Annotated in this window: 121 protein-coding genes and 1 tRNA gene (1 of these 122 only partly in view); 33 read left to right on the top strand and 89 right to left on the bottom strand. The window is 70.0% G+C overall.

Translation table 11 applies throughout. From position 1 onward, the window contains the following. Both ald and WFJ97_RS16210 read left to right on the top strand, forming a co-directional pair. Positions 1-687: the 3' portion of an alanine dehydrogenase gene (ald, locus tag WFJ97_RS16215; protein WP_336642237.1), read on the top strand. It extends 399 nt beyond the left edge of the window; only the last 687 of its 1,086 coding nucleotides appear in the window; the start codon falls outside the window, past its left edge; the stop codon is at positions 685-687. A gap of 158 nt (positions 688-845) precedes the next feature. Continuing rightward, positions 846-2,048: a pyridoxal phosphate-dependent aminotransferase gene (locus tag WFJ97_RS16210; protein ID WP_336642236.1), complete on the top strand. Its 1,203-nt coding sequence runs from the start codon at positions 846-848 to the stop codon at positions 2,046-2,048. A 27-nt stretch (positions 2,049-2,075) separates the two neighbouring features. Here the strand turns inward: WFJ97_RS16210 and WFJ97_RS16205 are convergent, their stop codons facing one another. The 54 genes from WFJ97_RS16205 to WFJ97_RS15940 form a co-directional block, all read right to left on the bottom strand. Further along, the gene (locus tag WFJ97_RS16205) at positions 2,076-2,477 is read right to left on the bottom strand and encodes a VOC family protein (RefSeq protein WP_336642235.1); all 402 of its coding nucleotides are present in this window, start codon (positions 2,475-2,477) and stop codon (positions 2,076-2,078) included. After that, positions 2,474-3,862 carry an AMP-binding protein gene (locus WFJ97_RS16200; protein WP_336642234.1) on the bottom strand — a complete coding sequence of 463 codons (1,389 nt, stop codon included), beginning with the start codon at positions 3,860-3,862 and terminating at the stop codon, positions 2,474-2,476. Before WFJ97_RS16200 ends, WFJ97_RS16205 begins: the two co-directional genes overlap by 4 nt. After that, positions 3,855-4,493, bottom strand: coding sequence for a phosphohydrolase (locus WFJ97_RS16195; RefSeq protein WP_336642233.1), 639 nt, complete (start codon positions 4,491-4,493; stop codon positions 3,855-3,857). The genes WFJ97_RS16200 and WFJ97_RS16195 overlap by 8 nt, the downstream gene beginning before the upstream one ends. Then, the gene (locus WFJ97_RS16190; protein WP_336642232.1) at positions 4,486-6,330 is read right to left on the bottom strand and encodes a VWA domain-containing protein; all 1,845 of its coding nucleotides are present in this window, start codon (positions 6,328-6,330) and stop codon (positions 4,486-4,488) included. Before WFJ97_RS16190 ends, WFJ97_RS16195 begins: the two co-directional genes overlap by 8 nt. Then, positions 6,327-7,004, bottom strand: a complete 678-nt coding sequence (locus WFJ97_RS16185) for a potassium transporter Kef (RefSeq protein ID WP_336642231.1) — start codon at positions 7,002-7,004, stop codon at positions 6,327-6,329. The genes WFJ97_RS16190 and WFJ97_RS16185 overlap by 4 nt, the downstream gene beginning before the upstream one ends. Then, on the bottom strand, positions 7,001-8,572 hold the full coding sequence (locus WFJ97_RS16180; protein ID WP_336642230.1) for an AAA family ATPase: 1,572 nt from the start codon (positions 8,570-8,572) through the stop codon (positions 7,001-7,003). Before WFJ97_RS16180 ends, WFJ97_RS16185 begins: the two co-directional genes overlap by 4 nt. 23 nt (positions 8,573-8,595) lie before the next feature. After that, entirely contained in the window at positions 8,596-9,774 is a 1,179-nt protein-coding gene (locus WFJ97_RS16175) for an AAA family ATPase (RefSeq protein WP_336642229.1), read from the bottom strand. After that, positions 9,771-10,376, bottom strand: coding sequence for a nicotinamide riboside transporter PnuC (gene pnuC, locus WFJ97_RS16170; RefSeq protein WP_247956744.1), 606 nt, complete (start codon positions 10,374-10,376; stop codon positions 9,771-9,773). The genes WFJ97_RS16175 and pnuC overlap by 4 nt, the downstream gene beginning before the upstream one ends. 7 nt (positions 10,377-10,383) lie before the next feature. Further along, complete coding sequence (locus tag WFJ97_RS16165; RefSeq protein WP_247625277.1) at positions 10,384-11,514, bottom strand: UDP-N-acetylmuramate dehydrogenase; 1,131 nt, start codon at positions 11,512-11,514, stop codon at positions 10,384-10,386. Positions 11,515-11,528: 14 nt separating this feature from the next. Continuing rightward, positions 11,529-11,927 carry a MaoC/PaaZ C-terminal domain-containing protein gene (locus tag WFJ97_RS16160; RefSeq protein ID WP_336642228.1) on the bottom strand — a complete coding sequence of 133 codons (399 nt, stop codon included), beginning with the start codon at positions 11,925-11,927 and terminating at the stop codon, positions 11,529-11,531. Further along, positions 11,927-12,373, bottom strand: a complete 447-nt coding sequence (locus tag WFJ97_RS16155) for an FAS1-like dehydratase domain-containing protein (RefSeq protein WP_247634102.1) — start codon at positions 12,371-12,373, stop codon at positions 11,927-11,929. Before WFJ97_RS16155 ends, WFJ97_RS16160 begins: the two co-directional genes overlap by 1 nt. Positions 12,374-12,423: 50 nt before the next feature. Further along, complete coding sequence (locus WFJ97_RS16150) at positions 12,424-13,227, bottom strand: sulfite exporter TauE/SafE family protein (RefSeq protein ID WP_336642227.1); 804 nt, start codon at positions 13,225-13,227, stop codon at positions 12,424-12,426. 48 nt (positions 13,228-13,275) lie between these two features. Continuing rightward, entirely contained in the window at positions 13,276-14,091 is an 816-nt protein-coding gene (locus WFJ97_RS16145; RefSeq protein WP_336642226.1) for an ion transporter, read from the bottom strand. A gap of 116 nt (positions 14,092-14,207) precedes the next feature. Beyond that, positions 14,208-14,741, bottom strand: coding sequence for a 50S ribosomal protein L17 (gene rplQ / locus WFJ97_RS16140; RefSeq protein ID WP_247625163.1), 534 nt, complete (start codon positions 14,739-14,741; stop codon positions 14,208-14,210). A 33-nt stretch (positions 14,742-14,774) separates the two neighbouring features. Continuing rightward, positions 14,775-15,764: a DNA-directed RNA polymerase subunit alpha gene (locus WFJ97_RS16135; RefSeq protein ID WP_247625164.1), complete on the bottom strand. Its 990-nt coding sequence runs from the start codon at positions 15,762-15,764 to the stop codon at positions 14,775-14,777. A 149-nt stretch (positions 15,765-15,913) separates the two neighbouring features. Then, entirely contained in the window at positions 15,914-16,312 is a 399-nt protein-coding gene (gene rpsK, locus WFJ97_RS16130) for a 30S ribosomal protein S11 (protein ID WP_017829189.1), read from the bottom strand. A 31-nt stretch (positions 16,313-16,343) separates the two neighbouring features. Further along, positions 16,344-16,718: a 30S ribosomal protein S13 gene (gene rpsM / locus WFJ97_RS16125; protein ID WP_017201568.1), complete on the bottom strand. Its 375-nt coding sequence runs from the start codon at positions 16,716-16,718 to the stop codon at positions 16,344-16,346. A gap of 131 nt (positions 16,719-16,849) precedes the next feature. Beyond that, positions 16,850-16,966, bottom strand: a complete 117-nt coding sequence (gene rpmJ / locus WFJ97_RS16120; protein WP_005050492.1) for a 50S ribosomal protein L36 — start codon at positions 16,964-16,966, stop codon at positions 16,850-16,852. 64 nt (positions 16,967-17,030) lie between these two features. After that, a complete protein-coding gene (gene infA / locus WFJ97_RS16115) occupies positions 17,031-17,252 on the bottom strand; it encodes a translation initiation factor IF-1 (protein ID WP_017201569.1) in 222 nt (73 codons plus the stop codon). A gap of 225 nt (positions 17,253-17,477) precedes the next feature. Next, the gene (locus WFJ97_RS16110; protein ID WP_247625165.1) at positions 17,478-18,137 is read right to left on the bottom strand and encodes a DsbA family protein; all 660 of its coding nucleotides are present in this window, start codon (positions 18,135-18,137) and stop codon (positions 17,478-17,480) included. A gap of 165 nt (positions 18,138-18,302) precedes the next feature. Then, a complete protein-coding gene (gene map, locus WFJ97_RS16105; RefSeq protein WP_336642225.1) occupies positions 18,303-19,151 on the bottom strand; it encodes a type I methionyl aminopeptidase in 849 nt (282 codons plus the stop codon). An 11-nt stretch (positions 19,152-19,162) separates the two neighbouring features. Further along, positions 19,163-19,759: an adenylate kinase gene (locus WFJ97_RS16100; RefSeq protein ID WP_247625167.1), complete on the bottom strand. Its 597-nt coding sequence runs from the start codon at positions 19,757-19,759 to the stop codon at positions 19,163-19,165. Then, complete coding sequence (gene secY / locus WFJ97_RS16095; RefSeq protein ID WP_247625168.1) at positions 19,756-21,078, bottom strand: preprotein translocase subunit SecY; 1,323 nt, start codon at positions 21,076-21,078, stop codon at positions 19,756-19,758. Before secY ends, WFJ97_RS16100 begins: the two co-directional genes overlap by 4 nt. Positions 21,079-21,207: 129 nt before the next feature. Further along, the gene (gene rplO, locus WFJ97_RS16090) at positions 21,208-21,843 is read right to left on the bottom strand and encodes a 50S ribosomal protein L15 (RefSeq protein WP_247634097.1); all 636 of its coding nucleotides are present in this window, start codon (positions 21,841-21,843) and stop codon (positions 21,208-21,210) included. Further along, entirely contained in the window at positions 21,843-22,028 is a 186-nt protein-coding gene (rpmD, locus tag WFJ97_RS16085; protein WP_017201575.1) for a 50S ribosomal protein L30, read from the bottom strand. Before rpmD ends, rplO begins: the two co-directional genes overlap by 1 nt. Beyond that, complete coding sequence (gene rpsE / locus WFJ97_RS16080) at positions 22,028-22,705, bottom strand: 30S ribosomal protein S5 (protein ID WP_282185367.1); 678 nt, start codon at positions 22,703-22,705, stop codon at positions 22,028-22,030. Before rpsE ends, rpmD begins: the two co-directional genes overlap by 1 nt. A gap of 20 nt (positions 22,706-22,725) precedes the next feature. Next, the gene (gene rplR, locus WFJ97_RS16075; RefSeq protein WP_247625170.1) at positions 22,726-23,085 is read right to left on the bottom strand and encodes a 50S ribosomal protein L18; all 360 of its coding nucleotides are present in this window, start codon (positions 23,083-23,085) and stop codon (positions 22,726-22,728) included. A gap of 2 nt (positions 23,086-23,087) precedes the next feature. Next, positions 23,088-23,624 carry a 50S ribosomal protein L6 gene (gene rplF / locus WFJ97_RS16070; RefSeq protein ID WP_247634096.1) on the bottom strand — a complete coding sequence of 179 codons (537 nt, stop codon included), beginning with the start codon at positions 23,622-23,624 and terminating at the stop codon, positions 23,088-23,090. 6 nt (positions 23,625-23,630) lie between these two features. Further along, positions 23,631-24,029 (bottom strand): 30S ribosomal protein S8, encoded by a 399-nt coding sequence (rpsH, locus tag WFJ97_RS16065; protein ID WP_247625172.1) that lies wholly within the window; start codon positions 24,027-24,029, stop codon positions 23,631-23,633. A gap of 132 nt (positions 24,030-24,161) precedes the next feature. Beyond that, positions 24,162-24,752: a 50S ribosomal protein L5 gene (gene rplE / locus WFJ97_RS16060; protein ID WP_247625173.1), complete on the bottom strand. Its 591-nt coding sequence runs from the start codon at positions 24,750-24,752 to the stop codon at positions 24,162-24,164. Then, positions 24,752-25,111 (bottom strand): 50S ribosomal protein L24, encoded by a 360-nt coding sequence (gene rplX / locus WFJ97_RS16055; protein WP_247625174.1) that lies wholly within the window; start codon positions 25,109-25,111, stop codon positions 24,752-24,754. The genes rplE and rplX overlap by 1 nt, the downstream gene beginning before the upstream one ends. 3 nt (positions 25,112-25,114) lie before the next feature. Then, the gene (rplN, locus tag WFJ97_RS16050; protein WP_045253838.1) at positions 25,115-25,483 is read right to left on the bottom strand and encodes a 50S ribosomal protein L14; all 369 of its coding nucleotides are present in this window, start codon (positions 25,481-25,483) and stop codon (positions 25,115-25,117) included. Next, positions 25,480-25,797 carry a 30S ribosomal protein S17 gene (gene rpsQ, locus WFJ97_RS16045; RefSeq protein WP_247625175.1) on the bottom strand — a complete coding sequence of 106 codons (318 nt, stop codon included), beginning with the start codon at positions 25,795-25,797 and terminating at the stop codon, positions 25,480-25,482. The genes rplN and rpsQ overlap by 4 nt, the downstream gene beginning before the upstream one ends. Further along, positions 25,797-26,114, bottom strand: a complete 318-nt coding sequence (rpmC, locus tag WFJ97_RS16040; RefSeq protein WP_050722500.1) for a 50S ribosomal protein L29 — start codon at positions 26,112-26,114, stop codon at positions 25,797-25,799. Before rpmC ends, rpsQ begins: the two co-directional genes overlap by 1 nt. Beyond that, positions 26,114-26,533, bottom strand: coding sequence for a 50S ribosomal protein L16 (gene rplP, locus WFJ97_RS16035; protein ID WP_247625176.1), 420 nt, complete (start codon positions 26,531-26,533; stop codon positions 26,114-26,116). Before rplP ends, rpmC begins: the two co-directional genes overlap by 1 nt. Next, on the bottom strand, positions 26,533-27,288 hold the full coding sequence (rpsC, locus tag WFJ97_RS16030; RefSeq protein ID WP_017201587.1) for a 30S ribosomal protein S3: 756 nt from the start codon (positions 27,286-27,288) through the stop codon (positions 26,533-26,535). The genes rplP and rpsC overlap by 1 nt, the downstream gene beginning before the upstream one ends. Continuing rightward, positions 27,288-27,686, bottom strand: coding sequence for a 50S ribosomal protein L22 (gene rplV / locus WFJ97_RS16025; RefSeq protein ID WP_247625177.1), 399 nt, complete (start codon positions 27,684-27,686; stop codon positions 27,288-27,290). Before rplV ends, rpsC begins: the two co-directional genes overlap by 1 nt. Next, positions 27,686-27,967 carry a 30S ribosomal protein S19 gene (rpsS, locus tag WFJ97_RS16020; protein ID WP_017201589.1) on the bottom strand — a complete coding sequence of 94 codons (282 nt, stop codon included), beginning with the start codon at positions 27,965-27,967 and terminating at the stop codon, positions 27,686-27,688. The genes rplV and rpsS overlap by 1 nt, the downstream gene beginning before the upstream one ends. A gap of 12 nt (positions 27,968-27,979) precedes the next feature. Next, complete coding sequence (gene rplB / locus WFJ97_RS16015; RefSeq protein WP_247625178.1) at positions 27,980-28,819, bottom strand: 50S ribosomal protein L2; 840 nt, start codon at positions 28,817-28,819, stop codon at positions 27,980-27,982. Positions 28,820-28,839: 20 nt separating this feature from the next. Then, on the bottom strand, positions 28,840-29,163 hold the full coding sequence (rplW, locus tag WFJ97_RS16010; RefSeq protein ID WP_247625179.1) for a 50S ribosomal protein L23: 324 nt from the start codon (positions 29,161-29,163) through the stop codon (positions 28,840-28,842). Continuing rightward, positions 29,160-29,822, bottom strand: coding sequence for a 50S ribosomal protein L4 (rplD, locus tag WFJ97_RS16005; RefSeq protein ID WP_247625180.1), 663 nt, complete (start codon positions 29,820-29,822; stop codon positions 29,160-29,162). The genes rplW and rplD overlap by 4 nt, the downstream gene beginning before the upstream one ends. Before the next feature lie 2 nt (positions 29,823-29,824). Continuing rightward, entirely contained in the window at positions 29,825-30,484 is a 660-nt protein-coding gene (gene rplC / locus WFJ97_RS16000; protein WP_247625181.1) for a 50S ribosomal protein L3, read from the bottom strand. 8 nt (positions 30,485-30,492) lie between these two features. Further along, a complete protein-coding gene (rpsJ, locus tag WFJ97_RS15995) occupies positions 30,493-30,801 on the bottom strand; it encodes a 30S ribosomal protein S10 (protein ID WP_030147986.1) in 309 nt (102 codons plus the stop codon). A gap of 777 nt (positions 30,802-31,578) precedes the next feature. Then, a complete protein-coding gene (locus WFJ97_RS15990) occupies positions 31,579-31,791 on the bottom strand; it encodes a hypothetical protein (RefSeq protein WP_247625182.1) in 213 nt (70 codons plus the stop codon). Positions 31,792-31,837: 46 nt separating this feature from the next. After that, positions 31,838-38,986 carry an isopeptide-forming domain-containing fimbrial protein gene (locus tag WFJ97_RS15985; RefSeq protein WP_336642224.1) on the bottom strand — a complete coding sequence of 2,383 codons (7,149 nt, stop codon included), beginning with the start codon at positions 38,984-38,986 and terminating at the stop codon, positions 31,838-31,840. A gap of 12 nt (positions 38,987-38,998) precedes the next feature. Next, a complete protein-coding gene (locus WFJ97_RS15980) occupies positions 38,999-41,020 on the bottom strand; it encodes a hypothetical protein (protein WP_336642223.1) in 2,022 nt (673 codons plus the stop codon). A gap of 314 nt (positions 41,021-41,334) precedes the next feature. Beyond that, entirely contained in the window at positions 41,335-42,525 is a 1,191-nt protein-coding gene (gene tuf, locus WFJ97_RS15975; RefSeq protein ID WP_042538710.1) for an elongation factor Tu, read from the bottom strand. A 147-nt stretch (positions 42,526-42,672) separates the two neighbouring features. Continuing rightward, positions 42,673-44,787 carry an elongation factor G gene (fusA, locus tag WFJ97_RS15970; protein WP_282185368.1) on the bottom strand — a complete coding sequence of 705 codons (2,115 nt, stop codon included), beginning with the start codon at positions 44,785-44,787 and terminating at the stop codon, positions 42,673-42,675. An 85-nt stretch (positions 44,788-44,872) separates the two neighbouring features. After that, positions 44,873-45,343: a 30S ribosomal protein S7 gene (gene rpsG, locus WFJ97_RS15965; protein ID WP_017201608.1), complete on the bottom strand. Its 471-nt coding sequence runs from the start codon at positions 45,341-45,343 to the stop codon at positions 44,873-44,875. A 5-nt stretch (positions 45,344-45,348) separates the two neighbouring features. After that, positions 45,349-45,717, bottom strand: coding sequence for a 30S ribosomal protein S12 (gene rpsL / locus WFJ97_RS15960; RefSeq protein ID WP_017201609.1), 369 nt, complete (start codon positions 45,715-45,717; stop codon positions 45,349-45,351). A gap of 228 nt (positions 45,718-45,945) precedes the next feature. Beyond that, a complete protein-coding gene (locus tag WFJ97_RS15955) occupies positions 45,946-46,593 on the bottom strand; it encodes a spermidine/putrescine ABC transporter substrate-binding protein (RefSeq protein WP_247634094.1) in 648 nt (215 codons plus the stop codon). Between the two features lie 70 nt (positions 46,594-46,663). After that, positions 46,664-47,101, bottom strand: a complete 438-nt coding sequence (locus WFJ97_RS15950) for a hypothetical protein (protein WP_336642222.1) — start codon at positions 47,099-47,101, stop codon at positions 46,664-46,666. A 65-nt stretch (positions 47,102-47,166) separates the two neighbouring features. Then, entirely contained in the window at positions 47,167-48,210 is a 1,044-nt protein-coding gene (locus WFJ97_RS15945) for an ABC transporter (protein ID WP_336642221.1), read from the bottom strand. A gap of 122 nt (positions 48,211-48,332) precedes the next feature. Beyond that, positions 48,333-48,485 carry a hypothetical protein gene (locus WFJ97_RS15940; protein WP_247634091.1) on the bottom strand — a complete coding sequence of 51 codons (153 nt, stop codon included), beginning with the start codon at positions 48,483-48,485 and terminating at the stop codon, positions 48,333-48,335. A gap of 116 nt (positions 48,486-48,601) precedes the next feature. On the opposite strand from WFJ97_RS15940, the gene WFJ97_RS15935 reads away from it, so the two are divergent. Next, positions 48,602-49,090, top strand: coding sequence for a YajQ family cyclic di-GMP-binding protein (locus WFJ97_RS15935; RefSeq protein WP_247625188.1), 489 nt, complete (start codon positions 48,602-48,604; stop codon positions 49,088-49,090). Positions 49,091-49,132: 42 nt separating this feature from the next. Here the strand turns inward: WFJ97_RS15935 and WFJ97_RS15930 are convergent, their stop codons facing one another. Then, positions 49,133-49,648: a GNAT family N-acetyltransferase gene (locus WFJ97_RS15930; RefSeq protein ID WP_336642220.1), complete on the bottom strand. Its 516-nt coding sequence runs from the start codon at positions 49,646-49,648 to the stop codon at positions 49,133-49,135. A gap of 265 nt (positions 49,649-49,913) precedes the next feature. Between WFJ97_RS15930 and WFJ97_RS15925 the strand changes: the two genes are divergently transcribed. Then, the gene (locus tag WFJ97_RS15925) at positions 49,914-50,546 is read left to right on the top strand and encodes a GntR family transcriptional regulator (RefSeq protein WP_247634089.1); all 633 of its coding nucleotides are present in this window, start codon (positions 49,914-49,916) and stop codon (positions 50,544-50,546) included. Positions 50,547-50,573: 27 nt separating this feature from the next. Here the strand turns inward: WFJ97_RS15925 and WFJ97_RS15920 are convergent, their stop codons facing one another. The 5 genes from WFJ97_RS15920 to WFJ97_RS15900 all read right to left on the bottom strand — a co-directional run bounded on the left by WFJ97_RS15920 (position 50,574) and on the right by WFJ97_RS15900 (position 55,474). Continuing rightward, positions 50,574-51,596, bottom strand: a complete 1,023-nt coding sequence (locus tag WFJ97_RS15920) for an alpha/beta hydrolase (protein ID WP_336642219.1) — start codon at positions 51,594-51,596, stop codon at positions 50,574-50,576. Positions 51,597-51,620: 24 nt separating this feature from the next. Further along, positions 51,621-52,994 (bottom strand): FAD-dependent oxidoreductase, encoded by a 1,374-nt coding sequence (locus tag WFJ97_RS15915; RefSeq protein ID WP_247634087.1) that lies wholly within the window; start codon positions 52,992-52,994, stop codon positions 51,621-51,623. Positions 52,995-53,057: 63 nt separating this feature from the next. Further along, positions 53,058-54,119: a polyprenyl synthetase family protein gene (locus WFJ97_RS15910; RefSeq protein WP_336642218.1), complete on the bottom strand. Its 1,062-nt coding sequence runs from the start codon at positions 54,117-54,119 to the stop codon at positions 53,058-53,060. Positions 54,120-54,139: 20 nt separating this feature from the next. Next, positions 54,140-54,871 carry a class I SAM-dependent methyltransferase gene (locus WFJ97_RS15905; protein WP_336642217.1) on the bottom strand — a complete coding sequence of 244 codons (732 nt, stop codon included), beginning with the start codon at positions 54,869-54,871 and terminating at the stop codon, positions 54,140-54,142. A 9-nt stretch (positions 54,872-54,880) separates the two neighbouring features. Beyond that, complete coding sequence (locus WFJ97_RS15900; protein ID WP_336642216.1) at positions 54,881-55,474, bottom strand: hypothetical protein; 594 nt, start codon at positions 55,472-55,474, stop codon at positions 54,881-54,883. Positions 55,475-55,510: 36 nt separating this feature from the next. Here WFJ97_RS15900 and WFJ97_RS15895 point away from each other — a divergent pair, with 36 nt between their 5' ends. Continuing rightward, positions 55,511-56,770 (top strand): isochorismate synthase, encoded by a 1,260-nt coding sequence (locus tag WFJ97_RS15895; RefSeq protein ID WP_336642215.1) that lies wholly within the window; start codon positions 55,511-55,513, stop codon positions 56,768-56,770. Positions 56,771-56,796: 26 nt separating this feature from the next. Here WFJ97_RS15895 and WFJ97_RS15890 read toward each other — a convergent pair whose 3' ends face one another. The 3 genes from WFJ97_RS15890 to WFJ97_RS15880 form a co-directional block, all read right to left on the bottom strand. Next, positions 56,797-57,639, bottom strand: coding sequence for a PPK2 family polyphosphate kinase (locus WFJ97_RS15890; RefSeq protein WP_336642214.1), 843 nt, complete (start codon positions 57,637-57,639; stop codon positions 56,797-56,799). A 181-nt stretch (positions 57,640-57,820) separates the two neighbouring features. Then, positions 57,821-59,530 (bottom strand): 2-succinyl-5-enolpyruvyl-6-hydroxy-3-cyclohexene-1-carboxylic-acid synthase, encoded by a 1,710-nt coding sequence (menD, locus tag WFJ97_RS15885; protein ID WP_336642213.1) that lies wholly within the window; start codon positions 59,528-59,530, stop codon positions 57,821-57,823. Next, on the bottom strand, positions 59,527-59,925 hold the full coding sequence (locus tag WFJ97_RS15880) for a PLD nuclease N-terminal domain-containing protein (RefSeq protein ID WP_247956762.1): 399 nt from the start codon (positions 59,923-59,925) through the stop codon (positions 59,527-59,529). Before WFJ97_RS15880 ends, menD begins: the two co-directional genes overlap by 4 nt. Positions 59,926-59,999: 74 nt before the next feature. On the opposite strand from WFJ97_RS15880, the gene WFJ97_RS15875 reads away from it, so the two are divergent. The 3 genes from WFJ97_RS15875 (at position 60,000) to WFJ97_RS15865 (ending at position 62,020) form a co-directional block, all read left to right on the top strand. Beyond that, positions 60,000-60,389, top strand: coding sequence for a hypothetical protein (locus WFJ97_RS15875; protein WP_336642212.1), 390 nt, complete (start codon positions 60,000-60,002; stop codon positions 60,387-60,389). A 78-nt stretch (positions 60,390-60,467) separates the two neighbouring features. Then, positions 60,468-61,160: a DsbA family protein gene (locus tag WFJ97_RS15870; RefSeq protein WP_336642211.1), complete on the top strand. Its 693-nt coding sequence runs from the start codon at positions 60,468-60,470 to the stop codon at positions 61,158-61,160. Positions 61,161-61,213: 53 nt separating this feature from the next. Further along, a complete protein-coding gene (locus WFJ97_RS15865) occupies positions 61,214-62,020 on the top strand; it encodes a tyrosine-protein phosphatase (RefSeq protein WP_336642210.1) in 807 nt (268 codons plus the stop codon). A gap of 15 nt (positions 62,021-62,035) precedes the next feature. On the opposite strand, the gene WFJ97_RS15860 is transcribed toward WFJ97_RS15865, so the two are convergent. Continuing rightward, the gene (locus WFJ97_RS15860; protein WP_336642240.1) at positions 62,036-63,133 is read right to left on the bottom strand and encodes a PQQ-dependent sugar dehydrogenase; all 1,098 of its coding nucleotides are present in this window, start codon (positions 63,131-63,133) and stop codon (positions 62,036-62,038) included. A 70-nt stretch (positions 63,134-63,203) separates the two neighbouring features. Here WFJ97_RS15860 and WFJ97_RS15855 point away from each other — a divergent pair, with 70 nt between their 5' ends. Together WFJ97_RS15855 and WFJ97_RS15850 are read left to right on the top strand one after the other, a co-directional pair. Continuing rightward, positions 63,204-65,291, top strand: coding sequence for a bifunctional lysylphosphatidylglycerol flippase/synthetase MprF (locus WFJ97_RS15855; RefSeq protein ID WP_336642209.1), 2,088 nt, complete (start codon positions 63,204-63,206; stop codon positions 65,289-65,291). A gap of 146 nt (positions 65,292-65,437) precedes the next feature. Further along, positions 65,438-66,586: a baeRF2 domain-containing protein gene (locus WFJ97_RS15850; protein ID WP_336642208.1), complete on the top strand. Its 1,149-nt coding sequence runs from the start codon at positions 65,438-65,440 to the stop codon at positions 66,584-66,586. A gap of 93 nt (positions 66,587-66,679) precedes the next feature. Here WFJ97_RS15850 and WFJ97_RS15845 read toward each other — a convergent pair whose 3' ends face one another. The 3 genes from WFJ97_RS15845 to WFJ97_RS15835 form a co-directional block, all read right to left on the bottom strand. After that, complete coding sequence (locus WFJ97_RS15845) at positions 66,680-67,393, bottom strand: DUF4870 domain-containing protein (RefSeq protein WP_336642207.1); 714 nt, start codon at positions 67,391-67,393, stop codon at positions 66,680-66,682. A gap of 94 nt (positions 67,394-67,487) precedes the next feature. After that, a complete protein-coding gene (arfB, locus tag WFJ97_RS15840; RefSeq protein ID WP_336642206.1) occupies positions 67,488-67,928 on the bottom strand; it encodes an alternative ribosome rescue aminoacyl-tRNA hydrolase ArfB in 441 nt (146 codons plus the stop codon). A gap of 25 nt (positions 67,929-67,953) precedes the next feature. Continuing rightward, positions 67,954-69,255, bottom strand: coding sequence for an MFS transporter (locus WFJ97_RS15835; protein WP_336642205.1), 1,302 nt, complete (start codon positions 69,253-69,255; stop codon positions 67,954-67,956). Positions 69,256-69,325: 70 nt separating this feature from the next. Between WFJ97_RS15835 and WFJ97_RS15830 the strand changes: the two genes are divergently transcribed. Genes WFJ97_RS15830 through WFJ97_RS15815 form a run of 4 tightly spaced genes read left to right on the top strand, consistent with a single transcriptional unit; the run spans position 69,326 to position 72,325 of the window. Beyond that, positions 69,326-69,949, top strand: coding sequence for a TetR/AcrR family transcriptional regulator (locus WFJ97_RS15830; protein WP_247625210.1), 624 nt, complete (start codon positions 69,326-69,328; stop codon positions 69,947-69,949). A 22-nt stretch (positions 69,950-69,971) separates the two neighbouring features. Next, the gene (locus tag WFJ97_RS15825) at positions 69,972-71,192 is read left to right on the top strand and encodes an alpha/beta hydrolase family protein (RefSeq protein WP_336642204.1); all 1,221 of its coding nucleotides are present in this window, start codon (positions 69,972-69,974) and stop codon (positions 71,190-71,192) included. Between the two features lie 58 nt (positions 71,193-71,250). After that, positions 71,251-71,700: a MarR family winged helix-turn-helix transcriptional regulator gene (locus WFJ97_RS15820; RefSeq protein ID WP_336642203.1), complete on the top strand. Its 450-nt coding sequence runs from the start codon at positions 71,251-71,253 to the stop codon at positions 71,698-71,700. Continuing rightward, positions 71,693-72,325 (top strand): hypothetical protein, encoded by a 633-nt coding sequence (locus WFJ97_RS15815; protein ID WP_336642202.1) that lies wholly within the window; start codon positions 71,693-71,695, stop codon positions 72,323-72,325. Before WFJ97_RS15820 ends, WFJ97_RS15815 begins: the two co-directional genes overlap by 8 nt. A gap of 41 nt (positions 72,326-72,366) precedes the next feature. Here WFJ97_RS15815 and WFJ97_RS15810 read toward each other — a convergent pair. The 6 genes from WFJ97_RS15810 to WFJ97_RS15785 form a co-directional block, all read right to left on the bottom strand. After that, positions 72,367-72,442 (bottom strand) — tRNA-Met (locus WFJ97_RS15810). Between the two features lie 94 nt (positions 72,443-72,536). Beyond that, positions 72,537-73,958: a DUF6716 putative glycosyltransferase gene (locus WFJ97_RS15805; RefSeq protein ID WP_336642201.1), complete on the bottom strand. Its 1,422-nt coding sequence runs from the start codon at positions 73,956-73,958 to the stop codon at positions 72,537-72,539. Continuing rightward, the gene (locus WFJ97_RS15800; RefSeq protein WP_336642200.1) at positions 73,955-74,827 is read right to left on the bottom strand and encodes an N-acetylneuraminate synthase family protein; all 873 of its coding nucleotides are present in this window, start codon (positions 74,825-74,827) and stop codon (positions 73,955-73,957) included. The genes WFJ97_RS15805 and WFJ97_RS15800 overlap by 4 nt, the downstream gene beginning before the upstream one ends. Positions 74,828-74,923: 96 nt before the next feature. Beyond that, a complete protein-coding gene (locus WFJ97_RS15795) occupies positions 74,924-76,120 on the bottom strand; it encodes an acylneuraminate cytidylyltransferase (protein ID WP_336642199.1) in 1,197 nt (398 codons plus the stop codon). Between the two features lies 1 nt (position 76,121). After that, entirely contained in the window at positions 76,122-77,513 is a 1,392-nt protein-coding gene (locus tag WFJ97_RS15790) for a polysialyltransferase family glycosyltransferase (protein WP_336642198.1), read from the bottom strand. Then, positions 77,510-78,490: a glycosyltransferase family 2 protein gene (locus tag WFJ97_RS15785; RefSeq protein WP_336642197.1), complete on the bottom strand. Its 981-nt coding sequence runs from the start codon at positions 78,488-78,490 to the stop codon at positions 77,510-77,512. Before WFJ97_RS15785 ends, WFJ97_RS15790 begins: the two co-directional genes overlap by 4 nt. Positions 78,491-78,614: 124 nt before the next feature. On the opposite strand from WFJ97_RS15785, the gene WFJ97_RS15780 reads away from it, so the two are divergent. Both WFJ97_RS15780 and WFJ97_RS15775 read left to right on the top strand, forming a co-directional pair. Next, entirely contained in the window at positions 78,615-79,505 is an 891-nt protein-coding gene (locus WFJ97_RS15780; RefSeq protein WP_336642196.1) for a hypothetical protein, read from the top strand. A gap of 46 nt (positions 79,506-79,551) precedes the next feature. Continuing rightward, positions 79,552-79,860, top strand: a complete 309-nt coding sequence (locus tag WFJ97_RS15775) for a DUF4229 domain-containing protein (RefSeq protein WP_247625218.1) — start codon at positions 79,552-79,554, stop codon at positions 79,858-79,860. A gap of 49 nt (positions 79,861-79,909) precedes the next feature. Here WFJ97_RS15775 and WFJ97_RS15770 read toward each other — a convergent pair whose 3' ends face one another. The 3 genes from WFJ97_RS15770 to WFJ97_RS15760 all read right to left on the bottom strand — a co-directional run bounded on the left by WFJ97_RS15770 (position 79,910) and on the right by WFJ97_RS15760 (position 81,734). Then, complete coding sequence (locus tag WFJ97_RS15770) at positions 79,910-80,905, bottom strand: 1,4-dihydroxy-2-naphthoate polyprenyltransferase (RefSeq protein ID WP_372491589.1); 996 nt, start codon at positions 80,903-80,905, stop codon at positions 79,910-79,912. A gap of 63 nt (positions 80,906-80,968) precedes the next feature. Next, complete coding sequence (locus WFJ97_RS15765; RefSeq protein WP_247625219.1) at positions 80,969-81,259, bottom strand: DUF4287 domain-containing protein; 291 nt, start codon at positions 81,257-81,259, stop codon at positions 80,969-80,971. A 19-nt stretch (positions 81,260-81,278) separates the two neighbouring features. Then, positions 81,279-81,734, bottom strand: a complete 456-nt coding sequence (locus tag WFJ97_RS15760) for an Lrp/AsnC family transcriptional regulator (RefSeq protein ID WP_247634062.1) — start codon at positions 81,732-81,734, stop codon at positions 81,279-81,281. Between the two features lie 72 nt (positions 81,735-81,806). Here WFJ97_RS15760 and WFJ97_RS15755 point away from each other — a divergent pair, with 72 nt between their 5' ends. Both WFJ97_RS15755 and WFJ97_RS15750 read left to right on the top strand, forming a co-directional pair. Next, entirely contained in the window at positions 81,807-83,246 is a 1,440-nt protein-coding gene (locus tag WFJ97_RS15755; RefSeq protein ID WP_336642195.1) for a DUF6421 family protein, read from the top strand. 31 nt (positions 83,247-83,277) lie between these two features. Beyond that, the gene (locus WFJ97_RS15750) at positions 83,278-83,919 is read left to right on the top strand and encodes an SDR family NAD(P)-dependent oxidoreductase (RefSeq protein WP_336642194.1); all 642 of its coding nucleotides are present in this window, start codon (positions 83,278-83,280) and stop codon (positions 83,917-83,919) included. 28 nt (positions 83,920-83,947) lie between these two features. Here WFJ97_RS15750 and WFJ97_RS15745 read toward each other — a convergent pair whose 3' ends face one another. Further along, entirely contained in the window at positions 83,948-85,339 is a 1,392-nt protein-coding gene (locus WFJ97_RS15745) for an MFS transporter (RefSeq protein WP_336642193.1), read from the bottom strand. Positions 85,340-85,401: 62 nt separating this feature from the next. Here WFJ97_RS15745 and WFJ97_RS15740 point away from each other — a divergent pair, with 62 nt between their 5' ends. After that, positions 85,402-86,466, top strand: coding sequence for a threonine aldolase family protein (locus tag WFJ97_RS15740; protein WP_336642192.1), 1,065 nt, complete (start codon positions 85,402-85,404; stop codon positions 86,464-86,466). Between the two features lie 44 nt (positions 86,467-86,510). Here the strand turns inward: WFJ97_RS15740 and WFJ97_RS15735 are convergent, their stop codons facing one another. Then, positions 86,511-87,122 (bottom strand): DUF4916 domain-containing protein, encoded by a 612-nt coding sequence (locus tag WFJ97_RS15735; RefSeq protein ID WP_247625226.1) that lies wholly within the window; start codon positions 87,120-87,122, stop codon positions 86,511-86,513. A gap of 93 nt (positions 87,123-87,215) precedes the next feature. Here WFJ97_RS15735 and WFJ97_RS15730 point away from each other — a divergent pair, with 93 nt between their 5' ends. Continuing rightward, complete coding sequence (locus WFJ97_RS15730; RefSeq protein ID WP_336642191.1) at positions 87,216-87,872, top strand: alpha/beta hydrolase; 657 nt, start codon at positions 87,216-87,218, stop codon at positions 87,870-87,872. Positions 87,873-88,141: 269 nt separating this feature from the next. Continuing rightward, positions 88,142-89,743 carry an ABC-F family ATP-binding cassette domain-containing protein gene (locus WFJ97_RS15725; RefSeq protein WP_336642190.1) on the top strand — a complete coding sequence of 534 codons (1,602 nt, stop codon included), beginning with the start codon at positions 88,142-88,144 and terminating at the stop codon, positions 89,741-89,743. Positions 89,744-89,758: 15 nt separating this feature from the next. Here WFJ97_RS15725 and WFJ97_RS15720 read toward each other — a convergent pair whose 3' ends face one another. After that, positions 89,759-90,838 carry a hypothetical protein gene (locus tag WFJ97_RS15720; protein WP_336642189.1) on the bottom strand — a complete coding sequence of 360 codons (1,080 nt, stop codon included), beginning with the start codon at positions 90,836-90,838 and terminating at the stop codon, positions 89,759-89,761. 44 nt (positions 90,839-90,882) lie between these two features. After that, a complete protein-coding gene (locus WFJ97_RS15715; RefSeq protein WP_247956783.1) occupies positions 90,883-91,290 on the bottom strand; it encodes a DUF6157 family protein in 408 nt (135 codons plus the stop codon). 69 nt (positions 91,291-91,359) lie between these two features. On the opposite strand from WFJ97_RS15715, the gene WFJ97_RS15710 reads away from it, so the two are divergent. The 6 genes from WFJ97_RS15710 to WFJ97_RS15685 all read left to right on the top strand — a co-directional run bounded on the left by WFJ97_RS15710 (position 91,360) and on the right by WFJ97_RS15685 (position 99,820). After that, a complete protein-coding gene (locus tag WFJ97_RS15710) occupies positions 91,360-96,105 on the top strand; it encodes an ATP-dependent helicase (RefSeq protein ID WP_336642188.1) in 4,746 nt (1,581 codons plus the stop codon). Between the two features lie 64 nt (positions 96,106-96,169). Further along, positions 96,170-96,991: an EI24 domain-containing protein gene (locus WFJ97_RS15705; protein WP_336642187.1), complete on the top strand. Its 822-nt coding sequence runs from the start codon at positions 96,170-96,172 to the stop codon at positions 96,989-96,991. Continuing rightward, the gene (locus WFJ97_RS15700; protein WP_336642186.1) at positions 96,991-97,764 is read left to right on the top strand and encodes a DNA-formamidopyrimidine glycosylase family protein; all 774 of its coding nucleotides are present in this window, start codon (positions 96,991-96,993) and stop codon (positions 97,762-97,764) included. The genes WFJ97_RS15705 and WFJ97_RS15700 overlap by 1 nt, the downstream gene beginning before the upstream one ends. A gap of 82 nt (positions 97,765-97,846) precedes the next feature. Further along, positions 97,847-98,254 (top strand): DapH/DapD/GlmU-related protein, encoded by a 408-nt coding sequence (locus tag WFJ97_RS15695; protein WP_247625234.1) that lies wholly within the window; start codon positions 97,847-97,849, stop codon positions 98,252-98,254. 56 nt (positions 98,255-98,310) lie between these two features. Further along, positions 98,311-99,039: a LysR substrate-binding domain-containing protein gene (locus WFJ97_RS15690; protein ID WP_336642185.1), complete on the top strand. Its 729-nt coding sequence runs from the start codon at positions 98,311-98,313 to the stop codon at positions 99,037-99,039. Between the two features lie 64 nt (positions 99,040-99,103). Next, complete coding sequence (locus tag WFJ97_RS15685) at positions 99,104-99,820, top strand: glutamine amidotransferase-related protein (protein WP_336642184.1); 717 nt, start codon at positions 99,104-99,106, stop codon at positions 99,818-99,820. Positions 99,821-99,865: 45 nt separating this feature from the next. Here the strand turns inward: WFJ97_RS15685 and WFJ97_RS15680 are convergent, their stop codons facing one another. Next, on the bottom strand, positions 99,866-100,333 hold the full coding sequence (locus WFJ97_RS15680) for a glutaminase (protein WP_247625237.1): 468 nt from the start codon (positions 100,331-100,333) through the stop codon (positions 99,866-99,868). 94 nt (positions 100,334-100,427) lie between these two features. On the opposite strand from WFJ97_RS15680, the gene purU reads away from it, so the two are divergent. Continuing rightward, positions 100,428-101,279, top strand: coding sequence for a formyltetrahydrofolate deformylase (gene purU, locus WFJ97_RS15675; RefSeq protein WP_336642183.1), 852 nt, complete (start codon positions 100,428-100,430; stop codon positions 101,277-101,279). Between the two features lie 7 nt (positions 101,280-101,286). On the opposite strand, the gene WFJ97_RS15670 is transcribed toward purU, so the two are convergent. Genes WFJ97_RS15670 through WFJ97_RS15660 form a run of 3 tightly spaced genes read right to left on the bottom strand, consistent with a single transcriptional unit; the run spans position 101,287 to position 103,051 of the window. After that, positions 101,287-101,706 (bottom strand): type II toxin-antitoxin system VapC family toxin, encoded by a 420-nt coding sequence (locus tag WFJ97_RS15670; RefSeq protein ID WP_247634046.1) that lies wholly within the window; start codon positions 101,704-101,706, stop codon positions 101,287-101,289. Beyond that, on the bottom strand, positions 101,703-101,960 hold the full coding sequence (locus WFJ97_RS15665; RefSeq protein WP_247634045.1) for a type II toxin-antitoxin system Phd/YefM family antitoxin: 258 nt from the start codon (positions 101,958-101,960) through the stop codon (positions 101,703-101,705). The genes WFJ97_RS15670 and WFJ97_RS15665 overlap by 4 nt, the downstream gene beginning before the upstream one ends. 38 nt (positions 101,961-101,998) lie before the next feature. Next, the gene (locus WFJ97_RS15660; RefSeq protein ID WP_336642182.1) at positions 101,999-103,051 is read right to left on the bottom strand and encodes an NAD(P)H-dependent flavin oxidoreductase; all 1,053 of its coding nucleotides are present in this window, start codon (positions 103,049-103,051) and stop codon (positions 101,999-102,001) included. A gap of 53 nt (positions 103,052-103,104) precedes the next feature. Between WFJ97_RS15660 and WFJ97_RS15655 the strand changes: the two genes are divergently transcribed. Then, positions 103,105-103,377, top strand: coding sequence for a DUF6412 domain-containing protein (locus tag WFJ97_RS15655; protein ID WP_247625240.1), 273 nt, complete (start codon positions 103,105-103,107; stop codon positions 103,375-103,377). Between the two features lie 72 nt (positions 103,378-103,449). Then, a complete protein-coding gene (locus tag WFJ97_RS15650; protein ID WP_336642181.1) occupies positions 103,450-104,259 on the top strand; it encodes a YidC/Oxa1 family membrane protein insertase in 810 nt (269 codons plus the stop codon). Here the strand turns inward: WFJ97_RS15650 and WFJ97_RS15645 are convergent. The 3 genes from WFJ97_RS15645 to WFJ97_RS15635 all read right to left on the bottom strand — a co-directional run bounded on the left by WFJ97_RS15645 (position 104,231) and on the right by WFJ97_RS15635 (position 106,642). Beyond that, on the bottom strand, positions 104,231-105,244 hold the full coding sequence (locus WFJ97_RS15645; RefSeq protein ID WP_336642180.1) for an EamA family transporter: 1,014 nt from the start codon (positions 105,242-105,244) through the stop codon (positions 104,231-104,233). The genes WFJ97_RS15650 and WFJ97_RS15645 overlap by 29 nt on opposite strands. A 35-nt stretch (positions 105,245-105,279) precedes the next feature. Beyond that, entirely contained in the window at positions 105,280-106,164 is an 885-nt protein-coding gene (locus WFJ97_RS15640; RefSeq protein WP_336642179.1) for an SDR family oxidoreductase, read from the bottom strand. Between the two features lie 136 nt (positions 106,165-106,300). Continuing rightward, positions 106,301-106,642 (bottom strand): DUF7882 family protein, encoded by a 342-nt coding sequence (locus WFJ97_RS15635; protein ID WP_247625244.1) that lies wholly within the window; start codon positions 106,640-106,642, stop codon positions 106,301-106,303. Between the two features lie 200 nt (positions 106,643-106,842). Between WFJ97_RS15635 and WFJ97_RS15630 the strand changes: the two genes are divergently transcribed. Together WFJ97_RS15630 and WFJ97_RS15625 are read left to right on the top strand one after the other, a co-directional pair. Further along, complete coding sequence (locus WFJ97_RS15630) at positions 106,843-107,415, top strand: FHA domain-containing protein (RefSeq protein ID WP_336642178.1); 573 nt, start codon at positions 106,843-106,845, stop codon at positions 107,413-107,415. Then, positions 107,412-107,924: a CinA family protein gene (locus tag WFJ97_RS15625; protein WP_336642177.1), complete on the top strand. Its 513-nt coding sequence runs from the start codon at positions 107,412-107,414 to the stop codon at positions 107,922-107,924. Before WFJ97_RS15630 ends, WFJ97_RS15625 begins: the two co-directional genes overlap by 4 nt. 46 nt (positions 107,925-107,970) lie before the next feature. Here WFJ97_RS15625 and WFJ97_RS15620 read toward each other — a convergent pair whose 3' ends face one another. After that, positions 107,971-109,080 (bottom strand): alcohol dehydrogenase catalytic domain-containing protein, encoded by a 1,110-nt coding sequence (locus WFJ97_RS15620; protein ID WP_336642176.1) that lies wholly within the window; start codon positions 109,078-109,080, stop codon positions 107,971-107,973. Between the two features lie 250 nt (positions 109,081-109,330). Between WFJ97_RS15620 and WFJ97_RS15615 the strand changes: the two genes are divergently transcribed. Then, positions 109,331-109,816, top strand: coding sequence for a YfbM family protein (locus WFJ97_RS15615; RefSeq protein ID WP_336642175.1), 486 nt, complete (start codon positions 109,331-109,333; stop codon positions 109,814-109,816). A 152-nt stretch (positions 109,817-109,968) separates the two neighbouring features. Here the strand turns inward: WFJ97_RS15615 and WFJ97_RS15610 are convergent, their stop codons facing one another. Further along, a complete protein-coding gene (locus WFJ97_RS15610; RefSeq protein ID WP_336642174.1) occupies positions 109,969-110,142 on the bottom strand; it encodes a hypothetical protein in 174 nt (57 codons plus the stop codon). Between the last annotated feature and the right edge of the window lie 183 nt (positions 110,143-110,325).

Below are 110,325 nucleotides of genomic sequence, written 5' to 3'. Positions count from 1 at the left end.
AGTGAGATCGCCGGCCGCCTGTCGGTGACGATGGGCTCGTACTCCCTGCTGCGCTCGAACGGTGGCCGCGGACTTCTGCTCGGCGGCATCGCGGGCACCCCGCGCGCCAAGACGGTCGTGATCGGCGGCGGCGTCGCGGGCGAGCACGCCGCAGCGAACGCCCTGGGCCTGGGCTCGCAGGTCACGGTCTTCGACATCTCGCTGCCGCGCCTGCGCGACCTCGAGCACCGCTACGGCGGCGCGCTCCAGACCCGCGCGTCGAGCCGCTACGACATCGCCGAGGAGCTCGCGACCGCCGACCTCGTGATCGGTTCGGTGCTCATCCCGGGCGCGGCCGCTCCCAAGCTCGTGACCGACGACATGGTGGCCGGCATGAAAGCCGGCTCGGTGCTCGTCGACATCGCGATCGACCAGGGCGGATGCTTCGAGGGTTCGCGCCCCACGACCCACGACGACCCCACCTTCGCGGTGCACGACTCGATCTACTACTGCGTCGCCAACATGCCCGGGGCCGTTCCCGAGACCGCGACCCGCGCGCTCACGAACGCGACCCTCCCCTACGTCTCGGCGATCGCCGGGAAGGGCTGGGCGCAGGCATCCGCCGACGACGCATCGCTCGCGAAGGGCCTGAACGTGCAGGGCGGGCGCATCACCCTCGACGCGGTCGCCCGCGCGCACGGCCTCTGAGCCTCCTCCACTCTCGTGAGGGGTCACGACACGCCCTCCGCGCACGCCTCGACGGGGCGTGTTGCGACCTCTCACCGGGTTCCCCCGTGGCAAGAACGCACGATCTTGCTCGCGTCGCGGCCCGCACAACGCCCGCGCCCCCGAGTACGCTCGTAATCGTGACCGAACGCGCTCCTCTCTCCCGCAAACTGTCCGCGATCGCCGAGTCCGCGACCCTCAAGGTCGACGCGAAGGCCAAGGCGCTGAAGGCGGAGGGCAAGCCCGTCATCTCGTATGCCGCTGGCGAGCCCGACTTCGCGACGCCGCAGTTCATCGTGGATGCCGCGGCCGAGGCCCTGGCCGACCCCGCGAGCTACCGCTACACGCCCGCCGCCGGCCTCCCGGCGCTGCGCGAGGCGATCGCAGCGAAGACGCTGCGCGACTCGGGTCTCGAGGTCTCGCCGAGCCAGGTGCTCGTGACCAACGGCGGCAAGCAGTCGGTCTACCAGGCGTTCCAGACCGTGGTGAACCCCGGCGACGAGGTGCTGCTGCCGGCGCCGTACTGGACCACGTACCCCGAGGCGATCCGTCTCGCCGACGGCACGCCCGTCGAGGTGTTCGCGGGTGCCGACCAGGACTACAAAATCACGGTCGCGCAGCTCGAGGCCGCCCGCACCCCGCGCACGACCGCGCTCGTCTTCGTGTCGCCGTCGAACCCCACCGGGTCGGTGTACACCGCCGAGGAGACGAAGGCGATCGGCGAGTGGGCCCTCGAGCACGGCATCTGGGTGATCAGCGACGAGATCTACCAGAACCTCACGTACGAGGGAACCGCGGCGGTCTCGATCGTCGAGGCGGTCCCCGAGGTCGCCGGCCAGACGATCCTCGTCAACGGCGTCGCGAAGACCTACGCCATGACGGGCTGGCGCGTGGGCTGGATGGTCGGCCCGGCCGACGCGATCAAGATCGCCGGCAACCTGCAGTCGCACCTGACGAGCAACGTCAACAACGTCGCACAGAAGGCCGCGATCGCCGCACTCAACGGACCGCAGACCGAGGCCGGGCAGATGCGCGAAGCCTTCGACCGCCGTCGCCGGCTCATCGTCTCGGAGCTCTCGAAGATCGAGGGCGTCGTCGTGCCGAACCCCCTCGGCGCCTTCTACGTGTACCCCGATGTGCAGGGGCTCCTCGGCCGCACCTGGGGCGGCGTCACGCCGACCACGTCGCTCGAGCTCGCCGACCTCATCCTCGAGCAGGCCGAGGTCGCGGTCGTCCCGGGCGAGGCCTTCGGCCCGAGCGGCTACCTGCGCCTGTCGTACGCGCTCGGCGACGACGCGCTGCTCGAAGGCATCCAGCGCCTGCAGCGCCTGTTCGCCTCCTGAGGCATCCGGGTGTCACCCGGAGGAGCCTCACTCCTCCGGGTGGTACCCGATCAACCAGCGGATGCCGTAGCGATCCACGAGCGACCCGTCGACGTCACCCCACGGGCGGGTGGTCAAGGGCGAGATGACCCGACCCTCTGCGGCGAGCGCGTCGAACCAGCGCGTGAGGGTGCCGGCATCCGCCGTTCCCAGCAGCGAGAAGAACATCCCGCCCATCTGCACCGCGTCGTCGTCGGCCCCGGCATCCGCCCCGGCGAGCTCGACGACCCCGCGCAGCATGCCGTGCCCGATCGCGTCGGCCGGGCCGTCGTGGCGACCGAGCTCGGCGTAGTCGAAGAGCTGGAGTTCGCCACCGAAGATGCCCTGGTAGTGAGCGAAGGCCTCCGCGGCGTTGCCGGGGAAGAGGAGGTAGGGGATGAGTCCGCTCATCCCGCGAGTGTACTGCGGTAGCGTCGCGGCTTGCCCTCGCCGAGGTCGATCACCCGCGCCACGGCGGTGACCTCGACCGGCACCGCCAGCAGCGCGGCGAGCGCCGCCTCGATCGCCGCGGCGTCTCCCCCGGCGATCGTCGCGTGCACGACCCCGTCGTCACCCTGCACGACCGACCACCCCTCGGCGCCGTGCGCCTGCAGGTGCTGGGTGAGGTCGACGCTGGCGACGAGCGCCCCGTCGCCCGCGCGGAAACGGGTGTTCTCCCGCCCCTCGAGGTCGGCGATCCCCACCGCGCCGTCGGGCAGCCGCACGAGCCGCCCGTAGTCGCCGGTGCGGTAGCGCACCAGGGGCAGCAACGGGTTCTCCCCCGCGGTCACCGTGATCTCGCCGACCTCTCCGTCGGGCACCGCGACGTCGCGCCGCGGATCGAGCACCTCGACGAGGACCCGACGATCGAGCACCCGGAACGCGCCGTCGTCGGCGCGCGCGGCGATCGGCCGGGTCTCGTGCAGCCCGTAGACGTCGATCACGGGGCACCCGAACGCATGCTCCAACCGCGCGCGCAGCGGGGCCGACAACGCCATCGCCCCCGAGAAGATCACCGAGGGATGCAGCACCCCGTCGAGCCCCGCATCGACGAGCTCGGCGAGGCTGGTCGGGTGCCCGCTCAGGATCTGCGGGTCGGCGTCGGCGAGGAACCGTCGTCGGGCGTCGGCATCCGGCCACGCCGACACGTGCAGGTTGAGCCGGGCCATCGCGCGGTGGGCGAAGCTGCTGATCACCGAGACGTAGGTGAACGCCTGGCGTTGGAAGACGAGGTTCGCGACCGCCATCCGCTCACCGTCGTCGCTGACGGTCGCGCCCTGCTGTGCGGCGAGCGCGCGCAGCAGGTGGAACCCGCGTGCGACCTCCTCGACGTCGTCGGGGATCAGCAGGGCGGCACCGGTCGACCCCGAGCTCGTACCGTGCAGCATCCGTCCGAGGTCGGCGTCGAGCGGCACGTGCGCACCGAGGTCGGCGACGAGGTCGCTGCGGCGGGTGGTCGGGTAGTCGGCGAGCGCGGCATCCGCAGGCATCGCGCGATGCCTCAGCGTGCGGCGAACCGCGGCCAGGTGATCGGCGAGCCATCCATCCGTCGGGAGCGGATGCCGTACCCGCTCGACCTGCGCGGCGCTCAGCCGGTCACCGGTCGCGTGCGTCCACTGCGGGGCGTCGGGATGCCGTCGCCACCGGGTGAGGCGGGCGGCCCCCGCATCGTCGAGGGTCGGCCAGCGCTCGGCATCCGTGAGCACCGCTGCCGCCCCGGGTGCGTACTCGGCGAGTGCGAGCGGATCGATGGCGTCGGGGTCGTCGGGAACGCCGACCCCCTCGGCGTCACTCACTGGAGTACCGGGCCGCCGCCTCCTTGCGACGCGCCTCCTGCAGCTTGCGGGCGATCTCGGCGCGATGCCGGTGCCCCTCGTAGGCGTCCGCAAGCGCCTTGTCGCGGGCGAGGGAATCGACCGCGGCGAGCAGCGACGAGGCGGTCTGCGCGTCTTCCCCGTCCGGCAGGTATCCGCGCCAGAGCAGGAACGTGCGCGCCGCCTCGATGCGCCGCTCGTCGTCGGAGATCCAGCTCAGCGGGTCGGACACGGGGGCGAGCCGCAGTGCGAGCGCATCGACCGCGAGGGCAGCGCCGCCCCCTCCCACCGGGGAGGAGAACGGGGCGACGAGTTCTTCACTCGCGACGATCCAGAGCGCGATCGCCGCTCCCCGGCGCACGCGCTCATCGCCGGCGAAGCGCACGCAGGCCGGCGCCATCCCGAGCACGTCACCCGCGAGCGCGCGCACGGAGACGCGGTCGTCGAGGAACATCTGCGGCACCGCCGAGAGCCGGGCGGCGATCGCGTCGAGTGCGGGGCCCGGGCGGGCGCGCGTCCACGCCTCCTGCTCCCCGCCGGACCGCTCGCTCCAGGCCGCGAGCAGCTCTTCCGTCGACGCCTGCTCGTTCTCCGCCCGCTCAGCCTCAGCCATGCAGTCGCTCCGCGAGGGCGGCGCAGGCCGCGGGGGCATCGTCCATGCTCGACAGGTACACCACGTCGTACCCGTCGCGCCGGGCGAGGTCGGAGACGCGGTGGAGTCGGTCCATGAGCACGAGCGTACCCGTGGTGAGCTTCTCCCTCACCGCCCGGGCGACGCCCGCGAAGGGCTCGTTCCCGACGCCGAACATCGACACGAGCCCGTCGTCGGAGAGCACCACGACATGGCGCTGCACCTCCTCGGTCACGCGCGGGAGAGCCGCGTAGCGGGAGCCGTACAGATCGAGCGGGAACGAAGTGCCGCCGCCGAAGAACACGCAGAGGGCGCCGACGATCTCGGCGGGGTCGCGGCTGGCGCGCTCCATGCCCGCGACTTGCCCGGCGGCGGAGAAACTGGTCACGCGCACGCGCCCGCCGCCGCGGAGCACCGACAGCGCGAGGATCGTGCCGGCCAGCACGGCCGGAGACCCGGCGCGGGGGTTGCGCATCGACCCGGACGAGTCGATGTAGAGGTCGATCTCGATGCTCGTCTCGCGCACGACCGGGTCGTCGTCCAGTTCCGAGCGGCGCCGCGTGGTCACCCCGGGGATGACCCGACCGCCGCGCAGGGTGGCGGCCCAGTCGATGTCGCCGATCGCGTCTCCGGTCTCCCACAGTTCGAGCGGCCCGGGGAGCCCTCCCGCGGGCTGCGCCGGCGCGCGCCGCGTGTAGGGGCGCACCCGACTCGCGGCCTCGGTGCGGTACCAGGCCGCGAGCACCTCGGCCTGATCGAGGTCGGAGTAGAGCCCCAGCGTGCGGGCGACGTCGAGGCGCTGTCCGGGCTGCGACGACGCGTCGTCGTCAGGCTCCACCGCCTCCGCCGCCCCCGGATGCGCCGGGAGGTCGCCGCGCAGACGCTGATCCGCGAGGATGCGGCCGAGTTCCTCGGCGCTCGGCCCCTTCTCGTCCGCCGCGCAGCCGACCCCGCCGACGGTGGGCACCTCGCGCGCGGCATCCTGCCGTTCGGCGATGTAGGGCGCCGCGATCACCCCGAACCGCACCGCACCCGACACCGGGTCGGCGCCGAACGTGCGCACCGCATCGGCGACCAGCGCGGCATCGACGACGGGATTCGTCGTGCGCGCGCCGGCGAGCTCGGCGGCGATGCGCGCGCTCTCGGCCTTGCGCTCGCGCAGGATGCGCTCCTTCTCGCGATGCCTCTCGGCGATCGTGTCGAGCGGCGGCAGCTGTTCGTGCGCGACGGCGGGCGGCGGGGCGGGCGGGGCGTCGATCGCGCAGAGCGTGCCGGCCGGCAGCCGCCACAGGATCTCGTAGGCGCGGCAGTACACCCACCACAGCCGATCGGCGCTGCCCGCGGGGGCGGGGTACAGCACACGACCGAGACGGATGATCCCCGGCTCGCCCGCGGCATCCGCCTCGGCCCGCTGCAACTGCGCGAGCCGGGTGTTGACGAGCAGATCGTTCCAGAGGTTGGCGAGCAGGCCGATATCGGATGCCGCGGGTGCGCGCGACGAGACCGCGGCGAGCGCGCGTGCCATCTGATGCCGCACCTTCAGCCCGTCGATCCGGGTGCTCGGGGCGAGCACGTGGTGTCCGACCTCATGCGCCAGCATGCTCCAGAGCTCGTCGGCGAGGCCGCGGCCCGCGAGGTAGTCGGGGTCGATCGAGACGGACGGTGGGAAGGTGAACCAGGCGGGCGCCCCGGCTTTCGCGTGCGCACCGGGCAGCACGATCGGGTCGTTCAGTCGTACACCCCACAGCGAGAGCGCGCGCTCCCAGGCCGCGCGCACGGTCTCGTCGACCGCTGCGCGGGGAACCTTTCCCGTCCTCACGCGGCGTCTCGCACGTGCACCCAGGCGAGGTGGGTGTCGGGCCCGATGACGACGCTCACGCCGTCGGTTGCGGGTGCGGAGGCCGCAGCTTCGGGCTCGACGGATGCCGTGAGCCGGGCGCCCCATACGTCGGCGTCGAGACGCCACCACTCCCCCGCGACGAGGATCGCGAACGCTCCGGCATCCGCGAGGCGCACGACCCGGTCCGGCGGACGGATCCACGCGCCGCCGACGCCGCGGAACCCTCCGGTCGCGAGCACGTAACCGCGCTCGTCCGCACGCCCGGGCCACCAGAACCGGTCGGTGCGCTGCCGGCGCAGGAATGCTTCGAGCAGGTCGATGCCGATCCCGAGGGTCGCGGCGGCCGCGCGCCGCTCGTCCGCCGGCTCGATGCGTTCGAGCCGGGTCAGGGCGTCGTCGCGCAGAGCCAGGGCGCCGGACCGCCACGCCGCGATCGCGACGAGGTCGAGGGCGCGCTCGCGACCGGCCGCCGCATCCGCATCCTCCGCGAGTCCCGCCGCGAGCGCTCGGACGAACAGCCCCACCTCGCCGTGCGCACGGCGCACTCCCTCGATCGCAGCGGCGATGTCGAGTCCCCCGGCCGTCAGGTCGGGCGGCGAGGCGGGCGGGAAGGAGTCCCGCGCATTCGCGAGCTGCAGCGGGCGGCGGATCACCCGCGGGTCTCCTGCCAGCGGGCGAACGCGGTGTAGCGCTGGTGCAGGTACTTGAGCGCGATCACGTCGTCGAAGTCGCGGCCGTAGAGCTTGCCGACGCCGGCGATGCGGCGAAGCTGCGCTTCGATCGCGGTGATCCGGCGCGAGACGTCGAGGGCCGACACACCGTCGAGTCCTCGGTCGAGTTCGCCGAGGAGGGCGGCCACCGGGTCGTCGGCATCGCGGCCGAGCATGTCGTACTGGCGGCACGACTGCACGAACAGGTCGTTCAGCCAGCTCACGGTGTCGGTGGCGAGTTCGCGCTCGGCACCCACGTCGAAGCGCGGGTGGGTGTCGTTGGGCAGCAGTTTTCCCCGCAGCACGAAGGGCAGGATCGCGGCGATGTCGGCGAGCTCGACGGCATCCGCTCCCCGGAACCAGGCCATCGCCTTCGCGTACAGGATGAGGGTCTGCAGCGCGCGCACCGAGAGGCCGTTGCGCGTCTGGGCGCCGAGGTCGACCTCGAGGTCGGCGCCGCTGTTCGCCTCGATGACCTCGCCGACGCTGCCGCCCGCGGTCGTCACGACGTCTTTCGTGCGGTACTCGAAACGGCGTCCGCCGTGCTGCACGAACTCGAAGTGGCTGAGGAAGAACCGCAGGCGGTGGCGCACGCCGTCGGGGATCGGCACGGCGCGGATCAGGGCGCGCATCCGCTCCTGTTCGGCCGCATCGAAGCGCAGTTCCGTCGGCACGTGCTCCTCGGGCTTCTCCCCCGCCTCGACCCGCGTGATGAGCTCGTCGAGGAAGCGGCTGTTGAAGCCGGCGGCCTGCACCGTGACGTCCATGCGGTCTCGAAGCGCCTGGATCACCGGGAACGTTCCGCCACCCGCGTCGTCGTTCGCGGTGAAGAACCAGCTCTCGACGCCACCGTTCGGTGCGGTGCGCCGCATCTGGTCATGGCTCTCGACGTACCCCTCGGCGACCATCGTCAGCAGCGCCGACTGCGTCTTGGTGGGTATGCGGTTGTACTCGTCGATGATCTTCACCGGGAGGCCGAGCCAGTCGCGCCACGCGATGCGGATGTCGCTGAGCTTCTCGGCCTCGACGAGGTCGCGCGGCAGCGGGATGCCCACGAGGTCGCTCACCGTGAGCTGCGGCTGCCCCTGCTGCACGGCCCGGCGCACGTCGTCGGCCCCGGTGCCGGCGAGCACGCCCATGAGCACGGCGACCGTCGTCTTGCCGCGCCCCGGCCCGCCGATCAGGAGGCACTTGCCGCCGACCGCGAACGTGAGCAGTGGCAGCAGCACGTTCGACGAGAAGGATGCCTGAGTGGGCAACGAGACCTTGGCATCGGCGTCGCCGAGCGCGATCGAGAGCGGGTCGCCGTGCGAGAACTCGATGTCGTAGTACGGGGAGATGACGGCCCGATTGACCATCCAGTAGTAGGCCTGGCGCAGCTTCTCGTCGAGGGGCACCGCGGTCGCCGCCGCTGCCGGGCGGAAGAGCTCCTCGGCGGTCATCTGCCCGACGCCGTGATCGGCTCCCGGGTTGGTGGGCGATGCGGACACGCGGCTCCAGCGATCGGACATGCGATCATCCTACGGGCGGCGGCTCAGGGTCTCCCGTCGCCCTCTCCGGTCCGACCGCCCGCCCCGTGCGCGTCCGCGCGGTTCGTTGCCGACTCGTGCGCAGCCGCGCCGTACGCAGCCGACCCGTGCGCGGCCGCGCGCTGCAGGGCGCGCTGCTCGTCCATCGGGCGCGCCTCGAGCGGGATCGCGAAGCTGAGGTGCGCGGCCAGCAGCGGTTCGAGAGCGGATGCCGCGGCCTGCACGCGCGCCGGCACGTCGCCGCGCACCTCGAGCCAGGGCACCGGCTGCGCGGCGAGGACATCGCGGAAGCGCTGCTGCATGTCGTGGCGGATGTGCTCGCCGTCGCGCATGCCGTCCTGTTCGAACGGGATCTCGTCGCCCGTGAGCACGTAGAGGAGGGGGCGGTGGCCGTCGGCGGCGCGGTGCAGGCGCTCGGCGACCGTGCCGACGTAGCGCTCGTGCCAGAGCGCGGTCGCGAGCACATCGGTGTCGCACACCAGCACCGGGCGCGGCACACGGCGCAGCGCCCGCTCCTCGATGGCGATCTGCCGGTCGACGATGAGGTCGAACTCGTCGCTGCGCCAGGGGGCCTCGAGCCCGCCCTCGCGCACCTCGGAGTGCTCCCGCCCGTACTCGGGCACCCACAGCGTGCCGAGGTGCGCGGCCAGCGCCTCGGCGAGCGTCGTCGACCCGGTCGACTCGGCGCCGAGCACCACGACCCGGGGAGTGAGCGACGCCCGCACGGCCGGCGCGAGCTCGTGCCAGAGCGCCGCGGGGTCGGCGCGGATCGCCGTGCCCGACACCGGGTTGATCCGTCGACCCTCGTCGATGCGGACCCAGTGGGCCCCGAGGCGCTGCGCGAGTTCTCCGCCGTACGCGTCGCACGAGTAGACGGTGTCGACGGGTCCGTCGAGCAGCGACTCGATCACGGCGAGGTGCTCGCGCCACGCGGCATCCGATCCGAAGTCCACCGGGGCGTCGTCCATCGCCGCCACGACCCGCGCGCCGGGGTGCGATTCACGGATCCAGTCGGCGCGCGTCTCGAGCGGGATCGATTCGACGGATGCTCCGAGCACCTGCACGGTGACGCGCTCGCTGCGCCGTTCGGCCTCGCGGATGAGGTGCGAATGCCCGCTGTGGAACGGATAGAACTTGCCGATCACGAGCCCGTGGCCCTCACGGCGCGGTGCGGCGGCCGTCACGCGGGCGCCTCGACGCGTTCGCGCTCCCGCTCGTCGGCCGCCACTCGGCGCCACGAGGTGAAGCCGAACACGCACAGGCCGATGAAGAGCAGGTACAGCGCGGCGATGACCCACAGCCCGGTGACGATCGAGATGCCGATGATCACGACGTCGACGCCGATCCAGACGAACCAGTTCTGGATCCACTTGCGGTTGAGCATGTACTGCGCGACGAGGCTCGCCGAGGTGGTGAGCGCATCCGCGACCGCGACCTCCGAGTCGGTGAACGACGTGAGCACCCACACCAGCACAGCGGCACCGGCGATCCCCGCGAGCACCAGCCACGGCACCGCCCGGCGCGGAGTGCTCGCGATGTAGGTGCGACTCTGTTCCTCACCCCGCGTCCACCGCCACCAGCCGTGCACGCCCATCACGAGGTAGACCGCCTGCAGGCCGGCGGCGGCGTAGACACCCGCGCCGAGGAAGACGACGAAGAGCACGACGTTGTTGGCGATGCCGATCGGATACGTCCACACGTTGCGGAGCCCCGCCAGGAGCACGCAGACCGCGCCGGTCACGAAACCGAGCACCTGCTGCCACTCGGCGATCAGCCAGTCGAGCACGACGGGCCTAGAGCTCGACGCCGACGAGAACCGGCTCGGGCTGCAGCACGAGACCGAACTCGCTGTGCACCCGGCTCTGGATGAAGCGCGCGAGCTCGGCGACCTCCGCGGCGGTCGCGCCGCCCCGGTTCGTGAGGGCGAGCGCGTGCTTGGTCGACACCGAGGCGCGCGAACGCGGCAGCTTGAATCCCTTGCGGATGCCGGCCTGCTCGATGAGCCACGCGGCGCTGACCTTGACGTCGGCCGCTTCGCGCGCCGGTGCCGGGATCAGACCTCCGTAGGACGCGAGCGGGATGACGGTGACGGTGTCGAGATCCGGTGAGACCGGCCAGCGCGGACACTCCGGCGGGAGGGCGCGGGCGACGGACTCCGTGACGATCGCGTTCTGGAAGAACGATCCGACGCCGTGCGTGTCGGGATCGACCCGGTCCCACAGCATCCCCTTCGAGGCGCGCGTGGCGAGGATGCGCTCGCGCACCCACGACAGCGGGACGGGGGCGTCGTCGCCGAGGGTCAGCGCCCGGCGCAGCTGCTCACCGCGCACGATGCGCTCCCGCGCGACCAGCAGATCGACCGTGATCGACAGGATCACGGCCCGCCGCTCGGGCTCGCTGCCGTAGTGGTGCTTGAGCACCGAGGTGCGGAACCCGAGGCCCAGCTCGGAGGCGGGGACCGTCGAGATCTCACCGGTCGCCGCGTCGATCAGCTCGACCTCGACCAGGGTCTCCTGGATCTCCTGCCCGTACGCCCCGATGTTCTGCACGGGAGCGGCCCCGACGGTGCCGGGGATGCCGCTCATCGCCTCGAGCCCGGCGTAGCCGTGTTCGACCGCGTACGCGACGAGTTCGTCCCACCCGTGGCCCGCCTGGGCGCGCAGCCGGATGCGGCCCTCGTGCGGCGAGGGCAGCTCGTCGATGCCGCGGGTGAGCACCCGGATGACGGTGCCCTCGAACTGCTCGTCGCCGACGAAGAGGTTCGAGCCTCCGCCGAGCACGAACCACTCGTCGCCGCGCGACCATGTCTCGCGGAGCGCGCTGACGAGCCCCTCGGCGGTCGTGGCGTCGAGCATCCGCTCGGGCGCACCGCCCGTGGCGATCGTGGTGAGCGCGGAAAGCGGGATCGGCGTGATCTCGTGCACCTCGGGGTCGCCCATCAGACCGCGATGCGCAGCTGCGCCTTGACGAGCACGGTGGCCTCGCCGAAGGTGACCTTGAGGTCGACCCGCGCGGCCGTCTCGTCGACGGCGCCGATCGTGGCCAGCACGTTCACGTCGGCACCGTGCTCGGGGTCGACGACGACGGGCTTCGTGAAGCGCACGCCGTAGTCGAGGATGCGGGTCTGCGGGTCGAGGGCCGCGACGACCACCGACGAGGCGATCCCCATCGTGAGCATGCCGTGCGCGAGCACGCCGGGCAGCCCGACGGAGGCGGCGACGTCGTCGCGGTAGTGGATGGGGTTGAAGTCGCCGGAGGCCCCGGCGTAACGGACGAGCGACTCGCGCGTCAGGTGCACGGTGCGCTCGGCGATCACGTCTCCGATCGAGTACGCCATCACTCCCCCTCTCCGACCAGCAGCACGCTGGTCGCGGTCACGACATGGGCACCTGCGGCATCCGTGATCTCGGCCTCGCTCGTGATGAGCGCGTTGCCGGCCATCATGCGGATGCCGGTGACCCGCAGTTGCGCGCTGAGCTCGTCACCCGCGACGATCGGCCGCGTGTACGCGAAGCGCTGCTCGGCGTGGATCGTGCGCGCCAGCACGATGCCCGAGTCCTCGGCGCCCAGGAGCTGCTGGAGCGTGAGGTCCTGGATGACCATCGGGAACGTCGGGGGCGCGACCACGTCCGCGAAGCCGGCCGCGCGGGCCGCCTCGACGTCGGTGTGCTGCGGAGCATCGGCGAAGACGGCGCGGGCGAACTCGCGCACCTTCTCACGACCGACGAGGTACGGGGGCGTCGGCGGGAACTCCCGGCCGACCAGTTCTGGGTTCACTGGCACCCCTCGATCCTATCGAGGGTCGCCGACAGCCGCCCCGCCCGCCGGCGCGGTCAGTCCTTCTTCTTGTTGCCCCGGATCGCCTTGAGCGCCATCTGCACCGCGATCACGACGAGATATGCCGCGAAGAGGATGTTGCCCGTGCCGGGATCGATCAGCGTCGCGAGCCAGGCGCCGAGCGCGGTCGTGGTGCAGGCGGCGACGCCGATGAGAGCGGCGGCGAGCAGATCGACGTTGCGGTTGCGGAGGTTGCCGAACGTGCCGGAGACCGCGGTGGGGATCATCATGAGGAGCGACGTGCCCTTGGCGACGAGGTCGCTCGTGCCGAAGGCGAGCATGAGCACCGGAACGACGATCACACCCCCGCCCACGCCGATGAGGCCCGCGAGCACACCGGTGCCCACGCCGACGACGACGAGCGCGATGCCCGAGATCCAGGTGAGGTCGAAGGGCGCATCCCGCGAGGGGATCACGAGGAAGAGGCTCACGATCACGACGAGGAGGAAACCCACGAAGCCCCAGCGCAGGGCGGTCTGCGAGATGCGCGGCAGCAGGCGGGTGCCGATCTGGGCGCCGACGACGGCGCCCGCGGCGAGGATCAGGGCGGGGACCCATGCGACGGACCCCGAGGCGGCGTACGAGATCACACCGACGGCGGCGGTGGGGACGATCGCGGCGAGCGAGGTACCGGCCGCGAGGCGCTGATCGAAGTGCAGGAACAGCACAAGCAGCGGGACGATCACCGTGCCGCCGCCGACCCCGAAGAGTCCGGAGAGGAGGCCGGCGAGCAGGCCGATCCCGATGAACGTCGTATAGGCCCGCGGTCCGCGGAACGGTCTCGTGGCCGCGTCGTTCACGTCTCTCCTTCTCACGCGGCCCTGGACGTGGCCGCACCGTCCGCCAGCCTACTCCCGCGCGGGGCGTGCGCCGGACTCGAGGCTCTGCGTCAGTTGTGCGACCTGCGCGCGCAGCTCGCGCACTTCGGCGAGCACCGCGGCCTCGCCGTGACCGCCGACGGTCACCTCGTGGACAGGGGCCTCGCCGTTGCGGACGCGGTCCTCGTCGAGGCCCTGCATCGCGTCGACGATCACCGCGATGAACAGGTTGAGGACCGTGAGCGCGCTGATCAGCACGAAGGGCACGAAGAACGCCGGCGCCCAGGGGATCTCGGCGCTCACCGTCCGCGCGATCGCGCTCCAGGAGTCGAGCGTCATGATCTGGAAGAGCGAGAAGAGCGACGCCCCCATGTCACCGAAGTACTCGGGGAAGCGCGCCCCGAACAGCATCGTCGACATCACCGCACCGACGTAGAACACGATCACCAGCAGCGCCGCGATGGAGACGATGCCGGGCACCGCGCGCACGAGCGCGTCGACGACACGACGCAGCGAAGGGATCACCGAGATCAGACGCAGCACCCGCAGCACCCGCAGCGCCCGCAGCACCGCGAAGCCGTCGGCGCCCGGGATCAGGGCCACGCCGATCACCAGGAAGTCGAACACGTTCCACGCGTTGCGGAAGAACCCCAGGCGTTCGGCGTACAGCTTGAGCGCGATCTCGATCAGAAAGATGCCGAGGCAGATCTTGTCGAGCACGTGCAGCAGCCCGCCGAACGACTCCGTCACCGCCGGGGAGGTCTCCAACCCGAGGATCATGGCGTTGACGAGGATGACGACGATGATGAAGGTCTGCATCGGCGACGAGAGCACGAAGCGTCCCACCGCCGCTCGCGAGTGCCAGGCGTCCGCTCGCTCGACGGAATCCTTTCATGCCGTCCGCCGTACACGCGAAGAAGCCCGCCACCTCAGAGGTGACGGGCTTCTCTCGAGTCGAGTGATTACTCGGACTTCTCCTCGGCGGCAGGCGCCTCGGTGGTGTCTTCGGCGGCGGGAGCCTCCTCGGCGGGAGCCTCCTCGACGACCTCGGCGGTCTCCTCGGCGGGAGCCTCCTCGACCGGCTTCTCCGCCTGGGGGGCGGCCGCGGCCTTCTTGGTCGACTTCGCCTTCGGCGTGACGGGCTCGAGGACGAGCTCGATCACGGCCATGGGAGCGTTGTCGCCCTTGCGGTTGCCGACCTTGGTGATGCGCGTGTAGCCACCCTCGCGGTCAGCGACCAGCGGAGCGATCTCGGTGAAGAGCGTGTGCACGACTTCCTTGTCACCGATGACCGAGAGCACGCGACGGCGTGCGTGCAGGTCTCCGCGCTTGGCGAAGGTGATGAGACGCTCGGCGAGCGGACGCAGGCGCTTGGCCTTCGTCTCGGTCGTCTTGATCGACTTGTGGGTGTACAGCGCAGCGGCGAGGTTGGCAAGCAGCAGGCGCTCGTGGGCGGGGCCGCCTCCGAGGCGGGGACCCTTAGTGGGCTTGGGCATAATCGTCTAACTCCTGGTCAGAAAGGTCGGGTATCAGAAGGACTCGTCTTCGCTGCCGCCGTAGAAGTGGGCGCCGTCGAAACCGGGCACCGAATCCTTGAGCGACAGACCGAGCGAGATGAGCTTGTCGCGCACCTCGTCGACCGACTTCTGGCCGAAATTGCGGATGTTCATGAGCTGCGTCTCCGACAGGGCGACGAGCTCGGAAACGGTGTTGATGCCCTCACGCTTCAGGCAGTTGTACGAGCGGACCGACAGGTCGAGGTCCTCGATCGGCATCGACAGCTCGCTGGAGTTCACAGCCTCCACCGGCGCCGGGCCGATCTCGATGCCCTCGGCCTCGACGTTCAGCTCGCGAGCGAGACCGAACAGCTCGGTGAGCGTCTTGGCAGCCGAAGCGACGGCGTCGCGGGGGCTGATCGAGTTCTTCGTCTCGACGTCCAGGACGAGCTTGTCGAAGTCGGTGCGCTCCCCGGCACGGGTCGCGTCGACGCGGTAGCTCACCTTGAGGACCGGCGAGTAGATCGAGTCGATCGGGATCTGACCGGCCTCGGCGTACTCGTTGCGGTTCTGCGTCGCCGAGACGTAGCCACGGCCACGCTCGATCGTGAGCTCGAGCTCGAACTTCGCGGTGTCGTTGAGCGTCGCGATGACGAGCTCGGGGTTGTGCACCTCGACACCGGCCGGAGCCGAGATGTCAGCGGCGGTCACTTCGCCCGCACCGGTCTTGCGCAGGTACGCGGTGATGGGCTCGTCGCGCTCCGAGGAGACGACCAGCTGCTTGATGTTGAGGATGATCTCGGTGACATCCTCCTTCACACCGGGGATCGTGCTGAACTCGTGCAGCACGCCGTCGAGACGGACGCTGGTGACAGCGGCACCGGGGATCGACGACAGCAGGCTGCGACGCAGCGCGTTGCCGATCGTGTATCCGAAGCCGGGCTCCAGAGGCTCGATGATGAACCGGCTCCGGTTCTCGACGATCTTTTCCTCGGTGAGTGTGGGACGCTGTGCAATGAGCACTCTGTGTTCCTTTCGATCACATGACCGCTATATGACATGTGGTGGGTGAGGTCTTGAGTTGTGGAAGTCGATGCCCGCGAACGGGCGGGCGAGCCGCTCGGCCCCGACCGCTCAGAGAACGGGACGGGGCGAGCGGCTCGCGAGCCGGATCAGACGCGGCGACGCTTCGGCGGGCGGCATCCGTTGTGCGCCTGCGGGGTGACGTCCTGGATCGAGCCCACCTCGAGGCCGGCGGCCTGGAGCGAGCGGATCGCGGTCTCGCGGCCGGAGCCCGGACCCTTGACGAGGACGTCGACCTTCTTGACGCCGTGCTCGGCGGCCTGGCGGGCAGCCGACTCGGCTGCCATGCCGGCGGCGTACGGGGTCGACTTGCGCGAGCCCTTGAAGCCCACGCCACCCGACGATGCCCACGCGATGACGGCGCCGGACGGGTCGGTGATCGAGACGATCGTGTTGTTGAACGTCGACTTGATGTGGGCCTGGCCCAGCGCGATGTTCTTCTTTTCCTTGCGGCGCGGCTTGCGCGCGGCGGCCTTGGGTGCAGCCATGAAAGTGTTCTCCTAGTCCCTGGGGCCGCGCTTAGCGGGCCTTCTTCTTGCCGGCGACGGTGCGCTTCGGGCCCTTGCGGGTACGGGCGTTGGTCTTGGTGCGCTGACCGCGGACCGGGAGACCACGACGGTGGCGGATGCCCTCGTAGGAGCCGATCTCGACCTTGCGGCGGATGTCTGCGGCGACCTCACGGCGGAGGTCACCCTCCACCTTGTAGTTGCCTTCGATGTGGTCGCGGAGGGCGATCAGCTGGTCGTCGCTGAGGTCCTTCACGCGGATGCTCTCATCGATGTCGGTCGCCTTGAGGATCTCGACCGAGCGGGTACGGCCGACGCCGTAGATGTAGGTAAGGGCGATCACCACGCGCTTGTCGCGCGGGATGTCAACGCCGGCAAGACGTGCCATGCGGTTCTCCTGGGTGTTGTGGAGGTGTGGAACAGGATCGGTGCCCGGGCCTCCGCCCCGAGGTGTCCCCCACTCGCGTGGGATCTGATCCTGCCGTTCGTGTATTCAGTTGTGTCAGATCAGAAGAGTGATCAGCCCTGGCGCTGCTTGTGGCGCGGGTTGCTCTTGCAGATCACCATGACGCGGCCGTGGCGGCGGATCACCTTGCAGTGATCGCAGATGGGCTTGACGCTGGGGTTGACCTTCATGATGTTTCCTGTTCGCTGTCTTCGTACCGCCCCGCTGCGGGGCAGGCCGTTACTTCTCGACCGATCAGCGGTAGCGGTAGACGATACGGCCGCGGGTGAGGTCGTAGGGGCTGAGCTCCACGACCACGCGGTCCTCGGGGATGATACGGATGTAGTTCTGCCGCATCTTGCCGGAGATCGTTGCCAGGACCTTGTGTCCGTTGCTGAGCTCAACGCGGAACATCGCGTTGGGAAGAGCCTCGGAGATCACGCCCTCGATCTCGATGACACCGTCTTTCTTAGCCATAGCCTCGCTGACGCTTCTGCAGACCGGTCGATCTGCGGTGGGTGATTGGTTTGCTGGTGCTGCGCCGACGGACACGCCGAATCAGTGCGCAAGGCACCAAAGATCTATGTTAGACGACGCGGGGGCATCCGGCAACCTGAGCCGGAAGCATCCGCGCGTCGCCCGCCGTGCACGAGATGAGGGCGGCCCCGCGACGGGACCGCCCTCGTCGTGATGCTGATCCGCTCAGGGCAGGATCTGCGCGAAGCGCGACTGGATGTCGGCGTTCTCGATGCGCTCACCGTTGATCTCGACGGTGGGCGTGCCCTGGATCTCGTGCTGGTTCGTCTGGTCGCGAACGAAGTTCATGTAGGTGCCGTCCGCGATGCAGTCGGCTGCCGCACCCGCCCCGACCTGCTCGGCGTAGGACGCGAGCTCTTCGTCGGTGTAGCCGGCGGTGTTCTCCTGCGGCTGGTTGGTGAACATGAAGTTGAAGAAGTCGAGGAACGAGTCCGGCGCGTTCTCGGCGACGCAGTACGCGGCGCCCGCGGCACGGGTCGAGTACTTCGTGTTCTGCGAGTACCGGTCGAGGATCGAGATCGGGTGGATGTTCAGCGTGATGTCATCGCTCGCGGCGGCGGACTGGAGCTGCTCGCCGTACGCGTCTTCGAAGTCGCCGCAGATGGGGCACATGAAGTCGACGAAGACGTCGACCTCGTCATCGCCGCCACCGAAGCTGATCGCGCCGGTCTCCTGGTTGACGTTGCCACCCTCGGGGGCGACGCCGGGGGCCGTGGCCTGGTTGTTCAGGAACACCACGAGCCCGCCGAGGACGACCAGCACGACGACGACTGCTGCGGACACCCCGATCGCGAACCAGTTGGTGTTGCTCTTCGCCGCTGCCATTGTCTTCCGTTTCTCTCGGTCTCGCCGCAGTTATTGCGGACGCAAGTACCCTGTGATCTTCCTGCATCAGCCTATGGGGTTCGTGTGAGGCGAACCTTGCCTGCAGTTCACGCTTGCGTAACGGATGCCGGGGGCAGCCGATGAGACGAGAGGGACCCGGGAGCGTCAGGCGACGGGAACCGGCGTCACGCCGAAGGGCGCGAGCCCCGCTGCGCCGCCGTCGGGGGCGGTGAGCACCCAGAGCCCGTTCTCGTGCACGGCGACGCTGTGCTCCCAGTGCGAGCCGTCCGAGCCGTCGACGGTCGAGACGGTCCAGTCGTCGTCCTCGATGAACGTCTCCTCGCCGCCCGCGGTCACCATCGGCTCGATCGCGAGCACGAGGCCCGGCTTCACCTCGGCTCCGGGGTCGGGCGTGCGGTAGTTGAAGACGCTCGGCGCCTCGTGCATCTTGCGGCCGATGCCATGGCCGACGTACTCGCGCAGGATGCCGTAGGTCTCCCCCGACACGGCGGAGGGGCCCTGGGCCTCGATGTACCCCTGGATCGCGGCGCCCACGTCACCGAGATGCGAGGCGGTCGCCATCGCGGCGATGCCGGCCCACATGGACCCTTCCGTCACGCGCGAGAGCTCCTCGCGATTCGCGACGACGTCCGGTCCCGTCTCGTCGGGCACGACGACGGTGATCGCACTGTCGCCGTTCCACCCCTGGTACTGCGCACCGCAGTCGACCGAGACGATGTCGCCGGGCTGCAGCACCAGATCGCCGGGGATGCCGTGCACGACCTGCTCGTTGACCGAGACGCAGATCGTGTGGTGGTAACCGCGCACGAGTTGGAAGTTCGATTCCGCGCCGCGAGCGAGGATCACGCGATTCGCCTCGGCGTCGAGCTCGAGCGTCGTCACCCCGGGGCGGATCAGCGGACGGACGGCGTCGAGCGCCGCCGCCGTGATCAGCCCGGGCTCGACCATCGATCGGAGCTGGGCCGGGGTCTTGTAGATCGACCGGCGGAACATCTCGGAGCCGCTCAGACGGCGACGCGCAGACCGCGTGCGTCGAGCGCGGCGACGATGCGCTCCGTGATCTCGTCGAGCGAGCCGACGCCGTCGATACGGTCGACGATGCCCTTCTCGCTGTAGACGTCGATGATCGGAGCGGTCTCTCGCTCGTAGATGTCGAGCCGGTGGGCGATCGCCTCTTCGGTGTCGTCGGAGCGCCCCTGCTCGATCGCACGGAGGCTCAGACGCGAGATGCTCTCGTCGCGCGGCACGTCGAGGAGGATCACGGCGTCGAGAGACTCGCCACGTCCCGCGAGGAACTCCTCGAGGTGGCCGACCTGAGCCGTGTTGCGCGGATACCCGTCGAGGAGGAAGCCGTTCGCGGCGTCGTCCTGCGCCAGACGATCGCGCACGATCTCGCCCGTCAGCTCGTCGGGGACCAGGTCGCCACGGTCGAGGATCGCGGTCACCTTCTGTCCGAGTTCCGTGCCGCCCTTGATGTTGGCGCGGAAGATGTCGCCCGTCGAGACGACGGGGATGCCGAAGGTCTCGGCGATGCGCACACCCTGCGTGCCCTTGCCGGAGCCCTGCGGGCCGACGATCAGGAGACGTGCGGATGCCGTCATCGGAGGAGCCCTTCGTAGTGACGCTGCTGCAGCTGGGCGTCGATCTGCTTGACCGTCTCGAGACCCACACCGACGATGATGAGGATCGACGCGCCACCGAACGGGAAGTTCTGGTTGGCGCCGACCGTCGCCAGGGCGATCAGCGGGATGAGGGCGATCAGACCCAGGTAGATCGAGCCCGGCAGCGTGATGCGCGTCAGGACGTAGTCGAGGTACTCGGCGGTCGGACGACCCGCGCGGATGCCGGGGATGAAACCGCCGTACTTCTTCATGTTGTCGGCGACCTCGACCGGGTTGAACGTGATCGCGACGTAGAAGTAGGTGAAGCCGATGATGAGCAGGAAGTACGCCGCCATGTAGATCGGGTGGTTGCCCGTGGTGAAGTACGTGCTGATCCAGGTGACCCACGCGGCGGGCGTCGAGCCGTCCTGCGGGGTGTTGAACTGCGCGATGAGCGCGGGGATGTACAGCAGCGACGAGGCGAAGATGACCGGGATCACACCCGCCATGTTGACCTTGATCGGGATGTAGGTATTCGTGCCGCCGTAGGTACGGCGTCCGACCATCCGCTTGGCGTACTGCACCGGGATGCGCCGCTGCGACTGCTCGACGAACACGACGAGACCCATGACGATGATTCCGACGAGCAGCACGAGCAGGAAGACCTCGAAGCCCTTCGTCTGCCAGATGAGGCTCATCGCGCCGGGGAAGGTCGCGGCGATCGAGGTGAAGATGAGGAGCGACATGCCGTTGCCGACGCCGCGCTCGGTGACGAGCTCGGCGAACCACATGATGAGGCCGGTACCGGCGGTCATCGCCATGATGATGAGCAGCTGTGCCCACCAGACGTCGTTCGTGAGCAGGTTCTGGCAGGCCGCGAGATCGGTCGTGCCGAACAGCTGGCCGCTGCGCGCGACGGTGACGAGAGTCGTCGACTGCAGCAGCGCGAGGGCGATGGTGAGGTAACGCGTGTACTGGGTGAGGCGGGCCTGGCCGGCCTGGCCCTCCTTGTGCAGCGCCTCGAAGTGCGGGATGACCACGCGCAGGAGCTGCGTGATGATCGTCGCGGTGATGTAGGGCATGACACCCAGCGCGAAGATCGACAGCTGCAGGAGTGCGCCACCCGAGAAGAGGTTGACCAGACCGAGAAGACCCTCGGTCCCGTTGTTGGCCGCGAGGCACTCCTCGACGTTCGGGAAATTCACGAACGGAGCGGGAACGTTGGAGCCGAGTCGGTAGATGGCGATGATGGCCAGGGTGAAACCGATCTTCCGACGCAGGTCGGGAGTGCGGAAGATCCGCGCGATGGCGCTAAACAAGAACGTGCCTCCTGAAAGGGGTTGCCGCGACCGATGGGCGGCTGAAAGACCAGAGTAACCTAAACGCGGTTCTCGGCATCCATGTGCACAGAAGGGGCCGGAGAATCTCCGACCCCTTCCCTGCTGTGGTTACTTGACGGAACCGCCCGCAGCCACGATCTTCTGCTCGGCAGAACCCGAGACCTTGTCGACCGCGACGGTGAGCTTCACGGCGATGTCGCCGTTGCCCAGAACCTTGACCTTCTCGTTCTTCCGAACCGCACCCTTGGCGACCAGGTCGCTGATGGTGACGTCTCCACCCTGGGGGTAGAGCTCCGCGAGCTTCTCCAGGTTCACGACCTGGTACTCGACGCGGAACGGGTTCTTGAACCCGCGCAGCTTCGGGGTGCGCATGTGCAGCGGCATCTGCCCACCCTCGAAACCGACGCGAACGGTGTTGCGAGCCTTGGTGCCCTTGGTTCCACGACCGGCGGTCTTACCCTTCGAGCCCTCACCACGGCCGACGCGAGTCTTGGCGGTGTTGGATCCGGGGACGGGACGCAGGTGGTGCACCTTCAGCACGCCGGGACGCGATGCCGGAGCATCCGCCTTCGGCGCAGCCTTCTTGGCAGCGGGCTTCTTGGCGGGAGCCTCAGCCTTGGCGTCGGCCGCAGCGGTCTTGGCCGGAGCCTTCTTCGCGGCGGGCTTCTTCTCGGCGGCGGCCTTGGGGGCTGCAGCCTTCTTCGTGGCTTTCTCGGCCTCGACGGCCTCGTTCTTCTCAGCCATTAGTCGATCTCCTCAACCTTGACGAGGTGTGCGACGGTCTTGACGTAACCGCGCGTCTGCGCGTCGTCGGGGCGGACGGTGGTGTCACCGATCCGCTTGAGACCGAGGCTGCGCAGCGTGTCGCGCTGGTTCTGCTTCTCGCTCACCTTGGACTTGATCTGCGTGACCTTGAGCCGGGCGGCCATCAGGCACCTACCTTCTGTGCGGCGATGGCCTCGGCCTCGGCGCGGACAAGACGCGCCGGTGCCACCTGGTCGAACTCGAGGCCACGACGCGCGGCGACCGCACGGGGCTCCTCGAGCTGCTTCAGGGCGGCGACGGTCGCGTGCACGATGTTGATCGTGTTCGACGAACCGAGCGACTTCGACAGGACGTCGTGGATGCCGGCGCACTCGAGCACGGCGCGGACGGGACCACCGGCGATAACTCCGGTACCGGCGGCAGCCGGACGCAGCAGCACGACACCGGCCGCAGCCTCACCCTGCACGGGGTGCGGGATGGTGCTGCCGACGCGCGGGACGCGGAAGAAGTTGCGCTTGGCCTCTTCGACACCCTTCGAGATCGCCAGAGGGACCTCACGGGCCTTGCCGTAGCCGACGCCCACCAGACCGTTGCCGTCACCGACGACCACGAGAGCGGTGAAGCTGAAGCGACGACCACCCTTCACGACCTTCGAGACGCGGTTGATGGTGACGACGCGCTCCAGGAACTGGTTGTCACCACGGTCGCGCGAGTTGCGGTCGCGGCCACCCTGGTTGCGGTCACCGCGGCCACCGCGACGACCGTCGCGCTGGTCGCGAGTCGGCTCTGCCTGCGTGGTGCCGGCGGCCGTCTCGGAAGTGGCAGCAGCCGCTTCGGTCACTTCGTTCTCCTTGTTGTCACTCACAGTGCCAGACCCCCTTCGCGGGCGCCATCGGCGATGGCGGCGACACGACCGGCGTAGCGGTTACCGCCACGGTCGAACACTGCCTCGGAAACGCCGGCGGCCTTCGCACGCTCGGCGACGAGCTCGCCGACCTTGCGGGCCTTGGCGGTCTTGTCACCCTCGAAGCCGCGCAGGTCGGTCTCGAGCGTCGATGCCGACGCGACGGTGTGACCCTTGCTGTCGTCGACCAGCTGGACGAAGACGTGGCGGGCCGAACGGTTGACGACGAGGCGCGGACGCACCTCGGTGCCGACGACCTTCTTGCGAAGGCGGGCGTGACGACGCGCGCGGGCGTCGGACTTTGACTTGAGAGCCATGGTTACTTACCACTCTTTCCGGCCTTGCGACGCACGTTCTCGCCGGCGTAGCGGACGCCCTTGCCCTTGTAGGGCTCCGGCTTACGGATCTTGCGGATGTTGGCAGCTGCCTCGCCGACAGCCTGCTTGTCGATACCGCTGACGGTGAGCTTGTTCGTGCCCTCGACCGTGAGCGTGATCCCCGCCGGCGGGTCGATCAGGACCGGGTGCGAGAAGCCGAGAGCGAACTCGACCGAGCCGCCCTTCTGCTGGACGCGGTAACCGGTGCCGACGACCTCGAGACCCTTGGTGTAGCCCTGGGTCACGCCGATGATGTTGTTGTTGATGAGCGTGCGGGTCAGGCCGTGAAGCGACCGGGACTCGCGCTCGTCGTCGGGACGGGTGACCAGAACCTGGTTCTCCTCGACCGCGACCTCGATGGGGCTGGCCACCGTGAGGGTGAGTTCACCCTTGGGGCCCTTCACCGCGACCTCGCGGCCGGTGACCGAAACGGTCACGCCCGCGGGAACGTCGATGGGAAGTCGTCCAATACGCGACATTTCGAATTACCACACGTAGGCGAGAACTTCTCCGCCCACGCCCTTCTGCTCTGCCTGACGGTCGGTGAGGAGACCGGAGGAGGTGGACAGGATGGCCACGCCGAGGCCGCCGAGGACGCGCGGGAGCTCGGTGGACTTCGCGTAGACGCGGAGGCCGGGCTTCGACACGCGCTTGATGCCGGCGATCGACCGCTCGCGGTTCGGGCCGTACTTCAGCGTCAGCGTGAGGTTCTGACCCACGCGGGCGTCCGAGGTCTCCCAAGCGGAGATGTAACCCTCCTGCTGGAGGATCTCGGCGATGTGCGTCTTGAGCTTGCTCGACGGCAGGGTCACGGAATCGTGGTGCGCCGAGTTCGCGTTACGCAGACGGGTCAGCAGATCTGCGACCGGGTCTGTCATTGTCATTGTTGTTTTCCTTTGTTCATGAGGTTCCGGCTGCCGTTACACGACAGACGGCCTGCGATGACACGCAATCTTCAATTGTACGCACACATCGACGGGCTCAGTGACACATGACCACTGAGCCCGTCGAGGGTGTTACGCCTGTGCGTCTTCCGAGCGGAACGGGAAGCCGAGGTGGCGGAGCAGTGCCCGACCCTCGTCATCCGTCTTCGCGGTGGTGACGACGGTGATGTCGAAACCGCGAACCCGGTCGATCTTGTCCTGATCGATCTCGTGGAACACGCTCTGCTCCTGGAGACCGAAGGTGTAGTTGCCGTTGCCGTCGAACTGCTTGGCCGAGAGACCGCGGAAGTCGCGGATACGGGGCAGTGCGAGCGAGACGAGGCGGTCCACGAACTCCCACGCGCGGTCACCGCGGAGGGTGACGTGCGCGCCGATGGCCTGGCCCTCGCGCAGCTTGAACTGCGCGATGGACTTGCGGGCCTTCGTGACGATCGGCTTCTGGCCGGTGATCTTGGTGAGATCGTCGACCGCGCCGTCGATCACCTTGCTGTCGCGAGCTGCCTCGCCGACACCGGTGTTCACGACGACCTTGACCAGTCCGGGGATCTGCATGACGTTGGCGTAGCCGAACTCGTCCTGCAGAGCCTTCTTGATCTCGGCGTTGTACTTCGCCTTCAGGCGGGGCTGGATCTTGCCAGCCACCGCGGCGTCGGTGGTTGCCATCAGAGGTCCTTACCTGACTTCTTCGCGAACCGCACGCGGACGGTGCGCTTCACGCCGTCCTTCGTCTGCTCCTCGACCCGGTGGCCGACCTTGGTCGGCTTCTTGGTCGAAGGGTCGACGAGTGCGACGTTCGAGATGTGGATGGGAGCCTCGACGGTCTCGAGGCCACCGGTCTTGGTGCCACGCTGCGTCTGGCCGACGCGGGTGTGCTTGGTGACGTAGTTCACGCCCTCGACGATGATGCGGTTGCGCTCGGCAAGGATCTCGAGGACCTTGCCCTGCTTGCCGCGGTCTCCGCCGCGCTCGGGCTTGGCGCCCGTGATGACCTGAACGAGGTCACCCTTCTTGATCTTCGCCATGACTTAGATAACCTCCGGCGCCAGCGAGACGATCTTCATGAACTTCTTGTCACGAAGCTCACGGCCGACCGGTCCGAAGATACGGGTGCCGCGGGGCTCCCCGTCGTTCTTCAGGATGACGGCGGCGTTCTCGTCGAACTTGATGTACGAGCCGTCGGGACGGCGCGTGGACTTGACGGTGCGGACGATGACCGCCTTGACGACGTCGCCCTTCTTGACGTTGCCGCCCGGGATCGCGTCCTTGACCGTCGCGACGATGGTGTCGCCCACGCCGGCGTAGCGGCGCTTCGAGCCACCGAGCACGCGGATCGTGAGCAGCTCCTTGGCGCCGGTGTTGTCGGCGACCTTGAGGCGGGACTCCTGCTGAATCACTTGGCCTTCTCCAGAATCTCCACCAGACGCCAGCGCTTCGTGGCGCTGAGCGGGCGGGTCTCGTTGATCAGGACCAGGTCGCCGATGCCGGCGGTGTTCGCCTCATCGTGCGCCTTGACCTTCGAGGTGCGGCGGATGACCTTGCCGTAAAGCGGGTGCTTCACGCGGTCCTCGACCTCGACCACGATGGTCTTGTCCATCTTGTCGCTGACGACGTAGCCACGACGCGACTTGCGGTACCCACGGGCATCCGCATCGCGCACATCGTGAGCAGCGTGCTCAGCCTCGACGGCGGCTTCCTTCTTGGTGGCCATCACTCAGCCTCTTCCTTCACGGCGTCGTCGGCGGCATCCGCCTTCTTCGCCTTCGACTTGGACGCCTTCTTGGCCGGAGCCTCGACCGGAGCGGGCGTCGCACGGATGCCCAGCTCGCGCTCGCGGATCACGGTGTAGAGGCGCGCGATGTCGCGCTTGACGGCGCGGATGCGGCCGTGGCTCTCCAGCTGGCCGGTGGCCGACTGGAAACGGAGGTTGAACAGCTCCTCCTTGGCCTTGCGCAGCTCCTCAACGAGGCGCTGGTCTTCGAACGTGTCGAGCTCTGCCGGAGCGAGCTCCTTGGTGCCGATCGCCATTACGCGTCGCCCTCCTCGCGCTTGATGATGCGTGCCTTCAGCGGCAGCTTGTGAATGGCTCGCGTGAGTGCCTCACGGGCGAGCTGCTCGTCGACACCGGCGACCTCGAAGAGGACGCGACCCGGCTTGACGTTGGCGACCCACCACTCGGGGGAACCCTTACCGGAACCCATGCGGGTCTCGGCAGGCTTCTTCGTGAGCGGACGGTCGGGGTAGATGTTGATCCACACCTTTCCACCACGCTTGATGTGACGGGTCATCGCGATACGAGCGGACTCGATCTGACGGTTCGTCACGTAAGCGGGCGTGAGGGCCTGGATGCCGAAGTCACCGAAGGAGACCTTCGTGCCACCGGTGGCCTGACCCGAGCGACCCGGGTGGTGCTGCTTGCGGAACTTGACCTTACGGGGAATAAGCATCAGGCAGACGCTCCTTCTGCAACAGGTGCCTCGTTGCGCGGGGCACGGCGGCGGTCGCCACCACGGTCGTCACGACGAGCCTTGGGTGCGTTGGCCTGCTCGCGAGCGAGCTCCTTCGCGGTCAGGTCGCCCTTGTAGATCCAGACCTTGACGCCGATGCGGCCGAAGGTGGTCTTGGCCTCGTAGAAGCCGTAGTCGATGTTCGCACGGAGCGTGTGCAGCGGCACACGACCCTCGCGGTAGAACTCCGACCGGCTCATCTCCGCGCCGCCGAGGCGGCCGGAGACCTGGATGCGGATGCCCTTGGCACCGGCGCGCTGGGCGCCCTGCAGGCCCTTGCGCATCGCGCGGCGGAAGGCCACACGTGCGGAGAGCTGCTCGGCGATTCCCTGTGCGACCAGCTGAGCGTCGGCCTCGGGGTTCTTGACCTCGAGGATGTTCAGCTGGATCTGCTTGCCGCTGAGCTTCTCGAGGTCGCCGCGGATGCGCTCGGCCTCGGCGCCACGACGACCGATCACGATGCCCGGACGGGCGGTGTGGATGTCGACGCGGACGCGGTCACGGGTGCGCTCGATCTCGATGTTCGAGACACCGGCGCGGTCGAGCTGCGTCTTCAGCAGGTTGCGGATCTTGATGTCCTCGGCGACGTAGTCGGCGTAACGCTGACCCGGCTTCGTCGAGTCCGAGAACCAGCGCGACACGTGGTCCGTGGTGATGCCGAGACGGAAGCCGTACGGGTTTACCTTCTGTCCCATTACTTGCTCGCCTTCTTGTTGCTGTCACCGGCAGCGGGCGCAGCCGCCTCCGGCGTCGAGAGCACGACCGTGATGTGGCTCGTGCGCTTCTTGATCTGGAAAGCGCGACCCTGTGCACGGGGCTGGAAACGCTTGAGCGTCGTGCCCTCGTCGACGTACGCGTTGGCCACGTACAGGTCCTGCTCGTCGAGGTACTCGCCGTCGCGATCCGCCTTCACCTGTGCGTTGGCCATGGCCGACGCGACAAGCTTGTAGATCGGCTCACTGGCGCTCTGCTGTGCGAACTTGAGGATCGCGAGAGCTTCCTGGGCCTGCTTGCCCTTGATGAGCGCGACGACACGACGAGCCTTCTGCGGGGTCACGCGGATGTGCTTCACGCGTGCGATCGATTCGACCATTAGCGGCGCCGCCCCTTCTTGTCGTCCTTCTCGTGGCCGCGGAAGGTGCGGGTGGGCGCGAACTCGCCCAGCTTGTGACCGACCATGGTCTCGGAGACGAACACAGGGATGTGCTTGCGTCCGTCGTGGACCGCGATCGTGTGACCCAGCATGGCCGGGATGATCATGGACCGGCGGGACCAGGTCTTGATGACGTTCTTGGTGCCGGCTTCGTTCTGCACGACCACCTTGCGAAGCAGGTGCTCGTCGACGAAGGGGCCCTTCTTAAGACTGCGAGGCATCTTCTCTTACTCCTACTTGCGCTTCTTGCCGGCGTTACGACGACGCACGATGTACTTGTCGCTTTCCTTGTTGGCGTGACGGGTGCGACCCTCAGCCTGACCCCACGGGGAGACCGGGTGACGACCACCGGAGGTCTTACCCTCACCACCACCGTGCGGGTGGTCGACCGGGTTCATGGCGACACCACGCACGGTCGGGCGAACGCCCTTCCAGCGCATACGGCCGGCCTTGCCCCAGTTGATGTTCGACTGCTCGGCGTTGCCGACCTCGCCGATGGTCGCGCGGCAGCGCGCATCGACGTTGCGGATCTCGCCCGAGGGCAGACGCAGCTGGGCGTAGGGGCCGTCCTTGGCGACGAGACGGACGGATGCTCCGGCCGAACGCGCCATCTTCGCGCCGCCGCCGGGGCGGAGCTCGATCGCGTGGATGACGGTACCCGTCGGGATGTTCTTCAGCGGGAGGTTGTTTCCCGGCTTGATGTCGGCACCCGCGCCGGACTCGATGATGTCGCCCTGCTTCAGCTTCGCCGGAGCGAGGATGTAGCGCTTCTCACCGTCGAAGTAGTGCAGCAGCGCGATGCGAGCCGTGCGGTTGGGGTCGTACTCGATGTGAGCGACCTTGGCGTTCACGCCGTCCTTGTCATTGCGACGGAAGTCGATGACGCGGTACTGGCGCTTGTGGCCACCACCGATGTGACGGGTCGTGATGCGCCCCTGGTTGTTACGACCACCGGTCTTCGAGAGCGGGCGCAGCAGCGACTTCTCCGGCGTCGATCGGGTGATCTCGGCGAAGTCAGCCACCGACGAGCCGCGACGGCCCGGGGTCGTGGGCTTGTACTTGCGAATTGCCATGATTGTCCTTATCCCCCGGATCAGCCGATTGCCGTGAAGATGTCGATGGTGCCCGACTTCAGGGTCACGATGGCGCGCTTGGTGTCCTTGCGCTTGCCGGTGCCGAAGCGGGTGCGACGGGCCTTGCCGACGCGGTTGAGCGTGTTGACGGACGCGACCTTGACGCCGAAGATCTTCTCGATGGCGAGCTTGATCTCGGTCTTCGAAGCACGCGGGTCGACGAGGAAGGTGTACTTGCCCTCATCGATCAGGCCGTAGCTCTTCTCGGACACGACCGGCTTCAGGATGACGTCGCGCGGGTCCTTGTTCAGGGCCGTCTGGAGAACAGATGCCTGCTCGCTCATGCGGAGACCTCCTGGTTGGCGCCGGACTTGGAGGCGATGAAGCCTTCGAGCGCGGCCTGGGTGAAGACGATGTCGTCGGAGACGAGCACGTCGTAGGCGTTGAGCTGGTCGAACGACAGCAGGTGCACGTGACCGAGGTTGCGCAGGCTCTTGAGCGCGAGCTCGTCGCCGCGCTCGATGACGACCAGCACGTTCTTGGACGTGGCGACCTGGCCGAGGAAGCCCGCGGCTGCCTTGGTCGAGGGCGAGCCCTCGGAGCCGAAGCTGTCGATCGCGTGCAGGCGGTCGCCGCGGAAGCGGTCGCTGAGCGCACCCAGGAGGGCGGCGGCGATCATCTTCTTGGGCGTGCGCTGCGAGTAGTCGCGCGGCTTGGGGCCGTGCACGATGCCACCACCGGTCATGTGCGGCGCGCGGATGGAACCCTGACGGGCGTTACCCGTGCCCTTCTGCTTGAAGGGCTTGCGGCCGGCACCGGAGACCTCACCGCGACGCTTGGTCGAGTGGGTTCCCTGGCGAGCCGCCGCGAGCTGCGCGACGACGACCTGGTGGATCAGCGGAATGTTCGTCTTGACGTCGAACAGCGCGGCGGGAAGCTCGATCGAGCCTGCCTTCTTGCCGTCTGCCTTGAGGACGTCGAGCGCGAGAGTCGAGTCAGCCATGATCAGGCACCCTTCACTGCGTTGCGGACGTAGACGATGCGGCCACGAGCACCGGGGACGGCGCCCTTGACGAGCATCAGACCCTTCTCGATGTCGATGGCGTGCACCGTGAGGTTGAGGACGGTCACGCGCTCGCCACCCATACGGCCGGCCATGCGCATGCCCTTGAAGACGCGGCTCGGGGTCGACGATGCGCCGATGGAGCCGGGCTTGCGGTGGTTGCGGTGCGAACCGTGCGATGCCGAGACGCCCTTGAAGTTGTGACGCTTCATGACACCGGCGAAGCCCTTGCCCTTGCTCGTGCCGACGACGTCGACGAGCTGGCCGGCCTCGAACGTGCCGTCGACCGTGAGCTCCTGACCGAGTGAGTAGTCAGCAGCATCCGCGGTGCGGATCTCGGTGACGTGGCGGCGCGGCGTGACGCCGGCGGCCTCGAAGTGAGCCGTGAGGGGCTTGTTCACCTTGCGGGGGTCGATCTGGCCGTACGCGATCTGCACGGCGTTGTAGCCGTCCTTCTCGGGGGTACGAACCTGGGTGACCACGTTCGGTGCGAGCTCGATGACGGTGACGGGGACGAGCTTGCCGCTCTCGTTCCACACCTGGGTCATGCCGAGCTTCGTGCCGAGCATGCCCTTGGAAATCTTTGCGTTGATGTCAGCCATGTCGAACCTCAGAGCTTGATCTCGATGTTGACATCGGCCGGGAGGTCGAGACGCATCAGCGAGTCGACGGCCTTGGGCGTCGGGTCGACGATGTCGATCAGACGCTTGTGGGTGCGCATCTCGAAGTGCTCGCGGCTGTCCTTGTACTTGTGGGGCGACCGGATGACGCACACGACGTTCTTCTCGGTCGGAAGCGGCACGGGGCCGACGACGGTCGCGCCCGCACGGGTCACGGTGTCGACGATCTTGCGTGCCGACGAGTCGATGACCTCGTGGTCATACGACTTCAGGCGAATGCGGATTTTCTGTCCCGCCATTGTCTGCTCACTCTCTTTAAGCGTCTTACCGGCCTGAACCCGGTGGCTCAGGGGCATTGGACGCACGTCGGCGCTGTTCACGCCTCGGCACTCGAACGACTCCGGGGAATCGCTCTGCGCACCACTGTTCTGCTGTCATCCCGACCTCCGCCGCGCACGGCGAAGACCTCGAAAGGAAGGTGTCGGGGTTGTGTGTTCTGCTACCCGCGGCCTAGAACCCTGCGCCTCTCAGAGGAGGCACCGTCTATGCACTGCCCTGGCAGTGATTCGGCGCACGCTGAGCGCACCGAAATGTCGAACCTGTCTATTCTGCCACGGGGTATTTCACTTGTGCAAACCCGGGCGTGTCGCGCCGCCGCCGAAGCCTCAGCCGCGAGGTGAGAACGGGGCGAGGCATCCCCATGCCTCGCCCCGTTCGGGGAGGGCGTTCAGTGCGAGGGGGCACACCGAACGCGAGGAATCCGGCGTGAAGGGACGCCGAGATCCTCGATCGAGGGCACGGCGATGACGCCGCCGTGCAGGCGGGGTGACGAAGGCGCGCAGCGAGTGCGCACGTCGCAAGATGATCCCCAAGATCGCATTCCCCAGTTGAACGCGGACGAGCCGCGTGCTTCAGGAGTCCGGACCCCTCCGGGCTCCCCGACCGCCCTATCCCCAGTGCGGTCGGCTCCAGTCTACGCATCCGCGGGTCTCCACGCGAGCATCCGCCGGAATATCGCAGCGCACGACGGAGGGCGGTGACCTCCTCCCGGAGATCACCGCCCTCGGAGCGATCGACTACTGGTTGCCGACCTGCTTGTCGGCCGCGTCGCGGATCTCGTCGATCTTCTCGGACGCACCCGGAGCGATCTTCTTGGCGAAGTCGGCGACGCCGTCGAGGACCTTGTCGCTGATGTCCTCGGCCTGTTCGCTCTTCACGGCCTCGGCGATCTTGTCCTTGTTCTGCTCGACGAAGTCCTTGCCCTTGTTGACGGCGTCCTCGATACCCATGTGCGTCCCCTACTGGTCATGTGCTCCGGATCGGTTCCGGGCACCCTCATTCTGCATGCACGGACGCGCCGGCGGAAGAGCGTCGACGCGCGGCGACGAACAGTCCTCCCGACACCATCATCAGCAGGGCGACCGCGAGCAGCCCCCAGGCCATCTCGGCACCGGTCGTGGCGAGCGGATCCGCGGCGGCGACATCGACCGTCGCCTCGTCGGTCAGCACGGCATCCTCTGTCTGCTCGCTGGGCGAGGTGACCGTGACGACGTTGGTGACCGACGGGTACGCGGCTTCGCCGACGTTCACGCGCAGCGCGAGGGTGATCTCCTCGTCGACCGCGAGGCCGTCCTCGAGCGTCCAGGTCACGACCTGGCCGTCGACCTGCACTCCCTCATCGGGAGATCCGGCGAACGAGAGCCCGGCGGGCAGCACGTCCGTCACGGTGATCGGCCCCGGGTCGGCAGTGGGACCGTCGTTGCGCACGACGATCTCGTACGACCCGGCCTTGCCGACCTGGAACTCCCCGACCGCGGTCTTGCTCACGACCAGCGCGGCCATCGGCGGCACCGTGACGACGTCCGACGCGCGGTTGTCGTCGGGGGTGCGGTCGGGGTGCTCCTCCGTGATCTCGGCGGCGGAGACATCCGCCACGTTCACGACCTCGGAGTAGGCCGCGACGAGCACGCGGGTGCTCACGCCCAGGACGGATGCCGTCTCGCCCGGGGCGAGGGTCAGCGCGTAGCGCGCGACCACACGGGTCCCGGCCGTCGCGTCCTCCGCATCGACCAGTTCGATGCTCTCGATCGACCAGTCGGTTCCGACCTCGTCGCCGACGGTCGTCGTGACCTCGAGCCCGGCGGGCACGACGTCGGTCACGACGACATCCGTCGCCTCGGACGGACCGGCGTTGCGGACCTCGAGAGCGAACGCGAGCTCGTCGCCGATGCGCACGGCGGCTGCGTCGTGGGTCTTCGTGATCGAGAGATCCACCTCGCGAGCGATCGTGAGGTCGGCGGAGTCACCGTCGTTCTCGGGGTTCGAGTCCGGGGTGCCCGACGACACGGATGCCGTATTGGTGAGCACCGTATCGTGCGCGACCGACGGGTCGACAGCGGCCTCGAACTCGATCGAGGGCGCAGCGGCGCCGTTCACGAGGCCCGCGTCCGCCGGCAGCATCGTGAAGGTCACGGTCTGCGGATCGGCGTCGTCGGCCTGCGCGGACCACGCCTCGACGGCGGCACCGGTCAGACCGGTGAAACGGATGCCGGAGGGCAGCGCGTCCGTGACCGTGATCGGCCCGACCGCATCGCTCGGTCCGGCGTTCTCGACCTCGATCCGGTAGCGCACGCTCTCCCCCGCGACCGCGGAGGTGATCTCGGCGCCCTCGGCGTCGACCGCCGTCTTGACGAGGCCGAGGTCGGCATCCGTGGTGACGTCGATGGCGGCGTCGTCGCTGTCGGAGTGCGGCGAGGTGCTGCGGCTGTCGGTCCACGACAGGTTCGCCGTGTTCGTCAGCGCGGTGCCGGTGGGCACGTTCGACTCGATGAGGGCGACGACCGTGATCGTGCTCTCCCCCAGCGGGTGACCGCGACGGATGCAGCTCTGGGCGTCCTCGTCGCACGTCCAGCCCTCTCCCGCGATCGAGACGGGGGCGAGGCCGGCCGGCAGCACGTCGGTGAGGAAGGCGTCCGCGACGGACGGCCCCTCGTTGTCGACCGTGATGGTGTACTCGACCTCGGTGCCGGCGATCCACGGACCGTCGGCGACGTCCTTCTGCACCGTCATCTCCGCGAGGGTGACGATGTCGATCTCGGCCTCGCCGTGGTTGTTCGCGGGGTCGAAGTCGTCGGGGCCCGTCACGTCGGCCTCGTTCACCAGGGTCTGCGGGCGAACGTCTGCGGCCACGTCGGCGGTGACGACGATCTCGATGGTCGATCCGACCTCGAGGGTCTGCTCCTCGGTCAGCGCCGTCCACGAGATCGCGCGGCCGTTCTCCGACACCGTGGGGGTGGCGGCGTCTGCCTCGGCTCCCGCGATCGAGATGGTCGACGAGCTGTACGTGAGACCTGCCGGGAGCTGATCGCTGATCGTGATCGGCGCGCTCGAGAAGCTCGGCCCCTGGTTCGTCACCGTCAGCAGGAATCGCGTCTGCGTGCCCGCGGTCACCTCCGGGGTCTCCCCCTCGGCGACGGCGACGCCCTCGGCATCCATCGCCTGCTTGATGATCGCGAGATCCGCGACGCGGTCGGAGTCCGTCGTGTCGCCGTCGCGCGGCTCGTTGGTGGCGTTGGTCGCCGATGCGGTCGCCCAGTTCTCGACGACCGAACCGGGCGCGAGCGCGGCGTCGATGTCGTAGGTCACGACGAACGCGCGGGTGTTGTCGCCCGCGGCCGCCGGCACGGTGCCGTCGACGGTGAACGTGTCGTGGGTGCCGGGGCCCGCGACGCGGGTCCAGGTGCCCGTCACGTCCTCGACGGATGCGAAGGCGAGCATGCTCGGCACCTCGTCCTCGACGCTGACGTCGCGGGCATCAGCCGGTCCGTTGTTCGTCACGACGACGCGGTAGCTCACCGTCTCACCGGCGACGACGACGGGCAGCGGCCCGCCGAACTGCGCGGCGTCCTTCCAGACTCCCTGGTCGTTGACGACGCGCGTCTTGGTGATGGCGAGGGTCGTCGCATCCCCCGGAGAGACGGTGACATCGTCGGAGTTGTTGGTGGTGGTCGGATCGGTGGTCGCCCCCGGGGTGACGGTCGCCTCGTTGACGATATCGCCGTCGTCGGGCGTCCACGATGCGAGCACGGTACCGGTCAGCGAGAGATCCTGCGCGGGACCGACCGCGAGCTGGGTGCCCGTGAACGTCCAGGTGATCGTGTCACCGGCGGTGGCGGGCCAGCCGTCGGATGCCGAGGCGGTCCACGCCGTCAGCCCCGCTGACGGGTCGGCCACGCCGGTGATCCCCTCCGGGATCGTGTCGGTCACGGTGATCCTGTCGCCCGCCGTCGACGCCGACACCGAGGGGCCGTTGTTGCGCACCGCGATGCTCCACGTGATCGAGCGTCCGGCGGTCACCTCGGCGGTGTTCACCGTCTTCTCGATAGCGAGATCGGCAGCGCTCGAGATGGGCTTCGTGGCCGTGGCCGCGTTGTCCTTCGCGATGTCGGCCGGCAGCTCGTACGTGCGGCCGGTGACGTCGGCGGTGTTCGTCGCAGTACCCGTGGCGGGTGCCTGGATATTCACGTCGGCGACCAGCTCGATGCGATCCGTGCCGTCGGACCTCAGAGTCGTCGTGTTCGCCCCGACGACGAACGGCGACTCGGGCGTACCCAGCCCGGTGAGGCTGAGCGCCGACCCGACGGTGTCTGCGTCACCGCTGTAGTACCGCGCGGTGAACGAGCCCATGGTGACACCGGCCGGAAGGTCGGCCACGTCGGTCACGCGGAACGGCCCGTTCGCGGCATCCGGCCGCTGGTTCGTGATGGTGATGAGCCACTGCGGCTGCGTGTAGGCGGCGCGACCGTCGGCCGCCGGACGCGCGGTGTCGCCCGCGGTCCATGCACCGTTCGCGTCCCCGCCGCGGGCCGTCTTGACGATCTTCAGGTCGGCGCGCGCGATCTGCGCGTCGGCCTGGGCGTTCGCGCCGACGTAGACGCCGTTGCCATTGCGGGTGGTCACTCCGCTGGTATCCGTGGCCGAACCCGTGAGCGTGTTGACGTGCTTGACCGTGAGGCCGGAACCGGCGGTCTTCACGGCATCAGCCAGAGGCTTCGCCGAGAAGGAGACCAGGACGGTCCGCTGGTCGACGGGTGCAGCACTTCCGGGCAGCAGGGCTGAGCCGGTCGCCGATCCGATGGTCCAGGTGAGAACCTGATGGTCACCCTCCTTCGTGATGACGAGCTCATCCCGACCGGTGACGGGCTTCCCGTCGATGCTCACGCGCGGAGCGACGGCCGCGTCGTATTCCCAGTTCATCGGCAGCGTGTCGATCAATGTCACCGTCTGCGCGGCGCCGGCGCCGGTGTTGCGCGCCTGCAGAGTCCAGCCGAAGGACTCGCCGACGAAGGCCTGCGTCCCGTTGCTCGCGCGCTTCTCGAGCTGGATGCTCGGGAACAGCGGCGTGATGGTCGCGTCACTGGTCGAGGCGGCGATGGTCGTCGCGACACCGGGTACGCGCCCGGTTCCCGGCACGTACTTCCACCCGCCGGCGGAAGCCGACGAGTACTCCACCACTCGGGCCGTGTTCTTGTAGCCCTTGGCCGTGAGGCCGTCCGCCGCCACGAAGGTCCCCACGTAGACGAGCTCGCGACTGTTGGCGCCGCTGTTGCTGACCGGTCCTTCGATGGTCCAGCGGATCGTGCCGCCGCGGCCGGCCTCGATGCCTTCGCGGTCGACGAAGGAGAAGGAGGGGCCGGACAGTGCTGCCTGAGTGGTGTCAACGCGCACGCCGGAAGGAACGACGTCTTCGATGATCGTGCCGTAGGCCGCCGACGCTCCGCTGTTCGTCGCGGTCACCCGGTACGTGAACGACTGGTCGGGATTGCCGTTCGCCGTGGTGGCGTAAGTGTTCGCGCCCGTTCGGGTCACCTGCTTGGCGACGGTCACCCGCGGGTTGAGGATGGTCACGCTCGCCGTGGCCGTCGGCGTGCGACGGTCGCCCTCGGCGGTCGACCCGTCGACCTTGCTCCACGCGAAGGTCGCCGAGTTGACCAACGACGCTGTCTTCGCGTCCGTGGTCAGCTTCGCCTTGTACGTCACCGTGATGGTGCGCTGAGCGCCCTGGGCCAGAACGTCGTTCGGGGCGATCACCCATGTCAGGGTGTCGGCGCTCGTGAGCTGCGGACCGCTGACGGTCGGGGTGCTCGCGCCACTCTGTCCCGCCCACACCTCGGTGTGCGCGGCGTCGGGGAGGAAGGCCACGCCGACGGGCAGCGTGTCGGTGAGCGTCACGTCGTAGAAGTTGGTGTTCGCCGGGAGCGTCGTGGTCACGGTGTAGGTGACCTCGTCACCGATCACGGCAGAGGTCGGGCTGACCGTCTTCTTGATCGACGCCTCCGGCATCTTGACGGTGGCCTTCGCGGTGGCCGTGTAGGTTCCGCGACGGTCGGTGGTGTCGGCGTCCGACCCGACCTCGGTGGGCAGCGAGTAGCCCGTGAGTTCGGCGTGGTTGGTGAACTCCGATCCTCCGCCGGCGGCGGCCTGAACCTTGGCGGTGTAGGTCAGGGTCGGCGCGTCGCCGGTGCCGAAGATCTCGGGGATGGTCCAGCGGATGAGCTTTCCTGCGCCCTCTCCCGCGTCGATCGCGCCATCCGTCGTCATCGCACAGGTGTCGACGACCTCGGCCTCGCCCACCGACGCCTTCAGCGTCGCCGCATCGGGAGTGATCTCGGCCGGAACGCAGTCCAGGACCACGGCTTCGTACAACGCCGGCGCTCCGGCGGCATTCGACGCGGTGAGGGTGTAGACGACCTCGCCGTCGGCACCGACCTCGGTCCTGTTCGACGTCTTGGTGAGCGCCGGAGACGGAGCGATGAACGAGACGTTCGCGTTCGCGGTCACCGGGCGCTCGGTCGTCGGCGACGCGGCGTTCGGGTCGAAGAAGCTCAGCGTGGCTGTGTTCGTGAGCGTCGCGGGAGCCGTGATCCTCGGTGCGCCGCTGTTGACCGGGTTGGCGTCGTGCGCCTTCACCCAGACCGTGATCTGCACGCGGAAGGTCTCGTCAGCTTGCGAGCCGTTCGTGTAGGAGCTCGGGAACGTGAGCACGCCGTACGTGCCGGCCGCCGTGTCGCGATCCGCCGTGCGGAACGTGTCGACCGCATCCTCGGGCACGATCGGTTCGTCGTCGGGGCCGAAGAACTTCGCCTCGACGAAGTCGTACTTCACGCCGGCACCACCGCTGCTCAGCGTTCCGCCGTCGGAGAGCACCGCGCCGCGGATGGTCGTGCGCGCCGGGATCGTGGTCGAGTACTCGAACGTCACGTACTCGCCCTGGACGATCTGTCCGTCACCGTTGCGCGGCCCGTCGCCGAGATCGGTCGAACCGGCCGGAGTGCCGGTGACCGGGCCCACCTCGGTCGACAGCCGCACCTTCTTCACGGCCACGTCGGGCAGGTGCACCTCGGCGGTGTCGACGGTGTCGATGTCGGATGCGGCGACCTCGCCGTCCTGCGGCGTGCGGTTCGTGAGCTGCTGACCACCGGCATCCGCCTGCGGTACGACGGTCGTCGTCTTCGTCGCGGAGTTCTCGATGCCGTAGCTCACGATGCCGGCCGTGTTCACGTAACTCTGCGTGAGCTGCGCGGGTGCGCCTCCGTCGACGACGCCGGCGGGAACCGTGAGGGTGTAGCCGAGCGACAGCCCGCGCACGACCTCGGGCGCGGCATTCGCACCGGGGGTGGCGGCGGTGGTGCCGGGCACCGATGCGCCGACCGTCCAGACGATCACCGAGCGGCCCACGAAGGCCGGGGTGAGGGCGATGCCGTTCGGCAGCTGTCCGCTGTCGTAGGCGACGGCCTCCACGTCATCCGTCGCCGTGTAGGGCGAGGCGGGTGCGGTGGCAGCACCGTCGTAGAGCGAGGCGGTGAAGTTCGCGACATCCGCCTTCTTCACTCCGGCGGGCAGCACGTCCCACACGACGTAGTCGGTGGTCGCGTTCTGCGGTGCCTTCACATCGATGCGGTAGTCGACGGTGTCGCCCTGCACCACCTGGCGCGCGTTCGCACGGCCCGCGAAGGGGGTATCGGTGCTCGCGCCCTTGACCGCGCTGACGGTCTTCGTCAGCGTCGAACCCCAGTCGAGGTCGATACCGGCATCGTCGCGGCGGAACGCGACCTCGCCCTTGACGTTGATCTGCTGGTACTTCGCCAGGTTCTTCGGGCTGTCGACCTCTTCGCGCGAGGCGGACTGCGCCTGCACCTCGCCGCGGACATAAAGGGTCACCTTGCTGCCCGCGGGCATGAAGCGATGGTCGCTCCCCGCGCGGTTCCTGGAGCCGAACTCCCAGGTGAGCGAATCCGCCGTCGTCGCCGGTTCGGGGATGAACGCGGTCGGGAAATCTCCGGCGTCGCGGGCGACCGGCGCGGTCGTCGGCGCGAGGCCGGGGAAGTCCGAGTATCCGTAGAGGACTTCGCGGAGCTCGACGCCCTCCGGGAGGTAGTCGGTCAGCTCGGCGTTGCGCGTGTCGATGCCCGTGGCGAACTCCACCTGGAGGCGGTATCACACGGTGTCACCGGGCGAGAAGGCCTGCGTGGCATCCTTCACCCACGACGCCCCGTTCGGGGTGAACGCGGCGCCGCGCTCGAGGACCTCCTTCGTGAGACGCGTCTCCCACGATCCGATGGTGGCCGACGAGTCGTCCGACACGTAACGGGTGCCGCCGACCTTCGCGAGCAGTGCGGGGTCGGCGGAGATCGCCGCGATCGGCTCGGTCTGCGCGGTCACGGTCACCGTGTTCACGAAGCTGTCGCCCGAGCTCGTTCCGCCGCCTGCGCCCGTGTAGTTCGGGCGCTGCATGGCCGAGTACTGCGCCGTGCGGGTTCCGCCCGCCGCGAGGTCGTCCATCGCGAAGACCACCGTGTAGGAGCCGTTCGCCGAGTTGTAGTCCATCGACACCACGGTGAGGTCGGGCGACAGCACCGCGCCGCCGACCGCGGCCGGGTAGCTGCACGCCTCGCCGACGATCATGCCGTTCCACTGCTGCTGCGTGATCGTGCCGCCGTCGATCGACAGCTTCACGTCGCCTTGCTGCGCAGGGAGCGCCGGGCACAGCCCGTTGGGGATGACATCGGTGAGGAGGATGCTGCTCGCATCGACGTACTCGCTGACGTCGACCTGCACCGAGTAGACGGCGACCGTACCGGTCGTGAAGCTGTCGCCGGTGTCGACGCTCTTCAGCACGCGCACGTCGACAGCTTCGATGGTCTCGTCGTCGCGGTCGGAACTCGCGCGCAGCGACTCGTCGTTCGCGAACACCGGCCCCTGATAGATGCCGGTGGTCGAAGCGACGTTGCGCATCGTCTGAGCCGTCGTCGGCGCCTCCGTGTCGCCGTGGCGCGTCGAGGCGCCCGTGTTGTTGTCGAGGTTCGCCGCCTGCGCTCCGCCGGCCGGCGTCGGGGCCGCGCCCTCCGGCCACATCGTGTTGGCGAAGAGCGGGACGACGGCCCGGTACTGCAGCGTGCGCTGCTCCCCGGCTTCGAGATCACCGATCGCCCAAGTGACCTTCGTGTACACGCCTGCACCCGAGAGGCCGAGCGCGAGCGCCTGCGCCTCGGTCAGCGAGACGGTCTCGACCGTCTCGCTGACGATCGCTCCACCCGCCAGGCGGGGAGCGGTCGGGTATTCCGCCCCGGGGACGGAGTTGTCGGCGTCCGTACCGGATCCCAGGTACTCCAGGCCGGCCGGCAGGTAGTCGGTGACCGTCACGCCGAGCGTCGCCGCGCGCTTCGTGTTCTCCACCTTGACGGTGTACACGGTGGGTTCGTTGTGAGCGCCGCGGAGGCGCTCCATCTCGGCGCTCGGCTCATCCTTGATGATGCGCAGTGCCTTCACCGGCACCTCGTCCGAGGCGACGAGGGACGCGGCGGTGTGGTCTCCCGTGCGCGCCACGCTGGTCGTGCCGTCGAACGTCGGGATCTTCGCGGGATCGTCGCTCGTGAACGCACGGATCGAGAAGGCGACTTTGCCCCCGACGGGGTAGGTCGCCTCATCCGGGGTGATGGAGATGGTCGAACGGACCGTTCCGCCCTGCGGGAGATCGTCGACGTTCGACCAGACCCAGACCTGCTGACCCTCGGGAACCGCACAGGCGAATGGCGTGGCGGACCCCGCGGGAGCCGCGACCAGACCCAGCGTCGTGCAGTCGGCGTTGCCGGTCTGCGCGGTGCGCGTGCGGTTGGGGAGCACCTCACCGGCGCCGTAGACCTTCGCTGCGGGCAGACCCTCCACGCGGGCGAGCGAGACGGATGCCGGGGCGATCGCCAGGAAGCTCAGGTTGAACTGCTTGCCGCCGTCGGTGTTCGAGGCGGCGACGGTGAACTCGACGTCCTCTCCCGCGAGGACGAAGTCCTTGCCGGCCGGAGCGACGTTCGTCACCGTCACCGACGGCACGAATGTGTTGGCCGATGCCATCTGAGCCGAAATACCGGCGACGAACGCCCCGGCGATCACGGAGACGATGGCGGTGATCGCCGTCAGCTTCCGGGCGTGCTGCTGCTTCTGCGGACGCGCGTTCGAACGCATGGTGATACTCCCCTTTATCCCGCGCGCCACTCCCCGGCGCGCAGGCTCTCCCCGATACAGGCAGGCGCACGCAGATCAGCGGCTCAGGGAAGCTTCGGGTTTCCCTGGCCGCTGCAGCGCCGGCTCGACCTAGGGCTCGAACACATGCCTGCTTTGCCATGCTTTCGCATAGCGGTATTCACCATATCCAACACTTCGTGTTTTATTCAACTGGATAGGTGAACGAGTTTGGGATACCGGATTCTCGGGTGTCCGGGCAACACACAAAAGGGGCCGGACCCGAAGGTCCGACCCCTTGTGCAGGAAGCAGATGCTTACTTGATGATCTTCGTGACCGTACCAGCGCCGACGGTACGTCCACCCTCACGGATGGCGAAGCCGAGGCCCTCTTCCATGGCGATCGGCTGGATCAGCTCGACCGTCACGTCGGTGGTGTCGCCGGGCATGACCATCTCGGTGCCCTCCGGCAGCGTGATGACGCCGGTGACGTCGGTGGTGCGGAAGTAGAACTGCGGGCGGTAGTTCGTGTAGAACGGGTTGTGACGGCCACCCTCGTCCTTCGACAGGATGTACGCGGTGCCCGCGAAGTCGGTGTGCGGCGTGACCGAACCCGGCTTCACGATGACCTGGCCGCGCTCGACGTCCTCACGCTTCGTACCACGGAGGAGGAGACCGCAGTTCTCGCCGGCCCATGCCTCGTCGAGCTGCTTGTGGAACATCTCGATACCCGTGACCGTGGTCTTGACGGTCGGACGCAGTCCGACGATCTCGACCTCGGAGTTGATGGCCAGGGTGCCACGCTCGGCGCGACCCGTGACGACGGTTCCACGACCGGTGATCGTGAAGACGTCCTCGACGGGCATCAGGAACGGCTTGTCCTTGTCGCGCACCGGGTCGGGCACGTTCTCGTCGACGGCCTCCATGAGGTCGAGGATCGACTGAACCCACTTCTCGTCGCCCTCGAGGGCCTTGAGAGCGGAGACGCGGACGACAGGAGCGTCCTCGGCGAAGCCCTGCGAGGCGAGCAGCTCGGAGACCTCGAGCTCGACGAGCTCCAGGATCTCCTCGTCGTCGACCATGTCGGACTTGTTCAGCGCGACGAGCAGGTACGGAACGCCGACCTGCTTGGCGAGCAGAACGTGCTCACGCGTCTGAGCCATCGGGCCGTCGGTGGCGGCGACCACGAGGATCGCGCCGTCCATCTGAGCCGCACCGGTGATCATGTTCTTGACGTAGTCGGCGTGGCCGGGGGCGTCAACGTGCGCGTAGTGGCGCTTCGGGGTCTCGTACTCGATGTGCGAGATGTTGATGGTGATACCACGCTGGCGCTCTTCCGGCGCCGAGTCGATGGAAGCGAAGTCGCGCTGCACGTTGGTGTCAGACGGGAACTTGTCAGCAAGCACCTTCGAGATCGCTGCGGAGAGCGTGGTCTTGCCGTGGTCAACGTGACCGATGGTTCCGATGTTGACGTGCGGCTTGGTCCGCTCGAACTTGGCCTTAGCCACTGGGTCCTCCTCAGGACGTCGTGTAGAGGGTGCCGGGCACTGGATTGCGACCGGTTCTCTACGGGTGTGAATCTCAGTTTAGTAGAGAGGGAATGTGAAGTTGTAGGGGACCTGGGAGCCGGGCCGGAACCCGGCTCCCAGAAGTTGTTACTCGCCCGCGGTCTTCTGGACGATCTCGTCGGCCACGTTGCGGGGAACCTCAGCGTAGCTGTGGAACTCCATCGAGTAGACCGCGCGACCCGAGGTCTTCGAGCGCAGGTCGCCGATGTAACCGAACATCTCGGACAGCGGCACTTGGGCACGGACGACCTTGACGCCGGCGGCGTCCTCCATCGACTGGATCTGGCCACGACGCGAGTTCAGGTCACCGATGACGTCGCCCATGTACTCCTCGGGAGTACGGACCTCGACGGCCATCAGCGGCTCGAGGAGAGCCGGGCTGGCGCGGCGAGCCGCTTCCTTGAAGCCCATGGAGCCGGCGATCTTGAACGCCATCTCCGAGGAGTCGACGTCGTGCGCGGCACCATCGACGATGGTCGCCTTGACGCCGACCATCGGGTAGCCCGCGAGGACTCCGACGTTCATGGCGTCCTGGAAACCGGCGTCGATCGAGCCGATGTACTCGCGCGGGATGCGTCCACCGGTGACGGCGTTGACGAACTCGTAGGTGTTCTCGGAGTCCAGGTCCATCGGCTCGATGGTGAACTGGATCTTCGCGAACTGACCCGAACCACCGGTCTGCTTCTTGTGCGTGTAGTCGTGCTTCTCGACGGCCTTGCGGATCGTCTCGCGGTACGCGACCTGGGGCTTTCCGACGTTGGCCTCGACGTTGAACTCGCGCTTCATGCGATCGACGAGGATGTCGAGGTGCAGCTCGCCCATTCCCTTGATGGTCGTCTGACCGGTCTCGGGGTTGAGCTCGGTGCGGAAGGTCGGGTCCTCTTCAGCGAGCTTCTGGATGGCGACACCCAGCTTCTCCTGGTCGGCCTTGGTCTTCGGCTCGATGGCGACCTCGATCACGGGCTCCGGGAACGTCATCGACTCGAGGACGACCGGGGAGGCCGGGTCGGTCAGGGTGTCACCGGTGGTGGTGTCCTTCAGACCGATGACGGCGTAGATGTTGCCCGCGGTGACCGAGGGGACCGGGATCTCCTTGTTGGCGTGCATCTGGAAGATCTTTCCGATGCGCTCCTTCTTGCCCTTGGTCGAGTTGATGACCGCGGAGCCCGACTCGAGCGAACCCGAGTAGACGCGCACGTAGGTCAGACGACCGAAGAACGGGTGCACCGCGACCTTGAACGCCAGCGCGGCGAACGGGTCGTTGGCGTCGGGGTGACGCTCGATGATCTTCTCGGGGTCCTTGGGGTCGTGCGCCTCGATCGAGCCCACGTCGAGCGGGTTCGGGAGGAAGTCGACGACCGCGTCCAGCATCGGCTGCACGCCGCGGTTCTTGAACGCCGAGCCGCAGAGCACCGGGTAGATCTCCGAGGCGACCGTCATCTTGCGGATGGCGCCCTTGATCTCGGCGACCGTGAGCTCCTCGCCACCGAAGAACTTCTCGAGGAGTGCGTCGTCGCTCTCGGCGACGGTCTCGAGCAGCTGCTGGCGGTAGGAGTCGGCCTTCTCCTTGAGGTCGGCCGGGATCTCCTGGATCTCGTAGGAGGCGCCCATGGTCACATCACCCTTGGCGTCACCCGCCCACACCAGTGCGCGCATCTCGATGAGGTCGACGACACCGATGAAGTCGCTCTCCGCGCCGATGGGCAGCTGGATGACCAGCGGCTTGGCGCCGAGGCGGTTGATGATCGTGTCGACCGTGAAGTAGAAGTCGGCGCCGAGCTTGTCCATCTTGTTGACGAAGCAGATGCGCGGGACGTTGTACTTGTCGGCCTGACGCCACACGGTCTCGGACTGGGGCTCGACGCCCTCCTTGCCGTCGAAGACGGCGACGGCACCGTCGAGGACGCGGAGCGAGCGCTCCACCTCGACCGTGAAGTCCACGTGACCGGGGGTGTCGATGATGTTGATCTGGTTCTTGTTCCAGTAGCAGGTCACGGCGGCAGACGTGATCGTGATGCCGCGCTCCTTCTCCTGTTCCATCCAGTCGGTGGTCGAAGCACCGTCGTGGGTCTCGCCCAGCTTGTGGTTGACACCCGTGTAGAACAGGATGCGCTCAGTCGTGGTGGTCTTGCCAGCATCGATGTGCGCCATGATGCCGATGTTGCGGACCTTGCTCAGGTCGGTGAGCACGTCTTGTGCCACGGGAGTGTCCTTATCTTTTCTGGCAGTCGTACTGCGAAGAGGGGGTGCCCGCCCCCGACGGATGGCCGGGGGCGGGCGGAGCTGTTTACCAGCGGTAGTGAGCGAACGCGCGGTTCGACTCGGCCATCTTGTGGGTGTCTTCGCGGCGCTTGACCGCGGCACCCAGGCCGTTCGAGGCGTCGAGGATCTCGTTCTGGAGACGCTCGGTCATCGTCTTCTCACGACGACCCTTGGCGTAGCTGACGAGCCAGCGCAGCGCGAGGGTGTTCGCGCGGTGCGGCTTGACCTCGACCGGCACCTGGTAGGTCGAGCCACCGACGCGGCGGCTGCGGACCTCGAGGGTGGGGCGGACGTTGTCGAGCGCCTTCTTGAGCGTGGCGACGGCATCCTGACCGTTCTTCGCCTCGACGCCGCGGAGGGCGCCGTAGACGATCGACTCGGCCAGCGACTTCTTGCCGTCGACGAGGATCTTGTTCACCAGCGAGGTGACGATCGGAGCGCCGTAGACCGGGTCGTTGACGACGGGGCGCTTGGGGGCGGGACCCTTACGAGGCATCTAACTCAACCCTTCTTCGCGCCGTAGCGGGAACGAGCCTGCTTACGGTTCTTGACGGCCTGGGTGTCCAGGGCGCCACGGACGATCTTGTAACGCACACCGGGGAGGTCCTTGACACGACCGCCACGGACGAGCACCAGCGAGTGCTCCTGGAGGTTGTGGCCCTCACCGGGGATGTACGCGGTGACCTCGGTGCCGTTGCGGAGCTTCACACGGGCGACCTTGCGCATCGCCGAGTTCGGCTTCTTCGGGGTGGTGGTGTAGACGCGGGTGCAGACCCCGGCCTGCTGCGGGTTCGACTTGAGCGCCGGTGCCTTGGTCTTGGTGACCTTGGGCGAGCGACCCTTGCGAACCAACTGCTGAATGGTTGGCACGTTCTCTCCTCATAATGCTGCACGGTGACAGCGTGATGGGTTTCACATCATGACCCACCGGCACGTCCGAACGGACGCGCTTTTGGTGTGGTGGGTATGCCGTGGGGGCGGACCGGCCATGGGGCCGGCGCCCAGCGCGCACGTCGAGACGTGCACACACCTGACCAAGTGTAATGGCGCGTAACCTGCCGGTCAAATGACCGCGGGCTCCCCGCGCGGATGCCGTCGCTAGCTCGGGTCGGCGTCGAAGGGCGAGTCGAGCGACTGGGTCAGCTCGGCGAGGAGCGCCTCGATCTGCGGCTCGATGTGCTGCGCGATCGCGGCCTGGATCGGCAGACGGTGCCGCAGCAGCAGACCGCAGATCTCACGGCCGACCATGTTGGCGTACTCATCGGCCAGACCGACCTCCTGGCGCAGCGCCACCTTCGCCTCCTCGGTCAACGGCGGCAGGGGCGGCAGCGTCTCGGCCGCGTCGTCGGCGAGGCCGGCGATCGTGAAGAGGAACGGCGCGCCCGGAACCGGATCGGGATCGAGCGGCAACCCGTCGAACTCGGGGTCGAGGTCTTCGGCCGGGCGGTAGCTGCGCGCGCGGTTGCGGGCGGCCTGCTGATCGAGTTCGCGCTGCAGCATCGGCAGGTTGCGGGCGGTGTAGTCGGCGACCGCGTGATCGACGATCGTCTTCAACCGCGTCGAGAGCCCGTGCTGCACGCCGTGCGGCACGTTCGCTCCGATCCCCGCGGCGGAGAGCAGCGGGGAGCCGAGGCACCGGCGGCACGGCGCGATCCGACCGCGATGGGTCGCCGGCTCCCAGCGCGGCACCCAGCGCAACCAGGCCTCGACGGCCTGGTCGACCTGCGTCTCCAACGAGCGCTCCACCCCACCAGGGTACGCGCGAGCGGGCGCTCCGCGGCGACACGCCGGGAGAGCGGCGCGTCACCGCCGCTCATCACTCCGCGTCTTCGTCGCGTTCCCAGGGCCAGCGCGGATGCCGTGCGCGGGTGCGCCGCAGGGCGATGCCGGCCCAGGCGCCGATCGCGGCGGCCAGGAGCAGCACGGCACTCGCTCCCCCGCGCACCAGGTCGCCGGCGACCGCCGTCGCGAGCAGCGCGCTCCCGGCGACGCTCGCCACGGCGATCCAGACCGCGGCCAGATGCACGAGCGCCGTCGCCACCGCGATCACGAGCGCCGAGAAGAACGACGGCCCGGGGCGACGGACGACCGACCAGAGCAGGAGGGCGAAGGCGAGCACGGCCGCGGCCATGCCGCCGATGCCCGGCCACTGCCCCAGCCCCGGCGTCGCGATGATGTCGCTGTCGGTGAGGACGCTCACTGCACCGAGCCCGAAGATCGCCAGCGCGAAGAAGCCGATGGTGGCGAAGACCACCGCCAGGACAGGCGAAACCCCCGCGGACTCGGGTCCACGGGGGTTCGGCATCGGCGTGTGCGCCATTACCTCGACAGCGTCGGGCCGGCCTCGAGGGTGCGCTCGTACTCGCGCTGCGCCTCGAGGTTCAGCTCGGTCTTGCGGGCACCGCTGCGGGCGACCCAGGCGCCGAACCAGATGGTGAGTTCGCGGGCGAACACGAACGCGACGATCGCGAGCGGGGCGAGGAGCTGACCGCCGATGAGGTCGGCGCCCTCGGAAGCGGTGAGCGTCCAGAACTGCGCCTGGAAGAGCTGTCCGAGAAGGTGACCGCCGTATGCGATCGCGCCGACGATGATGCCGAAGACGACCCAGAGGCCCCAGCGACCGCGGTTGATGATCGCGCCGAGCAGCCAGAAACCGAGGAAGAAGACCGCGACCGGCACCCAGTATCCCGCGGTCTGCAGCGGTGCGAGAGCGGCCTGCCCGATGTTGCTGCCGTCGACGTCGCCCGCGAGCGCGCCCAGCCCGAGCGTGGCGCCCAAGTAGAGCACGGCGAAGGCGAGCGTGGCGAGGAGTCCGATCGCGCCGGCCGTTCCACGGTTGCCGCGGTCGCGCGGCGGCTCGGGAGCCTGGACGAAGATCGGCTGCGGCTGCGAGGGAGCGGCTGCGGCGAACGCCGGCTCCGAGGGGACGATGGTGGTCTCGGCGTCGGCACGCGAGGAGTAAGCGGTGTCGGCGACCGTCGGCGTCTCGTCGACGTACGCGGTGGGCGCGGCGATCACCTCGGTGGCCTCGGCGCCGTAAACGGGCTCGCGGCGCTCGACCGGAGCCGAGAACGTGCCCGGGTGATCGCGCTCCGCGGCCTCGAAGGCCGCGAGATCGGGGTCGACGGCCGGAGCGGCGGTCGCGGCATCCGTCGTCACGGGCTCGGACACGGCGGCACCGGAAGCGGCGTCGCTGTGGATGGCGGCGTCACCGTGGGCGGCGTCGTCACGGATCGCGGCGTTGTCGCCGGCGGGCACGTCGGCACCGGCCGCGGCGGCGGCGTCGAGACCCTCGTTCGCGCTGTCGAGGACGTCGTTGACGTCCTTCGGCCGCTCGGGCTGGGGAACCTCGGGGTCACTCATGGGGTGCGCCTCTCATCGGAAGTGTGCAGTGCGAGGGTACCGCCGCCCGCGGACGCGCTCCGGGAGGCGTGCCGACGTGTCGGCATTCACCCTCCGGGGCGTTCGGGAAGCGACGGTCCCGCTCAGGGGAAAATCGATCGCAACGTGTCGCCGGCGAACGCGGCGAGCACGGGCATCATCGGCAGGGAGAGCCAGATCAACCCGGCGACGACACCGGCGCAGACCACTCCCGCGAACCAGCTCATCGCCAGGTTGCGTCCACCGACTCGTGCCATGCCTTCACGCTACGACCGAAGTATCGGTTGCGAGCGGAGCAACGCCGAGACGCCCGCGTGTCGCCGGGCCACGGGCGCGAGGGGCGCGGGTTGCGCACTCTCGGTACACTCCCTGTATGGCTGACAGTTCCTTTGACATCGTCTCGAAAGTGGATCACCAGGAGGCCGAGAACGCCCTGAACCAGGCCCGCAAGGAGATCGAGCAGCGCTACGACTTCAAGGGCACGGGCGCGTCGATCGCCTGGAGCGGCGAGCAGATCCTCATCATCGCCGGCACCGAGGAGCGCGCGAAGGCCGTGCTCGACGTGTTCCAGTCCAAGCTCATCAAGCGCGGCATCTCGCTGAAGAGCCTCGACTCCGGCGACCCGTTTGCCAGCGGCAAGGAGTTCCGCATCGTCTCGACGCTCAAGGACGGCATCTCCTCGGAGAACGCGAAGAAGATCAACAAGATCATCCGCGACGAGGGCCCCAAGGGCGTCAAGAGCCAGATCCAGGGCGACGAGCTGCGCGTGCAGTCGAAGAGTCGCGACGACCTCCAGTCGGTGATCGCCCTCCTCAAGGGCTCCGACCTCGACGTCGACCTGCAGTTCATCAACTACCGGTGACCGCGTCGTCACCCGTTCGTGAAGCCCCGCCCCGGCGGGGCTTCACGCGTTTCCGGAGGCCGCTTCCCCGAGGTCGTACACCCACTCGTTGATCTCGAGCGACGCTCCGCGGAACTCCTCGACGAGCGATCCGACCTGGGCGAATCCCGCGCGACGGCACACGGCGTTCGATGCGGCGTTGTCGACGCCAGGGAAGGCCGTGAGCATCCGCCGCGCCCCCGCCTCGGCCCGCGCCTGGGCGACGACCAGCGCGACCGCACGTGCGGCGATCCCGCGACCCTGCGCCTCGGGCAGCACGAACCACCCCGTCTCCCACGCGTCGGCGTCGCGCCAGCGAACCGGCCAGAAGCCGATCGACCCGACCGGAAGCCCACCCTCGAGGATCACCGACATGTGCGCCTCGCCCGAGGCGTTCAGGCGCAGGTAGCGCGCGTGGCGCTCCTCGACCTGGGCATCGGTCTCGGAGCCGTTCAGGTGCGACGTCATCGCGGGCGCATTGGCCCGGTGCAGGAGCGGCAGGTCGCCGGAACCCCAGGGGCGCAGAGTGAGCTCGTCCATCCCCGGAGCTTTCCACGGACCACGGACACGCACCAGAGCGACGCATCACCGCGGCATCAGCGCAGGCCAGCCGCAAGAACTCCGCAAGAACGATAGGCACGGCAGCCCCACAGGTGCATGATGTAGTTTCCTGCGGGAGCGTATGGGGCGCTCGCGTAGCACAGCAGAACCGAAGACAGCAGGAAGCACGACAGCAGGCGCACCGCGCGACCGGGAGGCGCGACGCCGGCGGTGGTGAACCGACGAACTTACTGGGGGTAAGTCGATGAGCAGCATCGAAACCACACACATCGGCGAAGGAAAACAGCTCCTCGCAGACGAGGTGTTCCACCACATCGGCCAGCAGATCATCGACGGGGTGATGGAGCCGGGCCACCGCATCCGCGACGTCACCGTCGCCGACGAGCTCCACGTCTCACGCACGCCCGTTCGCGAGGCCCTGCAGCGCCTCGAGCGTCTGGGACTGGTCACGATGTATCCGAGCCGCTACACCGAGGTCACCCTCGTCACGCCCGAGATCGTGCTCGGCACGCTCGAGTTCGCCGGCTACCAGGCGGGCGTCTCGGCGCGCATGGGCGTGCCCAAACTGACCGAGGTCGAGCGCGCCTACCTGGCGGGACTCGTCGAGCGGCTGCACACCACGCTCGATGATGCCGCGAAGACGTCCGAGGGCCGGTGGGCGGTCTTCTCGTACCTCACGCACCGCGCGGGCAACCCCCAGCACAGCGCCCTCGTCAACGACTCGAGCATCGCGCTGTTCCGCAACCTCCGCAACTGGGTGGTGCCCGTCGAAGACCGCGCGCACATGACGCAGGTCTACGCCGACTTCCGCGATGCGGTGGAACGGGGAGACGGCGACGACGCCGAGCGTCTCGCCCGCGCCATGTACTACGTCTGACGCCAGCGGGGCGGACCGTCGCCCGCGTCACCCGGCGGCTCGCCACCCTCTCACCCAGCGGTCGAGCCGCCGATACGCGTCCTCGCGCGCGTCGTGCGCCGAGAGGAACACGTCGTGCAGCGCACCGTCGATCCGCTCGACGGTGACCGACGGCCCGAGGCGCAGCGCGGCGCGGGCGATGTCCTCGACGACGAGCACGGTATCCGCCCGCGTGAGCTCGTCGGACCACCGCGTCGGCGACGCGAACCGCGCCGACAGCAGCACGCACACCGGTGCCGTGATCGACAACCCCGCCGCGACCGTGCGGTGGCCGCTGAGGATCGCGTGCAACCAGCCGGCGTGCACCGCCATGGTCTGCTGCGGGCGCCAGCGGAGGTCGACCTCCATCGGGTCGTCGGGATCGGCCACCGCCTCCTGCGCCCGACTGTAAAAGCCGAGATCGATCTGCGGTGCGGCATCGAGCGGGCGCAGCCGCGCCTGCAGCTCGACCATCGGCGCGATCGCCGCTCGCGCCGCCGCGAACTGGAACTCCAACCACGGACTGTTGAGGATCACGGCATCCGCCATCCCCGGATGCCGTGACGCCCAGAGGCTCAGCGTCAGCCCGCCCGTCGAGTGTCCGAGCAGCACGAGGCGACGAGGCGACGCCTCGGCATCCGCTCCCCGGCCCATCGCGTCGAGCGCCGCGGCGATGTCCTCGTCGTAGGTCGCGAGATCGGTCACGTACCCGGGCGTCTGCCCGTCGCGCAGGCTGCGCCCGTACTTGCGCAGATCCAGCGCGAAGAACCGCGCGCCGCGCGAGGTCCAGAACCGTGCGAGGCGCTTCTGGAAGAAGTAGTCCGACCAGCCGTGCACGTAGAGCACGTCGACATCGTGCAGGAGCGGCATCCGTCCCCGCACGCGCTCCCACCACCCGACGGATGCCGGCAGCGCGCGCACCAGGGTCGCGACGACCGGGCCCTGGTCGTCGTCGGCGAGCGGCAGCGTCAGCTGCTCGAACTCGTCGCCGAGGACGTCGGGGATCCAGTGCACGGAGCCGGTGTCAGCCATGCGGCCAGGCTATCCGAGGGCGACTCACTCCCCGCGGGAGACGCGCACCATCTCGTCACGCGGCACGACCTTGACGCGCGCCCGCTCGTGCGGAGCACCCAGGGCGATCTCGTGCTCGTCGAGGCGGTGCCAGCCGTCGAGATCGGTCCACTTCACGTCGCGCTCCTCGAGCAGCGCCGGGATGGCCTCCTCCGAGGGGTCCTCCGGGTGCCACCACGAGCCCTGGTCGTTGATGATGTGACGCACGGTCTCCATCGCGTCGGACTTGGTGTGGCCGATGAGCCCGACCGGTCCGCGCTTGATCCAGCCGGTCGCGTAGATGCCGGGAACCTTCTCGTTCGAGTCCTTCGCGAGCACCTGCCCCTCGCGGTTCGGGATCACGCCGTGCTTCTTGTCGAAGGGCACGCCGGGCAGCGGCGAGCCGAAGTAGCCGATCGCGCGGTACAGCGCCTGGATCGGCAGCTCGCGCATCTCGCCGGTGCCGATCGCGCCGCCCTGCCCGTCGGGCTGGGTGCGCTCGTAGACGAGCGCCGCGACGCGGCCGCTGTCGTCGGTGCGCACCTCGACCGGGCGCGCCCAGAAGTGCAGGTGCAGGCGACGGGATGCCGTTCCGCCGGCGTTGTTGACCGAGTCGAGCTTGCGCCACGACTGCAGGATGCGGTCGATGACCATGACCTGCTTGTTGCTCGCGACGGCATCCTTGGCGGCGTCGTCGTAGTCGAAGTCCTCGTCGTAGACCACCATGTCGACGTCGCGCAGCTCGCCGAGTTCGCGCAGCTCGAGCGGGGTGAACTTCACCTGCGCCGGGCCCCGGCGTCCGAAGACGTGCACGTCGGTGACCGCGCTGGACTTCATGCCCTCGTAGACGTTCTCGGGCACCTCGGTGACGAGCAGGTCCTCGGCGTGCTTGGCGAGCATGCGCGACACGTCGAGCGCGACGTTGCCGTTGCCGAGCACGGCGACGGATGCCGCGTCGAGCGGCCACTCGCGCGGCACGTCGGGGTGCCCGTCGAACCAGCTGACGTAGTCGGCCGCACCGTAGGAGGCGACCGCGTCGATGCCGGGGATGTCGAGAGAGGTGTCGCGGATCGCGCCGGTCGCGAAGATCACGGCGTTGTAGTGCTTCTTGAGGTCGTCGAGGGTGATGTCCTCGCCGAAGCGCACGTTGCCGAACAGGCGGATGTCCCCGCGGTCGAGCACATCGCGCAGCGCGTTGATGATGCCCTTGATGCGGGGGTGATCGGGGGCGACGCCGTAGCGGACCAGTCCATAGGGCGCCGGCAGCTGCTCGAACAGGTCGATCGAGACGTCGAACTTGCGCTCGGCCTTCAGCAGCAGGTCGGCCGCGTAGATCCCGGCGGGTCCTGCACCGACGATGGCCAGTCTGAGCTTGGTCATGGAGGTCCTTTCGTATGCCGTCGCGTGAGCCGCACAGCCGCGCCCGTCCGGACGCGGCGCCGGTCAGCTGGAGCGTTCGGCGAGGGTCTCGGCGAAGCGCGTCAGCGCCTCGCGCACGGTGCCCCGGGGCAGCGGTGCGAGCGCGGAGATCGCGTCGCGCGTCCACGTCAGGGCGAGATCGAGGGTCTTCTGCGTCGCCGCGTGGTCGCGCAGCTCGGCGAGCGGTCCGTCGAGGATCGCGGGGTCCTCACCGTCGGCGATGCGCACGACTCCCGCGTCGATGCGGGCGGCGAGGTCGGCGGCATCCGCGTCGTCCTGCGCCTTCAGCAGCAGGTACGGCATGGTGGGCACGCCCGCGCGCAGGTCGGTGCCGGGGACCTTGCCGGTGTCCTCCGGCTTGGCCGACAGGTCGATGACGTCGTCGAGCAGCTGGAACGCCACGCCGATCTTCTCGCCGTAGACCCGCAGCGGCTCCTCGTACTCGCTCGGCGCGTTCGAGAAGATCACCCCGCCCTGCGTCGCGGCGGCGATCAGCGAGCCGGTCTTGTCGGCGAGCACCTGGATGTAGAAGTCGATGGGGTCGTCGTCGGGCTGCGCGCCGAGCGTCTCGTGCATCTGCCCCAGGACGAGGCGCTCGAACGTGTCTGCCTGCAGGCGGATCGCCCGCTCGCCGAGACGCGACATGAGCTGGCTGGCCCGCGAGAAGAGGATGTCACCGGTGAGGATGGCGATGTTGTTGCCCCACACGGCGTGTGCGGCGGGAACCCCGCGGCGGCGGTCGGCTCCGTCCATGACGTCGTCGTGGTAGAGCGAGCCGAGGTGCGTGATCTCGAGCGCCTTGGCGACGTCGATCACCTTCTCGGTGTTGCCGTCGCCGAGCTGGGCGGCGAGGAGCGTCAGCACCGGACGGATGCGCTTGCCCCCGGCCTCGTACAGGTACCGGCTCGCGGCGTCGGCGAGGGGATCGGCGACGCGCACGTCTTCGGCCAATCCGGTCTCGACGAGCTCGAGCCCGTCTTCGATCGCGCGCGCGACGCGCCGCGCAGCAGGACCGATGAAGACACGGTCGCTGAAACCCAGACGGCTCGCCAGTCGCGATCCCGGGGCTACGGGGCTCGAAGTCACGTTGTCAGCCTACCGTCGTCTCAGGCGGGCTTTCGCGCCCGGTGCAGGGCGACGATCCCGAAGGTGAGGTTGCGGTACGCGACGTCGATCCAGCCGGCCTCGCGGATCCACTCGGCCAGGCGCTTCTGGTCGGGCCAGGCCGCGATCGACTCGTTGAGGTAGTCGTAGGCTTCGCCGTTGGTGCCGGCGACGCGGGCGACGCGCGGCAGCACCTGCGCGTTGTAGAAGCGGTAGGCGCCGCGGAAGAGCGGAGCGGGGGGCGTGGAGAACTCGTTGATCACGAGACGCCCGCCCGGCTGGGTGACGCGGAACAGCTCGCGCAGCGCCTTCTTCGGGTCGTTGACGTTGCGCAGCGCGTACGACATGGTGACGGCGTCGAACTCGTCGTCGCCGAACGGCAGCGCGGTGGCATCGGCCTGCACGAAGGAGAGGTTGCGCATCGATCCGTGGCGGCGCTCGCCCTCGGCGAGCATGCCCGGCGAGAAGTCGGCGGCGACCACCCGGGCGCCGCTGCGGGCGAGGGATGCCGACGACGACGCCGTGCCCGCCCCCAGATCGAGGATGCGCTCCCCCGGCTTCGGCGCGACGGCGCGCGTCGTCGCCGCTCGCCACAGCACGTCGTTGCCGAAGGTCATGGCGGTGTTCGTGCGGTCGTACCCGGCCGCCACCTGGTCGAACATGCCGCTGACGCGCGCGGGGTCCTTGCCGAGATCGGCGCGGTTGGGCTCGCTGCGGGGGTCGTTCGAGGTCACCGGATCAGTCTAGGCGTCGGGTCTGTGCGCATTCTGCGGGTTGACAGGTTCGAACCCGTGCAGGTCGAACGACTCGAGCAGGTCGAGCCATCGATCCGCCGTCGCATCGTCGAAGGGCGCGACCCGGGCACGCACCCGCTCCTCGAGGTCGAGCGCCAGCGCCTCCAGCCGCGCCATGATCTCGGGCGGATACCCGTAGCGCGCGCTGTGCTCTGCCCACTCGTCGCGGTCGTCGACCCAGGTGCCGCGCTCGCCCTCGACGCGCACGACGTCGAGATCCATGTCGATGCCGGTCGCGAGCAGCGGATCGTCGCTCCAGTGCACGTCCCAACCGAGATCGACGTAGATGCGCATGCCCTTCGAATGCCCCCGGTTCACCGTCAGGGCGAAGTCGCCCTGGTGGGGGATCAGGGTCACGTTCGGGCCGCCGGCGAGGTAGTCCCGCCCCGGACGACTGCTGCGCCATCCGGCGGGCTGCCCCACCCAGTCACCCCAGGCATCCGCCCCGAGGTACACGCTCTCGTGGCGCCAGTGCGGAGACCCGTCCCACTTTCGCCACTGCACGATCATCGGGGTTCCCACGGCGGGACGGGCATCGCTCATGCGCTCAGCCTAGAACGCAGAGATTAGGCTGGAGCCGTGAGCAGCGCGCTGGTCGTGGAGACCCGAGAGATCGATCCGGTCGAAGACCTCCTGGCATCCGCCTCCCCCTCCCGCCCCCTCGCCTGGCTGCGCCGCGGCGACGGCATCGTGGCCGCCGGCGAGCCCCTGCGCGAGCTGCGTGCCTCGGCCGGAGCGAACGGCCTGCGCAGCGCCGCCCTCGCCACCGCCTGGCGCCGCCTCGCCTCCACCGCGCGCATCGACGACCCGGTCGACCTGCCCGGCACCGGGCTCGTCGCCTTCGGCGCACTCGCGTTCGACGAGCGCTCGTCGAGCGACAGCGTGCTGGTCATCCCCTCGCAGGTGATCGGACGCCACGGCGACCGGTTCTGGCGCACGACCATCGGATACGCCGACGAGAACGCGGATGCCGCCGCCCCGAGCACCGTCGCGGATCACCCGTACGGACCGCACTGGGCCGGCACCGTCGGCCCCGGTGCGCAGACGCCCCAGGGCTACCAGGACTCGGTGCGCCAGGCGCTCGGCCGGATCGCCGCAGGTGAGCTGAGCAAGGTCGTGCTCGCGCGCGACCTCACCGGCAGCATCCCCGCAGGCTCCGACCTGCGCCGTCTCGTGCGCGCGCTGTCGACCGGATACCCCGACACCTGGGCGTTCGCGGTCGACGGATTGATCGGCGCGAGCCCCGAGACCCTCGTCACGGTGCACGAGCGCACGGTCACCGCGCGCGTGCTCGCGGGCACCGCGGGTCGCGGAGCGGATGCCGACGCCGACACCGCCGTCTCGGCCGCCCTCGCTTCGAGCACCAAGGACCTCGACGAACATCAGTACGCGGTGCAGAGCGTGCTCGCCTCGCTGCGCCCGCACACCCGGGCGCTGGCGGCGAGCGAGCAGCCGTTCCTGCTGAAGCTGCCGAACCTGTTCCACCTCGCGACCGACGTGGAGGGCGAGCTGGCGGAGGGCGAATCGGCGCTCGACCTGGTCGGGGCGCTGCATCCGACCGCGGCCGTGGCCGGCACCCCGACGACGATCGCCATCGGCGTGATCCGCGAGCTGGAGCCCTTCGACCGCGGACGCTACGCGGGCCCGGTCGGATGGGTGGATGCCGCGGGCAACGGCGAGTGGGCGATCGCGCTGCGCTGCGCTCAGTTCACCGCGACCGACGACGACATCGCCGTGACCGCTTATGCGGGCGCGGGCATCGTCGCAGGCTCCGACCCCGAGTCGGAGCTGCTCGAGACCCGGGTGAAGTTCCGCCCGCTGGTCGACGCCCTGGCCTGAACGGGCCTCAGCGCCGCCCGCGGGGCTCAACTCGCGGCGAGCCGCTTCTTCTCGACCTCGACGTCGAAGTCGGCGACCGGCCACTGCGGGTCGATGTCCTCCAGCGCCGCGAGCAGCAGTTCCTGCACCGCGAGGCGCGCGTACCATTTGCGGTTCGCGGGTACGACGTGCCAGGGCGCGATCTCGGTCGAGGTGCGCTCGAACACCGTCTGATACGCCCGCATGTACTCGGGCCAGACGAGCCGCTCGTCGACGTCCCCGGGGTTGTACTTCCAGTGCTTGTCGGGGCGCTCGAGACGTTCCATGAGCCGCGACTTCTGCTCTTCGGGCGAGATGTGCAGCATGACCTTCACGATGCGGATGCCGGAGGCCGCGGCATCCGCCTCGAACGCGTTGATCGCGTCGTAGCGCCGCTCGATCTCCTCGGGCGGCGCGAGGGCACGCACGCGCCCGATCAGCACGTCCTCGTAGTGCGAGCGATCGAAGACGCCGATGAACCCGGGCTCGGGCAGCCGCTTCTCGATGCGCCAGAGGAAGTCGTGCGCGCGCTCCTCGTCGGTCGGGGCCTTGAACGCCGCGAGCGAGACGCCCTGCGGGTCGACCCCGCCCACGACGTGCCGCACGATGCCGCCCTTGCCCGCCGAGTCCATGGCCTGCAGCACGAGCAGCACGGCATCCGTCGCGGTACCGGTGCGACTCTCGGCGAACAGGCGCTCCTGCAGATCTTTGAGCGCGACCAGTCCCTCGGCGAGGTCGCGGGCGCCGTCGGCTTTGTGCCCGTGATAGCCGGGCGTGCTCTCGGCATCGACGTCGTCGAGACGGAAGCCGTCGCCGACGCGGAGGGTCTCGGTCCACTGGTGAGCGTTCATCTGCTCATGATGGCCGAGTCGCGGGCTTCCGCGCACGTCTCGATCTGCACCGATCGGTGGGAAATGTCGGTCACCGGGCGGCAGAACCGACGTTTCGCACCGGTCGGTGGGCATGGGCAGCGAGCGGTGGGGCTCTGCGGGCGAGACACTCCGCGGCGAGACGCTCCGCGGGCGCCTAACCTCAGCGCGCGAGCGGAACCTCGATGAGTTGACGGCCGCCGACGGGGCGGGTGAGCACCTGGTCGAGCGCGGTGCGGGTCGTCACGCGCTGGTATTCCCAGCCGTAGGCGAGGGCGAGGTGCTCGAGGCGCACCTGGTGCGGCGTGTAGAACGCGCGGTCGAGGTCGGCGGCCGGGGCGACCTGCGCCACCTCGAGTCCGTCGAAGATCGTGCCCCCGCCGTCGTTTCCGACGATGACCTGCAGACGCGGCTCGGTCTCGTCGGGCGGCAGCAACAGTGCTCCCACATCGTGCAGCAGAGTGAGGTCGCCGAGCAGCACCCGGGTCACGCCCGGCGCTCCCCCCGCCTGGCTCGCGAGGGCGATGCCGGTCGCGGTCGCGATCGTGCCGTCGATGCCCGCGAGCCCGCGGTTGGCGTGCACGGGGATCTTCTTGCCACCGAGCACCGTGTCGGCCACGCGCACGAGACGCGACGACCCGAACACGAGCCGGTCGTGCGGCCACGTCGCCCGCCACACCGCATCGACCAGCAGTTCGCGGTCGAGGGGTCGCCGCACGGCTTCGAGCTCGGCCTTGACGGCGTCGCGTCGGGTCGCGGAGTCGGCGGACGCCAGGCCGTCGTGATCCGGAGCCCGCTCGCTGAGGTCGACGGCCTGCGCGGCGGACGCCTCGAGCCAGGCTCCGAGCCAGGTCCGATCGGCGACACGGTCGTCATCGTTCGACGGCGCGGCGACGACGACGGATGCCGCGGGCCGCGAGCGGTGGTTCAGGTCGAGCTCCTCGCCGCCATGCCGCACCGCGATGACCTCGACCTCGGGCCGTGCGAGGAGCCCCGCGACCTCGCGGCTGAGGGTGGGATGCCCGAGCACGACCGCACGCTCGACGGCGCCGCCGAGATCCGCGCGGCGCAGCAGTGCGCGATAGCCGTGCACGAGATGACGGCCGAAGCGGGCACCCGACACGATCTCGGCGATCAGCGGCCACGACCCGGCGTGGGCGATCTCCTCGGCATCAGGCCCGGCATCCGCTCCGGCGATCACGACCGTGCGGGGTCCGCGCGCGAGCACGACGGCCTCGCCCCGTGCGGGCATCGGAGCTGCGCCGGGAGTGACGGGGGTGACGACCGGTTCGCCCGACAGCGGCTCGCGCGCGGGCAGGTTCAGATGCACGGGGCCCGCGACTCCGGGAAGGCCGTGCGGGGCGTCCGCGCCGAGCGCGAGCGCGACCGCGCGGACGGCGAGGCCCGACCAGTCGTCCCCGGACCCCGACTCACCGGGAACCGGAGCGTCGACGCCCTCACGCACCCAGGGTGCGAACATGCCGGGCTGGGTCGTCGCCTGGTTGGCGCCGATTCCGCGCAGCTCGGGCGGACGATCGGCGGTCAGCAGCAGCAGCGGGACTCCGGCGTGGAACGCCTCCATCGCGGCCGGCAGCAGGTTGGCGGCCGCCGTGCCCGAGGTGCACAGCACCGCCGCCGGTACGCCGGTCTCGCGGGCGAGCCCGAGAGCTGTGAAGCCGGCCACCCGCTCGTCGATGCGCACGTGCACGCGCAGGTCGCCGGTGTCGGCCAGACGCACCGCGGCGAGCGCGAGCGCCTGGGAGCGCGAACCGGGCGAGAGCACGAGGTCGCGCACGCCGTGGGCGACCAGATCGGCGAGGAGGGATGCCGCGGCATCCGTCGCCGGCGACGCGGCCGGACGCGGAAGGGTCACGGGCGGGGCTCGGGCGTCGCCCCGGGAGTGGAGCCGCTGTCGTTGTCGCCGTCGATCTGCGCCTCGTTCGCGGCATCCGTCTCGGCATCGAGGCGTGCGAGTTCTTCTTCGAGACGAGCGATGCGGGCGTCCTGCTCGGTCTTGCTGATGCCGCGCAGGAACATCGGGTCGTCGTCGGGGGCGATCACGCGCGCGGGACCGGGGTCGTTCTTGCGGCGTCGGCCGATCACGAACCAGAGGACCCCGCCGATGACGGGGAGGAGCACGACGATCAGGATCCAGATGCCCTTGCGCACACCACGGTGCCGCGTCGCCGGCTGCACTGCGCAGTCGACGATGCTGAACACCCAGAACACGGCGGCCAGGAAGCCGCCGATGATCAGTAGTCTCGCCACCCCTCCAGTGTAAGCGGGTCGACGGACACGTGGCCCGGCGGGTGCAGAGGACCGCTTGTTAGACTTCGCGCACCATGACGTCGACCCGGTCGCTGACCACCCTCTTCACCGCGCTGGGCCTCGCCCTGCTGCTGGTCGTGGGCGCCTGGTCGACCTCGCACGGCGAGGCCGATGTGCACGCGTCGCTCTGCCTGGCGTCGGGGGCCTCCGCGTCGGATGCCGGAGCCGGAGCGTCGCACCACGAGGAGGTCGCACCGGTCGATGCCTCCTCCTCGCACACCGCGGTGGCGGGCTTCGTCGTGCTCTGGTTCCTCGCACTCCTCGTGCTGCTCGTGCGGATGCTGCGGCGCGGCCCCGGCATCCGGCTCCCGCGTGCGAGCCTCGCCGTCGCCGCGCCACGCGCCGGTCCCCGCCCGTCGCGCACCGCCCTCACCCTCACCGAGCTCTCGATCTCCCGCACCTGAGCGACGACGCGTCGATCCGGCCGCTGCCCGCGGCATCCTCGTCCGTCGTTCCTCTTTCGCTCGTGTCTGGAGACACCCATGTTCGCCACACCCTCTCGCCCCCCTCAGAAGCCCCGCCTGACCACGCCCGTCAAGGCGACCCTCATCGCTCTCGCCGTCGCCGTCGTGCTCGCGATCGCCGGCATCGTCTACGCCATCACCCAGCAGGCGCCCGCGCCCGACGTCGCCGAAGACGGCACCCTGCAGACCACCCGGGCAGACTCGCACGTGCTCGACGACGGCGGGACGGATGCCGTGACCGTCGTCGAGTTCCTCGACTTCGAGTGCGAGGCGTGCGGCGCCTTCTACCCGATCGTCGAAGACCTGCGTGCGCAGTACGACGGCGAGATCACCTACGTGGTGCGGTACTTCCCGCTGCCCGGTCACATCAACTCGACACAGGCGGCTCTGGCGGCCGAGGCGGCGGCGCAGCAGGATCGCTTCGAGGACATGTACCACCGACTGTTCGAGACCCAGCAGGAGTGGAGTCACGCGACGGGCGAGACGCCCGCGGTGTTCCGCGCGATGGCCGAATCCCTCGGGCTCGACATGGCGGCCTACGACGCGGCGATCGCCGACCCCGCGACGCTCGCCCGGATCCAGGCCGACAAGACCGACGGCGAGTCGCTCGGCATCACCAGCACTCCGTCGTTCTTCGTCGACGGCACGTACGTGCAGCTGCAGGAATGGGACGACCTGGAGGAGGCCGTCACCCGGGCCGTCGAGGGCTGACGGTCCGGACCGGCGGCCAGAGCGAGCCCACCACCTTCGCTACGCTCGCTCGCATGGACATCTCCTCCGCTCTCACGGTCACCCACAACGCCCGCAGCCTCGAGGGGATCGCCACCTCCGACGGCGCGGTGATCGCCCCCGGCATCCTGTTCCGATCGGATGCCCTGGCGAGCCTGACCGACGAAGGCCTGCGGGCGCTGGCCGACCTCGGCATCGGCACGGTGATCGATCTGCGCACCGACGCCGAGCGCACCCGCGCCGCGGACCTGCTGCCCGACGACGGCAGCGTGACGCTCGTGCCGCTGTCGGTGCAGGGCGGGGCGATGGACGAGATGGTGCAGAAGCTGCTGCCCGCGAGCGGGCAGCACGCGCTGACGGACGAGCAGATGGCGGCGGTGCTCGATCAGGTGCCGACGCTGGAGGACCTGTACGTCGCCATCCTGGCCGCGAGCGCTCCGCAGTTCGCGACCGTGGCGCGCGCGGTGCTCGATGCCGCGGGCACCGACCGGCCGGGCGTGCTGTTCCACTGCACGGCGGGCAAGGACCGCACGGGCCTGGCCGCGGCGATCCTGCTGTCGGTCGCCGGGGTGCCGCGCGAGGCGATCGTCGAGGACTACACGCAGACCGGCACGAACCTCGCGCGCGGCTTCGCCGCCTCGCTCACGCAGCTCATCACCGCGATCGGGGTGCCGCTGACGCCGCGCCTGCGCACGCTCGCCACCGAGTCACCGGCTCCGGCGATCGAGGCCGCGCTGGACTGGATCACCACCGAGCACGGCGGCGCGACGGGGTACCTGCGCAGCGGTGGGATGACCGACGACGAGATCGCCGGTCTTCGTCGGGTGCTCCGGGGAGAGTAAGCCTCCCCGAAGGACCTATCCGAAGTCGACCCGGAGGATGCGGTCGTCGCCATCCCGAGGATCGCCGCGACCGTCGGTGTTGTTCGTGAGCACCCAGACCGATCCGTCGGGGGCGGCGACCGCATCGCGCAGGCGTCCGTACTCGCCGCGCTGCTCGCCGCCGTGCAGCTCGAACGCCGTTCCGGTGTCGGCGAGCGGAACGATCCGCAGACGTTCGCCCCGCAGGTTCGCGATCACGATCTCATCCGCCGCCACCGCGATACCGCTCGGACTCGCGGTCGACGGCGACCACTGCTGCACCGGGTCGACGAAGCCCTCGCGGTCGGCGATGCCCTCGACGGTCGGCCACCCGTAGTTCTCGCCCGCGACGATCACGTTGAGCTCGTCCCAGGTGTCCTGCCCGAACTCGCTCGCGTACATCGTGCCGTCCTCGGCCCAGGCGATGCCCTGCGGGTTCCGGTGGCCGAGCGTGTAGACCGCCGAGCCCGGGATCGGGTTGTCGTCGGGAACGGCGCCCTCGGGGGTGAGCCGGAGGATCTTGCCCGACAGCGCGTCGGGGTCCTGCGCGCTCTCGCGATCGCCGGCGTCGCCGGTCGTGGCGTACAGCATCCCGTCGGGGCCGAAGGCGATGCGGCCGCCGTTGTGGTTGCCGGCCGCCGGGATGCCGTCGATCACCGTCGCGGCATCTCCCAGCGAGAGCGCGCCCGGGTCGCCGAGCAGATCGCGGCGCTCGATGCGGTTCTCGGGCGCTCCGCCGTCGCCGGCGTCGGCCGTGAGGTACGTGTAGAGCTGATCCTCGTGCACGGCGATGCCGAGGAGCCCGCCCTCACCGCCCGCCCGCACTCCCTCGATGCGGCCCACCTCGCGCGCGCCACCCGTCGCCGTGATCTCGACGATCCGTGCGCTGTCGCGCTCGCTCACCAGCGCCGTCTCTCCGTGGAAGGCGATGGACCAGGGCGCGTCGAGTCCCGAGGCGACGACGGACGTGAGGATCGTCGCGGCCTCGGACTCGGCCGACTCCGGTGTCGGGACCGGGGTCGGGGATGCGCATCCGGCCAGCGCGACGGCAGACACGACCAGGAGGGCGGTGGCGGTCCGGCGCGAGAGGAGCATGTCTCCCATCCAACCCTCTCGCGTCAGATGGAGGAAGACCCGGAGGGGCGCTGATCGCTACGCTGAGCGCATGCACGCAGAGCCGAACGCCTCGTCGACACCCGTGCGGTCCTCGGCGCTCTCCGTCGTGAGACGGATGCCGGCGACGTTGACGTTCATCGCGCTGATCCTCGTCGTCGGCGTGGTGTGGCAGGGACTCTGGACCCCCTTCGAGAAGTCCGCGCTGTTCGAGACCGTCGCCTACGGGCTCCCCAATCTCGCCGACGGCAAGTGGTGGACGCCGCTGACCGGCACGTTCTTCGTGAACGAACCGTGGGTGTACATCTTCACGATCTCGGGCTTCTGGGGCATGGCGTACCTCGAGTACCGTCGCGGGTCTCGCGTCGCCCTCGCCTACTACGCGATCGGGCAGCTGTTCGCGATCTTCGCCACCGCCCTCCTGCTGTTCGTGCTCTCGCAGTTCCCGTGGGCGTGGGCGACGGCCCAGGCGCAGGCGCTCGACGTCGGGGCATCCGGCGGCACCATGGCGTGCATCGCGGCGGCCGTCGGCCTGTTCCGCCCGCCGTGGCGCGTGCGCGGCTGGTTGATCCTGCTCGGCTTCGTGTTCGTCGCCATGCTGTTCTGGGGCAAGGTCGCCGACCTCGAGCACCTGCTCGCCGTGCTGCTGATCCTGGTGGTCGACCGCTCGCTGCGCGTACGACGCACGACGGTGCGCGAGCAGCGGCTCATCGCGGTGATGGCGATCCTCGTGCTCGGCGCGGTCGAGATCATCACGACCCTGGTGCCCACCGACGGACCGTTCGGCCCCACCGATCCGGCCTCGGGCGGTTTCATCGACCTGGCGATCGACCTGGTCGTGATCCTCGTGCTCGTGAACGGCTTGCGTCGCGGACGCCGCTGGTCGTGGGTGCTCGCCGTGCTCCTCGGCATCTTCAACGTGCTGATCGCCGCCCTCGTGCTGACGCTCATCATCCTCACGAGTCAGGCCGAGCTCGACATCCGCTGGGACGGCGAGACCGAGCTCGCGCTCGCCAACGGGTTCCTCTGGGTCGTCGTGCTCGTCTACCTCGTGTGGGTGCGGCGCGCGTTCCGCGCCAAACGGCGCTCGCCCCTCGGCATCCTGCCCACGCCGACCGTCGACGACGTCAAGGCCGATCTGCGCGCGCACGGCGGCGGCACGCTGTCGTGGATGACGACCTGGGAGGGCAACAGCTACGCCCGGGTGGCCGGAGGCGTGGTCGCGTACCAGCGCCGCAACGGAGTCGCCCTCGCGCTCGCCGACCCGATCGGCCCCGCGGATGCGCGGGCCGACGCGGCCGGGGAATTCATCCGCACGGCCGAGCAGGCCGGCCTCGTTCCGTGCTTCTTCAGTGCGGATGCCGCGACCCTCGCCGCCGTGCCGTCGACGTGGCGCAGCATCGTCGTCGCCGACGACACGATCGTCGATCTGCCGGGACTGGAGTTCACGGGCAAGCAGTGGGCATCGGTGCGCACCTCGCTGAACCGAGCGGGTCGCGAAGACATGACGTTCCGGATGACGCGGCTCGGCGACGAGTCGTGGGGCGTGAAGCAGCAGCTGCGCGCGATCTCGGAGGCGTGGGTCGGCGACAAGGATCTGCCCGAGATGCGCTTCACCCTCGGCACGCTCGAGGAGGCCGAGGACCCGGAGGTGCGGATCGCCCTGGCACTCGCGCCCAACGGCGACGTCGACGGCTTCCTGTCGTGGCTGCCGGTGTACGGCGCGGGCGGCCGGGTGCGCGGCTGGACCCTCGATCTGATGCGCCGACGCGAGGGCGGGTTCGCACCCGTGATGGAGTACCTGATCGGCGCCTCGGCGAAGCAGTTCTCCGAGGAGGGCGCCGAGATCATGTCGCTCTCGGGAGCGCCGCTCGCCCACGACTATCCGCCGGACGCCGGGATGATCGCCGCGTTGAGTGACCGCCTCGCCGACGCCCTCGAACCGGTGTACGGCTTCGGTTCGCTGCACCGCTTCAAGCAGAAGTTCCACCCCCGCTACGAGACCATGTACCTGCTGTTCCGCGACGAGAGCGACCTCACCCGGATCGGTGGCGCGCTGACCCGGGCGTTCCTGCCCGATGCGACGCTGCGGCAGTTCGCCGGGGCGGGGCTGGAGCTCGTGCGGGGCGGCAAGGACTAACCCGGCGCCGGTCCGGCGCTCCTCGGGAGCGCCCGATGCCGACCCCGCGCGCGGCTAACGTCGGGCGTCCGATTCGTCAACCCGGTCGACCTCTCCCCTCTCGTTTCCTAGCGTCGTGTGGACCGACGACCGATGAAGGAGAAGTCATGAGCGAACACACGCTGACCGAGATCCTGCAGGGTTCGGGGCCCTGGACCACCGCCTACGTCGACGGCACGGGCGAGCTGCCGCAGGTCGAGGAGGGAGCCCGCCACCAGGCCGTGCGCGACCAGCTGATCGACGAGGTCGGAGCACCGGAAGACGACGCCGCGGCCATCGAGACCGCCCTCGGCCAGCGCAACGGACTGCCGAGTCCGTCGGCCCGCGTCGTGATCGCCCGCGACGGAGAGACGGTGCTCGATCGCAGCTTCATCGGAGCGCGCCTCGGCCCGGAGCGCCTCGAGCACGGCGCCCTGCCGTCGATCCTCCCCCTCCTGCGCCACACGGCGTCGGAGACCCGCTACCTCGTCGTCGAGACGAGCCGCGACGGCGCCGACATCCGCCTCGAGACCTCGGGACGCGGCGGCAGCGAGCGCGAGACCGAGATCGAGGGCGACACCGACGAGATCTCGAAGGTGCGCACGGGCGGCCTGGGAGACGCGAAGTACCAGAACTACGTCGAGAACGTCTGGAAGCAGAACCAGAAGGATGTCGCGGCCGCACTGAGCGCACTCATCCGCGAGGAGCGGCCCGCGTTCGTCGCGGTGTCGGGCGATGTGCGCGCACGACAGCTGCTGGCCGAGGAGCTCACGGGCGACGAGCGCGCGCTGCTCGTCGACGTCGATGCGAACACCCGGGCCGACGGTGCCGATCGCACGGCGCTCGACGACACGATCGCCCGCGAGATCGACGAGCGCCGCCGTCGGGAGATCGCCGACGTGCGCGACCGTGCAGCCGCCGACGACGGCTCGGGTGGTGCCGAAGGCTTCCCGGCGGTCATCGAGGCTCTGCAGCAGGCCCGCGTCGACACTCTCGTGCTCGACGGGCGCCTGCTCGACGACGAGCGCACGCTGATCGCTCTCGACGGCCCGCCGTGGGTGGTGACCGACGTGGCGCAGCGCCTGAACACGCAGGTGCTGGGAAGCATCCGCGCCGCCGAGGCGCTCGCGCGCGCCGCCCTGCTCACCGACGCCCGCGTGCTGATCGAGGACGACGAGTACGAGGCGTCAGACGACCGCCGCGAGGAGCGCCCCGTGCGCGAGCCGATCGCCTCGCTGCGGTGGGCGGATGCCGGGGCGGACGCCGATCCGAGCTGACGCGCACCGCACGCCGCATACGAAGAGAGGACGCGGACCCGATCGTGGGCCCGCGTCCTCTCTTCGTGTGCGGTGTGGCGTCGCTTCCGCGGATCAGGCGCGGAAGAACGGGATCGCCAGGGCGGGCCGGTGCACGACCCGCTCGGAGATCACCGTTCCGCGGATGAGGGTGACCAGGCAGTAGATCCCGATTCCGATGATGAGCAACCCGGGGACGGCGATCCAGCCCGAGGGGTCGCCGCCGTCGCTGTAGCCGTACTCGTCGTACGAGCGCGGCCGCGCCGTCCCGACGCCGATCGTGATGAGGAGGACGAAGAGCACGATGAGGTACAGCACGTAGCTGAGTGCCCAGTTCGCCGCCCAGCGCGCGTTCTCACGCACGATCGGATGCGGCGAGCGCATCGCGGACGACCGCTGCACGATCCCGACGATCGCGGCGACGATCGCACCGACGTACGGGATGTACACGAGGAACAGCAGTGCCCAATAGCGACGACCGCTGATCGGCGGGTAGCCGTAGGGGGCGTAGCCGGGGGCCGGATAACCGGGAGCGGGGTAGCCGGTCGGAGCCTGGCCGTACGGCGGTTGAGCAGGCGCCTGGCCGTACGCGGGCTGCCCCGGGTACGGCGCCGGAGCCTGACCGTACGGCGGCTGCGCCGGAGCCTGACCGTACGGCGGCTGCGCCGGAGCCTGACCGTACGGCGGCTGCGCCGGGAGCGAGTATCCGGCGGGCGGCTGGTAGCCCGCCGGCGGCTGAGGCGCGGCGGGAGGTTCGGGCGGCTGGACGGCGTCGTTCTCTTCGGTCATCTGTCACTCCCAAGGTCGGAACCGCGCTCCCCCTGAGCGGGCCAGCGACCATCATCGCAGAGACCGCGCGCACCCGCCGACAGCTGTGGACGGGTCAGACGTCGCGCGGCCGCTGACGCAGCTGCTTCACATCGGTGCGGCGCTGCTTGGCCTTCAGCCGCCGCTCCTTCGATCCACGACTGGGCTTCGTCGGGCGTCGGGGAGGCGCAGGCGGGCGGATGGCCTCGGCGACGAGCGCGGCCAGCCGCTCCCGCGCCGCCTCGCGGTTTCGCAGTTGCGCCCGGTGCTCGGATGCCGCGATCGTGAGCACGCCGTTCACCAGCCGGCCGGCCAGCCTCTCGAGGATCCGCTCCCGCTGCACCGGGGAGAGCTGCGCGGAGTTCACGGCATCCCACACCAACTCCACGCGGGAGTCCGCCGTGTTCACGCCCTGCCCGCCCGGCCCCGAGGAGCGGGAGAACCGCCACGACAGCTCGGACTCGGGGATCGTGAGACCCGACGAGACCCGGAGGCCGGGGCGAGCAGAGGTGGACATGGCATCCATCATCCCCCGATCGGCGTCATCCCGCGATCGGCGCGGGAGCAGCGGCATCCTGCTCGTCGATCCGCTCACCGAGCGCGCCGGCCGCCTCCTTCTTCGCGGTGTTGGCGATGTGCGCGCGGCCGACGACGATCGCGGCGACGCCCATGAGCGCGACGCCCAGCCAGTAGGGCGCGGCGTGGCTGATGCCGGCGTAGAGCGCGGCGGCGATGAGCGGGGCGAGCGTGCCCATCGCGGCGTTGAGCGACTGCGTCACGCCCCCCAGCCAGCCCTGCTCGTCATCGCCCACGGCGTTCGACATCGCGCCGTCCATCGCGGCGGTCGCGGCGCCCTGGCCTGCGGCGAGCATCAGCGCACCGACGATGAACACCCAGGGCTGCGCGAGCACGGACGCGACGATCGCGAGACCGGTGAGACCGATCGCCTGGGCGACGATTCCGCTGACGATCACGCCGCGCTCGCCGATACGGGGCAGCAGGATGCCCAGCAGCACACCCTGGATGAGGATGTCGATGATGCCGACGGCCGCGGTGAGCAGCCCGATCTGCGTGGGTCCCCACTGGATCGAGTCGAGGGCGAGCACGCTGAAGTTGTTGACGAAGAACCCGAACGGCAGGGCGAGCAGCGCGAAGCCGATGAGGAGTCCGCGCAGCTCGCGGCGGGCGAAGGCATTGCGGAAGACGGCGAACGGTTGCACGTCGCGGGCCGCGATGCGCGCGATGCGGTTCTCGGGCGCGAGGCTCTCGGGCAGCAGGAACATGCTGAGGATCGCGATCGTCAGGCCGACGGCGGCGGTCACGAAGACGGGCAGCTGCAGGCTGACCGCGGCGAGGAGTCCCCCGACCGCCGGGCCCACCATCATGCCGATGCCCGAGAGGGCACCGAGCAGACCGAAGCGCTGTGCGCGCTTCTCGGGCGGGGTGATGTCTGCGAGGTAGGCGAAGAGTGCGGGCAGATCGCCGGCGGTCAGCCCCTGGATGACGCGCGCGAGCACGAGCACCCACAGCGCGCCGCCGATCCCGAACAGCGCCATCGAGAGCGCGGCTCCGAAGGCGGCGGCGATGATGACGGGCCTCCGACCGAAGCGGTCGGAGAGGCGGCCGAGGAACGGGGCGACGAGGAAGGCGCACAGGCCGTTGATCGCCTCGAGCACCCCGACCCAGATGGCGAGGTCGCTCTCGTGCGACACGTACTGCAGCACGACGAAGGGGAGCACGGGAAGGACGACCGTCATGCCGATGACGGTGAGCATCGTCAGGACGATGAGCATGATCCAGGCGCGGTTCGTGGAGCGCGCGGAGAGGAGAGAGGGTGAAGTCATACCGAAAGTGTATCCATACCAGTTTTGGTGTCAAGCCAGTTTTGGATCGAGTTCGCGATAGGGTGGAGGCATGACCGGAACGAACCCCCTCGGCCGGCGGGAGCGCAAGAAGGCGGCGACCCGCAAGAACATCTCGGATGTCGCGACGATGATGTTCCTCGAACGCGGATTCGACGACGTCAGCATCCGCGAGATCGCCGACGCGGCCGATGTCTCGCCCACCACCGTCTTCGCGCACTTCCCGCAGAAGGAGGCGCTCGTCTTCGACGAGGACGACGAGCAGCGCGACCGCCTCGTGGGCGCCGTGCGCGACCGTGCGGACGGCAGCACGATCAACCGCGCGATCCGCGACTTCTACGCCGCCGAGATCGGCGCGAACCTCGACGAGCACGGCGAGGACGTCGCGCGCATCTTCCTGCGATTCCTCAACGAGACCCCGGCGCTGCGCGACTACGCCGCCAAGATGTGGCTGCGCCACGAGGACGCGCTGGCGGATGCGATCGCCGACGAGCTCGGCCTCGACGCCCCGACGCCCGAGATCCGCGTCTACGCACGTTTCGTGCTGCAGCTGCAGCTACTCATCACCGACAGCGACGACCAGCTCGCCACCCTCGACGCCGGGTTCGTCGTGCTCGAGCACGGATGGGGCCGGGTCGAGCAGCGCCTTGTGGGCTCGGCGCACGACCCTCGATAGTGGAGACGGAAGGGAGTCCCGCATGACGCACCACGCCGCCCACATCCGCGCGTTCTCCGAGAGCGCCGACTTCGACTTCGAGATCCGCAGCGTCCTCGGCGCGAGCGTGGAGGGCGCCGCGGAACCGGGCGAGGTCCTCGCCGCCGTCGCCGGCATCCGCAACGGCGAGCACGAGGCCTGGTTCGACGCCTGGAAGGGTCTGGCCGACCGCACGGTCGCCACGGCATCCGCGAGCGCGGAGGCGGGGCACCCGGTGAGCGCGGCATCCGCCTACCTGCGCGCCTCGGCGTACTACGGGGTCGCGGTCAACGCGGCGAGCGCACTCGCCGACCCGGATGCGATGGCACCGACGTTCGCGAAGCAGGAGGCCGCCTGGCGCGGATTCGTGACGCACACCTCGACCGTGGTCGACGACGTCACGATCCCGTGCGGCGGCGGGACCCTGCCCGGATGGTTCTTCCGCCCCGCGCCGGCACCGGAGGGCGCGACGCCCCCGACGCTGGTGGCCGTCAACGGCAGCGACGGCTCGCGCGCCTCCCTCTACGCGGCCGCCGTCGCGCCCGCCCTGCGCCGCGGATACAACGTGCTCGTCTTCGACGGTCCCGGCCAGCAGTCGGAGCTCTTCGAGAAGGACGTGCCGTTCCGCCCCGACTGGGAGCACGTGCTCACCCCGGTCTTCGACACGGTCGCCCGCCTCGACGGCGTGGATGCGATGCGCATCGCGGTCTACGGCATCAGCCAGGGCAGCTACTGGGTGGCGCGCGCCCTCGCCTTCGAGGACCGTTTCGCCGCTGCGATCACCGACCCCGGGCTCGTCGACGTCTCGACCTCGTGGACCGGGCACCTCCCGCACGGGCTGCTGAAGCTGCTCGACGAGGGGCAGGTCGAGAAGTTCGACCGCGAGATGGAGCTCGGCCTCAAGCTCTCCCCCGAGACCGCGCGCACCTGGCGCTTCCGCGCACGCCCCTACGGCACGCGAGGCTACGGCGAGACGATCCAGGCCGTGCGTCAGTACTCGGTCGCCGACATCGCCGCCGAGATCACGACCCCGCTGCTGATCCTCTCCCCCGAGAACGAGCAGTTCTGGCCCGGCCAGGCCGACCGGCTCGCCGCACTGACGCCCGGCGTGTCGACGGTCGTGCGCTTCACCGAGGCGGAGGGCGCCGATGGGCATTGCCAGCCGCTCGGCCGCACGATCACGGCGCAGCGGATGTTCGACTGGTTGGACGAGCGGCTCGGGTGACGCCCACCCGACAATCTGTTACCTTGGGTAATGATTACCTGAGGTAAGGATATATCGGATGCTTCTGCTCGACCGCCTGCTCCTGATCGCCGACCTGTTCGAACGCGACATGGCGCGCGCGTTCGCGGGCACCGCGCTGTCGAGCGCGCGCATGGCCGTGCTGTGGACCGTGCATCACGCGGGCCCCGTGCCGCAGCAGGCGGTCGCCGAGGCCCTGCACGTCTCTGCGCGGAACGTCAGCGCGCTCGTGGATGCCCTCGAAAGCGCCGGCTACGTGCGGCGCGCGACGCACCCCACCGACCGGCGGGCGGTCCTCATCGAACTCACCGATACGGGCGCGCACCTCATGGAGACCACGACGCGGGAGCACCGCGAGCTGAGCGCCGTGCTGCTCGACGCCGTCGACGCCGATGACCGACCCGCTCTCGAACGCGGACTCGACGCCATCAGCGACCGGTTGGCGGCACTGATGGCCGAGGCATCCGAAACCGAGGACGACCGTGACTGAGGCGCTGCACCGTATCGGCTCGATCGCCCGGCGCGCCCTCGTCGTCGAACTGCGCATCTACGAGAGCATCGGCCGCGCGATCGCCCGCCGCCCGGCGATCCCCGCCGGGGCGACCGGGTTCCGCTACCACCAGCCGGTGCAGACCATCCTGATCGTCTTCATCGTGCTGTCGGCCGTGGAGATCCCGATCATCGATCTCATCGTGCACCCCTGGCCTGCCGTGCGGATCTTCTTCCTCGTGCTGGGGATCTGGGGACTCACCTGGATGATCGGGCTGCTCTGCGGCTTCTTCACCCGCCCCCTCGCCGTCGGACCGGACGGCATCCTCGTGCGCGAAGGTCTCGAGGTCTCGATCGCTCTCCCCTGGGACGACATCGCCTCGGTCGCCCGCGTCCGCGTCGTCGACGAGCCGAAGTCGCCGCGTCTCACACTCGACGCCGGGCGGAGCGTCCTCTCGCTGCGCATGCAGGACGAGACGAACGTCGAGGTCGAGCTCGAACGCCCGCTGCGCGTGACCCTGCCCGGTCGGCGTCCGAAGGGCGGCGCGCACGACATCGAGGTGGTGCGACTGTGGGTCGACGATCCGGACGGCTTCCTCAGCGCCGTGCGCGTGTGCATCCCCTGAGCATCGGCGACCACGCGACGGGGGCCGCGAATCGGGAGAAGTGGACGCGACGGCGGGAGTCGAACCCGCAACGCCATCAGATATGAGCTGAGGCCCGGGACCGCCCGGATCGCCGCGATGGCACTGAGGTTACCCGGCCGTGATCGTCAAAGCGAGGACATTCCTCGAAGTGACACTCGACTACTTCGTATGACGTCATCAAGGCACGACGTCAGCGCCGGATGGAGTCGCGCAACGGGCTCGGCTCGAGCGTGTAGTCGGTCGAGGCATCCGCCCAGGTGCGCCCGCCGCCCTGCGTGCGCCCCCGGCGCAGCGCCGCGATCAGGCGGGTCGCCGGCACACCGATCGCCAGTGCGACCGCCCCGCTGACCGACCGGTCCTCGCGACCGAGCACGCTGGCCCGATGCCACGCCTCGTGCAGCCGACCGCCGCGAGGTGCGGGCACCCGCCGGGCCGGAAGACCGCCCGCCCGGCGCAGTGCCACGAGCTCCTCGACGCGCTCCCACCACGTCGACTCCTTCGAGGGGTGGAAGTAGTTGTCACGCAGCCAGTCGGGGTGCGGCTGACGGAACCGGCCGCCCACCACCTCACGCCCGCCGCCGAGCAGACCGCTGCCCACGAACACCGTGTTGAGGAGCGGCTTGCTGACCCCGTAGGAGTCGAGCGCGATCACGGGCACACCCTGTGCGACGGCCTCGATCGCGGCGGTGGAGCTCACGGTGACGAGACCCGCGGCCGTCGAGAGCGCCTCGGCCATGGACGCGTACGAGACGACGAGGTTCGACGGCATCCGGCCCGCGAGCAGCTCGGGGTACGAGTCGCGTTCGAGGTGCGTCTCGGCCTCCCCCGGCCGCGAGCGCAGCTTCACGACGATGCGCCGGGCGGGGTCGACCTCGGCGGCGCGGATGAGCATCTCGGCGATCTTCTCGCGCTCGGCGCGCTCCGCGGGAACCATCGCCTGAGCCGCGAACACGACGTCGGTCGCCGGTGGGCGGTGAGCGACGGCCCCGGCAGGCTGCGGGCGTTCGGCGACCGCGACGCCCGCCACTCCCGACACCCCCGCCGCTCCGGCGGCGAGCACCCGCGCGCGATCGGCCGCCAGCATCCGCTCCCGCCCGCGCGCGAACGGCAGCGTCGCCAGGGCCATGGGGATCTGCACACCGATGCGACGACCGAGCTCGGCGAAGGCCCGCTGCTCGCGGTGCGAGTGCACGACCAGCAGGTCGGTGTGGCGCCGGTAGTCGAGAGCGCCGCGCTGCGCGGGGATCGCCATCCCCGGCAGGCCCGAGACGGTGACGGGACGCTGGGGCAGCGCGTCGATCACGCGCCCCATCAGGCGCACGAAAGGGCCGCGCCCGGCGAGCACGACGACGTCGGGCTCGTGCCGGGTGAGCCAGGCCTCGGCCTCGCGGAAGGCGATGCGCGCGACATCGGACTCAGGGATGCCGGTGCCCGCGAGAGCCGTGCGCTGCTGGGCCGCGCTCGCGGTGAGCGGGGTGCGCACGAGCAGCAGCTGCGGACGGATGCCGGGCACCGCCGCGAGCAGCGAGGCCGACCACTTCACGAAGGAGTCGGCATCGGCGATCGCGACGACCTTCAGCCCTCCGCCCGCACCGGGGCGCAGGTCGGTCATGCGGGAACGCGGCGCAGCTTCGCCATGGGGGCGAGCTCGCTGTCGAAGACGCGCTTGACGCCGTCGCCGAGGGCCTTCTCGATCACGCGGATGTCGCGGACGAGGTGCTCGAGGCCGGTCGGCTCGAGGGAGGCCGCGTGGTCGGAACCCCACATCGTGCGGTCGAGGGTGATGTGGCGCTCGACGGCGACGGCCCCGATCGCGACGGCGGCGAGCGAGATCTGCAGGCCGCGCTCGTGGCCGGAGTAGCCGACGGGGATCCCGGCGTAGCGGTCGCGGAGCGTGGCGATCGCCCGCAGGTTCGCCTCCTCGGGGTCGAGCGGGTACGTGGAGGTGGCGTGCATGAGCACGACGCGGTCGGTGCCGAGCGTGTCGAGCGCGCGATCGATCTGCTCGATCGTCGACATGCCGGTCGAGAGGATGACGGGCTTGCCGGTCTCGCGCAGGGCGAGGAGCAGCTCGGTGTCGGTCAGGCTCGCCGAGGCGACCTTGTGCGCGACCACGCCCAGGTCTTCGAGGAAGGCGACGCTCGGCACGTCCCACGGCGAGGCGAACCAGTCGAGGCCGAGCATCGTGGCGTGGTCGCCGATCGCGATGTACTCGTCGCGTCCGAACTCGACGCGGCGGCGGTAGTCGAGGTAGCTCATGGTGCCCCAGGGCGTCTCACGCGGCACGTCGCGCATGTGCGCGGGGGTGGAGATCTCGGGCGTGCGCTTCTGGAACTTCACGGCGTCGGCACCGGCCCTGGCCGCGACGTCGATGAGCCGCTTCGCGATATCGACGTCGCCGTTGTGGTTCAGGCCGATCTCGGCGATGACGTAGGCGGGGCGACCGCCGCCGATCACGCGCGATCCGATGCTGACAGTCATGGTTCCTCCGGTGGTCGAGCGATGCGGAAAACCCCCGCCCCTCCTGGCTACGCCTCGGGGGTGAACACCCGACGACTCCCGGGTTACCGGCACCGGTCAGTCGGGCAACACCCGTTCGACGAGCTCGCGCACGGCGCCGTTCCCCCCGGTGCGGGTGAGCACGACGCGCGCTGCGGCGAGCACGCGCGGGTGCGCGTTCGCCACCGCGACCGGCCACCCGACGATGCGCATCGCGGGCAGGTCGTTGACGTCGTTGCCGAGGTAGGCGACGTCGTCGAGGCGGATGCCGGCGTCCGCGGCCCACGCGCGCAGCGCCTGCTCCTTGTCGTCGATGCCGTGCAGCACCGGCACCCGCAGCTTCTCGGCCCGGGCGCGGACGACGGGATTCTGCTCGGTCGAGAGGATCAGCATCGGGATGCCGGCGCGCCGGAGCAGTGCGACGCCCATGCCGTCCTCCCGGCTCACTCGCACGCGCTCCCCGCCGTCGGCGTCGATGATCGCGGTGTCGTCGGTGTGCACGCCGTCGAAGTCGGTGACCACGGCGCGCACGTCGATGCGCCCGGGGGCTTCGCCTGCCCGATCGTGCACCGCGGCGAGCGCGTCGGCGATGCGGAGCTGCTGTGCATCGTCGATCTCGATCGCCGTCCACTCCGGCACCTCGGCAATGCGGATCCGGCCGAAGAAACGGTGCCGGCTCGTGCGGAAAGCCTCCGCACGGAAGACGTAGAACGCGCCCGTCTCAAGGTAGTGCGGTTCGCGATCCTGGCGGCGCGGGCGATGCGCGGCCTCGTGGTTGATGGCCGCGGCCTGGTCGACCTCCGATCCGCTGCCGCGACGCCAGAGGAAGCCGTAGGTCTCGTGCGCCGAGAACACGCTGTCGGCGCGATCTGCCCGCACCTCGGCGACGGCTCCGGCGAGCGCCGTGCTCGGGAGGAACGGCGAGGTGGCCTGCACGAACGCGATGATCCCGACCCGCTCCCCCGCGGCTTCGATCTCGTCGACCGCGTGCAGGATCGCGCTCTCCGACGACGCCGTGTCGCCGGATATCTCCGCGGGTCGACGGACCACCCGCGCGCCCGCCGCCGCACTCACGGCGGCGATCTCGTCGTCATCGGTCGAGACGACGACGAGGTCGATGCCCGCAGCGTCGCGCGCCGCCCGGATCGCGCGCACGACCAGCGGCACTCCCCCGACGGTGCGCAGGTTCTTGCGCGGCACGCCTTTCGACCCGCCGCGCGCGGGGATGATCGCGACGGTCAGCCCGTCGGTCGCCTCGTTCATGTCATCGCTCATGTCATCGTCCTCGAATCACTCGCCAGGCCCGGCCCGCACGCCGTCGTGCCCCGATCGCCGTCAACCGCAGCTCCTCCATACGCCCGGTGCCTCCGGCCGAGCGCAGCATCCGCCGCGCAGCACCCTCGGCGGGCGCCCCGGGCAGACGCAGGTCGCGCAGCCGCTCGGGCGCGAAGTACCGCTCGCGTTCCCCCGGCGTCAGATCGCGCAGCAGCAACTCCGCGCGATCGCGCAGGTGCCCGGCGATCTCGGGCTGCATGGCGTAGCCGACCGCATCGACGAGCAGCTGCAGACGCGCAGGATCGACGTACGGGGAATCCTCTCGGGTGAGCGCGTCGACGATCGCGAGCGGTACCCGGTTGCTGTTCTCGTACGGGCGCAGGCGCCGCAGCAGCATCGACGCCCCCGCCGAGGCGATCGTCGTGCCGCGCAGAGCCTGCACGGTGGGCAGCGCGGTCGAGAACGCCGCGACCACCGCACGCGCATCGACGCGGCGGGCCAGCACCTCGGCGGCGAGCGGGCCCCGGTAGACGGCGAACTCCACGCCGTGCGAGAGGGCGCGTTCGCGCACGGCATCCGTCTGCAGCGGCGGCGCCGCCGGATGCGGTTTGAAGATGATGCGGGCGGGCCCGGCGCCGGCCGCCCGGTCGATCAGCTCGCGCTGCAGCCCGATCTCCTCGCGAGGGGTCAGCAGTCCGAGCGCCGAGAGGTACTGCCCGAGCACGATCGTCGTGGGGGCGCCGTCGTCGAGCGGATGCCCCGCCGTGTCGAGGAGGGGCTCCCCGAGATCGGTCTCGTCGAGCACGCGTCCGAACGCGGCGACGGGCACGGGAACGGATGCCGCGACCGGGCCGCCTGCGAGAGGCGCGACCCCCGGCACGACGTCGGCGTGCAGCACCCGGATGATGCGGCGGCGCACGGCGTGGTCGAGGGGCACCCGCATCGGCGAGTACGTCATGAGGCCGTCGCCCACGATCGTGATCTTCGCGCGCGGGAACAGCGACATCAGCGTGCGCGCCGGCGCGACCTGCGGGCTCTGCACGAACAGCTCGAGATCATCGGCGTCGAGGTTCCACGCGCGGGTGAACAGGCGCTCGAGCAGGGGCAGGTCGGCGGGTTCCGGCTCCCATCCGCTCGGATGCAGCGGGCCGAGCAGCGCGTCGAGGTCCTCGATCCGGTCGAAGCAAGTGCGCAGCGCGGCGAGCGCCGGGTCTGCGGCGATCCCGGTCACGAGCTCGGGCACCCGCGCCGAGACGAACGGCACCAGCACCCGGTCGCCGCCCGCTCCACCGCGGCCCACCTTGCCGGGACGCGGCTCCAGCAGCCCCTCGTCGATCGCCGCGGCGACGGTCGCGAGTCCGTAGGCGCTGTGCAGTGCGAAGATCCGGGTCATGAGCCGTGCCCCGCCCGTCGCAGCACCCGCGCGAGCACTCGGCGCCGTGGTCCCGAGAGTGCGCGCACGGCGGCCCGCACCTCGGCGTGGGGCAGCGCCCGCAGCAGCTCGACGATCTCCGCACGCATCTCCCCGCGCAGTGCGCGCGGCATCCGCCGGGCTCGCACGAGGTGGTGCGAACTGAGTGCCAGGGAGGAGAAGGTGATCTTCGGCAGGAATCGAGCGGCCTCGGCATCCGCCTCGACGATCGCGACGGCCTCGGCCATCGCACGGGCGAAGTCGAGCTGCCGCCGATCGCGCACCTGCGTGAGCGACGTCGACACCCCGCGGCGGTACAGGAGCGCGGGGGCGTCGACCACCGCGAACGAGGCGTCCGACAGATGCAGCCGCCAGATCCAGGGGCGGTCCTCGGCGGTGTGCAGCCCCTCGGGGAAGGCGGCGAGTCCCCGGTCGATGATCCGGCGGTCGAAGATGCCCGCCCAGGCGAACGGGTAGTCGACCATCGTGGTCTCGGCCTGTGGCAGGATCGCGTCGCGGGCGGCGACGACCGTCTCCCGCCACGGATGCGGAGCGCGCACGAGTGCCCGATCGGCATCCGTCACCGTCACGTGATCGGTGCGCAGGAAGTCGGCATCCAGCTCCCGCAGTCGGCGCGCGAGCACGGCGAGGCGCTGCGGCTGCATCCAGTCGTCGCCGTCGAGGAAGCAGAAGGCGTCGCCCTCGACGTGCGCGAGTCCCTGGTTGCGCGCGCTCGCGAGGCCGCGGGCCGAGTCGTTGCGGATGACCTCGGCGTGCGGGAACCGATCGGCGTACCGGCGCATGAGGGCGCCGGTGTCGTCGTCGGATCCGTCGTCGATCGCCACGAGCTTCAGCGCCGCCGGGTCGTCGAACTGGCGCGTCAGGGTCTCGAGCGTGGTCGCGATGTAGGCGCCGGCGTCCTTCGCGGGAAGGATGACGGTGACGAGCGGACTGCGCACGGGACTCCCGGTGATGGTCGGTCGGTCGGGAATCGTCTCAGGCGTTCCTTGCCGCCCGGCGACGCGCGGGTGAACGCGGGGTGTCCTGGTAGGCGGGGCCGCGCGCATCGGCGACGATGGAGCGATGCTCTTCTCACGCGGGTCGAACGGTCGACGGATGCTGCGACGACGCCGTGACACCCATGATCTGCGATGGCTCTCGGCGCGCGCCTGGACGACCCGCTGGTATCCGCAGGGGATCGACATCGGCGAACGCGAGGGTCGCCGCACGCTCGCCGTCAGCTGGTTCCGCCAGGATCGGACCGGCCATCATCTCGCCTCGCGCGTCGTGCTGATCGACACCGAGCGGGCGAGGCATATCGACATCGCGCTCGCGATCGAGGACGATGCGGGCGACCTCCAGCCCGCGCAGATCCACACGGGCGGGCTGGCCTGGTTCGGCGATCGGCTGTTCGCCGCGGCGACGGGACGGGGCATCTGGGAGTTCGACCTGTCCGACATCCGCCGCGTGCACGGCCCGGTCGCTCGGCGCGTGCGCGGGATCGCCGGCCGATGGTGGCCGCGCTCCGCGCTGGTCGCCGTGCGCACGCGCGTGCATCCGATCGATCTGCGCTGCTCGTTCCTCGGGCGCGCGTTCGACGTCGACGGCGCACCGCTGCGACGGGTGCTGATCGGCGAGTACCGCCGCGACGACGAGGGACGCATCGGCGAGTTCACGATCCCCGAGGGCACCGATGACGGTTTCGTCGCTCACGAGCGGTTCGCGCCCGGCATCCCCCGCATGCAGGGTGCGGTGCGGTGGGGTGACCGGATCCTCGTGTCGCAGTCGGCGCTGAAGACCCCCGGCAGGCTGTGGACCGGCACGCGCGATGCCCTGACCCGGCACTCCGTGCCCCTGCCCGCCGGGTGCGAGGACCTCGCGCTCGATCCGGACGAGCGGATGCTGTGGACGCTCGGCGAGCATCCCCGGCACCGGGTCGTGCGCGGCATCCCCTTCGCCCGTATCGGGCTGTGAGGGTCGGCCGAGAAGTCCGCCCCGAGAACGCTCGTAGACTTGTCGGGTGAAGCCTGCACCTTTCTTCGTCTACTCCGTGCTGCGGCTGCTGGCGTTCCTCGTCCCGCTCGCGATCCTCTGGTTCTTCTTCCCGATCTTCCGGGAGTTCTGGTGGCTCGCCGCGATCTTCGCCGCGCTGATCGGCACGAGCATCTCGATGCTGTTCCTGCGCCGCCCGCTCACCGAGGCGTCGGCGGCGATCGTCGAGCGCCGCGAGGCGCGCGCGTCGACCGGCCAGGAGGATGCCGACGCGGAGGATGCGGTGGTCGACGGCGAGAGCGAGACGCGCGCCGACGAAACCCGCGACGAGAAGTAACCGTGGGAGACGGCCGGGCTGTGCCGGGCTGTGCCTAGTTCTGCCGGGCTCAGCCGATGAACGCCCAGAACAGGGCGCCGGCGTACAGCAGCGACGTGAGCGAGGTCAGCGCGAGAGCGATGACGAGCTCCTTGGGCTGGCGGTAGGTCCAGACGATCAGGATCGCCGGGAGCCCCGCGAGCAGGGCGAGCAGCGAGAGCCAGGCGATCGGGAAGAGCAACGCCAGCAGGATCGCGATCGCGAACGGCGCGAGCACGAACAGCGTGAACAGCACCTGCGTCGCGCGGCGCCCGATGAGCACCGTGAGGGTGCGCTTGCCGACGACGCGATCCTGGTCGATGTCGCGCAGGTTGTTGGCGAGCAGCACCGCGCAGGCGAACAGTCCCGCGGCGATCGCCCCGAGCCACGCCTGCTGCGGCAGGTCGAAGATCTGCACCCAGGTCGTGCCGAGGGTCGCGACGAGCCCGAAGAAGACGAACACGAACACCTCGCCCAGACCGGCGTAGCCGTAGGGGCGCTTGCCGCCGGTGTAGAACCAGGCGGCGACGATGCATGCGGCGCCGACGGCCAGCATCCACCACTGCTCCGTGCGCACCACGATCGCGACGCCCACCGCGGCGGCGAGCGCGAAGAACACCAGCCCGATGATGAGCACGGTACGCGGCTTCACCCGACCCGAAGCGGTGAGGCGCGTGGGACCGACGCGCACGGCATCCGTCCCCCGCACGCCGTCGCTGTAGTCGTTGGTGAAGTTGACGCCGATCTGCAGCAGCACCGCGACCGCGAGGCACGCGAGGGCGATCACCCAGTGGAACTCGGGGCCCGTGCTGCGCGCGGCTCCCGTGCCGATGAGCACCGGCGCGATCGCGAGGGGCAGCGTGCGCAGACGCGCGGCGCCGATCCAGTCGCCGAGCGTGACGGGCCCGGCCTCGATCACGGCCTGGCGGGCGGGGTCGCCGCTCGCCCGCTTCGCCGGGTTGCCGCTCACGCGAGCCGGGTTCGTCTTACGGGTCGCGGAGGTCTTGCGCTTCGAGGATGCTGCCACGGAGGAATCCTACTGTGCGAGCCCATGACGCCCCGGGGGCGACGGCGGGTCGGGGATTCGGGCTCAGGGATTCGGGTTCGAGTCCTTGCCGTCGAGCCACAGCTCGTCGCTCTTGTCGCCGTGTGCTCCGCCCTTGCCGACGTGCGTGGAGCTGATCTTCGGCCCCTTGAGGATCACGTGCACCATCGCCTGGGCATGCCCGTGACCGAGACCGTAGGTCTCCTTGAGCCAGTTCAGCACGACGGTCGACTTCGTCGTGTCGTCGAAACCCTGCTCCTTCGCGAGCGCGATGAACTGCCGGGGCGTGAGACCCGTCTGGGTCTCGACCTTGTCGAGGTAGGCCTGGAACGACATCGGTGTCTCCTTCAGGGGGTCAGTCGTGCGCGATCGGGATGATCGGTCGATGCTCATAGTAGGTCTGCAGCACCACGGTCGTGCGGGTGTTCACGGATGCCGCGAGCCGGATGTCGCGCACGAGCTCCTCGAGCGCCCGGGGCGAGGCCACGCGCACGAACAGCATGTAGCTCGCGTCGCCGGCGATCGAGTGGCACGCCTCGATCGCATCCAGGTGCTCGAGCTGCTCGGGGGCGATGTCGGGCTGTGCGGGGTCGAGCGGGGTGATCTCGATGAACGCCGAGAGCGGCGTGCCCACCTTCTCCGGGTCGAGCAGCGCCCGGTAGCCGGTGATCACGCCCCGCGTCTCGAGGCGGCGCAGACGCGACTGCACGGCCGAGACCGACAGCCCGACGGCATCCGACAGTTGCGAGAGCGTGGCACGCCCGTCGCGGGAGATCTCGGCAAGGATCGCGCGGTCGACAGAGTCATCCATGCGTGTAAGAATATCGTTAGCTTCCCGTTTGCACAGGAAAGTTTCCGTCTATTTCTCCGATCGGAGGTCCCGATGTCCATCATTTCCGCCAACAGTTCCGCTGTTCAGGCCATCGTCGGCGAACCCGAGGTCGTCGAGGACGCATCGACCGCCGAGTCCAGCGCCGCCTGGGCACAGCTCAAGGATGCCGCGATCGCGATCCGCGAGATGCAGATCAAGGACGGATCCATCCCCGACGCCGCGCACCACGCGACGGCCCGCGAGCTCGTCGCCGCGATCACCGCCGGCATCCGCGCCCTCGCGCCCGCCTTCCCCCACGACGCCGCCTACCTCGCGGCCTCCGTGGTCGACTTCGACCGCTGGGCCGCCGAGGACTTCGGCGTTCCGGACTTCCTCGACTCGCTCGTGGCGTTCCAGCCGCAGGAGCACCGCGTCGACGGCATCCGCCACCTGGTCGTCTTCCCGATGTACACGCAGAACGGTTCGAGCGACCGCCTCGTCGAGGCCCTGATCGTCGAGACGATCTGGCCGGAGTTCATCGGCGCCCTCGAGGCCGGCGACTACGGCAACAAGCTGTTCGTCTCGCTGCGTCTGATCGACTTCACGCCCGGATACGACACGAACTCGGCCGTGCTGTTCCCCGAGACCGTCGCGATGCGCGAGATCCCCTCGTTCACGTGGGGCGCGATCTTCCAGGACCGCGAGGCCGCCCGCTACCGCCGCGTCACGCGCGCGGCATCCGAGATCACCAAGCTCGATCTGCCGGAACGCGCCGCCGACATGCTCGACGACCAGGCGCTCACCGAGCGGGTGTTCGTGATGTGGGACATCATCCACGACCGCACCCACATGCGCGGCGACCTGCCGTTCGATCCGTTCATGATCAAGCAGCGGATGCCGTTCTTCCTCTACTCGCTCGAAGAGATGCGCTGCGACCTGACCGCGTTCCGCGAGTCGGTCAAGATCGAGCGCACGCTCACCGCGCGCAGCGAGGCCGGCGAGGACCTCACCGACTCCGAGCGCGAGATGCTCGAGCATGCACCTCTGGTGCAGTACGCGGTGATCTTCGACCGCATCTTCCGCTTCGCGATCACGGGTTCGCGCGTGCGCAACTACGACGGCCTCGGCGGACAGCTGCTGTTCGCGTGGCTGCACCAGCGCGGCGTGCTGCACTGGACCGACACGGCGCTCGCGTTCGACTGGGAGGGCGTGCCCGACGCGGTCGTCGCGCTCGGCGACGCGATCGACGACCTGTACTGGCGTTCGATCGACCGTCCGAAGACGGCGCACTGGCTGGCCGCCTACGACCTCGTCCGCTCGGTGCTGACCCCGCACCCGGCGTCCGCCTGGGCGCGCGGACTGTCGGACGAGATCCTCGCGGGGGCCCCCAAGGGCTACACCGACGCGGTGCTCGACGACGAGTTCCCGCTGTCGATGTTCTTCGAGGCGCTCGACAAGAAGATGAAGACCGTGATCGAGTCGACCGTGGGAATCCGCGGAACCGACGACTGATCGCATCCACGGCCGGGCCGGAGTCTCGCATATGAAGACCATCGTTCTCGCGGGGGCCACGAGCGGCTCCGGCCTCGCCGTGACCCGCGCGCTGATCGCGGCGGGCATGCGCGTCGTCGCGACCGGACGCTCCGCCGACCGTCTGCAGCCGCTGGCGGATGCCGGAGCCCGGACCGACGTCGCCGATGCGACCTCGCTCGATGACATGATCGCGCTGGCGGAGCGACTCGCGTCCGACGGCCTCGCGGTCGACGCCGTCGTGCCCCTCGTGGGCGGGTGGCGTGGGGGCGGCGGCCTTGCCGGTCAGAGCGACGAGGACTTCACGGCGCTGCTGCCCTCACTCGACGCCGTGCGTGCGACGAGCCGCGCGTTCGACGCGGCACTGCGGGCATCGGATGCCGGACGCTTCGCGATCGTGTCGTCGACGGCCGTCGCGCGACCGCTCGCCGGCGGGGCGAACTACGCCGCGGTCAAGGCCGCGAGCGAGGCGTGGACGCGCGCCGTCGCACAGGGGTTCGCCAAGACGGCTCGGGATGCGGGAGAGCCGCTGCGCGCGGCATCCGTCGTGTTCCGCGCGAAGGCGCTCGACCCCGAGTCGCTGGCACCGCGCATCGTCGGTCTCTGGGATGCGGATGCCGCCGAGTTGAACGACGGGGTCATCGACCTGGAGTGAGCGGGGTTCGCGATCGGGAGCGTGGCGTCTAGAGCTGCGATGCTCCCGGGACGACCGGCGGGGCATCGTCGACCGATGCGCCCTCGCCCTCGCCCGGAATGCTCTGCTCGGGAGCCTCGGCGTAGAGCACCGTGAGCTTGCGGTACGACTTCGTGAAGAACGCGAGCGTCGCCGCGACCACCATGATGAGCCCGGCGAACAGACAGATCAGGGCGATGCCTCGGGCCTCTCCTTCGCCGAGCAGCCAGCCCCACTGCTGCTGACCCTCACGGCCGTCCATGTAGGGGATGATGAGGAACTCGGCGAGAGGCGCGATCAGGAACGCCGTGATGGGTGCGGCCGCCGCCTCCATCGCCGCCGCGACGCCGAAGACCCGGCCCTGGCGTTCGAACGGCACGACCTTCTGGATCACGGTCTGCTCGGCCGCCTCGACCGGCGGCACGAGCGCCATGTAGACCCACATGCCGAGCACGTACAGCCACCACCACTCGCGCAGCATGAACACCGCTCCGAGCAGCCCCATCGCGATCACGACGAGCAGCATGGTGCGCATCGGCTTCTTGCCCAGGCCGAACTTGGCCACCAAGCCGCCGCCGATGAGGAAGCCGGTCGACGCGAAGGCCAGGGCGAAGCCCCACGTCTGCGCGTCGAACAGCGTGAGCCCGTAGGGGTCCATGAGCGCCATGTAGACGCCGCCGATGAGGTTGTTGAAGGTCGAGAAGATGATGAGCGCGAACAGCCCGGGAGCCTGCCGGATCGCGCGCACGCTGCCGCGGAAGTCGACCGCGCTCTTGGCGTCGGGGTCGGCCTGCGGCTCGCTCTCGGGGATGCGGATGAAGAGCAGATGCGCGAAGGTGACCGCCATCGCGGCGATCGCGATCGCGAGGGTCCAGCCCATGCCGAGGAACCCGATCGAGAGCCCCGAGAAGACGCTCGTGACGAGGAAGGCGATGCCCTGCACCGTGCCGACGAGGCCGTTGGCGTTGGCCCGCTTCTCTTCGGGCACGAGCAGGGTGACGGTGGTCGAGAGCGCGATGTTGCGCAGCTGCTCGATCACCCCGCCGAACAGGATCACACCCGAGAACAGCCAGAACCACGGGCCGCCCAGGTCGAGCAGGGCCGCCTCGGGCTGCGACAGGTAGAGCACTCCGGCGACGAGGAAGGCCACGGCCGAGATCACGCTCGAGAGCACCATGACCGCGTGCTTGCGGTGCCGATCGACGATCGTTCCGAACATCATCGCGAAGAACGCGACGAACAGCATGTACGCGCCGCCGATGACGCCGGTCGCGAGCACCGACTGCGTCTCGATGTAGACCCAGAAAGTGAGCGCGAACCAGAGGAAGCTGGTCGTCACGTTGGCGATCAGCGTATTGACGAGGACGTTGAGGAACGCCCGGTTCGTTGCGGTCCGCTGCATGGGTTCGAGGGTACTCAGGACCACCGACATCCGATACGGGTTCGGGCGAATAGGCTGGGTCGGTGACCATTCAGCACGACCCCGCGATCCGGGGCTTCGCCAGTGACAACTACTCCGGCATCCACCCCGAGGTGCTCGCCGCGATCGCGACCGCCAACGACGGCCACCAGGGCGCCTACGGCAGCGACGCGTACACCGCGCGCCTGCAGGAGGTCGTTCGTTCCCACTTCGGCGAGCGCGCCGAGGCCTTCCCCGTCTTCAACGGCACGGGCGCGAACGTCACCGGCCTCCAGTCGATGCTTCCCCGCTGGGGTGCGGTGATCGCGGCCACGACCGCGCACATCAACGTCGACGAGGGCGGTGCCCCCGAGAAGATCGGCGGGTTCAAGCTGCTCACGGTGCCCACCGACGACGGCAAGCTCACCCCCGAGCTCATCGACCGCGAAGCCTGGGGCTGGGGCGACGAGCACCGCGCGCAGCCGCTGGTGGTCTCGATCACCCAGTCGACCGAGCTCGGCACCCTCTACACCGCCGACGAGATCCGTACGATCGCCGATCACGCGCACGAGCGCGGCATGAAGCTGCACCTCGACGGCGCTCGCCTCTCGAATGCCGCCGCCGCCCTCGATCTGCCGCTCGCGGCCTTCACCACGGATGCCGGCGTCGACGTGCTCAGCTTCGGCGGCACCAAGAACGGCGCCATGCTCGGCGAGGCCGTCGTGGTGCTGAACCCCGAGGCATCCGACGGGCTGGTCTACTCGCGTAAGTTCAACATGCAGCTCTCGTCGAAGATGCGCTTCGTCTCGGCGCAGTTGATCGCTCTGCTCGAGGGTGACCTGTGGCTGCGCAACGCGCGTCACGCGAACGCCATGGCCGCCCGCCTGCGCGGCGAGATCGAGCAGGCCATCGCATCGGGTTCGATCACCGGCGTCGCCTTCACACAGCCCACCCAGTCGAACGGCGTGTTCGCGACTCTGCCCGACGGCGTCGCCGACGCGCTGCGCGAATCGTTCCGCTTCTACGACTGGGATGCCGCGCGCAACGAGGTGCGCTGGATGTGCAGCTTCGACACCCACGAGGACGACGTCGACGCGTTCGTCGCCGAGCTCGCTCGCCTCACGGCCTGAGACCGTACGGAACCTCGGCGGGCGCGCTCAGCGCAGCAGCGCTCTCAGCGCAGCAGGCCGAGACTCGCGAGCGCCTGCCGGATGAGCGTGCCGCGGCCGCCCTCCATCTCCGACCAGACCGCGTCTGAGCCGGCGGCCTCGGGCGAGAACCAGGTGACCTCGAGGGCATCCTGACGAGGTTCGCAGGTACCGGTGACCGGCACCACGAAGGCGAGCGACACGGCGTGCTGCCGGTCGTCGTGGTAGGCGCTCACGCCGGGGATCGGGAAGTACTCGGCCACCGTGAACGGCAGGGGCTGGGGCGGGAGCAGCGGGAACGCCATCGGACCGAGGTCGTTCTCGACGTGGCGGAACAGCGCGTCGCGGATGGTCTCGCCGAAGCGCACGCGGCCCGAGACGATCGTGCGCGTCATCTCACCCAGGGGCGTCGAGCGGAGCAGGATGCCGATCTCGCTCACCTGGCCGGATCCGTCGGTGCGCACCGGGATCGCCTCGACGTAGAGCATCGGCAGGTGCCGGCGCGCCTCCTCGAGCTCGACGTCGCTCAGCCACCCGGGGTTCGCGTCGGGCGCCGGAGGCTGCGGGGCACCGTCGCCGAATCCGCCGAGGCCGTCGTCGTCGGGCTCGGGGTCGGGATCAGGTGTGCGCACCGCCATGTGTCCTTTCTACCAGCAGCATCCGACTTCCCCTATGGCCATGCCGTGCCGGGGGCCGGGCCGGTGTCGGCGACCCCTGGCAGGATGGACGGCATGAGCGAGGAGCTGACGATCGACGACGCCGCGACCCGGTGGGTGCCGGGCGACCGCGCGGGCAAGCCGCTGCTGGTGCTGCTGCACGGCTACGGCGCCGACGAGCACGACCTCATCGGCCTGGCCCCGTATCTGCCCGCGGACATCGCCGTGGCATCCGTCGCTGCACCCCTCGCCCCTCCGTTCCCGATGCCGGGCCGGTCCTGGTACCCCATCGAGGGTCTGAACGGTCGTCGGCCCGAAGACGTCACGGTCGCCGCCCGCGCGTTCCTCCGCTGGCTCGACGTCGCCGCCGCCGACGCGTCGTCGGTGGCACTCCTCGGCTTCTCGCAGGGCGCGGCCGTCGCCCTCCAGACGCTGCGTCTCGCCCCCGAGCGGCTCGGCGCGGTCGTCGCCCTGAGCGGCTACGCCACCCCGGGCGACCTGCCCGGCGACGAGGCCCTGCGCGAGCTGCGTCCGTCGGTGTTCTGGGGCCGCGGATCGGCCGACGACGTGATCCCCGAGGCGCTCATCACGCACACCTCGCTGTGGCTCCCCGACCACTCCACGCTCTCCGGCAGGGTATACACCGGGCTCACGCACAGCATCTCCGAAGAGGAACTGGGCGACGTGCACCAGTTCCTCGCGCTCTGGCTCGAGGGCATCGCCGGCGAGTGACCCGCGCGGCCCTCGGTCACGGCGCTCCGGCGCGACACGCCCGGGTTGCACGACGGCATCCGCCGGAGGTATCGTCGTCACGTCCTGTCCGCCGTGTCTGGAAGTCCTTTGATCTGATCCGTCGCCTCCGCGCTCCTCTTTCCGCGCGCTGACCCGACGATCGCCGACTCCACCCGGCCGCTCTCCTCCCGCCTTCGACGGCGCCGCGCAGGAGACCCGCCGTGCAGGCCCGGTGTCAGTGCATCTTCGCACTCGACAGGAGACACACCGTGTCAACCCCCACCCTTCACGCATCGGTCACGCTCGACCGCCTCACCTTCGCCTGGCCCGACGGCTCCACCGCCCTCGATTCCGTGTCGGGCGCCTTCGGCGCGGGTCGCACCGGCCTCGTCGGCCGCAACGGCGCCGGAAAGTCCACCCTGCTCCGCCTCATCGCCGGCGAACTCGACCCGACGGCGGGCACGGTGACCACCACCGGTGACGTCGCGTACCTGCCGCAGCAGCTCACGCTCGACGTCGAACGACGCGTCGCCGACCTGCTCGGGGTCGGGGCGGCGCTCGATGCCGTCCGCGCGATCGCGGCGGGCGACGTCGACCCCGCCCACTTCGACGCGGTGGGCGACGACTGGGACATCGAGGCGCGAGCCGCGGCATCCCTCGCCGAGGCCGGTCTCTCGCCCGAGTTCCTCGACCGTCGCGTCGGGGAGCTCTCGGGCGGTGAGGCGGTGCTCGTGGCGATCGCCGGCATCCGTCTGCGGCGCGCCCCGATCACGCTCCTCGACGAACCCACCAACAACCTCGACCGCGACGCCCGTGCGAAGCTCGCCGCGATGGTGACCTCGTGGAAGGGCACGCTCATCGTCGTCAGCCATGACGTCTCGCTGCTCGACAGGATGGACGACACCGCCGAACTGTTCGGCCGCACGCTGAGCGTGTTCGGCGGGCCGTACTCCGAATGGCGCGCGTGGCTGGACGCCGAGCAGGATGCCGCGCGACAGGCCGAGCGCGATGCCGCCCAGGTCGTGCGCAAGGAGAAGCGCCAGCGCATCGAGGCGGAGACCAAGCTCGCGCACCGTGCGCGCACGGCCCGCAAGGCCGAGATCGAGAAGCGCGTGCCGAAGATCATCGCGCACGGCCGGAAGATGGCCGCGGAGGTGTCGGCCGGCAAGCTGCGCACCGAGGTCGGGGCGAAGGAGGCTGCCGCACGCGCCGCCCTCGATGAGGCGGGGCGCCGCGTGCGCGCCGAGGCGTCGATGAAGATCGAGCTTCCCGACCCGCAGGTCTCGCGCAGCCGCCGCATCGCGACGATCGCCGATGCGGAGAGGTCGTGGGTCGTGCAGGGCCCCGAGCGGGTCGCGCTGATCGGGCGCAACGGTGCGGGCAAGACGACCCTGCTGGAGCGCCTGGTCGCCGGGGCCGCGGCGGAGGACGGACGGGCGGTTGCCGCCGCGCACGTCGATCACATCGGCTACCTGCCGCAGCGGGTCGACGGCCTCGACGGGACGCTCACCGTGTTCGAGAACATCGCCGCGGCCGCCCCGCACGTGCCCGAGAAGGAGTTGCGCAATCGGCTCGCACGCTTCCTCATCCGCGGCGCGACGGCCGACCGGCGGGTGGGGGCCCTGTCGGGAGGCGAGCGCTTCCGCGTCGCGCTGGCGACGCTGCTGCTGGCGGATCCCGCGCCGCAGCTCGTGGTGCTCGACGAGCCGACGAACAACCTCGACCTCGACACGGTCGACCAGCTCGTCGACGCGCTGACGGCGTACCGCGGCGCCGTGCTCGTCGTGAGCCACGACGACGCCTTCCTCTCCCGTCTCGCTCTCGACCTCACTCTCGAGATCGACGGCGAGGGGATGCTGCAGGAGGTGTGAGCGGCCGGAGCGCGCTCACTCGAAGGTCACGACGAGCGCGCTCCCGCTGACCTCGACCGTGCCGCTCGTCGACAGCTCGCCCTCGAAGGTCACCGGCTCCGCGGCATCCGCCGGGGCGTAGACGGCCCGGACGGCTCCTCCCCGTGCGACGAACATCTCGCCGTCGAGCAGCAACTCGACGGTCGGGTACGTATCGACGGTCCATTCGACCTCGACGGTGCGGGCGTCCAGCGGCGCGCTCAACGGGCATCCGTCGACCCGCCAGGTGGTCTGCGTGGCGCACTCGTCGAGATGCGCGTCGACTTGGCGCTGCACCTCCTCCGAGAAGTTCGCGTTCGGGACGACGGCGACCTTCCGCGTTCCGTCCGGCGCGCCGGTGATGACGAGTTCGTCGATATCCGTCTCGTAGAACGTGTCATCGATCGCCGCGACCGGGTACACCGCCGGGTACAGCGCGAGCGGCAGGACCTCGCCCGAATCGACCGTCGGCGTCTCGACACCGCCGAGGAGGAACGCCGGGTCCTCCTCCGTGACGATGAAGCGGTCGGTCAGCGCAGTCCTGACCTGCCACTGCCCGGACTCCTCGTCGCGGGCGAGCGAGAGGGTCGTGTCGTGCCGCTCTCCCGCCAGGGCGAAGGACACGTCCACGCTCGTGACGCTCGCGGCGTCATCGGCGTCTGCGGGGGCATCGACGACGACGTCCCGAATCCGTTCGGTCGCGGCGCCGAGCACCTCGTCGGTCAGCATCGACGGGTCGTCCAGCTTCTCGATCTCCTGCGGCCGGGGTGCCACGAGAGCCGCGGCCGCGGTGGCGTCGCCGTCGGCGATGTGCTGGAGGTATTGCTCGGCGACCTCACCGGCGCTCGGCCCGCGGTTCGCACCGTTCACCGCCACCAGGACACCGGCGATCACCGCCGCGAGGACCGCGGCTCCGACGAACACCCACAGGAGGATCCACGCACCCGCGCGGGTACGGCGCGGCGACCCGGGGTGCGCGGTGTGCGCGCCGGGATGAGGCGGCGATGGATGCTGCGGCGTGGAATTCTGCGGCGCCGGAACGCCGTGGGCAGGCTGCGGTGCATGCGGATCGGTCATCGTCTCCCCCTGGTCGATCTGCACCCACCGTATCGGTCATGCCGTCAGGGCCGCCTGCTCCGCATCGCCCGCATGTGGGAGATCTCGGGGTCGGCGGCGTGGAGCGCATAGTCGTCGGATTCGCGCGCGACGAGGGCGACACGGCCCTGAGCGTCGTGGTGGAGGCCCCAGCCGTAGCGCTTGCCGAGCGGCGAGGAACGCAGGCAGGGGCGCCCGACGGAGAAGAACAGGGCGCGCTCGACGGCGTCGTCGACGGCGATTCCCGCTCGCAGGGCGAACGTCTCGAACACCACGTCGTCCGACGTGCGGCCGTACGGATGCTCGGCGATCAGCCGGTAGTGCAGGGCGGCGATCGTGGGCTTCTCGCTCGCGGGCGGCTCGACCGCGTGATCGGTCGGGCAGTCCTCGGCGACCTCGATGAACGCGTCGCGGTAGTTCGTGGTGTGCGCCATGGATACAGCATGCGCCCCGCCTCCGACAACCGTCGAGCCCATGTCGGTGGCCCGGGCCAAGATGGACGTATGAGTGACGTGCTCGAGCGCTTCACCCCGCCCACGCAGGATTGGTTCCGGGGTGCGTTCCCCGCGCCCACTCCCGCGCAGGCGGGTGCGTGGGAGGCGATCTCGGCGGGCAAACACGCCCTCGTGGTCGCGCCGACGGGCTCGGGCAAGACGCTGTCGGCGTTCCTCTGGGCGATCGACAGCGTCTTCCGCGAGCGCATGGCCGAACCGGATGCACCCGCGAAGAAGAAGGACGACGCCCCGCGCACGCGCATCCTGTACATCTCGCCGCTCAAGGCGCTGGGCGTCGACGTCGAGCGCAATCTGCGCTCCCCGCTCGTCGGCATCGGGCAGTCGGCCCGGCGGCTCGGGGCTCCGTCGCCGACGGTGACCGTCGGTGTCCGCTCGGGCGACACCACCTCGAGCGACCGGCGCAAGCTGGTCTCCGATCCGCCCGACATCCTCATCACCACGCCCGAATCGCTCTACCTCATGCTCACGAGCCGCGCGGGCGAGACGCTGCGCGGCGTGCACACCGTCATCATCGACGAGGTGCACGCGGTCGCCGCCACCAAGCGCGGCGCCCACCTGGCGGTGAGCCTCGAACGCCTCGACGCGCTGCGGTCGTCGTACGGTGCCGAGGCCCCGGCGCAGCGCATCGGCCTCTCGGCGACCGTGCGCCCGATCGACGAGGTCGCCCGCTTCCTCGGCGGTTCCGCGCCCGTCGAGATCGTGGCGCCCCGGGCATCGAAGACCTTCGAGCTGGGCGTCGTCGTGCCGATGGACGACATGACGAATCCGCCGCCGCCTCCGGGCAGCGGTGCCGACTCCCCGACAGCGGATGCCGAGTACACCGAGGTGACGGGATCGGTCTGGCCGCACGTCGAGGAGGCGATCGTTGATCGCATCCTGCAGAACAACTCGACGATCGTGTTCGCGAACTCGCGCCGCCTCGCCGAGCGCCTGACCGGCCGGTTGAACGAGATCTACTCCGAGCGCACCGGTGTCGAGCTGCCCGACCAGACGGTCCCCGCCCAGATGATGGCGCAGGCGGGAGCCACCGCGGGCGCCGATCCCGTGCTGGCCAAGGCGCACCACGGCTCTGTCTCGAAGGAGCAGCGCGCTCTCGTCGAGGAGGAGCTCAAGTCGGGCGTGCTGCGCTGCGTCGTCGCGACGAGCAGCCTCGAACTCGGCATCGACATGGGGGCCGTCGACCTCGTCATCCAGGTCGAGGCTCCACCGTCGGCGGCATCGGGCCTCCAGCGCGTCGGCCGGGCCGGGCACCAGGTCGGCGAGATCAGCCGGGCGGCGCTGTTCCCGAAGCACCGGGGTGACGTGCTGCACACCGCGATCGTGACCGAGCGGATGCTGGCGGGCAAGATCGAGGCCATCCAGGTGCCCCGCAACCCGCTCGACATCCTCGCCCAGCAGACCGTCGCGGCGAGCGCGCTGGGAGCCATCAGCGTCGAGGAGTGGTTCGAGACGGTGCGCCGCTCGGCGCCGTTCCAGTCGCTCCCGCGGTCGGCGTACGAGGCGACGCTCGATCTGCTCGCCGGGCGCTTCCCGTCCGACGAGTTCGCCGAGCTGCGCCCGCGCCTGGTCTGGGATCGCGACGCCGGCACGCTCACGGGCCGTCCGGGCGCGCAGCGCATCGCGGTCACGAGCGGCGGCACGATCCCCGACCGCGGGCTGTTCGGGGTGTTCGTGGCGGGCGAGTCGACGGGCGCCCGGGTCGGCGAGCTCGACGAGGAGATGGTCTACGAATCACGCGTGGGCGATGTGTTCACGCTCGGCACGACCAGCTGGCGGATCGCCGAGATCACGCACGACCGCGTGAACGTGATCCCCGCGTACGGCCAGCCCGGCAAGGTGCCGTTCTGGCACGGCGACGGCATCGGGCGACCGTTCGAACTGGGCGAGGCCCTCGGCGCGTTCTCGCGCGAGGTGTCGGCGGCGACCCCCGAGAAGGCGGCGCAGCGCCTCATCGACGCCGGGCTCGACGAGCAGGCCCGCGCGAATCTGCTCGCCCACCTCAGCGAGCAGCGCGAGGCCACGGGCACCCTCCCGACCGATCGCACGCTCACGGTCGAGCGCGGCCGCGACGAGGTCGGCGACTGGCGCGTGATCCTGCACTCCCCCTACGGCATGAAGGTGCACGCACCGTGGGCGCTGGCGATCAACGCCCGGGTGCGCGAACGCCTGGGCGTCGAGGGGTCTGCGGTCGCGAGCGACGACGGCATCATCGTGCGCATCCCGGATGCCGAGGCCGAACCGCCCGGCGCCGAGCTGTTCGTCTTCGACCCCGACGAGATCGAGCACCTGGTGACGGAGGAGGTCGGAGGTTCGGCGCTCTTCGCCTCGCGCTTCCGCGAGTGCGCGGCCCGCGCGCTGCTCATGCCGCGCACCAACCCCAACCGCCGCACCCCGCTCTGGCAGCAGCGCCAGCGCTCGGCGCAGCTGCTCGAGGTGGCGCGCCGGCATCCGACGTTCCCGGTGATCCTCGAGACGCTCCGCGAAGTGCTGCAGGACGTGTACGACCTGCCCTCGCTGCGGCGGCTCGCGACCTCCATCGCCGACCGGCGCATCCGCCTCGTCGAGACGCAGCCCGCGCAGCCCTCGCCGTTCGCCCGCGACCTGCTCTTCGGCTACGTGGGCGCGTTCATGTACGAGGGCGACTCCCCGCTCGCCGAGCGCCGGGCCGCCGCGCTCTCGGTCGATCCCGCCCTGCTGGGCGAGCTGCTCGGCACCGTCGAGCTGCGCGAGCTGCTCGATCCCGAGGTCATCGCCCAGTTCGAACGCGAGGCGCAGCGCCTCGACCCCGAGCGCCGCGCGCGCGGAGTCGAGGGCACGGCCGATCTGCTGCGCCTGCTCGGACCGCTCGACGCCGCCGAGGTCGCCGCGCGGCTCGCGCCGGAGGGCGATCGCGACTCGGATGCCGATCGCGGACCGGAAAACGGTCACGAACCGAACGAGGCCGTCGCCGCGGCCCACCTCGACGCGCTCGTGCAGGCCCGGCGCGCGATCCCCGTGACGATCGCCGGAGTGCAGCGCATCGCGGCGATCGAAGACGCCGGGCGCCTCCGCGATGCGCTCGGCGCGGCGCTCCCCACCGGCATCCCGGTCGCGTTCCTCGAGCCGCTGGCCGATCCGCTCGGCGACCTCGTCGCGCGTCACGCGCGCACGCACGGCCCCTTCACGACGGATGCCGTCGCCACCCGCTTCGGCATCGGCGCGGCCGTCGCGCGGCACACGCTCCAGCGGCTCGAGAATGCGGGCCGTCTCACGAGCGGTTACTTCCTGCCCGAGGCATCGGCCCCGGCCACCGGCTCCTCCGGGGCGGCGGGAGCGGCCGCAGGAACCCGCGACGACATCGAGTGGTGCGACACCGAGGTGCTGCGCCGCCTGCGCATGCGGTCGCTGGCTGCCATCCGCGGCAGCGTCGAACCGGTCTCGCCCGAAGCGTACGCGCGCTTCCTGCCCGACTGGCAGCACCTCACCCGCCCGCTCGAGGGCATCGACGGCGTGCTCGCCGTGATCGAGCAGTTCGCCGGGGTGCCCATCCCCGCGAGCGCCTGGGAGTCCCTGGTGCTGCCCTCCCGCGTGCGGGACTACACCCCGGGCATGCTCGACGAACTCACCTCCTCGGGAGAGGTCATCTGGTCGGGGCACGGCACGCTCCCCGGGCGCGACGGATGGGTGTCGCTGCACCCCGCCGATCTCGCGCCGTTCACACTTCCCGAGCCCGACGCCGAGATCGCGGCCGACTCGCTCGAAGCCCGCCTGCTCGGGGCTCTCGGCGGGCCGGGTGCGCGCGACGACGCCGCGACCCCCGGGGCCGGCGGGAGCATCGGCGCGGCCGGCGGGATCGGCGGTGCGTACTTCGCGGCGCAGCTCAAGGAGATGACCGGTGCCGAGAACGAGCAGTCGGTGCTCGAGGCGCTGTGGTCGCTCACCTGGTCGGGGCACGTCACCAACGACACGTTCGCTCCGATCCGCTCGCTCCTCGCGGGCGGGTCGCAGGCGCACCGGGTGACCCGCCGCGCCCCGCGCACGCGCACGTACCGCGGCGTCTCCCTGGGCCGCACCCCCGCGCGCCCCACCGCGATCGGCGGACGCTGGTCGCTCCTCCCCGCCGCCGAGACCGACCCCGCCCGCCGTGCGACCGTGACCGCCGGGCTCCTGCTCGACCGCTACGGCGTCGTGACGCGCGGTGCCGTGCAGGCCGAGGGCGTACCGGGCGGGTTCGCCCAGGCGTACCGGGTGCTCGCCGGCTTCGAGGAGGCCGGGCACTGCCGCCGCGGCTACGTGATCGAGAAGCTGGGGGCGGCGCAGTTCGCGGCATCCGCCACCGTCGACCGCCTGCGCACGTTCGCGGGTCTCGCCGACCCGCCGCCCCGCAAGGCCGTCACCCTCGCCGCGACCGACCCCGCGAACCCCTACGGGGCGGCCCTCGGCTGGCCGCGCCGCGACGGCGTCTCGCACCGCCCCGGGCGCAAGGCCGGCGGGCTCGTGGTCATCGTCGACGGCGCCCTCGTGCTGTATCTCGAGCGCGGCGGGCGCACGGTGCTGTCCTTCACCGACGATGCCGAGGTGCTGCGCGCCGCCGCCGCCGACCTCGCCGCCACCGCCCGTGCTCGACGGCTCGACACCCTCACGGTCGAGAAGATCGACGGAGAGGGCGTCTACGGCACCCCGCTCGCTCTCGCCCTGCAGGATGCCGGGTTCGTCGCGACACCGCGCGGTTTCACGCTCCGCAAGGCGGTGTGACCCGCACCCGCCTCTGCCCGCCCGCCACCGCCCGCTCATCCGCCCCCCCTCTACTGTGAGAGTCATGATCCGAGAGTTCGTCACCGGCGTCCGCCTTCTGCTGCGCGGGTTCTCCGTATGGCGCACCCGCCCCGGACTCATGGCGCTGGGGCTCGTGCCGGCGGTCATTGCCCTCGTGCTGCTCATCGCCGCGATCCTCCCGCTGGTGCTGGGCATGGGGTCGATCACGGCGTGGGCCACGCCCTTCGCCGACGGCTGGGTCGAGCCCTGGCGGTCGTTGTTCCGCACCGCGGTCGGGTTCGTCATCGTCGCCGCCGCCGTCTTCCTCGCGAGCGCCGTGTTCACGGCCCTGACCCTCACCATCGGCGATCCCTTCTATCAGCGCATCTGGCACGCGGTCGAGGTCGACCTCGGCGATCCGCCGCCGACCGACGGCGGCAGCTTCTGGACGACGATCGGCGAGGGCCTGCGCCTTGTGGTGCTGGGGGTGCTCATCGCGGTCGTCGTACTGATCGCCGGCCTCCTGCCCCTCGTGGGCGGTTTCGTCGGCCCCGTGCTCGGCGTGGTGCTCTCGGGACGCCTCCTCGCACGCGAACTCACCGGGCGCGCGTTCGACGCCCGAGACCTCACCCCCGCCGACCGCGCCGCTCTGTTCGCGGGCAGCCGAGCGCGCGTGCTCGGCTTCGGCGTCGCCACCCAGCTCTGCTTCCTCGTGCCCGGCGGTGCCGTCGCGGTCATGCCCGCCGCCGTCGCCGGTTCGACGATGCTCAGCCGCAGCATGCAAGAACGCAGCGGCAGCATGCAGGAACGCAGCCGCAGCATGCAGAACCACGACCTTCCGGCGCCGAGCGCTCCCCCGCCCCCGCCCCCGGCCGGACCCCGCTGATGCCCGAGGGAGATACCGTCTTCCGCACGGCGCGGCGGCTCGACGAGGCGTTGGCCGGTGGCACCGTGACGCGATTCGACCTGCGGGTGCCGCGCTTCGCGACGGCCGATCTCACGGGCCAGACGGTGCACGGAGCGGCACCTCGGGGCAAGCACCTGCTCCTGCGTATCGGCGAGAGCACGCTGCATTCCCATCTGCGCATGGACGGTGCGTGGTTCGTCTACCGACCGGGTGAGAAGTGGCGGCATCCGGCGTTCAAGGTCCGCGCGATCGTCGGCACGGCCGAGCGCGAAGCGGTCGGCGTCGACATCGCCGAGATCGAGTTGGTGCCCACTCGCGACGAAGACGATCTCGTGGGCTACCTCGGCCCCGATCCGCTCTCCGCCGACTGGAATCCCGCAGAGGCGGCCCGGCGCATCTCGGCCGATGCGCGCAGCATCCACGTCGCCCTGCTCGACCAGCGCAACGTCGCGGGCTTCGGCAACGAGTACGCCGCGGAACTCCTGTTCCTGCGTGGAATCCTGCCGACCACGCCGGCCTCGGAGGTCGACGCCGCGGCCCTTCTCGACCTCGGCACGCGCACGATCCGTGCCAACCGCGACCGCCGCAATCGCACGTTCACCGGCATCGATCGGCCGGGCCAGGCCACCTGGGTCTACGGCCGCGCGGGGCGACCGTGCCGACGGTGCGGAACGCTCATCCGACGGGGCGAACAGGGCGCGGATCCGACGCGTGAGCGCATCACCTTCTGGTGCCCCGTGTGCCAACGCTGACCGGTTCCATACCGGGGAATGAATCCCGTAGGCGCGTGGTTATTGATAGCACTGGGGAAAACCCCGGAGCACGGGAGGAATCGTGGGCAAGAACTACGTCGACATCGAGAACGACCGAGGCGACACGCTGCGCTACCGCAAGCACGCCAACGGCCGAGGACTCGTCGCGCACGGCGCGAAGGTGCACCCGAAGGCGCACATCGAAGCCGGCGCCTACATCGAACCCGGCGCACGCATCGGCGCCGGAGCCACCATCGCGCGCGGCGCGTGGATCGAACCGGATGCCGTGATCGGCGACGGAGCGCACATCGAGGCGCACGCGCACATCGGCGAGGGCGCGGCCGTCGGCGATGGCGCGCACATCGGCGTCCGCACCGAGATCGGCGCGGGCGCGCGCATCGTGCGCGGCGCACGCATCGGCGACGACGAGACGGTCGCGGCCGGTCTCACCGTCGCGACGAACCGCAAGGGCCTCTGGCTCGCCGCCTGACGCATCGCTGACCACCGCGGCACCCGACCGCGCGGTCGCCGGATACCCTTGATCGCATGGCGACTCAGGGACGGCGACCGCAGCGGCGCCCGCAGAAGACGACGAAGCCGCCGCAGCAGAAGCGCCGGCCCGGCCAGCCGAAGCAGGCGAAGAAGGTCGTCTTCGACGCCCCGGCCTCCGTTCCGGAGGAGCCGCGCACGTTCCGCCTCGGCGTCGTACCCGGCGCGACGCCGGGCAAGTGGATCGATGCCTGGAAGCAGCGCATGCCGCATGTCCCGCTCGAGGTCGTGCCGGTCGAGGTGGCCGATCAGGATGCCGCGATCGGCGGGCTCGACGCCGCCCTCGTGCGCCTGCCCCTCGGGGCGGACACCGTCGACACTCTGCACGTCATCCCGCTGTACGACGAGGTTCCCGTGGTCGTCGCATCGATCGAGTCGCACCTCCTCGCCGCCGACGAACTCCGCCTCGAGGATCTCGCCGGCGAAGTGCTCATCGCGCTGACCGACGACACCCTGCCCGCGATCGATGCACCGGGTGCCCTCGCGCCGCGTTTCGCGCCCCTGTCCACCGCCGAGGCCATCGTCACCGCGGCGACCGGTACCGGCGCCGTGGTCGTGCCCATGTCGCTCGCGCGCCTGCACCACCGCAAGGACGCCGACTACCGCCCGCTCGTCGACGGCCCGACCTCGACCGTCGCCCTCGCCTGGGTGCGCGAGCGCACGACGCCCGACGTCGAGACGTTCGTCGGCATCGTCCGCGGCCGCACGGCGCAGTCGTCGCGGTGAGCGCAGTCGTCACGGTGAGTCACCGCCGACCGGCCGGCCGCCGCGCCCTCGTTAGAATCTTCTGATGTCCTCGCTTCTCTACGTCTGCGTGCGACCCGAGGTCGGGGCCGCGGATGCCGAGCACGCCTCGTTCCGGCGCGCGCTCGGCGTGGACGTGGTCGATCGCCTCGATCTTCTCGACGAGCCCCTCGACGAGAAGCGTTTGCAGGGCTACCGCGGGATCGTCGTCGGCGGTTCGCCGTTCAACGTTTCCGACACCGTGAAGTCCGCCGTGCAGCTGCGGGTCGAGGCCGACCTCGAGCGCATCGCCCGCCGCGCGATCGCGGCCGAGACCGCCGTGTTCTTCACCTGCTTCAGCATCGGCGTCGTCACCCGCCTGCTCGGCGGCGAGGTCGTCACCTCGACTCCGGAATCGGCGAGCGCGACCGTGATCCGCACGACGGATGCCGGAGCCGCCGACCCCCTGTTCGGTCCGAGCGCACCCGCGCTCACCGTCTTCACCGCGCACAAGGAGAGCGCCGCCGCGCTCCCGCCGGGGGCCGAACTGCTCGCCACGAACGACTCCTGCCCGGTGCAGGCGTACCGCGTGGGCACGCACCTGTACGCCGCGCAGTTCCACCCGGAGCCCACGCCGCGCGACTTCGCCGACCGCATGACGTTCTACCGCACGACCGGGTACTTCGACCCGGCGGAGTTCGATCGCGTGCAGGGGCAGGTGCTGTCGGCATCCGTCACCGAGGGCGCCGAGCTGCTGCGCCGCTTCGCCGAGACGTTCGCCTGAGCCGAGCACCCGTGGCGTTCGCCCGCGACCACTGGACGCGCGCGACTAGCTCGCCCCGCGCAGCAGCTCGACGCGCTCCCGCAGGTATGCCTCGAGCGGCATGAAGCCCCCGGCGGCGCTCCATCGCACCGAGGGGATGCCGTCGACCAGCGCGAGCGGCCCGGAGGCTCCCCCGGCATCCACCGCGTCGACGTCGATCACGCTCCACCCGACGTGCACGACCTCGCCCTCGTCGAAGCCGCCCTTGAGGGCTTCGGCACGGCGCTCGGCGCGTTCGCGCGCCGACTCGGCCGTGTAGCCGCGGCGACCGGGGTCGGCAGCGCGGAGCACCTCGGCGGTCGCGAGCGCGTGCGTGTCGGTGAGCAGCAGCACGCCCAGGTGCCAGGCCTCGCCGACGCGCACGATCCGCTTGCCCCGCCAACGGGAGTCGCGCTCCTCGCCGAGCCCCTCCTTCGGGGCGCCCGCGAGGTCGGCGACCGCGCGGGTCAGCAGGTCGGAAGCGGTCGGATGCATCCCTCCAGGCTAGCGAGCGGTGGCTCGTGACGGGCGCGATTCGCCGGGAGGGCCGCTCGCACGGCAGAATCGATGCACACCCCGAGGAGACGCCATGTCACAGCCCGATACCGCTCGCCTTCTGATCGCGTGCGACGACCAGCCCGGCATCGTCGCGGCCGTCGCCAACGTGCTGGCCGAGCACGGAGCGAACATCATCTCGCTCGATCAGCACTCGACGGACTCCGAGGGCGGGCGCTTCTTCCAGCGCACCGTCATCCACCTGCCGGGCCTCGCCGCTGCCCGCCCCGCGCTCGAGGCGAGCATCGCGCAGGTCGCCGAGCGCTTCTCGATGGAGTGGTCGCTGCACGACGTCTCCCGCCGCAAGCGCGTCGCGATCTTCGTGTCGAAGTACGACCACTGCCTCATGGAGCTGCTGTGGCGCACGCAGCGCGGTCAGCTCGACATCGACATCACGATGGTCGTCTCGAACCACCCCGACCTCGCCGAGTCAGTGCGATCGTTCGGTGTGCCGTTCGTGCACATCCCCTCGGGCGACAAGGGCGCCATGGAGTCCCGTCAACTCGAACTGCTGCAGGGCAACGTCGATCTGGTGGTGCTCGCACGCTACATGCAGATCCTCACCGACGACTTCATCGAGCGCGTCGGCGCCCCGGTCATCAACATCCACCACTCGTTCCTGCCGGCCTTCATCGGCGCGAACCCTTATGCACGGGCGAAGGATCGCGGCGTGAAGCTGATCGGCGCCACGGCCCACTACGCCACGGCCGACCTCGACGAGGGGCCGATCATCGAGCAGGACGTCACGCGCGTGACGCACGGCGAGTCCGCCGCCGACCTGCAGAGCCGAGGCGCCGAGGTCGAGCGTCTCGTGCTCGCCCGCGCGGTGCAGTGGCACGCCGAGGACCGCGTGATCGTGCACGGCCGCTCGACGGTCATCCTTTAAGGAATCCTTAACGAGCTACGCCGGCACCGGCGGCGCCGGAACCGCCGACGACGTCGACGGCGAGGCCACGGGATGCCGTCGCCAGACGTCGATCGTTGGTCCAGAGCTCGGTGCAGCCCGAGAGCTGCGCGGCGGCGAGGTGCAACGAGTCCGGCGTCTTCAGTCCGAAGTCCGCCCGCAACTCGGCTGCGCGGACGAACACTGCCGTATCCAGATCGATCATCACGAGGTGATCGAACAGCGCGAGGTACCGGTCGCGCACCTCGACGTTGCGCTCGCGCAGCGATCGGATGAGGCACTCGTGCAGGGCGAGCGGGCTCGACGCCACGGGCGCGTCCACCTCGGCCAGCGCAGCGCGCACGGCGTCACCGCGGGCGCCGGTGTCTTCGAGCGCGTAGATCAGGATGCAGGCGTCGACGTAGATCATTCCCAGGAGTCTCGGTTCTCGTCGATCTGGGCGTCGAGGGCCGCGGCATCCGTCGCCAAACGCGCCGGCAGCCGGTTCGCCTCGATCCAGTCGACGAGCACGCGTCCGCTGCGGACGGCATCGACCGGGCCGATCGGCACGAGGCGAGCCACCGGGGTTCCGCGCTTGGTGATGACCACCTCTTCACCGGCCTGCGATTCGGCGATCAGGCGCGAGAGACTGTTGCGCGCATCCAAGACGTTGTGCTCCGGCATGACGCCATTCTAGCCAGGTCCATGGCTAGGAACAGAGGTCACCCCCGCGGAACGCCCGCGCGGAGTTCGGCGAACACCTCGCCCGCCGTCTCGAGGTGCACGAGCGGTGCGGCCTGCCCCATCCACAGCGACTGCAGCTCGCCGAACCCCTGCTCCCCCGCAGCCGCGCGGAACTTCCCGGTCAGCCAGTTCTGCATCGGGAACGGCGCGATGGTGCCGCTCGCCTCGATCGCGCGCACGGCTCGATTGCGGGCGCCGCGCGCGAGTCGTCCGCTCATCGCGCGGGTGAGCACGGTCTCGTCGGCGGCCGTCGCGTGGATCGCCGCCCGGTGCGCGGCGGTGACCGCCGACTCGTCGGTCGCGAGGAACGCGGTGCCCACCTGCACCCCGCTCGCACCCAGCGCGAAGACCGCGGCCACTCCGCGACGATCGGCGATGCCACCGGCGGCGATGACGGGCACCGAGACCGCGTCGACGACCTGCGGCACGAGCGCGAACGTGCCGACGAGGGATTCCTCGGCGGGCCGCAGGAATGACACCCGGTGGCCCGCCGCCTCCATGCCGGTCGCGACGATCGCGTCGACACCGCCCGCCTCCAGCGCTACGGCCTCGGCGACCGTCGTGGCCGTTCCGACGACGCGGATGCCGCGGCGGTGCGCTTCGTCGACCACCTCGGCGCCGGGCACACCGAAGACCACGCTGAGCACGGCGGGGGCGAGCTCCCAGATCGCGTCGAGCTGCTCGTCGAGCGGGGCGAGGTACCGGTCCGGTCGAGCCGGCGTCTCGATGCCGACCGCGTCGTAGAACGGCTGCAGCGCCTGGGCGAAGATCATGTGCTGGGCGTTCGGCTCGACCTCGTCGCCCGTGGGCAGCCAGACGTTGAGTGCGAAGGGTCGGCTGGTGGCCGCGCGGAGCTCGGCTCCGACGGCGCGGATGCGGTCGCCGTCGTAGCCGTAGAGACCGAACGACCCGAGCCCGCCCGCCTCGCTGACCGCCGCGGCGAGCGCGACCGACGACAGCCCGCCGAACGGCCCCTGCACGATGGGATGCTCGACACCGACAAGCTCACGAAGGCCACGCAGATCACTCATGCTCCGAGCCTATTCCCGCCCTCGCGCCCAGGGCCCGGTGCTACCCTCGCAGCATGGGCGAGTGGATCGAGCGGATGCTGAGCGTGCTGCTCGCGACCCTCGGTCTCGTCGCGATGCCGGATGCCGCCGCCCTCGGTGTGGCCATCGCCGTCATCGCCGTGACCGCCCTCGTGCTGGCCGTCGCGCTGAGCATCCGCACGACCGTCGATGCCCGCGCCCCGCATCCGTGGCGCGCGATCGATGCGTCCGCGCTGCTCGCGCAGAGCGATCCCGATGCGGCCGGTCACCCGCGTCCGCGAGCGCCGGGAGTCGCGATCCCCGCGTAGTCCTCCGCCCGGGAACGGGAGGGACCACGCGGCTTTCGCCGACCCCTCCCGACCTCATGAACGGACACTCCGATGGATCTCTTCGCTTTCCCGCCCCTCGCCGCCCTCCTCGACGCCGCCTACGGCGCCCTCGCCGGGCTCTCCACCCTGCTCGAGCCCCTCGCCGGGGCATCCGCCGCAGCCCTGGCGGTCGTGCTCGTCACCCTGCTCGTGCGCGCCCTGCTCATCCCGGTCGGCTTCTCGACCGCCAAGGCAGAGCAGACGCGCGCCCGCCTCGCCCCGAAGCTGCGCGACCTGCAGCGCCGCCACAAGAAGAATCCCGAGCGACTCCAGAAGGAGATGCTCGCGCTCTACCGTGACGAGAAGACCTCGCCGTTCGCGGGCATGCTCCCGGTGCTCGCGCAGGCCCCGGTCGTCGGCATCCTGTACACGCTGTTCATCCGCCCCGAGATCGCCGGGCACCCGAACGATCTGCTCACGCACGACCTGTTCGGGGCTCCGCTGGGGACGAGCCTCGTCTCCGCGGTGTTCGGGGGCACGGCGACGCCTGCGACGTTCCTCGTGTTCGGGGCGCTGCTGCTGGTGATCATCGCAACCGCGGAGGTCACGCGCCGCGTGTTCCGCCCCGCTCCCGTCGACGACGACTCATCGATGGGCGCGGCGATGAACTCCCCCGCGATGCAGCGCGTGTTCGGGTCGCTCCACTACCTGACGGCCGTGTTCGCGGTGTTCGTGCCGCTCGCCGCGGCGCTGTACCTGACGGTCACGGTCGTGTGGACGCTCGTCCAGCGGATGCTGCTGCGTCGCCGTTACCCGCTCGCGACCACCGGCACGGCGGGTGCCGCAGCGCCGGTCAGTCGGGCAGGGGTATCGGCGCGGTGAACACCCCGGTCTCGGGATCGTTCCGGCGGTCGGAGCCGGGAACCGCGCCCGACTCGGTCACTGGCCCGGCGCCCGGCTCGGTCGTGGGATCGGCTGCGGACTCGGCGTCGTCCGCCCGCCGACGCGCGCGCCGGATGCCGAGGGTGGTCCCGATGCTCGCGGCGACGACGAGGGCGATCGCGAGGAGGCGCAGAGGCGACGCGTCCTGACCGAGGATGAGCCACCCCGCCAGCGTCGCGAAGGCGGGCTCCAGGCTCAACAGCACCCCGAACACCCGTTGCGGCAGACGGCGCAGCGCCGCGAGTTCGAAGCTGTAGGGGATCACCGACGACAGCACGGCGGTGATCCCCGCCAGCAGCAGGAGCTGCGGGTCGGCGGCGACGACGGTCGCGGTGGGGATGCCGACCGGGAGCAGCAGCACGGCGGCGACGACGAGCCCCATCGCGAGCCCGCCGCTGCCCGGGATCACCGCCCCGACCTTCGCGCTGGTGCGGATGTACATGGCCCAGAAGCCGGCGGCGATGAGGATGAACACCACGCCGAGCGGATCGAGCGGTTCGGCGCCGACGACGCCGTCGACGAAGAGCAGCCCCATGCCGATCACCGCGACGCCGACCCAGACGGCATCCGGAAGCCTGCGGGTGAGCACGGCCGCCAGCACGAGGGGGCCGAGGAACTCGATCGCGACGGCGGGTCCCAGGGGGATGCGGTCGATCGCGGCGTAGAAGAAGCCGTTCATCGCGGCCAGCGAGAGCCCGAACAGCAGCGCCGCGGCCCACTGCTGTCGCGTCCAGCGCCGGGGTCGCGGGCGCACGATGACGACCAGGAGGAGGGCGGCGATCGCCACGCGCAACGATGTCACGCCCCACGGGCCGAGCACCGGGAAGAGCTGTGCCGCGACGGCCGCCCCGAAGGGCAGCGACAGGCAGGAACCGATGACGAGGGCGACGCCCGTCAGGGTCCGGGACGACGCGGATTTCTGCACTCCTCCAGCGTAGCTCCGCGCCGCCCTGCGCGATCTCAGAGGTGCTTGCCCCCGGTGACCGGCAGCACGATGCCCGAGGTGTACGACGACTCCGCGGACGCGAGGTACACGTACGCGCCAGCGAGCTCCGCCGGCTGCCCGGCGCGACCGAGCGGGGTGTCCTGGCCGAAGGTCGCGAGGCGCTCCTCGTCCCATCCGGTGGCGGGGATCAGCGGCGTCCAGATCGGCCCCGGCGCGACGGCGTTCACCCGGATGCCGCGGGGACCCGCCTCTTCGGCGAGCGCCTGCACGAATGCGACCTGCGCGGCCTTCGTCATCGCGTAGTCGATGAGTCCGGGCGAGGGGTTGTACGCCTGGACCGAGGCGGTGACGATGATGCTCGCTCCGGGCTCGAGGTCGGGGAAGGCGGCGCGGGCGGTCAGCAGCATCCCCTCCAGGTTCGTCTCGAACACGCGGCGCATGCGATCGGGGTCGATCGACTCGAACCCGTCGATGTCGTGCTGATACCCGGCGTTGAGCACGAGCACGTCGAGACCGCCCAGCGCCTCGCGGGTGTGCGACACGATCGCGGCGGCGAACTCGTCGTTGCGGAGGTCTCCGGCGAGGCTCACGCCGGTGCGCCCCGCGTCGCGGATCAGCCGCACAGTGTCGTCGGCATCCGCCTGCTCCTCCGGCAGATGCGCGATCGCGACATCGGCGCCCTCGCGGGCGAATGCGATCGCCGCCGCGCGGCCGATGCCCGAATCGCCGCCGGTGATCAGGGCCCGCCGTCCGTCGAGTCGGCCGTGGCCGACGTAGCTCGCCTCCCCGTGATCGGGGGTCGGCAGCGTCAGCCCGGTGAGGCCCGGCTGGTGCTGCTGCTGCGCCGGGAAGCCCTCTTCGCGGTGCGCATGTCGGGGGTCGGTCGTGGAGTCGGTCATCTTGTCACCTGGGTTCCGTATCGTCGGTCTCGGCGCGCAGAAATCCGGTTGCGCGAGATACCGACGATGCCGTCACGGCCCACCCGATTCCAGGGGGTTGACAGGCGGATGCTCCGACGAGGGGCCGCGCTCAGCTCTAGGGCGCCGCCGGGATCTCGGTCGTCGTCGGCGCCTCACCGTTCTCGGCCGGCTCGGGCACGAGGTACAGACCGCTGGGAGCGTTGGCCGTGAAGGCGAGTGCTTCGATCCACGCGCGGTTGATCGACGGCTGGCGGCTGCCGAAGTACTTGAAGACCAGCGAGCTCGCCGGCTGGATCCACACGGTCGTGCGGCCGCCGCCGACGCTCGCGTCTTCGCGCCAGCTGAACGGGAACGGCTCGCCCCGGCGCAGCTTCGCGGTGATGACGAGTTGCAGGTGCGTGAGCGCCCGGTCCTCGATCTCGGTCTTGACTCCGCCTTCGTAGACGAACTTCCCCATCAGGTGCTCCTCGGTGCGATGCTTCGGTTCTCCGACCCGGCCGTCGGGATCACCCCATGAGAATAAGCGTATGCCCTCAACGTTCCCGCGCGGAACCCGGGTCCACGTGACACCCCGGCCGGGCGAAGTCAAGCCCCTGCAACGGTGACGGCCGAGACCCTAGAGTCGAGTCCCATTACCTGCCGAGGAGGCGATGACGGATGACCGATTCAGGCACCGAGGGCTACACCCCCACCACGACCCACGCCGAGTGGGGCGCGGGCGAACCGAAGCTGCGCATCTCGCGAGACGACGAGCGCACCGAGTTCCTCCTCGACGTCGACGTCGTGCGCATCGGCTCGGCGGCGGGCAACGAACTCCGTCTCGCCGACACGGATCCCGTGCACGCCACGATCACCCACGACCAGCGCGATGAGTACGTGCTCGAGCTGCACGGCGAGGGCGAGCGCAACGCGAGCGACAACGCCGACGGCACCCATTCCGCCCCGAGCACGGAGACCCTGCGCACGGGTGCGCGGTTCACCGCCGGACCGTGGACGTTCGTGTACCACCGCGAGGAGTTCGCCGACCACGGCCGCCCGTTCGGCGGGCGCAAGGGCGGCGAGTACGACGACCAGCCGCTGCAGCCGCCGCGACCCGACTACGCGCACGACGAAGCGGCAGCGGGCCCCGACGACGAGGCCGCGCCCGACGGTCCCGCAGCGGAGACGCCGGGTCCTGACGACTCCGCGAAGAGCTCGTCGGAGGACACCTCGGAGGACGACGCGAGGTGACGGACGGTGCCGACTCGTCCGACGATCTCCGGCATCTGAGTCGCACGGCGCTCGAGCGTCGATTGCGCATCTGCGTGGCGGAGTCTCTGACATCGGGGCGACTGGCGAGCGCGGTCGGCGGGGGTGATGACGCCGGGCGCTGGTTCGGCGGCGGAGTGGTCGTGTACCAGTCCGACGAGAAGGAGCGTGTGCTCGGGGTGACCCCCGGCCTGGATCCCTGCTCGGCCGAGGTCGCCGAGCAGATGGCAGAGGGCGCACGAAAGCTCTTCGATGCCGACCTCTGCGTCGCGACCACGGGCGTCGGCGGTCCGGGACCGGACGACAACGGGCATCCCGCCGGAACGGTGTTCCTCGGGTGGGCAACGGCCGATGGTGTCGGTCACCGCGCCCTGATGCTGTCCGGCGATCCCGCGGAGGTCATGGAGTCGGCGGTCGTTCAGGCGGTACGCCTCCTGACTGCGCGGATCGAGGGAATGCATGCGGCGGGTCCTCGCCGCGCGAGTTCCTGAGGCGGCATGCCCACTCGGGGCGCTTCGCTCCGACGCGCCGCGTCGATCAGCGGCCCGGTAGCAACCCGACGCGTAGCGGCGCTCCCGGGGCGGATGCCTCGGCGAGCGCTTCGTCGATAGCGGCGAGCGGCCGCACGGCGCCCACGGCATCCGCGAAGGGGTAGGCGCGTCCGCGCCCGGCGAGGAACGCCACCGCCTCGGCGAGGTCGATGCCCGTGTAGTTATGCACACCGGCGACCGTGACGAGTCGACGCACGATGCTCTCGGCGTCGAGCGGCACCCGGTCGGCGGGGAACACGCTGCCGACGAGCACGACGATCCCGCCGACGGCGACCCCGTCGAGCGCTTCGGCGACCGCGTGACCGGATGCCTCGATCACGACGTCGGGTTCGGGGCCGCCTGCGGCATCGAGGGGTAGCGCACCGCCCTTCGTCTCGCTCCGCTCGCTCAGGGACCGGCTTCCCCGTGGTGCCAGCCATTCCTGCGCGCGGGCGCGACGCGCGTCGTTCGGGTCGAGCACCTCGACGAGCGCCCCCTGCTCGGCGGCGATCGCGGCGGCGGACAGCCCGACGAGGCCGGCGCCGTGGATGCGCACCCGTGCGCCGTCCAGATCGCGATGCCGGGCCGCACGGGCGACGGCCGCCCAGGCGGTCGCGGTCGCGCACGACGCGGGAGCGAGCACGGATGCCGGGAGCGTCTCGGGCACCCGCACGATCGTCGTTCCCTCTCGCAACTGCATATGGCTGCCGAAGGCTCCGGTCAGCTCCCCGTGCGCACCGATGCGGTCGTGCCCGTACTTCGCGAGCGTGCGGCACTTCTGAGGCATGCCGCACAGGCACCGGTCGCAGCTCGCGCACGACACCGTGATCGACCAGACCACCCGGTCGCCGATGCGCAGCGGCGTGCCGTCGGTCGCGGCGGCCCCGGCGTCGCCGAGTGCGATGACCCGGCCGACGCTCTCGTGACCGAGCACCAGCGGCACCGGCGCGGGTCGATGCCCCTGCACCGTGTGCACGTCGGATCCACAGATGGTCGACAGCTCGACCGCGACCAGCACGTCGCCGTCCGAGAGCGCGACACCCGGCACGGCGATCGTCTCGTGGGGCTGTCCTTCGCCGACGAACACCATCGCGGTGGCCGCCGGTCGCAGCGCCACGTCGCGTCGATGCCCGGGTGGGCGGGTCACCATCGTCCCCATGTCGCTCCCCCGTGTCAGCTGTGCGATCTCGTTCCCCGAGTCTTCTCCGACTCTTCCAGGACGAGAACGGCGCATTCGGGCGCACCCGCGAGTGTTCAGCGGCTGTTCACCTCTGATCCGATTCGGATTCGCCGGGTGTCTCGGTGCCGCTCGCGTGCGCTCTAGGCTGGGAGCGGTACCGCGACGAACGGGGAGGGTTCGGATGGGCATGAGGGCTGCATACACATTGATCGATGAGGGCACGCTCGATCGGCTGGTGTCACTGTCGCCCGAGGTTCTGCTGTCGACGCTCGAGGAACTCGAAGAGGCCGGTGCGCCCACCGTCTACGTCGACAAGATGTGGGACGGCCTACACTTTTTGCTCACCGGGGTATCGGCTTCCGCTCCGCGCGAGGACGACCCGCTGAGCGAGGCCGTCGTGGGAGTGCACGCGTTCGGCGGTGACGACTTCGTCGGCTGCACAGAGAATGACGAGCTCGAGCCGATCATCGAAGCCCTCGACGCGGTCGACCTCGACGAGGCGCTCGCGAGGGTCGACTTCGCCGCGTTCGCCTCGGCGCGCGTCTACCCGAACATCTGGACCGACGACCCCGCGCAGCTGCGGGCCGAGCTGACGGATGCTTTCGCCGAACTGCGGCGCGTGCACCAGCAGGCCGCCGATGCCGAGCGCCACCTGGTGATCAGCATCTACTGAGGTGCTGCAGGGCCCGGCCGGCAGCGGAGATCGTCGCGGAAGTCGTTTTGCGGACATCTTCCACGGGACTCGTTCACGGGAGTCGTTCACGGGAGTCGTTCACGGGAGTCGTTCGCGGAAGCCGTCGCTTATGGCGCCGTTCAGGCGCCCGGTCACGGACGGGTGATGCTCGCGGCCGATACCGGGCGACCGGTCGCGGTCACGGTCGCACTGCGGTCGCGGTCACGGTCGCGCTGCGGTCGCGGCCGCGGTCGCAGTCGCAGTCGCGGTCGCAGTCGCAGTCGCAGTCGCAGTCGCAGTCGCAGTCGCAGTCGACCAGCGTTCATGCGCGCAACGGTGGCCGGGTTCGCTGTTTTGTCGCGTTGGCGGTGGTGCGTGGTGCGGGTCGCTGTGCGGGTCGGGGTGTTCGCCAGCGTTGGTGGGGGTCCCACCAGGCGGGTCCGCGGACGTGGGGTGTGCCGTTGTGCATACGTATCTCCCAGCCGGAGGTGTCGAGGGTGCGGTGGTGG

The organism is Microbacterium sp. USHLN272 (assembly GCF_037149655.1).
GTDB classification, from domain to species: Bacteria; Actinomycetota; Actinomycetes; order Actinomycetales; family Microbacteriaceae; genus Microbacterium; species Microbacterium galbinum.
Note: the sequence above shows the minus strand (reverse complement) of the source record. Positions and strands in the feature narration are given on the sequence as shown.

Bases quoted from the DNA above. Each gene is read 5' to 3' on its own strand.
- WFJ97_RS15990 (WP_247625182.1), bottom strand. From the start codon at position 31,791: ATGGGTATCGAGGACGCCGTCAACAAGGGCAAGGACTTCGTCGAGCAG.
- map (WP_336642225.1), bottom strand. From the start codon at position 19,151: ATGTTCCGCCGGTCGATCTACAAGACCCCGGCCCAGCTCCGATCGATG.
- WFJ97_RS15870 (WP_336642211.1), top strand. From the start codon at position 60,468: ATGTTCGCCACACCCTCTCGCCCCCCTCAGAAGCCCCGCCTGACCACG.
- WFJ97_RS15720 (WP_336642189.1), bottom strand. From the start codon at position 90,838: ATGACCGATCCGCATGCACCGCAGCCTGCCCACGGCGTTCCGGCGCCG.
- WFJ97_RS16195 (WP_336642233.1), bottom strand. From the start codon at position 4,493: ATGGCTGAGGCTGAGCGGGCGGAGAACGAGCAGGCGTCGACGGAAGAG.
- rpsQ (WP_247625175.1), bottom strand. From the start codon at position 25,797: ATGGCCACCAAGAAGGAAGCCGCCGTCGAGGCTGAGCACGCTGCTCAC.
- rpsK (WP_017829189.1), bottom strand. From the start codon at position 16,312: ATGGCTGCACCCAAGGCCGCCGCGCGCAAGCCGCGCCGCAAGGAAAAG.
- rpmJ (WP_005050492.1), bottom strand. From the start codon at position 16,966: ATGAAGGTCAACCCCAGCGTCAAGCCCATCTGCGATCACTGCAAGGTG.
- WFJ97_RS15715 (WP_247956783.1), bottom strand. From the start codon at position 91,290: ATGGCGCACACCACGAACTACCGCGACGCGTTCATCGAGGTCGCCGAG.
- WFJ97_RS15750 (WP_336642194.1), top strand. From the start codon at position 83,278: ATGAAGACCATCGTTCTCGCGGGGGCCACGAGCGGCTCCGGCCTCGCC.
- WFJ97_RS15865 (WP_336642210.1), top strand. From the start codon at position 61,214: ATGGACATCTCCTCCGCTCTCACGGTCACCCACAACGCCCGCAGCCTC.
- WFJ97_RS15655 (WP_247625240.1), top strand. From the start codon at position 103,105: ATGGGCGAGTGGATCGAGCGGATGCTGAGCGTGCTGCTCGCGACCCTC.
- WFJ97_RS15705 (WP_336642187.1), top strand. From the start codon at position 96,170: ATGATCCGAGAGTTCGTCACCGGCGTCCGCCTTCTGCTGCGCGGGTTC.
- rplW (WP_247625179.1), bottom strand. From the start codon at position 29,163: ATGAGCGAGCAGGCATCTGTTCTCCAGACGGCCCTGAACAAGGACCCG.
- WFJ97_RS15945 (WP_336642221.1), bottom strand. From the start codon at position 48,210: ATGAGTGACCCCGAGGTTCCCCAGCCCGAGCGGCCGAAGGACGTCAAC.
- rplP (WP_247625176.1), bottom strand. From the start codon at position 26,533: ATGCTTATTCCCCGTAAGGTCAAGTTCCGCAAGCAGCACCACCCGGGT.
- WFJ97_RS15850 (WP_336642208.1), top strand. From the start codon at position 65,438: ATGAGCGAACACACGCTGACCGAGATCCTGCAGGGTTCGGGGCCCTGG.
- WFJ97_RS15680 (WP_247625237.1), bottom strand. From the start codon at position 100,333: ATGCATCCGACCGCTTCCGACCTGCTGACCCGCGCGGTCGCCGACCTC.
- rpmD (WP_017201575.1), bottom strand. From the start codon at position 22,028: ATGGCCGCCCGGCTCAAGGTCACGCAGATCAAGTCCAAGGTGAGCGAG.
- rplD (WP_247625180.1), bottom strand. From the start codon at position 29,822: ATGGCTGACTCGACTCTCGCGCTCGACGTCCTCAAGGCAGACGGCAAG.
- WFJ97_RS15795 (WP_336642199.1), bottom strand. From the start codon at position 76,120: ATGAGCGATGACATGAACGAGGCGACCGACGGGCTGACCGTCGCGATC.
- purU (WP_336642183.1), top strand. From the start codon at position 100,428: ATGTCACAGCCCGATACCGCTCGCCTTCTGATCGCGTGCGACGACCAG.
- rplO (WP_247634097.1), bottom strand. From the start codon at position 21,843: ATGGCTGAGAAGAACGAGGCCGTCGAGGCCGAGAAAGCCACGAAGAAG.
- rpsS (WP_017201589.1), bottom strand. From the start codon at position 27,967: ATGCCTCGCAGTCTTAAGAAGGGCCCCTTCGTCGACGAGCACCTGCTT.
- WFJ97_RS15875 (WP_336642212.1), top strand. From the start codon at position 60,000: ATGACGTCGACCCGGTCGCTGACCACCCTCTTCACCGCGCTGGGCCTC.
- rplF (WP_247634096.1), bottom strand. From the start codon at position 23,624: ATGTCGCGTATTGGACGACTTCCCATCGACGTTCCCGCGGGCGTGACC.
- WFJ97_RS16160 (WP_336642228.1), bottom strand. From the start codon at position 11,927: ATGGCGTACTCGATCGGAGACGTGATCGCCGAGCGCACCGTGCACCTG.
- WFJ97_RS15790 (WP_336642198.1), bottom strand. From the start codon at position 77,513: ATGACCCGGATCTTCGCACTGCACAGCGCCTACGGACTCGCGACCGTC.
- WFJ97_RS15635 (WP_247625244.1), bottom strand. From the start codon at position 106,642: ATGGGGAAGTTCGTCTACGAAGGCGGAGTCAAGACCGAGATCGAGGAC.
- rplB (WP_247625178.1), bottom strand. From the start codon at position 28,819: ATGGCAATTCGCAAGTACAAGCCCACGACCCCGGGCCGTCGCGGCTCG.
- WFJ97_RS15890 (WP_336642214.1), bottom strand. From the start codon at position 57,639: ATGAACGCTCACCAGTGGACCGAGACCCTCCGCGTCGGCGACGGCTTC.
- WFJ97_RS15805 (WP_336642201.1), bottom strand. From the start codon at position 73,958: ATGACCGACCTGCGCCCCGGTGCGGGCGGAGGGCTGAAGGTCGTCGCG.
- WFJ97_RS15800 (WP_336642200.1), bottom strand. From the start codon at position 74,827: ATGACTGTCAGCATCGGATCGCGCGTGATCGGCGGCGGTCGCCCCGCC.
- infA (WP_017201569.1), bottom strand. From the start codon at position 17,252: ATGGCTAAGAAAGACGGTGTCATCGAGATCGAGGGCGTGATCTCCGAG.
- WFJ97_RS15710 (WP_336642188.1), top strand. From the start codon at position 91,360: ATGAGTGACGTGCTCGAGCGCTTCACCCCGCCCACGCAGGATTGGTTC.
- WFJ97_RS15825 (WP_336642204.1), top strand. From the start codon at position 69,972: ATGACGCACCACGCCGCCCACATCCGCGCGTTCTCCGAGAGCGCCGAC.
- WFJ97_RS15755 (WP_336642195.1), top strand. From the start codon at position 81,807: ATGTCCATCATTTCCGCCAACAGTTCCGCTGTTCAGGCCATCGTCGGC.
- WFJ97_RS15650 (WP_336642181.1), top strand. From the start codon at position 103,450: ATGGATCTCTTCGCTTTCCCGCCCCTCGCCGCCCTCCTCGACGCCGCC.
- WFJ97_RS15670 (WP_247634046.1), bottom strand. From the start codon at position 101,706: ATGATCTACGTCGACGCCTGCATCCTGATCTACGCGCTCGAAGACACC.
- rpsM (WP_017201568.1), bottom strand. From the start codon at position 16,718: ATGGCACGTCTTGCCGGCGTTGACATCCCGCGCGACAAGCGCGTGGTG.
- WFJ97_RS15630 (WP_336642178.1), top strand. From the start codon at position 106,843: ATGACCGATTCAGGCACCGAGGGCTACACCCCCACCACGACCCACGCC.
- rplX (WP_247625174.1), bottom strand. From the start codon at position 25,111: ATGGCGAAGATCAAGAAGGGTGACCTCGTTCAGGTCATCACGGGCGCC.
- rpsH (WP_247625172.1), bottom strand. From the start codon at position 24,029: ATGACAATGACAGACCCGGTCGCAGATCTGCTGACCCGTCTGCGTAAC.
- WFJ97_RS15915 (WP_247634087.1), bottom strand. From the start codon at position 52,994: ATGACCAAGCTCAGACTGGCCATCGTCGGTGCAGGACCCGCCGGGATC.
- WFJ97_RS15920 (WP_336642219.1), bottom strand. From the start codon at position 51,596: ATGGCTGACACCGGCTCCGTGCACTGGATCCCCGACGTCCTCGGCGAC.
- arfB (WP_336642206.1), bottom strand. From the start codon at position 67,928: ATGTCCACCTCTGCTCGCCCCGGCCTCCGGGTCTCGTCGGGTCTCACG.
- WFJ97_RS15640 (WP_336642179.1), bottom strand. From the start codon at position 106,164: ATGACCGACTCCACGACCGACCCCCGACATGCGCACCGCGAAGAGGGC.
- WFJ97_RS15835 (WP_336642205.1), bottom strand. From the start codon at position 69,255: ATGACTTCACCCTCTCTCCTCTCCGCGCGCTCCACGAACCGCGCCTGG.
- WFJ97_RS16205 (WP_336642235.1), bottom strand. From the start codon at position 2,477: ATGAGCGGACTCATCCCCTACCTCCTCTTCCCCGGCAACGCCGCGGAG.
- rpsJ (WP_030147986.1), bottom strand. From the start codon at position 30,801: ATGGCGGGACAGAAAATCCGCATTCGCCTGAAGTCGTATGACCACGAG.
- WFJ97_RS15685 (WP_336642184.1), top strand. From the start codon at position 99,104: ATGTCCTCGCTTCTCTACGTCTGCGTGCGACCCGAGGTCGGGGCCGCG.
- WFJ97_RS15615 (WP_336642175.1), top strand. From the start codon at position 109,331: ATGAGGGCTGCATACACATTGATCGATGAGGGCACGCTCGATCGGCTG.
- WFJ97_RS15735 (WP_247625226.1), bottom strand. From the start codon at position 87,122: ATGGCGGTGCGCACACCTGATCCCGACCCCGAGCCCGACGACGACGGC.
- WFJ97_RS15820 (WP_336642203.1), top strand. From the start codon at position 71,251: ATGCTTCTGCTCGACCGCCTGCTCCTGATCGCCGACCTGTTCGAACGC.
- WFJ97_RS15980 (WP_336642223.1), bottom strand. From the start codon at position 41,020: ATGCGTTCGAACGCGCGTCCGCAGAAGCAGCAGCACGCCCGGAAGCTG.
- WFJ97_RS15900 (WP_336642216.1), bottom strand. From the start codon at position 55,474: ATGAGCGATGCCCGTCCCGCCGTGGGAACCCCGATGATCGTGCAGTGG.
- WFJ97_RS16110 (WP_247625165.1), bottom strand. From the start codon at position 18,137: ATGGCAGCGGCGAAGAGCAACACCAACTGGTTCGCGATCGGGGTGTCC.
- WFJ97_RS15935 (WP_247625188.1), top strand. From the start codon at position 48,602: ATGGCTGACAGTTCCTTTGACATCGTCTCGAAAGTGGATCACCAGGAG.
- WFJ97_RS15745 (WP_336642193.1), bottom strand. From the start codon at position 85,339: ATGCAGCGGACCGCAACGAACCGGGCGTTCCTCAACGTCCTCGTCAAT.
- WFJ97_RS15690 (WP_336642185.1), top strand. From the start codon at position 98,311: ATGGCGACTCAGGGACGGCGACCGCAGCGGCGCCCGCAGAAGACGACG.
- WFJ97_RS16100 (WP_247625167.1), bottom strand. From the start codon at position 19,759: ATGACGGCATCCGCACGTCTCCTGATCGTCGGCCCGCAGGGCTCCGGC.
- WFJ97_RS15730 (WP_336642191.1), top strand. From the start codon at position 87,216: ATGAGCGAGGAGCTGACGATCGACGACGCCGCGACCCGGTGGGTGCCG.
- WFJ97_RS15855 (WP_336642209.1), top strand. From the start codon at position 63,204: ATGCACGCAGAGCCGAACGCCTCGTCGACACCCGTGCGGTCCTCGGCG.
- rplV (WP_247625177.1), bottom strand. From the start codon at position 27,686: ATGGTCGAATCGATCGCACGCGTGAAGCACATCCGCGTGACCCCGCAG.
- WFJ97_RS15860 (WP_336642240.1), bottom strand. From the start codon at position 63,133: ATGCTCCTCTCGCGCCGGACCGCCACCGCCCTCCTGGTCGTGTCTGCC.
- WFJ97_RS15940 (WP_247634091.1), bottom strand. From the start codon at position 48,485: ATGGCACGAGTCGGTGGACGCAACCTGGCGATGAGCTGGTTCGCGGGA.
- rpsG (WP_017201608.1), bottom strand. From the start codon at position 45,343: ATGCCTCGTAAGGGTCCCGCCCCCAAGCGCCCCGTCGTCAACGACCCG.
- WFJ97_RS15610 (WP_336642174.1), bottom strand. From the start codon at position 110,142: ATGAACGCTGGTCGACTGCGACTGCGACTGCGACTGCGACTGCGACTG.
- WFJ97_RS15845 (WP_336642207.1), bottom strand. From the start codon at position 67,393: ATGACCGAAGAGAACGACGCCGTCCAGCCGCCCGAACCTCCCGCCGCG.
- rplQ (WP_247625163.1), bottom strand. From the start codon at position 14,741: ATGCCCAAGCCCACTAAGGGTCCCCGCCTCGGAGGCGGCCCCGCCCAC.
- WFJ97_RS15660 (WP_336642182.1), bottom strand. From the start codon at position 103,051: ATGAGTGATCTGCGTGGCCTTCGTGAGCTTGTCGGTGTCGAGCATCCC.
- WFJ97_RS15830 (WP_247625210.1), top strand. From the start codon at position 69,326: ATGACCGGAACGAACCCCCTCGGCCGGCGGGAGCGCAAGAAGGCGGCG.
- WFJ97_RS15765 (WP_247625219.1), bottom strand. From the start codon at position 81,259: ATGTCGTTCCAGGCCTACCTCGACAAGGTCGAGACCCAGACGGGTCTC.
- WFJ97_RS15665 (WP_247634045.1), bottom strand. From the start codon at position 101,960: ATGCCGGAGCACAACGTCTTGGATGCGCGCAACAGTCTCTCGCGCCTG.
- rpmC (WP_050722500.1), bottom strand. From the start codon at position 26,114: ATGGCGATCGGCACCAAGGAGCTCGCTCCGGCAGAGCTCGACACGTTC.
- WFJ97_RS15780 (WP_336642196.1), top strand. From the start codon at position 78,615: ATGCTCTTCTCACGCGGGTCGAACGGTCGACGGATGCTGCGACGACGC.
- WFJ97_RS16180 (WP_336642230.1), bottom strand. From the start codon at position 8,572: ATGTCCGATCGCTGGAGCCGCGTGTCCGCATCGCCCACCAACCCGGGA.
- WFJ97_RS15760 (WP_247634062.1), bottom strand. From the start codon at position 81,734: ATGGATGACTCTGTCGACCGCGCGATCCTTGCCGAGATCTCCCGCGAC.
- rplE (WP_247625173.1), bottom strand. From the start codon at position 24,752: ATGGCAACCACCGACGCCGCGGTGGCTGGCAAGATCCAGCCCCGCCTG.
- WFJ97_RS15930 (WP_336642220.1), bottom strand. From the start codon at position 49,648: ATGGACGAGCTCACTCTGCGCCCCTGGGGTTCCGGCGACCTGCCGCTC.
- rplR (WP_247625170.1), bottom strand. From the start codon at position 23,085: ATGGCTCTCAAGTCAAAGTCCGACGCCCGCGCGCGTCGTCACGCCCGC.
- WFJ97_RS15700 (WP_336642186.1), top strand. From the start codon at position 96,991: ATGCCCGAGGGAGATACCGTCTTCCGCACGGCGCGGCGGCTCGACGAG.
- WFJ97_RS15925 (WP_247634089.1), top strand. From the start codon at position 49,914: ATGAGCAGCATCGAAACCACACACATCGGCGAAGGAAAACAGCTCCTC.
- rplC (WP_247625181.1), bottom strand. From the start codon at position 30,484: ATGGCTGACATCAACGCAAAGATTTCCAAGGGCATGCTCGGCACGAAG.
- rpsC (WP_017201587.1), bottom strand. From the start codon at position 27,288: ATGGGACAGAAGGTAAACCCGTACGGCTTCCGTCTCGGCATCACCACG.